Here is a 113127-nt window from a genome sequence, read left to right on the forward strand (position 1 = left end):
CAGCCCGACCACGCACAGCAGCCCTGCGCCCGCAACCAGACGCATGAAAATGCGCCCCAGGGTTTCTTTCTTTTGCCCGTCCACCACACCAATCCCCTTATGTTCCTGTCTGCAGCGTCGGGGGATTTCTTTGAAAAATCGTTAAAGCCTGAGGATGCAGGCAGGGTTTACACCCCGCCGAGCCCGAAAATTCATGTTATTGGGCGCGAACAAGGCGTGAACAAACCCTTTCCCTTCGCGCGCATCCGGCGTAGTTTGGAACCATGAGCAGTTTTGACGAAATGGACGCCTTCGAGGGCGCATCGCTGTCGGCGCGGGCTATGGCCCAGCGCAAAAAGTTCGAGTTGGATTTTCTCAATCCTGCGCAACGCGAAGCTGCGGAGCGCCTCAAAGGCCCGGTCCTAATCTTGGCGGGTGCCGGTACAGGGAAAACAAGAACGTTGATGTCGCGAGTAGCGTTTATTGTCAGAAACGGATTGGCTCGATCGAACGAAATTCTAGCGGTTACGTTTACCAACAAGGCCGCTAAAGACATGAAAAAACGGCTTCTAGAGTTGCCCTATGAAGTGCGACATCCGATACCTTGGATGGGTACCTTCCATTCAATATGCGCGCAGTTGTTGCGACGTCATGCAGAACTGGTTGGTCTAAAGTCTAACTTCACAATTTTGGACACGGACGATCAACTGCGGCTCTTAAAGCAATTGCTAAAGGTCAACAACATCGACGAGAAACGTTGGCCGCCGCGCAACTTGGCGGGCATTATCGACGCCTGGAAGAATCGGGCTCTTACGCCTGACAAAATTCCTGCAGCGGATGCCGGGGCCTTCAATCACAAAGGCATAGAGCTCTACGCTCAATACCAGGGTCGATTGCGTGAATTGAACGCTGTCGATTTTGGCGATCTGTTGCTGCACATGGTTGCGATCTTTCGAACCCATGAAGATTTGCAGAAGCAATATCAGCGTTGGTTCAAATACATAGTTGTAGACGAGTACCAAGATACCAACGTCGCCCAGTATCTCTGGCTGCGCCTTCTAACCGGCGAAGAAAAAAACATCTGCGTCGTTGGTGATGATGACCAGTCGATTTATGGCTGGCGTGGAGCCGAAGTTGATAACATCCTAAGGTTCGAAAAAGACTTCCCCGGCACGCACGTTGTACGGCTGGAACAGAACTACCGCTCGACTCCACATATTCTGTCTGCCGCGTCCAACGTCATTCGCGGCAATGAAAGCCGTTTGGGCAAAGAGCTTTGGACCGACCGGCAAGAAGGCGAAAAGGTTCGTCTGATCGGCCATTGGGATGGTGAGGAAGAGGCGCGCTGGATTGGCGAGGAAATCGACGCGATGCAGGGCGGTACGCGTGGGGTGCGGCCGATGAATCTCGACGAAATCGCCATCCTCGTCCGCGCCTCACACCAGATGCGCGCCTTCGAGGATCGGTTCCTGACCATCGGGCTACCCTACAAGGTGATCGGCGGGCCGCGCTTCTATGAGCGGATGGAGATTCGCGATGCCATGGCCTATTTCCGGCTGGTGGTCAGCCCGGAGGATGATCTGGCCTTCGAGCGGATCGTGAACACGCCCAAGCGCGGCCTTGGCGACAAGGCGCAGCAGACGATTCAGGTGGTGGCGCGTGAGAACGGGGTGTCTTTGGTCGAGGGTGCGCGGATTGCGGTCGACAACGGGCTGATCAAGGGCAAGGGCGGCAAGGCACTGCGCGAGCTGATCGATGGGCTGGCGCGATGGAACGCGATGACGCGGGGGCCTCGGATCGAGGTGGATGATGACACGGTCATTGACGACGGCGTGTCACCGATCCGCTACGGCGCACCCGAGCATACGCATATCGAACTGGCGCAGATCGTGTTGGACGAATCCGGCTATACCGCCCATTGGCAGAACGAAAAGACGCCCGAGGCGCCGGGGCGTTTGGAAAACCTCAAGGAACTGGTCAACCAGTTGGACAATTTCGAGAACCTGCAAGGGTTTCTGGAACATGTCAGCCTGGTGATGGATAACGAACAGGACTCGGATGGCACCAAGGTCTCGATCATGACCCTGCACGCGGCCAAGGGGCTGGAATTTCCCGTGGTGTTCCTGCCGGGGTGGGAGGACGGGCTGTTCCCGTCGCAACGGTCGATGGACGAATCGGGGATCAAGGGCCTGGAAGAGGAACGGCGGCTGGCCTATGTGGGGATCACCCGCGCGGAAGAGGTCTGCACCATTTCCTTTGCGGCCAACCGGCGGGTGTTCGGGCAGTGGCAGAACTCCATGCCTTCCCGCTTTATCGATGAACTGCCCGAGGATCATGTGGAGGTGCTGACGCCCCCGGGTCTTTATGGCGGAGGGCAGACCACGGCCAGTATCGAGACCCGCGCGGCCGAGGCGAATGTCTATAATTCTCCGGGCTGGAAGCGGATGCAGGCGCGGCAGGGGCAGTACGGAATGTCTCAGCCCCGTGAAAGCCGCAATACGGTGATCGACGCGACCGCTGTGGCCAGCTTTACGATGGGCGAGCGGGTGTTCCACCAGAAATTCGGCTATGGCGCGGTTGTCGGGATCGAGGGCGACAAGGTCGAGGTGGAGTTCGACAAGGCTGGCACGAAGAAAGTGGTCTCGCGCTTTCTGACCGCCAAGGATGATGTGCCGTTTTGAGGATTAAATCCCTTCGACCAGCACCAGATTTGCCGTCGCTGTATTCTGCCTGATCTTGGCCAGTTCCACATAATCCGGGTCGTCTTTCCACGCTTTCGCGGCGGCCAGATCCGGAAACTCCATCAGGACGATGCCATCTTCCGCCCAACTGCCCTCGATAACCTCGACGGGTTTTGAGGAAACGGTCAGCAATCGCCCGCCATGCCGGTCAAAGATCGGCATGAAGCCTTCAAGGTATTTTTGGTATCCGTCCGGGTCGAGGATGGAAATCTGAGCGATGAAATAGGCGGCCATGGGACACTCCTGAAAAACCGTTCGCGCCTTTAGCTTACATCGCTTGTGCTGAAACGAAAAACGGCGGTTCCCAGGGAGGAGGAAGGGAAACCGCCGTTCTTTTCTACATCAGGGCAGGGAGGAGGAAGCCCCGATGTATCCGGACCCGGGTTTGATCCCGGTATGAGGAAGACGCGGCGATGTCAGGGAGGAGGAAGGACATCGCCGCGCACTTTCAACATCGAGGCAGGGAGGAGGAAAGCCCCGATGTATCAGGTTCCGGCGTTCAGGGCCGGTATAAGGTGCGGCAGCATCAGGGAGGAGGAGAGACGCTGCCGCTGATTACAGACCCTAATGGGAGGAGGAAGGGCCTGATCTCGGTTATCTTGTTGGCGCTTAGCGCGCCGAGAAATCTTCAACTGCCTGCAGCGCCAGGCTGCGGATCATCGAACGGCTCAGCCCCAGATCGGCCAGTTCACGGTTCGACAGCGACGACAGTTCGCTGACTGTCTGGTGATAAAGGCGATACCGTGCGATCCGTGTTTTCACCGCCTCGATCACCGATGCAAATCCGCTTGCATGTGTGCTTTTCAGCATCGACGTGTTGCTAGCTACTGCCATGTCCATAACCCGTAAATTTTGTTGTTGCCGGTGTCGTCCGGCGTTTGCTTGAGACTGAAAATAGGCAATTGCTGCAATTGCACAATAGGTCACGTCGTCAATGCTGCTATGCAGCAAATGCATGGTTATCATAGGGTTGAGAGCGGCTGCCTGAATAAGCCTTGAAAATATATGAATTCCGGTTCGCGGGTGGGGTTCGCAGGTTTCGCGATTTCTGTTTGCGCAAACGAGACGCCCCATCTTTGAGCGCGTTTTGCTAAAATTTGTGCAAGCTGAATGCACGGTTTCTGATCGGGTTCTGTTGGGTCACGCCGTGCCGTTGGTGTCATGGGAAACCATGGGCAAAGGTCCAGAGCCGTGATTTGCGGCCCGCTGAAGACGCGCGATTCGCGGGATTTCAGGCCAAATCTGCTGGCTCGTGCCATGCGTAACCGCCGTTTGTCAGTTTTTCGGGAATTTATGGGAAAATCTGGTTGGGCAAGTTTTTGTCTATATATTGTGTTGTGTACTTATGCGCTTCGCATATAGGGTGTAAATGTCCGGCTTTCCATTTGAAATTAGTGTGTCTAAACTAGCAAGGTGCCCTTAGTGGTTGAAAATTCCTGTTGATTTCCATGAATTCCCATGGCATCCCTTATTCATCCGATGAGGACGAGGCAGCAGGGGCACCAAACGACCCCGAACCAAAATAATCAGGTTTCATACAGGCATCTCGCTTTCATCACTTCGAAGATCCGGCGCGCGGGCGAGCAGACATCCCCCCAGGTGGCGCGTGCAGCTGGACATCCCGCTCAGCGGGCCAATGCGGCGGGTTGATCAGTGGCAGCAGATCAACCCGCCGTTTTTCATCCGGGGGGAACGTGAATTTTGAGGTGGGGCGCAAGCGAAAGGGACAGTCGTCTTGGCGCGCAGGTTTAGAGGTGAAAGCCACCACAAGGTGGATACGAAGGGCAGGGTCTCGATCCCGGCCTCGTTTCGCCGTGTGCTTGAAGCCTCGGACCCCAACTGGCAGCCCGGTGACAATCCTGAACTGGTGATTGTCTATGGCGACCACCGCCGCAAATACCTTGAATGCTATACGATGCAGGCGATTGACGAGGTCGATGCCAAGATCGATGCGCTGCCGCGTGGTTCAATGCAGCGCCGGATGCTGCAGCGCCTGTTCCACGGCCAGTCCTTTCCGACCAATGTGGACGAAACCGGGCGGCTGGTGCTGCCCGCCAAGCTGCGCAACAAGATCGACCTTGAAGGCGAGGCGTTCTTTATCGCTGCGGGCGATACGTTCCAGATATGGAAACCCGAGACATACGAGGCCGACGAACTGGCCGCCACCGAGGAATGGCTGGACGATCTGCCCGAGGATTTCGATCCGATGCAGTATCTCGACGGCATCGGGGATGGGTGACGGCATGGCCGGCGCTCAGACCTCTTCCAACCCTCACATCCCTGTTCTTTTGCGCCCGTTGCTGGCTGCCGTGGCCCCTGTGTCCGGCGTCTGGCTGGACGGTACCTTTGGCGCGGGCGGCTATGCGCGCGGGCTGCTGGAGGCCGGGGCCGATAAGGTTATCGGTGTGGATCGCGACCCGCTGGCCTTTGAAATGGCGGCGGATTGGGTCGGAGAGTATGGTGACCGGCTGGTGATGCAGCCGGGCGTGTTCTCTTGCATGGACGAATATGCGCAGGGTCTTGATGGGGTGGTGCTGGACCTTGGCGTCTCGTCCATGCAACTGGATCAGGCCGAGCGCGGCTTTTCCTTCATGAAGGACGGCCCGTTGGACATGCGCATGAGCCAGGAGGGCGACAGCGCCGCCGATCTGGTCAACACCGCGACCGAGGCGCAACTGGCCGATATCCTGTTCCATTTCGGCGAGGAACGCGCCAGTCGCCGTATCGCCAGAGCCATCGTCAAGGCGCGGGCCGAGGAACCGATTACCACGACTCTGCGTCTGGCCGAGATCATCGAATCCTGCCTGCCGCGCCCCAAACCCGGCCAATCGCATCCGGCGACGCGCAGCTTTCAGGGGCTGCGGATCGCGGTGAATGCGGAATATGAGGAGTTGTTTCAGGGCCTGATGGCGGCAGAGCGCGCCTTGAAGCCGGGCGGGCAATTGGCGGTGGTGACGTTCCACTCGATCGAGGACCGGATGGTCAAGCGGTTCTTCCAATCGCGCGCGGGCAAGACGGGCCGCGCCAACCGCTATGCGCCCGAGATGGAACAGGAACTGCCGCAATTCACGCTAAAGACCCGCAAGGCCGTGGGTCCCGACGATCAGGAATTGCAGGAAAATCCGCGCGCGCGCTCCGCCAAGTTGCGTGTCGCGGTACGAACTGAGGCTCCGGCGGGGGAAATTGAGGCCCGCGTCATCGGGATGCCGCAACTTGGGGGAAGGGCAAGATGAAGAGTGTTTTGTATGTGTTGACTGCCTTGGCCGTATTCGGACTGGCGCTTTGGGCGTATCAGGAGAACTACCGGACCCAGCAGGTGGTGAAGGAAACCCAGAAACTGCAGCGCGAGATTGGCGTGGCGCAAGTGCGGCTGGCGGTTCTGAACGCTGAATGGGCCTATCTGAACCGCCCCGACCGTCTGCGCGAACTGGCTGACCTGAACTTCGAACGTCTGGGCCTGCTGCCTTTGCGCGCCGAACAGTTTGGCCGGGCAGACCAGATCGCCTATGCCGAGGACCCGGACCTGCCCATCGTCGATCCGATTGAATTGCAGGCCATCACCAATATTCAGGCGCTGGGCGAGGTGCAGATCCCATGACCCGAACGCCGCTGCGCCCTCTGGCCCGTGTCCTTGACGCCCGCGCGCGGGGCGAAAACCCCAAGGTGATCGAGCGCGAGAACATCCGCCAACGCCACGAGGATATGAAAGACCGCGCCCGCGCCCGCGCCGAGGGGCGCTTGCTGGTTCTGGGCCTGTTCTTCTTCTGCGCCTTCTCGGTGGTCGGCGTCCGCATGGGCATGCTGGCAACGTCTGAGGCGCAGGAGCCACTGGCCAGCGCGCCCGGTGCCGCCATCGCCATGCAGCGCGCCAATATCGTGGATCGTGAGGGGCGCATTCTGGCGACCAATCTGGACACCTATTCGGTCTACGCCCAGCCGCCCTTGATGATCGATCCTGTGGCTGCGGCGGATCAACTGGTCGCAATCTTCCCCGATCTGGAAAAAGAGCGTCTGGTCAAAGACTTCACCGGCGACCGCAAGTTCCTGTGGATCAAGAAACGCATCTCACCCGAACAGAAGCAGGCGGTGCATGACATCGGGGACCCCGGCATCCTGTTTGGCCCGCGCGAAATGCGGCTTTATCCCAACGGCAAGCTGGCCGCCCATATCCTCGGCGGTTCGGGCTTTGGGCGCGAAGGCGTGAGCGCCGCCGAAGTGATCGGCGTTGCAGGCGTCGAGAAACAGTTCGACGACTACCTGCGCGACCCGGCCAATGGCAACAAGCCGCTGCAACTGTCGCTGGACCTGACCATTCAGGCCGCCGTGGAACAGGTGCTGTATGGCGGCATGAAGATCATGAACGCCAAGGGCGCCTCGGCGGTTCTAATGAATGCGCATACGGGTGAGGTTGTCTCGGCGGCGTCGCTGCCGTCCTTTGACCCGAATGACCGCCCGCGCCCGCCGACCTCGGGCTTTGACCCGTCGGACAGCCCCTTGTTCAACCGTTATGTGCAAGGCGTTTATGAGCTGGGGTCCGTCTTCAAGATCTTCACCGCGGCGCAGGCGGTGCAACTGGGTCTGGTAAACTCGAACACCATCATCGACACATCGGGTCCGATGAAGATCGGGCGTTTCCCGATTGGCGAGTTCAACGGCAAGAATTACGGCAAGATCAGCGTGGCTGATGTGATCGTTCATAGCTCGAACCGGGGCACCGGGCGGCTGGCGTTGCAGATCGGTGCACGGCGGCAGCAGGACTTCCTGCAATCGCTGGGCATGTTCGAACCCACACCGTTCGAGATTGTCGAGGCGAAGGGCGGTGAACCGCTGAAGCCCAAGAAATGGGGTGAGTTGAGCACCGTGACCATCTCGTACGGCCACGGGTTGTCGACCAGCCCGATGCATCTGGCGGCGGGCTATGCGGCGATTGCCAACGGCGGGCACTATGTCAGCCCGACGATTCTGCGGAAGAGTGGCCCGCAATACGGGCCGCGCGTGCTGTCGGATAGCGCTGCGACGCAGGCGCAGAAAATGTTGCGCAAGGTTGTCACCGATGGCACTGCCAGTTTTGGCGATGTGGCGGGCTATGATGTGGCGGGCAAGACCGGCACGGCGGATAAACCAAAGCCGCGCGGGGGCTACTATGATGACAAGGTCATTGCCACTTTTGCCACGTTTTTCCCGGCTTACGATCCGAAATACGTGCTGATCGTCACGCTGGATGAACCCTCGATCGTCGCTTATGGCGAAAAGCGCCGGACGGCGGGTTGGACAGCGGTGCCGGTGGCGGCGGAACTGATCGGGCGCATCGCCCCGTTGCTGGGTTTGCGGCCCCGGCTTGAGCCTGAGGCGGGCGCTGCTATAACCCTGACCTCAAATTAGGCTGTCCAACAGAGGTGGGTCATGGGCGCAAGGACAAAGAAACTCAGCCAACTGGCCCTGACCGCGCGCGGAGGGGCCAATCCTGACATCACCGGGCTGGCCGTTGACAGCCGCGAGGTCAAGGACGGCTTTCTGTTCGCAGCGCTTCCCGGCACACGGGTTCATGGCGGCGAGTTCATCCAGTTCGCCCTGCGCATGGGGGCAGCGGCAATCCTGACCGATGCCGAAGGGGCGGAAATTGCCGCTGACGAACTGGCTGCCTCGGACGCGGCTTTGATCGTGGTTGAAGACCCGCGTCAGGCACTGGCCGGATGCGCCGCGCTTTGGTTTGGCGCGCAGCCGCAGACCATTGTGGCCGTGACCGGAACAAACGGCAAAACCTCGGTCGCGTCCTTCGTTCGGCAGATCTGGACCGAGCTTGGCCACGCCGCCGTCAACCTCGGCACCACCGGGGTCGAGGGTGCGTGGACCGCCCCGCTGGCCCATACCACGCCCGAGCCGATCACCCTGCACCGCTGCCTTGCCGAAGCCGCCGAGAACGGCGTGACCCATGCGGCGATGGAGGCATCCTCGCACGGGTTGGAACAACGCCGTCTGGACGGGGTGCATCTGACCTCGGCGGGGTTCTCGAACTTCACGCAGGACCATCTGGACTATCACGAAACATTCGAGGCGTATTTCAACGCCAAGGCCGGCCTGTTCGACCGGGTTCTGCCCCAGGACGGGACGACGGTGATCAATCTGAGCGATCCCAAAGGCGCGCAGGTGCGCAAGATCGCTGAGGCGCGCGGTCAGGAGGTTCTGACCGTTGGGCTGGGCGACGCCGACCTGTGCCTGATCCGTCAAAGGTTCGATGCCACCGGTCAGGACCTACGCTTTTCATGGCAGGGCAAGCCGTACCAGACCCGCCTGAATCTGATCGGTGGCTTTCAGGCCGAGAACATCCTGCTGGCCTGCGGTCTGGTGATCGCCTCGGGGGATGACCCCGAACGCGTGTTCGAGACCCTGCCGCACCTGACAACCGTGCGGGGGCGGATGCAACTGGCCGCCACGCGTGAAAACGGCGCGGCAGTTTTTGTGGATTACGCCCACACGCCCGACGCGGTGGCCACCGCGCTGAAAGCCCTGCGCCCGCATGTGATGGGTCGCCTGATTGCCATCGTCGGCGCGGGCGGGGATCGCGATGCCACCAAGCGCCCCCTGATGGGGCAGGCGGCGGCAAGGCATGCCGATGTGGTCTTTGTCACCGATGATAACCCGCGCAGCGAAGACCCCGCCACCATCCGTGCTGCCGTCATGGAAGGCGCGCTCGGCGTGGGTGGGAACGTCAGTGTGACCGAGGTCGGCGACCGCGCCGAGGCCATCCTGCGTGGCATCGACGCCCTGCAACCCGGCGATGCGCTGCTGATCGCGGGCAAGGGCCACGAAACCGGCCAGATCGTTGGCGATCAGGTGCTGCCTTTTGATGACGTCGAACAGGCCAGCATCAGCGTCGCGGCGCTGGACGGGAGGGTGGCATGACGCTCTGGACCGCAGCCGAGGCTGCCGAGGCCACCGGAGGGCGCGCCAAAGGTGAATGGCAGGTTGACGGCGTGTCGATTGACACCCGGACATTGCAGCCCGGTGATCTGTTCATCGCCCTCAAGGCCGCGCGGGACGGGCATGATTTCGTGGCGCAGGCGCTGGAAAAAGGCGCGGGGGCGGCGCTGGTATCGCGCGTGCCCGACGGCGTTTCCGAGGACGCGCCGCTGTTGATCGTCAATGACGTGCAGGCCGGGCTCGAGGCGCTGGGGCTGGCGGCCCGCGCCCGCACCGATGCCCGCGTGGTTGCTGTGACCGGAAGCGTCGGCAAGACCTCGACCAAAGAGATGCTGGCCAACATACTGGAGACGCAGGGCAAAACCCATGCCAGCGTGGCCAGTTACAACAACCATTGGGGCGTGCCTCTGACGCTGGCGCGCATGCCGCGTGACACCGAGTTTGCCGTGATCGAGATCGGCATGAACCACCCTGGCGAGATCGCCCCGCTGGCCCGTCAGGCCCGCCCGCATGTGGCTTTGGTCACGACGGTTGCGGCAGTGCATCTTGAGGCGTTCGATTCAGTTGCCGGTATCGCCCACGAAAAGGCGGCGATCTTCGATGGGCTGGAAAGCGGCGGTGCGGCCATCGTGAACGCGGATATCGACCACGCGGACACCCTGCGCCGGATCGCGCAGGAGCAGGGCGCGGGGATCGTCGATTTTGGCCGCAAGGCTGCGGACTATCGCCTGACCGGGGTGACGCAAGCGGCGAACTCGGTTCACGCGGATGCGTCGGTCGGAGAGGCGCAGATCAGCTTCGACGTTCAGTCGGCGGGCACGCATTTTGCGATGAACGCGCTGGGTGCGCTGGCGTCCTGCGTCGAATTGGGCGTCGGTCTGGACGAGGCCATCACCGGCCTGCGCCAGTGGTCGCCCGTCAAAGGCCGTGGCGTTCGCGAGACGCTGTCGTTTGCGGGTGGGCAGATCGAGCTGCTGGATGACAGCTACAACGCCAACCCAACTTCGATGGAGGCCGCGCTGGATGTGCTGGCCGTGTCGCAAGGCGACCGCCGGGTCGCCTTTTTGGGCGATATGAAGGAACTGGGCGCGCAGGAACATGCCATGCATGCCGATATGGCAAAGGTCGGGGCGATGGCGCGGGTCGATCAGGTGCACAGTATCGGTCCGCTGATGCAGGCGCTGCACGACGCGCTGCCGGACGACAAGCGCGGGCTGTGGTTCGCCACCAGCGCCGAGATGGCCGAACATCTGCCGGGGCTCATCAAACCGGGTGACACTGTTCTGGTGAAAGGCTCGCTCAGCATGGCGCTGGCGAAGATTGTTGACGCTCTGCGGAAAATGGGGCAAGGGGGCGCGCTTGACTGATGCCCGTACCCGCGACCGCTGCGTGAGAAAGGTTTTGCGATGCTCTACTGGTTGACCGCCTTGTCGGACGGAGGTGATTTCTGGAACCTCTTCCGTTATATCACGTTCCGTGCAGGCGGCGCCTTTATGACCGCGCTGGTCTTTGGGTTCCTGTTTGGCAAACCGCTGATCAACGTGCTGCGCAAGAAGCAGGGCAAGGGCCAGCCGATCCGCGATGACGGGCCCGAGGGGCATTTCTCGAAGGCCGGAACGCCGACGATGGGCGGATTGCTGATCGTGGGCGCGCTGGTGACATCGACGCTGATCTGGGCACGGTGGGACAATCCTTATGTCTGGATGGTGCTGTTCGTGACGCTGGCCTATGCGGCCATCGGGTTTGCCGATGATTACGCCAAGGTGTCGAAGCAGAACACCCAGGGCGTCTCCGGCAAGATGCGGCTGGCGCTGGGCATCATTATTGCCGCTTTGGCGGCGCTGTGGGCCACTTTGCATCACCCCGATGCGCTGCAAAGCCAGTTGGCGGTGCCGGTGCTGAAGGACACGCTGATCAATCTGGGGATTTTCTACATCCCGTTTTCAATCGTGGTGATCGTCGGGGCTGCAAATGCGGTGAACCTGACCGACGGGCTGGACGGGCTGGCGATCATGCCTGCGATGATCGCGGCCTCGACCCTTGGGATCATCGCCTATGCGGTAGGCCGCGTCGACTTTACCGAGTATCTCGACGTGCACTACGTGCCGGGAACCGGTGAGATATTCATCTTCACCTCGGCGCTCTTTGGCGCGGGGCTTGGGTTTTTGTGGTACAACGCCCCTCCGGCGGCGGTGTTCATGGGCGATACCGGGTCGCTGGCGCTGGGTGGTGCCTTGGGCGCAATTGCCGTGGCGACCAAGCACGAACTTGTGCTGGCCGTGGTTGGCGGCTTGTTCGTGGTCGAGGCGCTGAGCGTGATCATTCAGGTGCTTTACTTCAAACGCACCGGCAGGCGCGTGTTCCTGATGGCCCCGATCCATCACCATTATGAGAAAAAGGGCTGGGCCGAGCCGACGATTGTGATCCGGTTCTGGATCATCTCGCTGATCCTGGCGATGATCGGGTTGGCGACGCTGAAAGTCCGGTAGCTCTCGCGCCAGGTTCGGCGGACCTGCGGTCCGCCTGCCACCTATTGGGCCGGGCTCGCGCTGGTGCGCGAGCCTTTGGCGCTCTTGCCAATCCGCGCGTCTTCGGTGCAGTGTCGCGGCGCATTCGAATATCTGAAAAAGGTGGGCAGCATGATCCCGGTCAAAGGGTTTTCAGGACAGAAGGTTGCGGTTCTGGGGCTGGGCCGGTCGGGTCTGACCACGGCGCGGGCGCTGCGCGCGGGCGGGGCCGAGGCGATCTGCTGGGATGACAACCCGGCGGCAAGAGAAGCGGCTGAGGCCGAAGGCTTCCACTGCGCCGATCTGCGCCGGCACGGGTCGTTCGACGGGATCGCGACGCTGATCGTCTCGCCGGGCATTCCGCATCTGTATCCCGAACCCAACCCCGTTGTGGCCGCAGCACTTGAGGCAAGTGTGCCGGTGGACAATGATATCGGCTTGTTCTTCCGCTCGTTCTCCGGCCCGGAGTGGAACAATTTCGAAACCCCGCCCCGGGTGATCGCCGTGACCGGCTCGAACGGAAAATCCACCACGGCGGCGCTGATCCACCACATCCTGACCGCAGCCGGGCGCGAGGCACAGTTGGCCGGGAATATCGGACGCGGGGTTCTGGATATCGATCCGGGTTCGGACGGGTCGGTCGTGGTTCTGGAGCTCAGCAGCTATCAGACCGAACTGGCGCGTTCTTTGACGCCGGATGTGGCGGTGTTCACCAACCTCTCGCCGGACCATCTGGACCGGCACGGCGGCATGGGCGGGTATTTTGCCGCCAAACGCCGCCTGTTTGCCGAAGGTGGACCCGACCGGGCCGTGATCGGAGTGGATGAGGACGAAGGTGCTTTTCTGGCCGGTCAACTGTCCGAGGGGCCAGCGGATGACCGGGTGATCCGTATCTCGGTCGCACGCAAGCTGACCGGGCCGGGATGGCAGGTCTTTGCCCGCAAGGGATATTTATCGGAATACCGCAAGGGCCGCCAGACCGGCTCGATCGACCTGCGTGGGATCAAAGGCCTGCCCGGCGCGCATAACCATCAGAACACCTGCGCCGCTTATGCGGCCTGCCGGTCGTTGGGCCTTGCGCCGCGCGTGATCGAGGATGCGCTGCACAGCTATCCGGGCCTGCCGCATCGCAGCCAGATCATCGCCGAGGCGGATGGCGTGACCTATGTGAACGACTCCAAGGCCACCAACGTCGATAGCGCGGCCAAGGCGCTGAGCGCGTTCAAGAAGATCCGCTGGATCTGCGGCGGGCTGGAAAAAGAGGGCGGGATTGCCGCCCTGAACGGGGCCGCGACCGAGGTTCTGAAAGCCTATGTCATTGGCCGGGAAGCCGCGAAATTCGCCATGCAGCTTGAAGCGGACGCGCAGGTCTGCACCACGATGGAGGCCGCTGTCGAACAGGCCATGGCGGATGCCGAGCCGGGGGAAACCGTGCTGCTGGCTCCGGCTGCGGCCAGCTTTGACCAGTATGACAATTTCGAACAGCGCGGCGACGACTTTACGGCGCAGGTGCGACAACGGCTGGCTTAGCCCCGTTCTTGCAATCGCCCGCCGGTCACTTAAGTTTTTAGGCTATCAGCTTGACGCGCATCGGGAATTGGGTTTGCGTCAATGGCAGTTCAAAAAAGGGGTGCCGGAAATGTCTGCACGCAAGTTTTTCTTTGTCCTTCCCGTGGTTGCGCTGGCCGGAGCCTGCGCCAATACGGGGGCGAACTATGTACCGATCATCGACGGTCCGGTCGGGCCAAACTACCAGTCCGATCTGGCGAACTGTCAGGCTTTGGCGCGCACGCAGCCGACGCTGGACAGCAACACCGCAGGCGCGGCGGCCATCGGTGCGGCCGGCGCGGCAGCAACCACGGCGATTATCGACAACAGCGCCAGTGATCTGGGGCGCGCAGCGGCTGCGGGTGCGCTGATCGGTGCCGGGGCAAGCGCGGTCAGCAACACGCAGAACCAGGCCGTGATCGTGCGCAACTGCATGCGCGGACGGGGCTATAACGTCGTCGGCTGATGCCGCGCAACTAAGAGTGTCGGTTAACGCGCCGCGATGGCTGTTCCGGCGGCGTGTCCCGAGGACCATGCCCACTGGAAGTTGTAGCCGCCCAGCCAGCCGGTGACATCCACCGCTTCGCCAATGATATAGAGGCCGGGGACATCCCTGGCCTCCATCGTTTTCGACGACAGATCATCGGTGTCGATCCCGCCCAGAGTGACCTCGGCGGTGCGATAGCCCTCGGTGCCCGAGGGGGTCAGGTGCCAGTTGGACAGAGCCTCGATGAGATCGGTCAGCGCCGCATCGGATTGGTCGGCCAGATTGCCCTGCATCGGGATATGGTTACTCAGGTACTCGACCAGCCGTGCGGGCAGGTAGCGGGCCAACTCGGTGGTGAGCGCCTTGCGCCCGCCGCTTTGCCGCTGATCGCGCAGCAGATCGTAGAGCGGCAGGTCGGGGATCAGGTCGACCCGGATCGCCTCACCCTCGCGCCAGTAGGACGACAGTTGCAGCACCGATGGGCCGCTAAGTCCGCGATGGGTGAACAGCAGCGCCTCGTCAAAGCTGGTGCGGTCGTTTGACAGGCGGGCAGGCAGGGAGACGCCCGACAGGTCTTTGAACTTGCCATCCGAAAAGGTGAACGGCACCAGCGCCGCCCGCGTCTCGGTCAGGCGCAACCCGAACTGGCGCGCGATGTCATAGGCCAATCCGGTCGCACCCATCTTGGGGATCGACTTGCCGCCGGTGGCCAGCACCAGATTGCGGCAGGTGAGGGTGATGCGCTGGCCTTCGCGTTCGACCTCCAGCGCGAAGCCGTCATCGGTCTTGCGCAGGTCCTTCAATTCGGTCCGAACCCATAGTTCAGCCCCGGCGCGCGCCATTTCATCCAGCAGCATCTGGATGATCTGCTTCGAGGACCCGTCGCAGAACAACTGCCCCAGCGTTTTCTCATGCCATGCGATGCCGTGGCGGTTTACCAGATCGACGAAATCCCACTGGGTGTACCGCGCCAGAGCGGATTTGCAGAAATGCGGGTTCTGCGACAGGAAGTTGGCAGGGCCCGCATACATATTGGTGAAATTGCACCGCCCGCCGCCCGAAATGCGGATTTTCTCACCCGGAGCCTTGGCGTGATCGATCACCAAGACGCGCCCGCCGCAATGGGCCGCGCACATCATACCGGCTGCACCGGCCCCGAGGATGATCGTGTCATAGGTCATGCGCGCGGCATGGCGGGGTTTGCAGCGGAAGGCAAGGAAAAGTCGTGGCCATCAAGTGGTCTGGCTGCGACGGTCGTACTCAGCCCGTTTGCCAGCCGTTGGAACAGGCGACGGCCACCGTGAGCCGCCAGCCATCCTCTGTCTTTCGGGCCACGTAGTGCCCGTCAATGGCCTCGAGCAATGTCCCGTCATGCTTCAGCCTGTTGACGTCTTTAGCATCCACAATGGCAATCCCATCGCCGCAAAGCCGGGCCTCGACCGCGCCAATTGTCGTGTGGTTGAACCCCGCCTGTTCCAGCCCTTCGAATACCTTTTCCAGAAGTGCGACCAACGCGGTTCGGTCGGGCAGGGCGATGGCCCCTGCCGGGAGAATGAACATCGCAGGTTCGTCAAAACAGGCCGCAACTCCTTTCAGATCGCGGTTGTTCCAGCAGGTCAGGTATTGCGAGAACAAGTTTTGCGCTTCGCTGGAAATACGCTCCATAAGAACCTCCGATTTCAAAAGAGCTTGTGAGGTTCAGGATACCGGGCGGGGGCCACCGGAACAACGATACGCATTTGTCCTTCCTGCCAAATATTGCCGGTGCTCAACTGCCGGCAGCGCAATTTCCCCGGTGCCCCTCATTTCCCTAGCCGAAACACCAAAACCCCTGTAAACTCTCAATCAGATCCCGAAAACGGGGCGTTAACGAGGCAGAGAGTGGCGGTATCTCATGACTGAGATGGTGTATGGCGCGGTCCGGGACACGCGCGGTGAACCGATTCTTCCAAAGTGGTGGCGGACGATTGATCGCTGGACAATGTCCTGTGTGCTGATCCTTTTTGTCATCGGGTTGTTGCTGGGGCTGGCCTCATCGCCGCCGCTGGCCGGGCGCAACGGGTTCGATCCGTTCCACTATGTCGAGCGGCAGGCGTTGTTCGGCGGGCTGGCATTGATCGCGATGCTGCTGACTTCGATGATGTCGCCGACGCTGGTGCGGCGTCTGGCGGTGTTGGGCTTTTTGGGCGCGTTTGTGGCGCTGGCCTTTCTGCCGGTTTTCGGTACCGATTTCGGCAAGGGCGCGGTGCGGTGGTACTCGCTGGGCTTTGCCTCGCTGCAGCCGTCTGAATTCCTGAAACCCGGTTTCGTCGTTGTGGCAGCGTGGCTGCTGGCCGCCTCGCAAGAGATCAACGGCCCGCCGGGGCGGCTGTGGTCATTCGCGCTGTGCATGGCGATTGTGGCGATGCTGGTGCTGCAGCCCGATTTCGGGCAGGCCTGTCTGATCCTGTTCGGCTGGGGCGTGATGTATTTTGTGGCAGGCGCGCCGATGCTGTTGCTGGTCGGCATGGCCGGGGCCGTGGTTCTGGGCGGGATGCTGGCCTATTCGAACTCGGAACACTTTGCCCGCCGGATTGACGGGTTTCTGAACCAGGAGGTCGATCCGACCACCCAGCTTGGCTACGCCACCAACGCCATCCGCGAGGGCGGGCTGTTCGGTGTTGGCGTGGGTGAGGGGCAAGTGAAGTGGTCTCTGCCCGATGCGCATACGGATTTCATCATCGCTGTCGCGGCCGAGGAATACGGGCTGATCCTGGTGCTGATCATCATCGCGCTCTATTCGCTGATCGTCGTGCGGTCACTGCTGCGGTTGATGCGGGAACGCGACATGTTCATCCGTCTGGCCGGGACCGGGCTGGCCTGCATGTTCGGCGTGCAGGCGATGATCAACATGGGCGTTGCCGTGCGCCTGCTGCCCGCAAAGGGCATGACACTGCCCTTCGTCAGCTATGGCGGCTCGTCGCTGATTGCGGGCGGTATCGCGGTTGGCATGCTGTTGGCCTTCACCCGCACCCGCCCACAGGGCGAGCTGGGTGACATTCTGCGCGGACGAGGGTGATGACCACGCCTTACCTTTTGATTGCGGCAGGCGGCACCGGGGGGCACATGTTCCCGGCGCAGGCGCTGGCCGAGGCGATGCTGCACAAGGGCTGGCGCGTGCGCCTGTCCACCGACCCGCGCGGCGCGCGGTATACCGGGGCATTTCCGGACGGTGTCGAGATTGTCGAGGCCTCGTCGGCGACCTTCGCCCGTGGCGGTCTGGCGGCTAAGGCGCTGGTGGGGCCCAGGATCGCAGCCGGTGTGACCAGCATGGCGGTGCAGATGATGCGAGACCGGCCAAACGCGGTGGTGGGGTTTGGCGGCTACCCCTCGATCCCCGCGTTGGGGGCGGCGACGCTGCTGAAAATCCCGCGCATGATCCACGAACAGAACGGCATTCTGGGGCGGGTGAATCAGCTGTTTGCAACCCGTGTTGCCCAGGTGGCCTGCGGTGTCTGGCCCACCGACCTGCCCGAGGGCGCAAGGGGCATTCACACCGGTAACCCCGTCCGCGCCGCCGTGCTGGAGCGAGAGGCGGCCCCCTATATCCCGCCGGGCGAATACCCGATGTCGGTTCTGGTGATGGGCGGCTCGCAGGGCGCGCGGATCCTCAGCGATGTTGTGCCGGGGGCCATTGCCGCGTTGCCCGAGTTTCTGCGATCCTACATCCGGGTGTCGCATCAGGCCCGCGATGAGGACGGCGAGCGGGTCAAGAAATTCTACCGCGAAAACGGCATCATGGCCGATGTTCGGCCGTTCTTCGATGACGTCCCCCGCCGCATGTCCGAGGCGCAACTGGTGGTCAGCCGCTCGGGTGCGTCGAGTGTGGCCGATATCTCGGTCATTGGCCGCCCGTCGATCCTGATCCCCTTTGCCGCCGCAGCAGGCGATCATCAGACCGCCAATGCGCGCGGGCTGGTGCAGGCGGGCGGGGCGATCATGATCCCTGAAAACGCCCTTGACGTTTCCGCGTTGACCCAGCAAATGACCACGGTTCTAACCAACCCCGAAGCCGCACAGAAGATGGCTCACGCTGCCTTGTCGGTCGGGGCGCCCGACGCGACCGAGCGTCTGGTCGCCCTTGTCGAGCAACTGGCGCAGAAGGAGACCGCATGAATCCAGCAACCAAATTGCCGCAGGACGTCGGGCCGATTCACTTTGTGGGCATCGGCGGGATCGGAATGTCCGGGATTGCCGAGGTGCTGTTGAACCTTGGCTACCGGGTGCAGGGCTCGGATCTGAAAGCCTCGAAGATCACAGATCGTCTGGCGCAACTGGGGGCTGAGATTTTCGAAGGCCAGCGTGCCGAAAACCTTGAGAACGCCGCCGTGGTGGTGGTTTCGACCGCGATCAAACCGGGCAATCCGGAACTGGATGAGGCGCGTGCGCAAGGCCTGCCGGTGGTCCGCCGCGCCGACATGCTGGCCGAACTCATGCGCCTGAAATCCAACATCGCCATCGCCGGAACCCATGGCAAGACCACCACGACCACGATGATGGCCGAGCTGATGGTGGCCGGGGATTTCGACCCCACCGTGATCAACGGCGGCATCATCCACGCCTACGGCTCGAACGCACGCATGGGGCAGGGCGAATGGATGGTGGTCGAGGCCGACGAATCCGACGGCTCGTTCAATCGGCTGCCCGCCACCATTGCCATCGTCACCAATATCGACCCCGAGCATATGGAGCATTGGGGCGATTTCGACCTGCTGCGCGCGGGCTTTGACGAGTTTGTCTCGAACATCCCTTTCTACGGCCTCGCCGTCTGCTGCACCGATCATTCCGAGGTTCAGGCGCTGGTCGGCCGCATCACTGACCGCCGCGTGCGCACCTATGGCTTCAACGCGCAGGCCGATGTGCGGGCCGAGAACCTAACCTACAAGGGCGGCGTCGCCCAATTCGACATTCACCTGCAATACGAAGACAAGGTGATCGAAGGCTGTACCCTGCCGATGCCCGGTGACCACAACGTCTCGAACGCGCTGTCCGCCGTAGCCGTGGCACGCCATCTGGGCATGAAGGCATCAGAAATCCGCGACGCGCTGGCCAATTTCGGTGGCGTCAACCGCCGCTTCACCAAGGTCGGAGAGGTCGATGGCGTCACCATCATCGACGATTACGGCCACCATCCGGTTGAAATCACCGCCGTCCTGAAAGCCGCCCGCCAGGCCACCGAAGGCCGCGTGATCGCTGTGCACCAGCCGCACCGCTATTCCCGCCTGTCGAACCTGTTCGAGGATTTCTGCACCTGCTTCAACAACGCCGATGTGGTTGCCATCGCCGAGGTCTTTGCCGCTGGCGAGGACCCGATCGAAGGTGCCTCGCGCGATGATCTGGTGCAGGGCCTGATCCGCCACGGCCACCGTCACGCCCGCGCGCTGCTGGATGAAAACGACCTTGAGCGTCTGGTCCGCGAACAGGCCCGTCCGGGCGATATGGTCGTCTGTCTCGGGGCCGGTACGATCAGCGCCTGGGCCAATGGTCTGCCGGATAGGTTGCAGCAACAAAAACAGGCGGTTTGATCGCTTTCTCTTAATGGCGCACAACCTGAGAGTGTGACACCTTGGGGGCAGAGCCTCGGCCCTCGGAAGGAACGTATGGACTATTCGATGATCTTTGCCGCCCTCTGGGTGGTCTGTGCCACTGTGGTCGCTTTGTTGCCCATGCGCCTGCAGTTCCCGCCGGGATTCGTCCTGCTGATCTGCGCGCCGGTGCTGATCGTCTGGCTGGGCTATGATCACGGCTGGTTCTGGTCGGTTGCGGCGCTGGGTGCGTTTGTCTCGATGTTCCGCCGTCCCATCCGCTATTACTGGCGCAAATGGTCGGGCCGAGAGATCGCGGAATGAGCTGGTCCCTCGCCCTTGCCGCCGCATGGGGGATTGCCGCGAATGTGCTGGCGATGATCCCCAGCAAGGACAATCACTGGACGCGGGCGTATATCCTGATTGCGGTCGGCATCCCCATTCTGGGCTATGTCACCTGTGAAAACGGTCCCTGGATCGGCCTGATCGTACTGGTCGCAGGCATGTCTGTGCTGCGCTGGCCGGTGATTTACCTGACCCGTTGGACAAAGGCGAAAATGCAGGGCATGAAGGCGACCAACAAGTAACGGCCGTTTTCAGGAGGCCCCATGGTCGACATCGCCACTTTCGCTTATCTGCCGCTGATCGCGCTGATCCTCGGGGCTCTTGCGGGCTTCGTCGCGGGCCGCTGGATTGGCCTCAAAGGGTTGCTATGGCTGATCGGGCTGAGTTCTGTCGCAGCACTTGCGCTGATCGTGATGTTGGCAGGCGTGGGAACCGGTGAGGAAGACCGGGCCTTTGGCCCCTTCGTCTGGCTGACCGGCGCGGTCCTGCCCTTCCTGTTCGCCGCCATCATGGGCGGCGTTGGCCGGCGCAGTCTGGCGGCACGGGCAGACGGATGACCCAGTTGCCCGACGTCCGGGGCCGCCTGACGCAGTCCCGCCCCCTGAACGACCTGACCTGGCTGCGCGTCGGCGGTCCTGCGGATCATCTGTTTCAGCCCGCAGACGTGGAAGACCTGCAGGGTTTTCTGCGCAACCTGCCCGAAGATGTGCCGATCTTCCCGATGGGCGTCGGCTCGAACCTCATCGTTCGGGATGGCGGTTTGCGCGCGGTGGTGATCCGGCTGGGGCGCGGGTTTAACGGGATTTCCGTCCGGGGCAACTTGGTCACGGCGGGCGCGGCTGCGCTGGATGCACATGTGGCCCGCAAAGCGGCGGATGCGGGTGTTGACCTGACGTTTCTGCGCACCATTCCCGGCTCGGTCGGCGGCGCCGTGCGGATGAATGCGGGCTGCTATGGCAGCTACACGGCGGATGTACTGCAAAAGGCCACTATCGTGACGCGCGGCGGAGATGTCGTTGACCTGACGCCGCAAGACCTCAACTTCCGGTATCGTCAAACAGACCTGCCCGACGGCGCGGTGCTGGTTTCGGCCACCTTCCAAGGCCCTGCGGGCGATCCAGCCGAACTGCACGACCGCATGGAAGCGCAGCTGCAAAAACGGGATGAGACCCAGCCCACCAAGGACCGCAGCGCCGGGTCGACCTTTCGCAACCCTGCCGGGTTCTCGTCCACCGGCAAGGCGGATGATGTGCATGACCTCAAGGCGTGGAAGGTGATCGATGACGCGGGCATGCGCGGGGCCACCATGGGGGGCGCGCAGATGAGCCCCAAGCACTCGAATTTCCTGATCAACACCGGTGACGCAACCGCCGCTGACCTTGAAGGTCTGGGCGAAGAGGTGCGAAAAAAGGTTTACGAAACAAGCGGCATCACGCTAGAGTGGGAAATCATGCGGGTCGGTGATCCGCTGACAGAATAAAGCCCCAACCGTCAGACCAAAACAGGCAATTAACGGCGACGGATCAAAGGCATAAACGCAGTACGGACCACCACATAAGGTCCGGGGACATTGAGGCGCACGTTGGGTATGTCGAGCAGGACAAACCCCAAAGTGGCGGTATTGATGGGCGGCCCCTCGGCGGAACGCGAGGTGTCTCTCAGCTCTGGGCGCGAATGCGCAGCCGCCCTTAGGGGAGAAGGCTTTGAAGTGGTCGAACTGGACGCAGGTCCCGACCTTTATGCGCGCCTATTGGACATCAAGCCGGATGTGGTTTTCAACGCCCTGCATGGCCGCTGGGGCGAGGATGGCTGCGTGCAGGGCCTGCTGGAATGGATGCGCATTCCGTATACGCATTCCGGTGTGCTGGCCTCGGCGCTGGCGATGGACAAGCAACGCAGCAAGGAAGTCTATCAGGCTGAAGGCCTGCCGATTGTGCCCAGCATGATCGTGCCCAAGGTCGAGGTGGTCGAGGTCCACGTGATGGAGCCTCCTTACGTGGCCAAGCCCAACAACGAAGGCTCCAGCGTCGGCATCTATATCGTGCACGAAAACGCCAACGGGCCGCCGCAGTTGGACGAGGCGATGCCCGATCAGGTGATGGTCGAGAAATATGTCGCAGGGCGTGAACTGACCGTGACCGTCATGGGCGACCGCCCCCTGACCGTGACCGAGATCATGACGGATGGCGGCTGGTATGACTATGACGCCAAATACAAGCCTGGCGGCTCGTGGCATGTGCTGCCCGCGGACATTCCGCAGGACATCTTCGACCGTTGCATGGAATATGCGGTGAAGGCCCACAACGCTCTGGGCTGCCGGGGCGTGTCCCGCACCGATTACCGCTGGGACGACAGCATGGGCGCAGACGGTCTGTTCCTGCTGGAAACCAACACCCAGCCCGGCATGACGCCAACTTCGCTCGTGCCCGAACAGGCCGCGCATCTCGGCATGACATTCGGCCAGCTTTGCGCCTGGATGGTGGAGGACGCCTCATGCGACCGCTGACCGCCACGCGCGCGCCGGTGATCCACCGGACCAAGGCTCTGTCCGGGCCGGATGCCGAGTTCGAAACCGCCGAGACGCGCGATGCGCAGCCGCTTCTGCGTTTGCGGGGCGCGAAGATGTTTGGTCGAAACGCAGGCCGGTCGGACCCTGCGCCGTCGCGGCTCAGCTACAGGTTCCAGCGCTGGATGCTGACACCCGGCATTCGTCTGGGCGTCAAGCTGGGCGTGCCGATCTGCGCCGTTGCGGCAGCGATTGGCATCTACTTTGCGTCCCCGGACCGGCGCGAGGCGGTCAGCGCTTATATCGCCGACATCCGCACCTCGATTCAAGAGCGGCCTGAATTCATGGTCAACCTGATGGCCATCGATGGCGCGGGCACCGATCTGGCCGATGATATCCGTGAAGTGGTGCCGCTGGATTTCCCGATCAGTTCCTGGGATCTGGATGTCGAGCATATGCGCGACACGATCTCGGGCCTGGACCCGGTGAAATCCGCAACCGTGCGCATCCGCCCCGGCGGCATCCTGCAGATTGACGTTGTCGAACGGCAGCCGGTCATTGTCTGGCGGACGCATGACGGGACCGAGTTGCTGGACGAAACCGGCGTGCATGTGGATCAGACAGCCTCGCGCAAGGAACACGCGCATCTGCCGTTGATCGCGGGCAAAGGCGCAGACCAGCATGTGGGCGAGGCGCTTCAGCTGTTCCGAACCTCGCGCAGCCTTGGCAACCGCGTGCGCGGATTGGTGCGCGTGGGCGAGCGGCGCTGGGATCTGGTGCTGGATCGCGGGCAGCGCATCATGCTGCCCACGGATCAGCCGGTGCGGGCGCTGGAACGCGTGCTGGCGGTGAACGAGGTGCAGGACCTTCTGGAACGCGACGTGGCGGTTGTGGACATGCGCCTTGGGCAGCGGCCGACGATCAGAATGACCAAAGCCGCCAGCGAAGACTGGTGGAATACAAAAACAGATGTGAGTAGCGGGCAGTAACGACCATGATGACCGATCTTTATCAGTCCCAACGGGCCATGCGGCAGATGCGCAGACAGGCGATGCAGCGCGGTGTTGTCGCGATTCTGGACATCGGCAGCTCGAAAATCTCGTGCCTTGTGCTGCGTTTTGACGGCACCGGACGGCTGAGCGACGATAACAGCATCGGGTCATTGGCAGGCCAGACCGGGTTCCGCGTGATCGGGGCCAGAACCACCCGCTCGCGCGGGGTGAAGTTTGGCGAAGTTACCGCCATGCAGGAAACCGAGCGCGCCATCCGCACGGTTTTGCAAGCGACCCAGAAAATGGCCGATATCCGCGTCGATCACGTGATCGCCTGTTTTTCGGGTGCCAACCCGCGATCCTACGGGCTGGACGCGCAGGTCGATCTGGAAGGTCAGGTCGTGACCGAGGCCGAGGTCGGGCGGGTTCTGAACGCCTGCGACGTGCCGGATTATGGCGCGGGGCGCGAAGTGCTGCACGCTCAGCCGGTGAATTTCGCACTCGACAACCGCTCTGGCCTGATCGATCCGCGCGGGCAGATGGGACAATCGCTGGCCGTGGATATGCACATGCTGACCGTGGATGCGGTGGCGATCCAGAACATCGTGCGCTGCATCAAGCGCTGCGATCTGGAATTGGCAGGAATTGCGAACTCGGCCTATGTGTCCGGTATTTCGTCGCTGGTCGAGGATGAGCAGGAACTGGGCGCGGCCTGTATCGACATGGGCGGCGGCACGACCAGCGTTTCGATTTTCATGAAGAAACACATGATCTATGCCGATTGCGTGCGTATGGGCGGCGATCACGTGACTGCCGATATCTCGATGGGGCTGGGCGTGCCGACAGCGGTGGCCGAGCGCATCAAGACCTTCAACGGCGGTGTGCACGCCACCGGAGCGGATGACCGCGATCTGATCGAAATTGGCGGCGACACCGGCGATTGGGAACATGACCGGCGTACCGTTAGCCGTGCTGAACTGATCGGCATCATGCGTCCTCGGGTCGAGGAAATTCTGGAAGAGGTCCGCGTGCGGCTGGATGCGGCCGGGTTCGAACATATGCCCAGCCAGCAGATCGTTCTGACCGGTGGCGGCAGTCAGATCATGGGGCTGGACGGGCTTGCAACCCGCATCCTGGGGCAACGCGTCCGGCTTGGCCGTCCGCTTCGTGTGCATGGCCTGCCGCAATCGGCGACCGGGCCGGGGTTCTCTTCCGTTGTCGGGCTCAGCCTTTTTGCGGCGCATCCGCAGGATGAATGGTGGGATTTCGAAATCCCGGTCGACACCTATGCCGCGCGCCCGTTCAAGCGCGCCGTCCGGTGGTTCCGTGATAATTGGTAAGGCACTGCGCCGGGGCATCCTCGGCGCTTGCCTGTTGCCGGGCTGGGCTGCGGCACAAACCGTGATCACGCCCGAGGCGTTTCTGGATGCCCTCCTAGGTAAAACGGTGAAATTCTACGAAATCCGCAGCGGTGATCTGGTGGGAACCGAGCAATTCCTGACCCGCACCACCTCGGTCTGGCGGGAAGAGGGGCGGGGATGCGTCTACGGTCAGATCACCACGCCCAATGGTCAGATCTGCTTTCTCTATGACAACGACCGCGATGGCATTCCGGTCTGCTGGTGGCCATTCATGCACGAAGGACGGCTGATGGTCCGGCTCGCCTCGTTCACCGATGGCGAGATTCAGGAGGTGCGCAGTATCACGGAGAACAGCCTGAACTGCCCAAGCGCCCCGATCAGCTGAAGAAACGGGTTGCGGCCCCCGGAATTATCCCTAAAGATATCCACAAGGCCCGTCAGAGGCCCCGCGGCAGGACATTGAGCAGTTTTCCGCAGTTGAATTGAGACAAATCTAAGGCGTGACGCATGTAGATGATGCGCACTGGCTTGGCATGTCTTGTAGTGATCAGCGATGTTTCCGCTATATCTCGCAGGGGCCGCGAAATGCCGCTGTCTGCTGCCTTATTTCCTCCATATTTTGTGGATTCATGCGATTTTTGACGTGACCTTTTTGCATATCAGCGGTAGGATCAAAGGCGGATAGGTAAGAAAAACACCGCTTTGGCGGGACATAAATACAGGCGGACAGAGCATGACATTGAATCTTTCGATGCCCGGGCACGACGAACTGAAGCCTCGGATTACGGTATTTGGCGTTGGCGGCGCGGGTGGGAACGCTGTCAACAACATGATTGAAAAACAACTGGACGGCGTCGATTTCGTTGTCGCCAACACCGACGCGCAGGCGCTGCAGCAAAGCCAGTCCTCGGCGCGGGTGCAACTGGGCGTGAAAGTCACCGAAGGTCTGGGCGCAGGGGCCCGTCCGACCGTTGGGGCCGCAGCAGCCGAAGAAAGCATCGAGCAGATCGTCGATCATCTGGCCGGTGCGCACATGTGTTTCATCACCGCTGGCATGGGCGGCGGCACCGGCACCGGGGCCGCGCCGATCATCGCGCAGGCGGCGCGTGAGCTGGGCGTTCTGACCGTAGGTGTCGTGACCAAACCCTTCCAGTTCGAAGGGGCCAAGCGGATGCGTCAGGCCGAAGACGGCGTTGAATCGCTGCAAAAGGTCGTCGATACGCTGATCATCATCCCGAACCAGAACCTGTTCCGTCTGGCCAACGAAAAAACCACGTTTACCGAGGCATTCTCGATGGCCGATGACGTTCTGTATCAGGGCGTTAAAGGTGTCACCGACCTGATGGTGCGTCCGGGCCTGATCAACCTCGACTTCGCCGATGTCCGCGCCGTGATGGACGAGATGGGCAAGGCGATGATGGGCACTGGCGAAGCCACCGGCGAAGATCGCGCCATTCAGGCCGCCGAGAAGGCAATTGCGAACCCGCTGCTGGACGAAATCAGCCTCAAAGGGGCCAAGGGCGTTCTGATTAACATCACCGGTTCGAATGACCTGACCCTGTTCGAACTGGACGAGGCGGCCAACCGCATCCGCGAGGAAGTGGACCCCGAGGCCAACATCATCGTCGGCTCGACCCTCGACACCGCGATGGAAGGCGGCATGCGGGTGTCGGTTGTTGCCACCGGCATCGACGCCACTGAAAAGACCGAAGATGTGCCGGTCGCGCGCCGTTCGATGTCGGCCCCGCTGACCCGCACGGTTTCGGCGGAAGAGCCCGAGCTGGAACAAGTGGTCGCTGCCGAGGCTGAGGAAAAATCGGACATCGCGCCCTCGCTGTTTGAAACGGTGGATGAGCCCGAGCGGGACGACAGCTGGCACGCGGACAAGGTTGCGTCGTCCAAGCAGGACGATGACGGATTGCCGCCCCCGGCCTATCAGCCGCGCGTGGCCGAGTTTGAGCCGCAGCCCGAGCCTGCGGAACCGGCGCCGGAAAGCTATGTTGCGCCGCGCGCCAACACGGCCGGAAACCCCTCGCCCGAGGCGCTGCAGCGCCTGCAGGCCGCCGTTCAGAACTCGCCGTCCGGCCAGCCGCGTGCGGCCGCGCCCCGGTCGCCTGAACCTGCGCCGCAACCGCAGGCCGGGCAGCAGGAACGCCGGGGTTTTGGCTTCAACAAGCTGATCGACCGGATGACCGGCCACGCACCGGATACCCCTGCGCAACCGCCCCGTCAGCAGCCCACAATGCGCCAGGCTGACGCTACGGCACCTGCGCATGATGAGGCGGATCCGGATCAGGAACGGATCGAAATTCCGGCCTTCCTGCGCCGTCAGGCCAACTGATCGCGGTAACAAATTAGGGTCAAAGGGCCGCCGTTTGGCGGCCCTTTCTCTTTTGTTTTCATTGCTTTAAAGTGTTGTCAGCAGGGTTTTGCCGATCTGTCACATTCATGTTTCATTCGGTTGCAAAGAGTGAGTTGAGCCTGAGCCGTCTCTTCCTTAACTGAGTGTCCAACGCAGCCGTCACAGGCTGAACACCACTCAACTGAGGCTAAATTTGCAACATACGCTCAAATCTCCGGTGACGTTCAAAGGCGTGGGACTGCATGGCGGTCAGCCTGCAACCATGGTTCTGAAACCGGCTGCCGCCGGTCACGGCATCTGGTTCAAGCGGACGGATATTGAGCTGGGCAATGCCCTCATCCCCGCAATCTACGATGTGGTCGAACGCACCCCGCTGTGCACCCGTCTGGTGAACGAGGCCGGTGTTTCGGTTTCGACCGTTGAACACATCATGGCCGCTTTGGCCGGGTGCGGTGTGCATAACGCTCTGATCGAGATCGACGGGCCGGAAGTGCCGATCATGGACGGGTCGTCCATCGATTTCGTGCGCGGGATCATGGCCAAGGGTGTCCGCCGTCAGGCCAGCCCGGTTCTGGCCTACGAAGTGCTGAAACCCGTGACCGCATCGCGCGAAGGCGCCAGCGCGTCGATTGCTCCGGCGGACGGTCTGATCATCGATTTCCACATCGATTTCGAAGACGACGCCATTGGCGACCAGACCAAGACGCTGGACATGCGCAACGGGTCCTTTGCCCGCGAACTGAGCGATTGCCGTACATTCTGCCGCCGCACCGATGTCGAAGCGATGCGGGAAAACGGGCTGGCCCTTGGCGGCACGCTGGAAAACGCGGTTGTCGTGCAGGGTGACGAGGTGCTGACACCGGGCGGTTTCCGCCGTGCGGATGAGGCGGTGCGCCACAAGATGCTGGATGCGTTGGGCGACCTCTATCTGGCAGGCGGCCCGATTCTGGGGCATTTCACCGGCGACAAGTCGGGCCATTCGATGACGAACACGCTGCTGCGCAAACTGTTCGAAACCCCCGGTGCGGTGCGTCCGATCCTGTGCACGCCCGAACAGGCCGCGCGTTTGCCGGGCCAGGGCCTTGTTCTGGACGAAATTCCGGAAGTTGCCTGACCTGATCAACTCTGACGACATTTGCGCCAGAGCGTGGATAAGGCGTTTTGCACCGGAAATATCTATGCTAGACCAAGGCCTGATCCGGGGCGGGCCCCGTTAGGTAAGACGACAAGGATGGGCGGTATGGTTGGCAGCAAAGCGGCAGTCAGATTCGCAGGTGCGATTCTTCTGGCAGCAGCGTTGGCGGCGTGCAGCAGCAAAGGTGCGGACCGCGATCAAAATCTGGAAGGCTTCACGCCGGAACAGATTTATACCCGCGGTGAGTTCGAACTTTCCCAGAATCGCTCGGACGATGCGGCGTGGTACTTCTCGGAGGTCGAGCGTCTTTACCCCTATTCCGACTGGGCCAAACGCGCGCTGATCATGCAGGCGTTCTCGTATCACAACGACAAGAATTACGAAGAAAGCCGCGCTGCCGCGCAGCGTTACATCGATTTCTACCCGACGGATGAAGATGCGGCTTATGCGCAGTATCTGCTGGCGCTCAGCTATTACGACCAGATCGATGAAGTGGGCCGCGATCAGGGCCTGACCTTTCAGGCGCTGCAGGCCCTGCGGACCGTGATCGAGGTTTATCCGGACAGCGAATATACCACCTCGGCGGTTCTGAAATTCGATCTGGCTTTTGACCATCTGGCCGGCAAAGAGATGGAGATCGGGCGCTACTACCTGCGTCAGGATCACTATACCGCCGCCATCAACCGCTTCCGCGTTGTCGTCGAGGATTTCCAGACAACATCGCACACGGCTGAGGCGCTGTATCGTCTGGTCGAGGCATATCTGTCGCTGGGCCTGCTGGATGAGGCGCAGTCGGCGGGTGCGATCCTGGGCTACAACTACCAGTCCACGGAATGGTATGACGACGCTTACAAGCTGCTGACTTCGCGCGGTCTTGATCTTAAGAGCCGTGGCAACAACTGGCTGTCCACAATCTACCGTCAGACCATCAAGGGTGAGTGGTTGTAACGGCCATGGCTGAAGGCGAGGGACGCTAAAGACCCGATGCTGCGCGCCCTTGATATCCGCGACATGCTGATCATCGACCGGTTGGAACTGACGTTTCAGCCGGGTCTGAACGCGTTGACCGGTGAAACCGGCGCGGGCAAGTCGATCCTGCTGGATTCGCTGGGATTTGTGCTGGGCTGGCGCGGGCGGGCCGAACTGGTCCGTCAGGGCGCCGCGCAGGGTGAGGTCGTGGCCGAGTTCGAACTGCCCGACGATCACCCCGCCCATGCCGTTTTGGCCGAGGCCGGACTGCCCGGTGGCGAAGAGCTGATCCTGCGCCGCGTCAACACCGCCGAGGGGCGCAAAACCGCATGGGTCAACGACCGGCGGTGCTCGGGCGAAGTGCTGCGCGCGCTGTCAGAAACCCTGATCGAGTTGCATGGCCAGCACGATGATCGCGGCTTGCTGAACCCGCGCGGCCACCGCGCCATGCTGGATGCCTATGCCGGGGCAGGGGATCACCTTGCCGCCGTGCATGACGCGTGGACACAGATGTCCCGCGCCCGCAAAGCGCTGGCTCAGACCGAATCCGCGCTGGACGTCATGCGCGCCGAGGAAGAATTCCTGCGCCATTCCGTCGCCGAACTGGACCAGCTTTACCCGCAGCCGGGCGAGGATGCGGAACTCGATGCGCGCCGCCGCATGATGCAGGGGGCCGAACGCATCCGCGACGACGTGGCCCGCGCCTTCGACCTGCTGGGCGGGGACGGGGCCGAGGGCGCGATGGCCGACGCCGTGCGCTGGCTCGAAGGGGTCGCGGACAATGCAGGCGGTCAGTTGGAGGAACCGATTGCTGCTTTGGGCCGTGCGCTGATCGAACTGGGCGAGGCGCAGGATGGGGTCAACACCTGTCTGCAGGCGCTCGATTTCAATCCGGCGGAACTGGAACAGGCCGAAGAACGCCTGTTCGCCATCCGCGCGCTGGCCCGTAAGCATGATGTCGGGCCGGACGATTTGGGCGCCTTCGCCGATACCCTGCGCGACCGGTTGAGCCGACTGGACGCGGGTGATGCCGACCTGAGCGACAAACGCGCCGCCGTGGATGCGGCGCAGGCGGCCTATGACGCGGCAGCGAGTGCGCTCAGCGCCTTGCGCCAACAGGCTGCTGGACAGTTGGACAGCGCCGTCATGACCGAACTCGCGCCGCTGAAAATGGAGCGGGCGGTGTTCAAAACCGAAATCACAGCCACCGATCCCGGCCCCGAAGGCACCGACGCGGTGGCCTTCACCGTCGCCACCAACCCCGGCGCGCCCTCGGGCCCGCTGAACAAGATCGCCTCGGGCGGGGAACTCAGCCGGTTTCTGCTGGCGCTCAAGGTCTGCCTGACCGGCGAGGATAGCGCCCGCACCATGATCTTTGACGAGATCGACCGCGGCGTCGGCGGTGCCACCGCCGATGCGGTGGGCCGCCGTCTGGCATCGCTGGCGCAGGGCGGGCAGGTTCTGGTGGTGACGCATTCGCCCCAGGTCGCCGCACGGGCCGCGCATCATTGGCGGGTACAGAAACAGGTGACGGACGGCCAAACCCTGTCGACCGTGATCCCGCTGGCGACCCCCGACCGGGTCGATGAAATCGCCCGCATGGTCGCAGGCGACACCATCACCGACGAAGCCCGCGCCGCCGCCCGCGCCCTGCTGGACGCGTAAGGCGTAACACTCGCCAACAATCCCCCGTAAACTGACTTTTCTCAGGTCCTCGCGTGGCTTACTAAGGGATATGAATTGATCCCCGAGGGCAAATGACCCAGTCCACCCGCACCGTTCTGCGCAACCAGTTCAATCAGGCTTTGGCCGCGATCCGGGATGCGTGGCAGGTCATGCGCCGGCGCGGGCCAAGCCAGATCCAGTTCTGGTTCATCGCTCTGGCCATCGGGATCGCGGCGGGCTTCATGGCGCTTGGGTTCCGCAAAGGCATTCAGGCCCTGCAAGCCTATATCTACCAGACCGAAGACATCCTGCTGCTGCACAGCCATGCCGAAAAACTTCCGTGGATTATGGTGTTCATCACGCCCGTGATCGGCGGGCTGGTTGTCGGCGTGATCCTGCATAAATTCACCGATGACGGGCGCGTGCGTTCGGTTGCCGATGTCATCGAAGGCGCCGCCGTGACCGACGGCCGGGTGGAAACCAAGGCGGGTGTCGCATCGCTCTTTGCCTCGCTGATCACACTCAGTTCCGGCGGGTCAACTGGGCGTGAGGGGCCGGTGGTGCATATGGCAGGCGTCATCTCGACCTGGGTCAGCAACCGCATCCACGCCGACGGGATCACCGGGCGCGATCTGCTGGGCTGCGCCGTGGCTGCCGCCGTCTCGGCCAGTTTCAACGCGCCCATCGCCGGGGCAATCTTCGCGCTCGAGGTGGTGCTGCGCCACTTCGCGGTTCACGCCTTTGCGCCCATCGTCATCGCCTCGGTCGCGGGGACGGTGATCAACCGGCTGGAATATGGTGACGTGACCGAGTTTGTTCTGGAAACCCCCGGCTCGCTGCAGTTCTACGTCGAACTTCCCGCTTTCCTGATCCTAGGGCTGATCTGCGGGCTGGTGTCGCTGCTGCTGATGCGTTCGATCTTCTTTGCCGAGGATATTGGCAGCCATGTTCAGGCCCGTCTGTCCCTGCCGCGCTGGCTGCGGCCCGCCGTTTCGGGGGCCATGCTGGGCCTTCTGGCGATCTGGTTCCCGCATATCATCGGCGTGGGGTATGAGACGACGATCCGGGCCTTGGCCGGAGACCTCGTGCTGACAACGGCGATCCTGTTTGCCGTTGTCAAGACGGTGGCCGTGGCCATCACGATGGGCGGGCGCATGGGTGGCGGTGTGTTTTCCCCCTCGCTGATGATCGGTGCGCTGACCGGGCTGGCCTTTGGCCTGATCGCCACCGGCTTGCTGCCGGATGTGTCGGGCACCCACACGCTTTATGCCTTTGCGGGCATGGGGGCTGTCGCGGCGGCGGTTCTGGGTGCGCCGATCTCGACCACGCTGATCGTGTTCGAACTGACCGGAGACTGGCAGATCGGTCTGGCGGTGATGGTCTCGGTCTCGATGTCCACCGCGCTGGCCTCGCGCCTTGTGGATCGGTCGTTCTTCCTGACGCAGTTGGAGCGGCGCAATGTGCATCTGGCCGCGGGGCCGCAGGCCTATCTGCTGGCGATGCTGCGGGCCGGGGCGGTGATGCGGCCAATTGACGATGAGCGCTCGATCACTAAGGACGAGGCGCGCGCCCTGATCGATCAGGGCCTGTGCGTCAAGGCCAGCGCCACGCTCGAGGCCGCGATGCCCTATTTCGACCGCGAGGACATCCCCTGCATCCCTGTTGTCATTGTCGATAAGGACGGTCAGGAAGAACCGGTCGGGGCGCTGTATCACATCGACGCGCTCAAGGCTTACAACCGCGCGCTGGCCGCCACCGCGGCCGAGGAACACTCCTAGCCCTTATACACCGTGGCCGCATCCCCAAGGTAGTTGTCCCAGGCAAACCAGTACGAGATATGGCCTGCCACCCGGGGCAGCCGGGTTCCGTCGGGGCCGATCAGCTCCTCTTCGGCCATAGTCCATTTGCCACCCGCCTGATCCACCAAACCGCCATCCGCAGCGGTAAAGCGGTACGACTTGCGCTCATAAGCCCGCACCGTGCGTCTGTCGGAATTGCCGACCAGAACCAAGGGACGGTCGGCGATTGCGTCGTTGATCACGCGGGTCCGGCTGAACGCCTCCAACGGCCATGCCCGCGCCGCGCCGAACTGGCGGATGGCGAAGATGTAATCCTTTTGCCGATGCTCGGACTGATCCACCAGCGCGGGGAACATCAGGTTGGGTGACGCGAAGTAGTCGCGATACACGACCCCCGAGCCGTAGTTTCGCCGGTGACCCGTCTTCAGCGACAGAACCCTGCTGTCGGGATGCGAGGTTTTCCAGCTTTCCCACGTGGTGATCACCACCGGGCGCTGCTTCAGCGTGATGCCGCTGTCCACAAGCGGGCCGACAACCGGCTTGCCGGTGTACTGGTTCCACAACGAATGCGTCTGCCGGTCGAACATCAGCTTGTTGGACCGGTACAGGAACCCGGACGAGCCAAAGACAAACGGCTTCCGCCGCGCCTGCACCTGCGTTTCAAACAGAATGCCCGATCCGCAGAGGGTGCAATAGGCCAGCGCCACGGGCACGCCGCCGATTACTTCGTTGAACATCTCGTGCCAGCCCATGATCCGCAGCGGATAGGCGCGTACATCGCCGTTGATCGCGACCCCGAAGACCAGATCGCTGCCCTTCAGATAGCTGGCACCGGAGGCCGGGATAAGTGTCGGATTGTCCAGCGAGGGGATGCCGTCCTTGTGCACGCCGCCCCACGAGATCTCTTCCAGCCGGATCTTCATCTTGTCCCGCTGCAGGTACTGAGGCCGCAGGAAAACGTCGAAATTCGCGTCGATCCCCAATAGAACTTCGCGTTTGAACGGGATCAGCGAGGGGTGGGGCACCACTTGCGGGTTACGCTCTTGCCACAGCATCCACTCGAACCAGTCGGTGCCGAGTTTCTGGCCTGTCAGCGCCTCCATCACCTCGGCGATATCGTCCCGCCGCCGGTCGGAATAACGCATCGCCGTCAGCAGGCCCGGAACCACATCCGGGTTTCCGCGATCTTTCAGGTAGGCCATGCTGTCTTCGAACTGGGTTCTGCTTAGGTAAAGCGTGCTGCGCAGCGCATCGAGCACCGGGTCCTGCTGGGCCCAAAGCGCGCCCGGCATCAAAGCCCCTGCGCCAACCATTCCTGCAAAGCCGCGACGTGATAAATGCATGACACCCTCCGATCACATCCCACACCAGTTTGCCCCCTGTCGCGATCACTTGCATGCAACAGGTGCGTGAGCGGGGCGCGTCACAAGATGCATATGCCAGCCATTTCAAAGCAAAGGGGCACGCGGCGGTTGCATCGCGCAGCCAAATTTGAAAGACAAACCATGTCTTTAACAGGATTGTAAAACATGCCCGACAGCCAGATCGCCACACGGCTTCTGTTTTTGCTCCTGTTGTTCTGCGGGACCATTTGCAGTTCAATGATCATCCCCTTCATGGGCTTCTTTCTGGTTGACGGATTGGGATACCAGCCCTGGATCATCAGCGTGTATTCCGTACTGGCCGTCAGCCTGACGCTGGTAGCCAACAGGCAATTCGCCCGGCGGATCGATGACGGGGCCCGCGTCTTCCCCCTGATCGGGGTCGCGGCGCTGGGCTTTCTGACGGCCTGCTTTGCCCTGTCCCTGTCGCCTGCGCTGTGGACCGTGATGACCGTGGGCGTTCTCGGCTTCGGCATCAGTTCCAGCGCCGTTTCGACCATGTTCAGCCTGGGCGGCAGCATCGCCGAGCGCGACAGTATCGAGCGCAGCCGCTTCAACGCCTATATGCGCGCCACCACATCCACCGCCTGGATGATCGGACCTGCGGTGACGTTTCTGGTCGCCGACCGGTTTGGGGCCAACACCGTGTTTGTGGTCGCGCTTGGCGTCGCCCTAATCTGGCTGGCCTTGTGGTGGACTACGCTGCCGCGCGACATTGCAGCAAAGGCCAAACCAGCCTCAGCCACGCCCGAGGGCGCGACACCAGCGCGGGGCCTCTGGCTGGCGGCGGGTTTCGTGTTCTGCCTGTCGCTGGCGCATTCCCTGACGTTTACCTCCCTGCCGATCTTCTACGTGCAAGAGGTCGGGTTGCCCGGCTACGCACCCGGTCTGGCCTTCAGCATCAAAACCTTTGTCGAGGTTCTGGCCATCTTCAGCACGCCGATGATCATCGCGCGGTTCGGTATGCGCCCGGCACTGATCGCAACGACCTTGCTGGCGGTGGTGACAATCCAGTTGCTGGCCGCAGTTCAAACCTTCCCGCAGATGCTCGCCGGGGCCGCGCTTGAGGGGCTGTATTATGGCTTCTACGCCAGCCTCGGGATCAGCTATGTTCAGTCCTTCGCCAAGGACCGTCCCGCGCATGCGACGGCGGTTTACTGGAATACGCTGATGGTTACCGGCCTGCTTGCGGGCCCTGCGGTGGGCCTGATCGCGCAAGCTTATGATTTCCAGATGGTGGTGCGGGTTGCGTCTGGTGTTGCCCTGGTGGCCGCGATCACGCTGATCGCGAGCCGCCCAAAGGAAAAGGTTGCGGTTTAGATCTGCTCGACTTTCACCGAATCTGCCGGATAAAACGCCAGATACTCTTTCAGCTCGCCGACCGCCGGGGCCGGGTCTTCATAGCTCCACGCGGCATTTTCCGTGACCGAGGATTTGTTCACGATGGAAAAATGCACCGCATCCCCTTTATGAGGGCAATGCGTGACCTTGTCCGTCCGGTCCAGAAAGGCCATCGCGATGTCCGAGCGGGGAAAGTAGATAACAGGCGCCAAATCGCCTTCTTCCAGCGCCAGCGCGTTGCTCGTTTCGCCCAGTATCGCGCCGCCGGAACGGACGCTCCATTTTCCTGCGGCCTTTTGAATTGTAATCTCGGTCATGTATTCTCCTTCCCTCGCGGATGTCGGGGCCTCTCCTCTGCCCATTCTATGTAACAGTTCGGTGTCAGATCGGCGCGGTTGCGGCATCCAACCACAGTTGCGCGTCAAGGCCCAGCCTTGGCCTGACTTTTGCCGCCACGTCGCTGTGATAGGCGTTCAGCCAGTTGCGTTCTTCGGCGGTCAGCATATCGGCCACGATCAGGCGGCGGTCGATTGGCACATAGGTCAGCGTGCGCCAGTTCAGCATGGCACGCTCGGCGTCGCCGCCGGGCAGGGCGGGGGCCTCTTGCACGACCACCAGGTTTTCGATGCGGATGCCAAAGGCACCTTCGCGGTAATAGCCCGGTTCGTTCGACAGGATCATGCCCGGCTCCAGCGGCACATGGCTGACCTTGGACAGGCGCTGCGGGCCTTCATGCACGCTCAGATACGCACCGACCCCGTGCCCGACCCCGTGGTTGAAATCCTGACCGGCCAGCCACAAGGGCGCGCGGGCGATGCATTCGATATCGCGACCGGCCAGACCCACCGGCCAGCGCTGCATCGACAGAGCGATCATGCCTTTCAGAACGCGGGTGAAACAGGCTTTTTCCTCGTCGCCGACCTCGCCAATGGCAATGGTGCGGGTGATGTCCGTGGTCCCGTCCAGATACTGCCCGCCACTGTCCAGCACCAGCAGATGACCGTTCTGCAGCAGGCTGTCGGTTTCCTCGGTCACGCGGTAATGCATGATCGCGCCGTTGGGTCCGGTGCCCGCGATGGTATCGAACGAGATATCCTGCAGCACATTGTCCTTGCGGCGGTTGTCTTCCAGCCGGGTCACGACCTGCGTTTCGGTCAGGCTGCCGGGTTCCTGCGCATCCAGCCAGCACAGGGTCTCGACAACCGCCACCGCGTCCCGCAAATGCGCCTCGGCACTGCCGGCGATTTCGGCCGGGTTCTTGCAGGCCTTGGGCAGCGCGCAAGGGTCGCCGCCATCTTCCATCCGATCCCCCAGCGCGTCGGCCACGATCTGAGGCAGGGTGTTGGGGTCGACCTGCACCTTACCCTCCAGCGCTGCAACCGTGCCCAGAAAGCCCTCGGGCTCAAAGACCGAGACGTGATCGCCCAGATGATCCCGCACCTCGGTCAGCTTGGCGGCGGCCATGAACAGATCAACCCGGCCATCGGCATGCAGAATGGCAAACCCGTGCGCGACAGGGTTATAGGCAATGTCCGAGCCGCGAATGTTCAGCAACCACATGATCGAATCCGGCAGGGTGATCACCGCAGAGGATTTCCCCGCCTCGCGCAGCGTCCTCGCCAGACGCGCGGTCTTGCTTTCTGCCGTCTCACCGGCAAATTCAATCGGATGCGCCTTGACCGGGTTCATCGGAGGGGCGGGCTGATCCGTCCACACGCGATCCACCAGATTGTCACAGGGCACAAGCTCGATGCCGCTGCCATCCAACTCCTTGCGGGTGCCGGAGATCTGACCTGCGGCATGCAGCCACGGATCAAAACCAACCTTGCCGCCATTTGGCAGTTGCTCTTTCAGCCAGACACTCAGGCTGACATCCGGCCATGGCACCGGCGTGTAGTCCTGGGCCACCTGCGCCTTGACCTGCGTGCGATATCGCCCGTCGATGAACACACCTGCCACATCCTTTAGCGCGGCGCAGAACCCGGCTGATCCGGTGAACCCGGTCAGCCACGCCAACCGCTCGTCCCGGGGGGCGACATATTCGCCCTGATGCGCATCTGCACGCGGGATCAGAAACCCGTCCAACCCTTCGCCCGCCAGTTCCGCCCGCAAGGCCGCCAGCCGGGGCGGCCCCTGTTCCGGGCGCGCGGTCACTTTGAAAGACTGGAACATCTCACACCTCATGCAAACGGGGGCTGACCCCTTCATCTTTTTGGAAAATACTCCCGCCGGAGGCAAGGCCAGCCCTAGCTGGCCTTTTTCATTCCCATCACCCGCGCCCGCGCGCGCGGATCGCTGTCGAACAGGGCGGCCAACTGCTCCGTCATCGCGCCCGCCAGTTGCTCGACATCCGTAATCGTCACTGCCCGATCGTAATACCGGGTCACATCATGGCCGATCCCGATGGCCAGCAACTCGACAATCTTGCGTTTTTCCACCATCGCGATCACGTCGCGCAGGTGTTTTTCCAGATAATTCGCCGGGTTGACGCTGAGCGTTGAATCATCGACCGGAGCGCCATCCGAAATCACCATCAGAATCTTGCGCTGCTCGCGCCGGGCCAGCATCCGGCGATGTGCCCATTCCAGCGCCTCGCCGTCGATGTTTTCCTTCAGCAAGCCCTCTTTCATCATCAGACCCAGATTGGGCCGCGCCCGCCGCCAGGGCGCATCCGCGCCCTTATAGATGATGTGCCGCAGATCGTTCAGTCGCCCGGGTTGCTGCGGGCGGCCATCGTTCAGCCACGCCTCACGCGCCTGACCGCCTTTCCACGCCCGCGTGGTGAAGCCCAGAATTTCGACCTTCACGTTGCAGCGTTCCAGCGTGCGGGCCAGAACATCGGCACAGATCGCGGCGATGGAAATCGGGCGGCCGCGCATGGACCCCGAGTTGTCCAGAAGCAGCGTGACGACCGTATCCCGGAATTCGGTATCCTTCTCGACCTTGAAGCTCAGCGGCGTCGTCGGGTTCGCCACCACCCGCGCCAGACGGCCTGCGTCCAGTATCCCTTCCTCACGGTCGAACTCCCAGGACCGGTTCTGCTGCGCCTGCAACCGGCGTTGCAGCTTGTTGGCCAGACGGCTGACGGCCCCCTTCAAGGGCTCCAGCTGCTGATCCAGATAGGCCCGCAACCGTTCCAGCTCCGCCGGTTCTGCCAGATCCTCGGCGGCAATCTCTTCGTCATAGCTGTTCAGATAGACCTTATAATCCGGGTCGGCCTCGGACGCGGGCGGCGGGGCGGGCGGCTCCAGCGGAGCCTCGCCTTCGGGCATCTCGGCCTCATCGCCCAGTTCATCCTCGGCCATCTCATCCATCGAGACCTGCGCCTGAGACTGATCCTGCTGTTCTTCCTGCGTCTGCTCGGGTGTTGCGTCCGGGTCCTGCTCGTCCTGTTCATCCTGTCCGGTGCTGTCGGGATCGGGCTGTTCTTCGGCATCGTCTTCGGCCTGATCTTCCTGATCCTCGTCCAGTTCATCCGGGTCGTCGCCCAGCTGGTCGCCGTATCCCAGATCCTTGATCACCTGACGGGTGAATTTGGCGAACTCCGCCTGATCTGACAGGATGTCCTGCAGGTTTTCCAGCGTGCCCCCGGCCTGTTCCTCGATGAACCCGCGCCACAGGTTCATGACATTCGCCGCCGCCGGAGGCAGATCGCGCCCGGTGGCCAGATGGCGGATCAGATAGCCCGCCGCCACCGACAGAGGGGCCTCGGCAGGCTGTTTGCACTGATCATAGCCGCGCCGGATCGCCTCATGCCCGATCTTGACGTCGATGTTCGAGGCCGTTCCCGGCATATCCCGCGCGCCCATCGCCTCGCACCGGGCCACTTCCATGGCCTCATACAGGTCGCGCGCTATGTCGCCCGGCGGTGCATAACGCGCATGGGTCGCATCATCATGATATTTGCGCTGCAAGGCCAGAGCGTCCGCCGTGCCGCGGGCCAGCAAAACCTCTTCCCGCGTCATCCGGCGGCTGACCTGCGGCAAGCGCATCGACTCGCCCGTCATGCCCGACGGATCGACCGTGTAGGTGACGTTCAGTTCGGGATCGTCGGCCATGACCTTGGTGGCCTCGGCCAGAGCCTTCTTGAACGGATCGGCGGGGTTGTCGTTGGGTTTGCTCATTTTTTGCCGAACCTTTCCAGACAGGTAGCCTTGTCAGCAATATACAACGGGAGATCAGGCACGCGCGACGGGATCTCAATCGGTCCAAATGAATCCATATAGTACTGGAGATACGATGCATCGGAGTCAGCAAGATCCTGTTCAGCCAAAGTGAGGTTTTTTGCGAAATCTATACTAACGACCCAATCGAAAGGCGCTCCAAGTTTCTCTTGTCTTTCCGACACTGGATTTGAGCGCATAATCATCCGGTGTATTGTTGCAGCGTCGAGTAACCCTCTGCATCTTGCAACAACAAAGGCGCTGTTTTTGGCTTCCTGATGTTCTGCAATTGAAACCATAGCGGGCGCAGGCGGTAGTTGCCCTTGCGAGGCGGACGTTGCGGCGTGAATGGAATCCGCCAAGCAGCAAGCTGCTGCTATCGTGGCAATGATATGCCCGGTTCTTCTCACCCCAAACTCGCGCTTGCCGCGCTTTCCGGCAGTTCCTCGTCAAAACAACGCTGATAGAACTCCGCCACGGTCTGGCGCTCCAGTTCGTCGCACTTGTTCAGGAAGGACAGACGGAAGGCATAACCCACATTGCGGAAAATCTCGGCGTTTTGCGCCCAGTTGATTACGGTCCGGGGGCTCATCACTGTGGACAGATCGCCGTTCATGAAGGCGGTCCGGGTCAGGTCGGCGACGGTGACCATCTGGCTGACGGTCTTGCGACCCTTTTCAGTGTTGTAATGGGGCGCTTTCGACAGAACGATCATGGTCTCGGCATCGTGGCTGAGGTAGTTCAGGGTCGAGACCAGCGACCAGCGGTCCATCTGTGCCTGGTTGATCTGTTGGGTGCCATGGTAGAGGCCGGTCGTATCCCCAAGCCCCACGGTGTTCGCGGTTGCAAACAGGCGGAAGTTGGGGTTGGGCGTGATGATCTCATTCTGGTCCAGCAGGGTCAGCTTGCCGTCATGCTCCAGCACCCGCTGGATCACGAACATCACATCTGCGCGGCCCGCGTCGTATTCGTCGAACACGATGGCGACGGGGTTGCGCAGCGCCCAGGGCAGGATGCCTTCGTGGAACTCGGTCACCTGCTTGCCGTCGCGAAGCTTGATCGCATCCTTGCCGATCAGGTCGATCCGGCTGATATGGCTGTCCAGGTTCACACGTACAGCCGGCCAGTTCAGGCGCGCGGCGACCTGTTCGATATGGGTTGACTTGCCAGTGCCGTGATAGCCTTGGATCATCACCCGGCGGTTATGGGCAAAGCCTGCCAGAATCGCCAGCGTGGTTTCCGGGTCGAATTTGTAGGTCGGATCGACGACGGGCACGCGGTCGCTGCGGTCGGCAAAGCCCTTGACCGCCATGTCCGTATCAATGCCGAACACGTCACGGACCGAGATATCTTCGGTAGGTTTCGCGTTGATGTCGATTGATCCGTCAGCCATGCGCCTTGTCCTTATCCTTTGGCCCGAATTGCCGGGTTTGAACCTGTGTGTGGTGCAACATATTGCGGGCAAGGGCAAGGGAAAGCCGCCCGCGCCGTGACGTCGGCGGATGTTTCTTTGAAACTGGCCTTATCGGTGCCCGGGCTGGCGCCGCCCTAGCCGTTTCCGGGCGGCTCGAACCGCAGCCTGACCAGGAAAGGTTCCGGCTGGGCCGAACGCAGCATCTGAAAGACCCGGATTTCGAGATGCCCGGGCAAATCGCCAAGGAACTGCCGGTCGTTGCGCGCGTCATAGTAGCCGGGAACCGTGATCGAGACGTTCCGGCCGCTGGCAAGCTCGATGCTCATGTTCTGGCCGCGGGGGAATGACAGGTCGTAGCAGATGAACCCCTCGGGCGGGGCATCTCCGGGGATGTCGCCGATGGTGAATGTGCTGTCCAGGTCCAGACGCAAACATCCCTGGGCCTGGCTTTGATGGGGCGCAATGCAGAGTAGCCCCAACAGGATCAATGGAATGAGACGCATATCCCTCGCCTTTCTCAAATGCAGCAACGCAAAAACAAGACCGCAAAGGTCGATCAAATGACATGCCTAGAATAGCGGATCGGGTGGAAAAAATCACCCAAAAGCCCCCTTGCAGTGAAACTGCGGGGGTGCGCCTGTTTCAGATCGGACGCCCGTGTCAGTCAGAGCGTCCGGTCGAAGTTATTTGAAGTTCCGGCTGTCTTTGATCTGATCCCAGGCCCAGACAACCTCTTGCAGCTGCTCTTCCTGCGACCTGTCGCCGCCGTTCATGTCCGGATGCAGGACCTTGATCAGTTTTTTGTAGGCCTTGCGCACCTCGGCCTTGGTCCAGCTGTCATTGGCTTCGAGAATCTCAATCGCGCGGCGTTCGGTGGGGGGCAGGCGACGGCCGCCACCGCCCGAGGTCCGGCCCTTGTTCTGTGTGCTGTTTGCGCCCAGCACCTGATGCGGGTCCTCGATGCCCAGCCGGGCCCAGGCGCGGGCTTCGGGGTCGCCCATCGGCTTGGTTTCGCGTTCCCACACTTTGTCCTTGGACCGTTGCGCGTTCAGTTCAGCCTCGGTCGTGCCGTCGAAAAAGTTCCATTTCTGGTTATATTCGCGCACGTGCTGCTGGCAGAACCAGAAGAAATCATCCAGCACGTCCGGTGCTTTGGGCGCGCGGAACTTGCCCGGCTCTTCGCAGCCTTCGTGGTCACAGATCCGGACCGAGGTTTCAGACGCACCCGACATGCCCCTGCGCCCACGCGGGTTTTTCTTTTTGGCGCTGGAAACGGACATATCGAATCCAAAGGGGTCTGACTTGGCCATATACTGATCCTCACGAACGTGTCTTTTCGACTCGGAGGCAGCAGTTTAATCTAAGCAGCCGAAAGTAGAAGAGGGGGGCGGCAAAAATTTTGCCGCTGAGCAGAAAAATGACCGTGACCGACGAAATCCGCGACCGCCTGCAAGCCGCCTTTGACCCGCGTGAGCTGGAGGTGATCGATGACAGCGAAAGCCATCGCGGTCACGCGGGGTATCAGGACGGCGGCCAGAGCCATTTCAACGTGCGCATCCGCGCCGCCGCGTTCGAGGGCCAGTCCCGCGTCGCCCGCCACAGGGCCGTTCACAAGGCACTGGGTGATATCGTGCCGCGCATTCACGCCTTGGCGCTGGATATCGGAACCTGACAGGGGACTGAACAGCCCCTGTCAGAATCCGATCCGGTTAACCTGCATCCATCTGCGCCGACGGGGTGGAATTCGAAATCTCGCGTTCTTCTTCCGTCATGTCTTCCTCGATCCCTTCGAACAGCGGGGTCGACAGGTACCGCTCGCCGGTGTCAGGCAGCATGACCAGCATGACCGAGCCTTGCGGTGCGTCTTCGGCCACTTTCATCGCAACCGCAAAGGTCGATCCGCCTGAAATCCCGGTGAAGATGCCTTCTTCCGCGGCCAGACGGCGGGACCATTCGATGCCTTCGGGGCCGGGAACGGGGATCATCTCATCATAGTAGGAATTATCGATCGCCTCTTGCAGCACCCATGGAATAAAGTCCGGCGTCCAGCCCTGAATCGGGTGCGGCTCGAAATTGGGGTGGCTCTCGGTCGGTTGATGCGCGCCGTTGCGGGTGTTGGTGTAACCCGACGACACGATGGCGGCATTGGAGGGTTCGGTCAGAATGATCTTGGTATCCGGACGTTCTTTTCGAAGCGCCCGAGACACGCCGGAAATCGTTCCGCCGGTGCCATAGCCCGTGACCCAATAGTCGAGCTTACCGCCGTCGAAATCCGCAAGAATTTCCCGCGCGGTGGTGGTTTCGTGAATATCCGCATTTGCGGTTGTTTCGAACTGGCTGGCAAGGAACCAGCCATTCTGTTCGGCCAGTTCCTTGGCCTTGGTGTACATGCCAAAACCCTTTTGAGCCCGTGGGGTCAGCACGACCTTTGCACCCAGAAAGCGCATCAGCTTGCGGCGTTCGACAGAAAAACTGTCGGCCATGGTCACGACCAGCGGATAACCCTTGGCGGCGCAAACCATCGCCAGCCCGATGCCGGTGTTGCCCGAGGTCGCCTCGACCACTGTTTGACCGGGTTTCAGTGACCCGTCCCGTTCCGCCGCTTCGATGATATTCAGCGCCAGCCGGTCCTTGACGGACCCTGCGGGGTTAAATGCCTCGAACTTCACATAGACCGTCACGTGATCCGGAGCGATCCGGCCAACGCGGATACAGGGCGTATCGCCGACCGTATCCAGAATGCTGTCATACAGGCGCTTGCGCCCGTGGGTCTGCCGTATTGCCATCTCAAAGCCCCCTTTTGTTGCATCGTTAACATGCCACAGCGGGGGTAAAATTGATAAGACTCTTTGGCGCGGTCGCGCGCGGGGCGGTGCCTTGGCCTCAAATGGCCCGCTTCCGCCTACGGCTTTTCAGGCTCTTCCGGACTGTCCTCAGGTGTTTTCAGCGTCAGCGGCGGGTCCTTCGCCTCTTCCGCAATCGGCTCAGGGGCCTGTACCGTTTCGGGCCCCGGGACCGGCTGGGCCAGCGGCACGCCCTCGGGTGTTTCCGTGGGCGATGGCGTGGGAATGACGGCCTGTTCAACCGCACGCCGGAACACCAGCACATTGCGCCAGTTCGTGGTCGATCCGGTCAGGCCCGAGCGTTCCTCGCTGGGCAGCAGCTCGGCCCGCTGGTATTCCCAGCCGTCCTGACCCATCTGGTTCAGCACCTGCTCGACCGAGGCGGCAAACCGGCCCTCGGCGGTTTTGACACCCTTGGCCTTGACCCCTTTCTGCGGGGCGGGGACGACCTTGTATTCGTAGCGCTGCATCAACTGATCCTTAGTGCCTGTTGCCGCCAACTTATCAGGTTGATCCCGGCGGGAAAGAGACCTTGCCCCACCGGCACATTTCAGCCCTTGCCCTGCGCCGCTTTGGCCACAACCGACAGGCACAGCTCGGTCGCCTGTGCCATGTCCTGCACCGAGATCCATTCCAGCGGCCCGTGAATGCACTGCATGCCGGTGAACAGGTTGGGGCAGGGCGTGCCGAACTCGGTCAGGCGCGAGCCATCGGTGCCGCCGCGGATCGGGACGGAAAGCGGCTCGATCCCCAACTCGCGGCAGGCGTCGCGGGCCAGATCGACCGGAGTCATGTCCTTTTCCAGCCAGTAGCGCATGTTGCGGTACTGGTGGCTGATGTCGCAGGTGATCTGCGCGCGCGGTTCGGTGGCCTGCACGGCATCGCAGACCTGACGCACGATGTTGCGCTGCGCCTCCAGCCCGTCCATCTCGAAGTCGCGCAGGATCAGCTTGATCTCCATCTCCGAGGAACCGCCGCTCAGGTCGGTGATGTGGATGAACCCTTCGCGCCCGTCGGTGGTTTCGGGCGTCATGGTGGCCTGCGGCAGCGTCTGCACGATCTTCGCCGCCAGATGCGCCGCGTTCACCATCTTGTCTTTCGCCAGTCCGGGATGGATCGAAACGCCCTTGACCCGGATCACCGCCTGATCGGCCGAGAAGCTTTCATATTCGATCTCGCCCACCTGCTGACCGTCCAGCGTATAGGCGAAATCCGCGCTAAGGTCCTTGGGCAGTTGCTCCGTCACGCCGCGCCCGATCTCTTCATCCGGGGTGAAGGCGATGCGGATCGGGCCGTGGGGGATGTCTTTGTTTTCAAGCAGATGCCGCGCCATCGTCATCAGGATCGATACGCCCGCCTTGTCGTCCGACCCCAGCAGGGTGGTGCCGGATGCGGTGATCAGGTCGTGCCCGATCTTCTCGGCCAGATAGGGGTGTTCCTCGGGCGACAGGACCAGATCGGGATCATCGGGGAACGAAATATCGCCGCCGTTATATCCTTTGATCACCCGTGGTTTGACGCCTGTGGCATTGAACTGGGGTGCGGTGTCCACATGGGCCAGAAAGCCCACGGTCGGACCCTCAGCCGTGCCGGGGATGGTCGCCACGACCACGCTGTCGCCGGTCAGTTCAACATCCTGCGCGCCGATTTCGGTCAGTTCCTTTTGCAGCAGGTGCAGCATATCGAACTGAATGTCGGTGCTGGGGGTCGAGGCCGAGTTTTCGTCGCTTTGGCTGTCGATGGCCGCGTACCGCATCAGCCGGTCTTCGAGTTCCTGATCAAATCTTTTCTGCATGGCACCTACCTCTCTGGTGCCGAAGAAAGAGCGGAAACAAAAACGGAGTCAAGCCGATGGCCTGACTCCGTTCCGTTTGGGCAGCCGGGGACTTACGATCCCAGCTTTTTGCTCACCAATTCGTTCACGGCCTTCGGGTTGGCCTTGCCGCCGGTGGCCTTCATCACCTGACCGACGAACCAACCGGCCAGTTTTGGGTTCACCTTGGCCTTTTCGACCTGCGCCGGGTTGGCGGCGATGATCTCGTCCAGCGCAGCCTCGATGGCGCCGGTGTCTGTCACCTGTTTCATGCCGCGCTCTTCGACGATTTTCGCCGGGTCGCCGCCTTCGGTATAGACGATCTCGAACAGGTCCTTGGCGATCTTGCCCGAGATGGCGTCCGAAGCGATCAGGTCGATGATCCCACCCAGTTGCGTGGGCGAGACCGGAGACTCGGTGATGTCGTGGTCTTCTTTCTTCAGGCGGCCAAACAGCTCGTTGATCACCCAGTTCGCGGCCAGTTTACCGCTGCGGCCTTTGGCGACCTCTTCGAAATAAGCGGCGCTTTCGACCTCGGCAGTCAGGACCGAGGCGTCATAGTCGGTGAGGCCGAATTCGCTGATAAACCGTGCCTTTTTGTCGTCGGGCAACTCGGGCAACTTGGCCGCGATGTCGTCAACCCATGCCTGTTCGATCTCCAAAGGCAGCAGGTCGGGGTCGGGGAAGTAGCGGTAATCATGCGCTTCTTCCTTCGACCGCATGGACCGCGTCTCACCCTTGTCCGGATCGTACAGGCGGGTTTCCTGATCGACCCTACCGCCGCCTTCGACGATGGCGATCTGACGGCGGGCTTCGACCTCGATCGCCTGCTGGATGAAGCGCATCGAGTTCATGTTCTTGATCTCGCAACGGGTGCCCAGATGCGAGAAATCCTGTGTTTCCTGATATTTCTCATAAGCGCCCGGCAAGCAGATCGAGACGTTCACGTCCGCCCGCAGGTTGCCGTTCTGCATGTTGCCGTCGCAGGTGCCCAGGTAACGCATGATCTGGCGCAGCTTGGCGATATAGGCGGCGGCCTCTTCCGGCCCGCGAATATCGGGGCGGCTGACGATTTCCATCAGGCAGACACCGGTGCGGTTCAGGTCGACAAAAGACATATGCGGGTCCATGTCGTGGATCGATTTGCCCGCGTCCTGCTCCATGTGGATACGCTCAATCCGAACCATGCGCGCGGTGCCGTCGCCCATCTCGACCAGCACTTCGCCTTCACCCACGATGGGGTGATACAGCTGCGAGATCTGGTAGCCCTGCGGCAGGTCGGGGTAGAAATAGTTCTTGCGGTCGAACGCCGATTTCAGGTTGATATCCGCCTTCAGGCCCAGCCCGGTGCGCACCGCCTGTTCCACACAGTATTCGTTGATGACCGGCAGCATTCCCGGCATCGCCGCGTCCACAAAGGCCACGTTCGCGTTCGGCTCAGCCCCGAATTGGGTCGATGCGCCCGAGAACAGCTTGGCATTGGATGAGACCTGAGCGTGCACCTCCATCCCGATCACCAGTTCCCAGTCGTGCTTGGCCCCGGCAATGGTTTTGACTTTGGGCATGTCGTAGGTCAGGTCGAGCATGGCGCGCCTCATATCCGCAGAAATCTAAGCCTGCGTATTAGGCGCGCCGCGCCAAAGGGGCAAGGGGGAATCAGTGCTGCGACAGGCGCAGGCCCGCAGGGGTAAAGGTCACATCCATACCGCTATGCAGTTCGTCGCGGAACAGATCGCCAATGGCCCGCAGGGCGCAGCGATGACCACGGGCGGCAAAGCGCTCGGGCGAGTTGATGCGGAGACTGTTGTTGAAGCCGTTGGCGGCATGGGCCCAGATCAGCGGATAGAGCTCGGTCAGGTGGTCGCGGATCAACCAGTTCGCCGCCTCGCGCATCTGGGCGCGGACCGCGTTGGCTTGCGGGCTCAGGCCGGTACCGCCCTGCATCGTGATGGCGCAATAGGCGGACAGCGTGTTGATCATCGGCTGGTCGGGGCGCAGCCGCACGATGTCGTGCAGGCCCTCAAGGAAATATTCGACGTCCAGCCGCGCGCAGGCGTCTTCGTCCAGCGCGATGGCGTCGAATTGGACCCAGGTGTAGCCGCCCGCGCCCCAGATGCTTTGGGTCCGGGCCGCGTTGCGCAGGGCCTGGAGTTCCAGTTCTTCATAGCTGCCGAACCAGCGCGGCAGCAGGTGGCTACCCATGGCGCGCATATGGCGCTGGTTGTTCGGGTCCAGATCGATCAGACGTTCATATTCGTCCCCAACCCGGGCCGAGGTTTTGCGCTGACCCGCCAGCAGAGAACAGGCGGCCGCCGCGACCAGCGGGCTGTCCGGCGCAGCTTCGCGGCACTTGGGCAGGATCGCCGCCGCGCGGTCGAAATGCGCGGCGCAGCGCGAACGATGAAGCGGCGGCAGGGCGCTGTCCAGCGCGTTGCCGCGCCAGGCCCAGGCCAGATCGATATGCGACAGGGCGACGACCACGGCCAACATCGGGTCATCGGGACGGTCCGACATTTCCCCTTCCAGTTCCGAGATACCGCCCAGCAGGTCATAATCGGAAATCGCCTTGCCATCGGACAGGGCATGTTCAGCGGCCATCACAACGTCGGAACGTGCGCCAAAGGCCAGCAGATCGGCGATGGGCATGCCATCCGGGGCAGCCTCGCGCGCCTCATCTGCCGCGCGCATTTCCGCTGACAGGTCGTCCCAGCGGTCCTGACGCGCCAGATAGCGGCCATGTTCAATAGTGGTGTGGCTCAGCAGGTCACCGGATTCGGATTTTGCGACGGGAATGCTGATCTGCCCCTGATCGGGCAGAGCGGCGGCCAAAGCGGCCTCGGTCGCGCAAATCTCGGGCGCGGATTTCGATGAAGATGCTGATAATCTGGCTGAAAGCGCCTGGAATACCCGGAACATGGCAAAACTCGAAACTGAAAAACTGGTAACTTAGGCATGAACTTTGGCCGCTATCCCCGCCCAAATCAAGTTAATTGCGGGACATTTTAGAAAAACGCGGGTCAATCCGGCCACAGTCAGGGGATCGTTTCAGAAAACAGTGAAATGATGCCGTTTGACGCGAAACCCCGCTTGCTGCAGCACATCTTCGAATACGCGGTGCGGGGGAATCGACTCGTCCGGCAGGCGAATCCGCTTGTCATTGGTCAGAACCATCGACACGCGCACCGAGAAATCCCAGCGGGTGTCGAAGCGGAAATAATCCACGTCGCTCAGGTCGATCTGACCCTGCCGTTTGCCGGAAAACCAGCGCAGTTGCGTCTGATCCAGTTGCAGCCCCGCGCTGCTGTCCTGAAACACGTCCCAGACCGCAGGCAGGGTGGTCAGGGCCAGCGTCCCGACAATCCACCATGCGGCATTGAACAGGATCATCAGCGCCAGTAAGGCGGCATAGATTCCGATCAGAATGAATACCGTGCGCGAGTTCCTGTGGTGGCGTGTAAAGGTGTAGGGTGTCATGCGCCGAGGATACGGGACACCATCTCGGTCGTGTCGCGCGACAGGTTTGGTGTTTCCGCGATGCGGGTCAGTTGCGCGCGCATCAGGTCTTGCCGATCTGCGTCATAGCGTTTCCAGGTCTGGAAGGCCGAACACATCCGCGCTGTCGTTTGTGGGTTCACCGGGTCCAGCCGGATCAGCCAGTCTGCCAGCACCTGATAACCCGCGCCATCGGCCTGATGGAACCCGGCATGGTTCATCGCCAGCCCGCCCATCACCGCCCGGAAACGGTTGGGGTTTTTCCAGTTGAAATCGCTGTGCTCGGTCAGACGGCGCGCGGTTTCGGGGGTTGCTTCGGGCGCGGCCATCCCGACCTGCAGGCCGAACCATTTGTCCATGACAAGCCGGTCATGCTGCCACTGATCGTAGAACGCGGCCAGTTCCACTTCGCCCTTGCGGGCGCGTAGCAGGCAGGACAGGGCGGTCAGTTGCAGTGTCATGTTGTCGGCCTTGGCATAGGCCTCGGCCGCCATTGCCCCGCCATCCAGGCGCGAGGTCAGGGCCAGCGCTGCGCTGCCCAGGGCGCGCTTGCCCGATTGTTCGGCGTCGGGCGCATAGGGGGCTTCGACCAGTGCTTCGCTATGCAGCCTTGGCAGCAGGTCCTGCATGTGCTGCGCGGCGGCTTGTCGCAAGGTCTCCACGGCGGTCCAGATCGCCATCGGGTCTGGCGTGGTGCCAGCTTCATGCACGGCGGCGGCCAGTTCCGACTGGGTTGGCAGACCCAGCATCAGGGCGCGATAGGCCGGGTCCAGCGTCGCGTCGCGCAGAACCGCCAGCAACCCGTCCAGATATTCGGCGTCCGGGGTGGCCTCGTCCTTGATCATGCGCAGCAACGTGTCCTGCGCCAGCGAGCGTCCGGCCTGCCAGCGGTTGAACGGATCGGTGTCATGGGCCAGCAGGAACGCACGCTCGGCATTCGAGGAGCTATGTTCAAGGATCACCGGGGCCGAGAATTCCCGCAGGATCGAGGGCACAGGTTTGGCCGCCAACCCGGTGAAGGTGAAGCTTTGCTGCGCTTCGGTCAGTTCCAGCACCTCAGTCCCGCGTACTTCATCCCCGTTGGGGCCCAGCAGGCCAACGGCGACCGGGATCACCTGCGGCTGCTTGTTGTCCTGACCGGGCGTGGGCTCGGTGCGCTGCCCAAGGGTCAGGGTGTAGGTGCCATCGCCCCAGTCCTCGGACACCGACACACGCGGCGTGCCGGATTGGCTGTACCAGCGCTTGAACTGGCTCAGATCGCGGCCAGTTGTGTCCTCGAACACCTTGATCCAATCCTCGATGGTGCAGGCCTGCCCGTCATGACGGTCGAAGTAGAGGTCCAGCGCCTTGGCGTAAGCCTCATCACCCACAAGCCGTTTCAGCATGCCGATCACCTCGGCGCCTTTCTCGTAGACGGTTGCGGTGTAGAAGTTGTTGATCTCCTGAAAGCTTTCAGGCCGCACCGGATGGGACAGCGGGCCATTGTCCTCGGGGAACTGCCGCGCGCGCAGGTCGATGGCATCGTGGATACGTTTGACCGAGGCCGAGCGCAGGTCGGATGTAAACTGCGCATCGCGGAAGACCGTCAGCCCTTCTTTCAGGCACAGTTGGAACCAGTCGCGGCAGGTGATGCGGTTGCCGGTCCAGTTGTGGAAATACTCATGCGCGATGATCGCCTCGATCCGTTCGAAATTGGCATCGGTCGAGGTTTCGGGGCTGGCCAGAACAGCGGAGGAGTTGAAGATGTTCAGCCCCTTGTTCTCCATCGCGCCCATGTTGAAGTCATCCACGGCCACGATGTTGAACACGTCCAGATCATATTCGCGGCCATAGACGTCCTCATCCCATTTCATCGACTTCTTCAGCGCCTCCATGCCAAAGGCGCATTTGCCTTCGTCACCGGGACGGACCCAGAGGTTCAGTTCCACGTCGCGCCCGGATTTGGTGGTGAACTGGCCGGGATGGGCGATCAACTCGCCCGCAACAAGTGCGAACAGATAGGCGGGTTTGGGCCACGGGTCGGTCCACTCGGCCCAGCCATCGCCCTTGCCCGAGGGGTTGCCGTTCGACAGCAGAACCGGCAGATCGCCGTTGATGCGCACGGTGAAGGTGGACATCACATCGGGACGGTCGGGGTAATAGGTGATCTTGCGGAACCCTTCGGCCTCGCACTGGGTGCAATACATGCAGTTGGACATGTAAAGACCTTCGAGCGCCGTGTTGTTGCCGGGGTCGATTTCGACCTCGGCCTCCCAGACGAAGGGGGCGTCCGGGACTGCAACGGTCAGGCCCTTTTCGGTGATCTCGGGCGTGACTGCGGCCCCGTCGATTGATGCGCGGATCAGGGTCAGGTCTTCGCCGTGCAGAAAGAAGGTGCGGTCGGTCGCCTCGGGGTTCGGGCGAAATGCGATACGCGAGGTGACGCGCGTGGCGTGGGCGGCCAGATCAAAGGTCAGATGCACGCTATCCACCAGATAGCCGAAGGGCGAATAGTCTTTCAGGTAGATCGTGGTGGGGGCAGCGTCGCGCATCGGGGGCCTCGCATCGGTTGGAGTTTGGCGCGACGTTATGGGGATCGGGGCAGGGCTGCAAGCGTCAGAGGGCGTGCAGCTTTGGTAATATTTTTTGACCAAATATCCGGCGGTAATGTTGCCTATCGGAAACTTTCGTCCTAACTGATGAGCGCATACAATCGCACACAAAGCGGGAGAATCGGAACATGAGCGGCAGAATAAGTCGGAACGGGCTGCAGATTGCTGAGGAACTGGCGGACTTCATCGACACGCGGGCCCTGCCCGAAACCGGTGTTTCACCCGAGGTGTTCTGGGCGGGACTGGCCCGTATGGTGGAAGAACTGGGACCGAAAAACCGCGAACTTCTGAGCAAGCGTGCGGATATCCAAAGCCGCATCGATGCCTGGCACGAGGCGCGCAAAGGGCAGGCACATGATGCCGAGGCTTATCAGACCTTTTTGCGCGAGATTGGATATCTGGTGGAAGAAGGCGAGGATTTCCAAATTGACACCTCGAATGTCGATCCCGAGATCGCGCAGGTCCCCGGACCCCAACTGGTCGTGCCGATTACCAACGCCCGATATGCGCTGAACGCCGCCAATGCGCGTTGGGGGTCATTGTATGATGGCCTTTACGGCACCGACGCGATGGGAACGCCCGCGCCGAAAGGCGGCTACGCTAAGGGCCGCGGCGCGCGCGTTGTGGCGCGGTCACGTGTCTTTCTGGACGATGTGTTTCCGATCCATCTGACCAGTCACGCGGATGTGCGCCGCTACCATATTCAGGACGGTCAGTTGCTGGTGGATGACCAGCCATTGCTGCAACCCGAAAAATTCGTGGGCTATCGCGGCAACCCCAAGGCGCCTGAAGCGGTTCTGCTGCGCAATAATGGCCTGCATGTCGAACTTGTCTTTGACCGGGCGCATCCGATCGGTGCGCGGGATCAGGCGGGCTTGGCGGATGTGGTGATCGAAAGCGCGATGTCCGCGATCATGGATTGCGAGGATTCGGTGGCCTGTGTCGATGCCGAGGATAAGGTTTTGGCCTATTCCAACTGGCTGGGCCTGATGAAAGGTGATCTGGAATCCTCGTTCAGCAAGGGCGGCGAACACGTGACGCGGTCGTTGAACCCGGATCGCGAATATACTGCGCCGAACGGCGACACGCTGACACTGAAAGGGCGGGCGCTGCTATGGGTGCGCAATGTCGGCCATCTGATGACCAACCCGGCGGTTTTGGATGCCGATGGCAACGAGATACCCGAAGGATTGATGGATGCGCTGATCACCGCGATGATTGCAATGCATGACTTGCAACGGGACAGCGGCAACTCGGTTCATGGTTCGGTCTACGTGGTCAAACCCAAGATGCACGGCCCCGAAGAGGTCGCTTTTGCCGATGAGATATTCGATCAGGTCGAAGACATTCTGGGTCTGCCCCGCCATACGGTCAAATTGGGCGTCATGGACGAGGAACGCCGCACCTCGGTAAACCTGAAGGAGTGCATTCGTGCCGCCAAAAGCCGGGTGGCCTTTATCAATACCGGCTTTCTGGATCGCACCGGCGACGAAATCCACACCTCGATGGAGGCGGGGCCATTCAGCCGTAAGGACTTTATCAAGCGCAAGGGCTGGATCACGGCATATGAAAACCAGAATGTCGATATCGGTTTGGAATGTGGTCTGCAGGGCCGGGCCCAGATCGGCAAGGGTATGTGGGCCATGCCCGACCTGATGGCGGCGATGTTGGAGCAGAAGATCGAACACCCCAAATCCGGTGCCAATTGCGCATGGGTGCCCAGCCCGACAGCGGCGACCTTGCATGCGATGCACTATCACAAGGTGGATGTGCTTGCGGTTCAAAACAAACTCAAGGCCGGTGGGCGGCGCGCCTATGTCGATAGCCTGCTGGATATTCCGCTTGCCGCCTATCGCAAATGGAGCCCGGAACAAATTCAGCGCGAGGTTGAAAACAACGCGCAAGGCATTCTGGGTTATGTCGTGCGCTGGATCAATCACGGGGTCGGATGTTCAAAAGTGCCCGACATTAACAACGTGGGCCTGATGGAGGATCGCGCAACGTGCCGAATCTCGGCGCAGCATGTGGCCAACTGGCTGCATCACGGTATCGTCGACGAGGCACAGGTCATGGCCGCGATGCAAAAGATGGCCGCCGTGGTGGACCAGCAAAACGAGGGCGATCCGGATTACATACCGATGGCCCCTGCCTTTGACGGCATCGCCTTTCAGGCGGCCTGTGATTTGGTGTTCAAGGGGCGGGTGCAGCCCTCGGGCTATACCGAACCCGTGCTGCACGCGCGTCGGCTGGAGTTGAAAGCAAGCACTCAAATGGCGGAACACAAGGTCAGCGCTTAACGCTGGCCCTGCCTCGATTAACCCTTCTGGAAAGAGGAACCTCTTATGACGGTGTCATTGCGCAAGGCGCGAACAATCATCCGAAAGGCCCTTGAAAAAGGGCGTGAGATGGATCTGAAACCCTTGTCCGTCGTCGTTCTTGACGCAGGCGGACATGTGATTGCGTTCGAACGCGAAGACGGCGCTGCGCCCGGTCGGTTCGCGATTGCGCAAGGTAAAGCCTATGGTTCGGTCATGCTGGGCATGGCGGGCACGGCGCAGATGCAGCGGGCCGAGGCGCAGGCCTATTTCATGGCCTGCGTGAACGGCGTTTATGGCGGTCAGGTGGTGCCGGTTCCGGGGGGCGTTTTGCTGCGCAACCGCAAGGGGGACATCATCGGCGCAGTCGGCGTGACCGGCGATACATCCGACAATGACGCAGCTGCGGCAATGAGCGGAATTGAGGCAGCCGGTTTGACGGGCGAGATTTAATCTCTGCCCGTTCAAGGCCTGAGGTTCCTGTGTGAACAGGGACCAATTCCCTGATTGCATCTGATTTTTGGGAAAATCTTCCAGAAATCAGCGATAATTAAGAACGATACGTGCGAATTCGAACATGTTCCTGCGCTATGGCGCAGGGCGTGTTCTGTTGCACGTTTCCAAGTCTGCGGATAGCTTCCTTGTTAAACAATGCAAAAACAAGGAAAGCGGAATGGCTCGACCCGTCGTCGGAATTATCGGCAACTCTTACCTCATGAACGATCAGTATCCGACGCATGCGGGCGGGACGATGAATTCGGATGCGGTTGCCAATGTGTCCGGATGCCTGCCGCTGCTGATCCCGGCTGATCCGCGTTACGTCTCGGTCGATGAGTTGCTTCAGGTCTGCGACGGTTTCCTGCTGACCGGCGGGCGGCCCAATGTGCACCCCGAGGAATACGGCGAAACCGCCACCGACGCCCATGGCGATTTCGACCGGGCGCGCGATGCGATCACGTTGCCTCTGGTCCGGGCCTGCGTGGATCGAGGGCAGCCCTTCATGGGCATTTGCCGTGGCTTTCAGGAGGTCAACGTGGCCATGGGCGGAACGCTCTATCCTGAAATCCGCGATCTTCCAGGGCGGATGAACCACCGCATGCCGCCGGACGGCACGCTGGAAGAGAAATTTGCCCTGCGCCACGTGGTGTCGCTGACCGATGGTGGCGTGTTTCACCAGTTGTTCGGCGCATCCGAGGTCATGACCAACACCCTGCACGGGCAGGGCATCAAGACCATCGGCCAGCGCATTGTGATTGACGGCCACGCGCCCGATGGCACGCCCGAGGCGATGTATGTCAAAGGTGCGCCCGGCTTTACCCTGTCGGTGCAGTGGCACCCCGAATGGGACGCGATCAACGATCCGGTCTCGCGCCCGCTGTTTGAGGCGTTTGGCGAGGCTGTGCGGTCGTGGTCGGCAGGTTCAGGCGCGCGTTTTCTGCAACAAACCGCGTAGGTTAGGCACCGGCCCGACAGTGAGGCCGGACCGGTGCGTCGCGATCAGACCAGCAGGTTGAACTGGTTGCTCAGCGGCAGGGTGCGGGCGCGTTCTCCGGTCAGATCAAACAGCGCATTGCCAAGCGCGGGCATCGAGGGGGGTGTGCCCGGCTCACCTGCGCCGCCCATATGGCGGTTGGTCTCGAGAACGCGCACCTCGACCTGCGGGGCCGTGTGCATGCGCAGCGCGTCATAGTCAGGGAAGTTGAACTGCTCGACCTCGCCCTCGGCAAAGGTGATTTCGCCGTAGCAGGCCGCTGACAGGCCATACATCATGCCGCCAAACATCTGGGCCTTGACGTTTTCGGGATCCAGAGCGATGCCCATGTCACAGGCGATCCACGCTTTGCTGATGCGGATGGTGCCGTCTTCGTCCACCACCTCGATCACCTGAGCGACCGGCGTGCCAAAGCTGTAGGTGAATGCCACGCCGCGCCCGACGCCCTCCGGGGTCTGGCCCGTCCAGCCTGACATCTCGCGCACGGCCTCCAGACAGGCGGCAGAGGGCGCGTGTTCGTTTTTCATCAGTTCCAGCCGGAACTCCAGCGGATCGCGCCCGGCGGCATGGGCCATCTCATCCATGAAGGTTTCGTGGAAGAACCCGTTGTGGCTGTTTCCGACTGAGCGCCAGAAGCCTACCGGGACGGCCAGATCGGCGATATGGCCGCTCATGCGGTAATTGGGCACGGCGTAGGGTTGGTTGAAGAACCCTTCGACCAGCACCTTGTCCGGGCCCGCACCGGGCATGCCGGTGTAGCGCGTCACGGCCTGCTGGGTGCAGGATTGCGAGGCGACCTTGCCGTCGATCAGAACCGCCTGACCGTCCTTGATCGCGCCGCGCATCCGCGCCAGCGCGCCGGGGCGGTAAAAGTCGTGGCGCATGTCTTCCTCGCGGCTCCAGGTTGTCTGAACCGGGGTGCCGGGGACGGCCATTGCGACCTTGGTGGCAATCTCGCCAAAGTCCAGCTCACCACGACGGCCAAAGCCGCCACCCAGATAGGTGGTGTGGATCTGAACCGCGTCGGTGTCCAAACCGGCCGTGTTGGCGACCCGGAACTGGATCAGGGTCGGGGCCTGATTGCCGCACCACAATTCCAGCGCGTCGCCAGTATAAAGCGCAGTTGCGTTCATCGGTTCCATCGTGGCGTGGGCGAGATAGGGCACCTGGTATTCGGCCGTGATCTCGGTTGCGCCGCCGGGCGTGACGCTGACGTCACCATCATCGCGCATGGTCGAATTGGGCGCGTCGTCGAACGCCTCGGCGATCTTGGCGAAAATCGCGTCGGTTTCGGGCGGGTAGGGGGCATCGCCCCAGTCAACCTCGATGGCCTCGACCGCCTGATTGGCCAGCCATGTGTTGCTGGCGATGACCGCAACGCCGGTGCCAAGATCGACGATTTTCTCGACGCCCGGCATGGATTTTGCGGCGCTGTCGTCGAAACCGTTCATCGCGCCGCCCAGTTTCGGGTTCATGCGCACGCTGGCGAATTTCATGCCCGGCAGGCGGACATCCACGCCGAACTCGGCGGTGCCGGTCGCCTTTTCAACCATGTCCAGCCGGGGCTGCGTCTGACCAAGATAGCGCCATTCCGACGGATCGCGCAGGGGGGCCTCGACGGGTTCGATCAGCGCGACTTCTGCGGCGAGGTCGGTATAGGCGATCCGGGTTCCATCGGGCGCGATCACATGCCCCGAGGCTGTTTTCAATTGATCCAGCTCAACCCCCAACCGGTTCGCCGCCGCCTGTTTCAGCGTCTCACGGGCCGAGGCTCCGGCCTCGCGCATCCGCTCAAACCCGTCCTTCATCGAGGTCGAGCCGCCGGTGACCTGCAGGCTCAGAACCTTGCCGATCCCGCCCAGAGCCTCCCCCAGATTGTGTTGGAAATCGGAAACGTCATAGCCCTTGTTGGGCAGGCTTTCCCCGATCAGAGCCGAGTTGTAATAGGCGGCAGCCGCAGGGCCGTGCAGGACCGTGATCTGATCCAGATCCACGTCCAGTTCCTCGGCAATCAGGGCGGCCCATGTGGTTTTGACGCCCTGACCCATCTCGGCGCGCGGCGCAAAGAGCGTGACGCCGTTCTGATCAATCAGGACAAACGGGTTCAGCGCCGCCTCGCCCTCAGCCGGTTTCAGCGGGTTCGGGGCCGGGCGGTTCACATAATACACACCAAAGGCCACCCCACCCGCAATCGCGGCAGAACCGATCAGGAAGGTGCGGCGGAGGATTTTACCGATTCGGGCCATCGCTTACACCTCCTTCAGCTTGGACGCGGCGTCGTGGATTGCGGCGCGGATGCGGGGGTAGGTGCCGCAGCGGCACAGGTTGCCCTGCATGGCGTCGTCGATCTCCGCATCCGTGGGGGAGGGGTTTTCTGCCAGCAGCGCTGCGGCCTGCATGATCTGGCCCGACTGGCAATAGCCGCATTGGGCGACCTGATGGTCGACCCAGGCCTGTTGGATGGCTGCCATCGCGTCCGGAGTACCGACGCCTTCGATCGTGGTCACATCGCCCCAGACATCCGACAGGGCGACTTGGCACGACCGCACCGCCTCACCGTCAATGTGGACCGTGCAGGCCCCGCAGGCGGCAACGCCGCAGCCGAATTTGGTGCCGGTCAGACCGATCTCGTCCCGCAGCACCCAAAGCAGGGGAACATCGTCAGGCAGGTCCACCTGATGTTGCTTGCCGTTGATTTTCAGACCCGTCGCCATGGCGCACCTCTCGTAGCTGTGGCTGGTTTCTGACATATTTAGCGCAAAGTGTCAGTGTGTCAATTGACAAAATAAACAAAAGATGTCAGAGGTTCATCTATGACGGAAACCTCTGATGACTCACGGCAAACAGCGATCCTGAACTCGGCCTTTCAGGCTTTTGCGAGCTATGGGTTTCGCAAAACCTCGATGGACGACATCGCACGCGGTGCGGGCATGTCCCGTCCCGCCGTCTATTTGCACTACAAGAACAAAGAGGCGATTGTCCGCAGGCTCACAGAGCTGCACTACGAGGAAAAGATTGCCGCTGTCGGTCAGGCGCTGGACGGCGACGGGCCTGTGTCCCGGATTCTGAAAGACGCGGTCGGTGCCCAAAGCGAAGGCATGGCCGCCATTCTGGCCTCGCCGCACGGGCTCGAGATGCTGGACACCACCAAATCCATGTCGACGGATATTGTCGAGAAGGGCGAGGCGCAGCTGACCGCGCTCTATTCCGCCTGGCTGGCGCGGGAAGCGACGGCTGGCCGGGTCAAGCTGACGGCGGGCCCGGATGAGACGGCGCAAACCATCACTGCCTCGCTCAAAGGGATCAAGATGACGGCCTCGGGCGCCGAGGAGTTCGAGACGCGAACGGCGCAGTTGGCCGCGTTGCTCGGGGCCGGGCTCGAGGTTGGATAAACCGCTGACGGGTTCGATTCAGGGCCGACATAAATTGCGGTTCTATCGATGCGACATCCTGTTTTTTGCCATTGTGGCCTGAAACCGGTAGGACGTGGTGCAGAAGCGACATGTGCCATGCGTGTCGTCACCCAGAAGGATCGCGCATGCGCCGGATCGACATACCGCCTGTCTGGCTTTTGGGATTTGCCTTGCTGGCCTGGCTGCAGGCCAATTACCTTGGCTTCGGGCTATCCCTGTCGGGCGGCGTCACGCAATTGCTGAGCGGTATTTTGATCGGCGGTGGCATAGTGCTTGCCCTGCTCGCCGTTCTTGAGTTCCGCCGTCACAAAACCACCGTTATCCCGCATGAAACGCCCTCGGCCATGGTGCAGACCGGTATCTATAAGCGCAGCCGGAACCCGATTTACGTGGGCGATGTGCTTATCCTTGCAGGCCTGATCTTACGGTTTGACGCTGTTCTGTCGCTGATACTGGTACCGATATTTGTCTGGGTGCTCGAACGGCGTTTCATCCTGCCCGAAGAAGATCGCCTGCGGCGGACCTTCCGAATGGATTTCGCCAGATATGAACGACAAACCCGGCGATGGATATGAGACGGCCAACCGATAAAATCACGTCGGGAATGCTGCGCTTGCGAAATAATCTTGCGCGAGATACATGATTGCTTAACAAACGATGCTGAACACCTGCTCAGCCTGAATGAACATTAGGGGGACTGCCAGTGAAGATAGGCACACCGAAGGAAATACTGGACGGAGAGAACCGGGTTGCGATGACGCCGGACTCGGCAGTTCAGCTACAGAAACTGGGTTATGACTGCGCCATTGAAAAAGGAGCAGGGGCCGCTGCCGGGTTTTCGGATGCGGCCTATGAGGCCGTTGGCGTTGAGATCGTCAAGACTGCGGCCTCGTTGTGGAAGACCTCGGACATTGTCGCCAAGGTGCGTATCCCGACCGAGACCGAGCTGAAGCGGCTGACCAAGGGCAAGACGTTGATTTCCTTCTTCAATCCTGCGGGCAATGAAGAGGGGATGGAACTGGCCAAGTCCAAGGGTGCCAACGTCATCGCCATGGAGATGGTGCCGCGTATTTCCCGCGCACAGAAGATGGACGCGCTGTCGTCCATGGCCAATATCGCGGGCTACCGCGCGGTGATCGAAGCGGGCAACAACTTTGGCCGTTTCTTCACCGGTCAGGTGACGGCGGCGGGTAAAGTGCCGCCTGCCAAGGTGCTGATCGTGGGTGCGGGCGTGGCGGGTCTGGCCGCCATCGGGACTTCGACCTCGCTGGGGGCCATCACCTATGCGTTCGACGTACGCCCGGAAGTCGCTGAACAGGTCGAATCCATGGGCGCCGAGTTCGTCTATCTGGATTTCGAAGAAGAACAGCAGGACGGCGCGGCCACCGGCGGCTATGCCTCGGTCCAGTCCGAGGAATTCCGCAACGCGCAGCTGGCCAAGTTCCGCGAGCTGGCGCCTGAGATGGACATCGTGATTACCACCGCGCTGATCCCCAACCGCCCGGCACCGAAGCTGTGGCTGGAGGATATGGTCAAGGCGATGAAGCCGGGTTCGGTCATCGTCGACCTTGCAGCCGAGCGTGGCGGCAACGTCGAAGGCACCGTGCCGGATGAGAAAGTCGTGACCGACAATGGCGTGACTATCATCGGCTATACCGACTTCCCCAGCCGGATGGCGGCGCAGTCCTCGTCGCTTTATGCGACTAACATCCGCCACATGATGACTGACCTGACGCCAGAAAAGGACGGTCAGATCAACCATGACATGGAAGATGATGTGATCCGCGGCTCGACCGTGACCCATGAGGGTGAGATCACCTTCCCGCCGCCGCCACCCAAAGTGCAGGCGATCGCGGCGCAGAAGAAGCCCGAGGTCAAGGAACTGACCCCGGAAGAGAAAAAGGCGCAAGAGATTGCGGCCTTCAAGGCGCAGACCAAGCAGCAGTTCACCCTGCTGGGGGTCGGCGGTGCGTTGATGTTGCTGGTGGGGCTGGTTGCCCCGGCCAGTTTCATGCAGCATTTCATCGTCTTTGTGCTGGCGATCTTTGTGGGCTTCCAGGTGATCTGGAACGTCTCGCATTCGCTGCACACGCCGCTGATGGCGATTACCAACGCGATCTCGTCGATCATCATCGTTGGGGCCTTGATGCAGATCGGATCGGGATCGTTCCTGGTCATTCTGCTGGCGGCGCTGTCCGTCTTCATGGCCGGGATCAACATCTTCGGCGGTTTCCTCGTAACCCGGCGCATGCTCGCCATGTTCCAGAAATCTTAAGGAGGCCGGGCACATGGAATTTGGCTTCACTACTGCCGCCTATGTCGTTGCGGCTGTCCTTTTTATCCTTTCGCTCGGCGGTTTGTCGAACCAGGAAAGCGCCAAGCGCGCGGTCTGGTATGGCATCGTCGGTATGGCGCTGGCGGTCTTCGCCACGCTTGTTGGCCCGGGGTCGGGCCTGTGGTTGCTGTCGATCCTGCTGATCATCGGCGGCGGTCTGATCGGTCAGTACGTGGCGCAGCGCGTCCAGATGACCGAGATGCCGCAACTGGTGGCCGCGATGCACTCGCTGGTCGGTCTGGCGGCTGTGTTCGTGGGCTTCAACGCGCATTTCGAGATCGGCAACGTGGCGCAGGTCATGGCAATTGCCGACAGCGCGAAAGAGGCGGACCTGTCTGATCTGGGCGCATTTGCCAAGCTGATCGCCAAGAAAACGGCGGCCGAACTGGCGATCCTGCATGTCGAGCTGTTCCTGGGCATCTTCATCGGCGCGATCACCTTTACCGGCTCGGTCGTGGCCTATGGCAAGCTGGCGGGAAAAGTGACCTCGGCGGCGACCAAGCTGCCCGGTGGTCATGCGCTGAACGCGGCGGCGGCGGGTCTCTCGCTGATCTGCCTGATTTGGTACACCTCAACCGGGGGTCTGTTCCCGCTGATCCTGATGACGCTGGCGGCGCTGTTCATCGGCTATCATCTGATCATGGGCATCGGCGGGGCCGACATGCCGGTGGTTGTGTCGATGCTGAACAGCTATTCGGGCTGGGCCGCGGCGGCGATCGGTTTCTCGCTGGGCAACGACCTGCTGATCGTGGTCGGCGCGCTGGTGGGCTCGTCGGGTGCGATCCTGTCCTACATCATGTGTAAGGCGATGAACCGGCATTTTGTCAGCGTTATCCTCGGCGGCTTCGGCGGCCCGCAGGGTGAGCAGATGGCCGTGGAAGGCGAACAGATCGCGATCGAAGCGGATGGTGTTGCTGCAGCCCTGAACGACGCCGACAGCATCGTTATCATCCCGGGCTATGGCATGGCCGTGGCACAGGCGCAGCAGTCGGTCTCGGAGCTGGTCCGCAAGCTGCGGGCCAAGGGCAAGAATGTGCGCTTTGCGATCCACCCCGTTGCGGGTCGTCTGCCCGGGCACATGAACGTGCTGCTGGCCGAGGCGAAGGTGCCTTACGATATCGTTCTGGAAATGGACGAGATCAACGACGACTTCCCGGATACGGATGTCGCCATCGTCATCGGCTCGAACGACATCGTGAACCCTGCGGCGCAGGAAGATCCCAACAGCCCCATCGCCGGCATGCCGGTGCTGGAATGCTGGAAGGCCAAGCAGGTGTTCGTCTCGAAGCGCGGCCAGGGCACTGGTTATTCGGGCATCGAGAACCCGCTGTTCTTCAAGGAAAACACGCGGATGTTCTATGGCGACGCCAAAGCCTCGCTGGACAAGCTGCTGCCGATGATCGACTGATCGACCGGAAGTGTTAAATTGCAAAGGGCGCCTGCGGGCGCCCTTTTCTTTTTTGTTGTTGGGGGGCTTTGCCCCCCAGCGGCCCCCCAGGATATTTTTGGCCAGATGAAGCAGGCGGGGTGTGGTACATTGGGATCAGGTTGGAGGTCTGTGATGCAGAAGGTGAACGGCATAGGCGGTGTGTTCTTTCGTGCCAAAGATCCTGCGGCGTTGGGCGCTTGGTATGAGAAACATCTGGGCGTCCAACACTATGATCCGGTGCCGTGGAAGCAGCGTGAGGGCTACACAGTGTTTGCCCCATTTGCGGAAGACACGGGGTATTTCGGCAGGTCCGAGCAGCAGTGGATGATCAATTTCCGTGTCGATGATCTGGCCGCCCTGACCGCGCAGCTTGAGGCTGCCGGGATCGCTGTTGAGACCAATCCCGAATGGGACAGCGAGGTTGGAAAATTCGCCCGCATTCACGATCCCGAGGGCAATCCGATCGAGCTGTGGCAGCCAAATCAATGAGATAGCGGCTTTGTATACCGTTGCATTCGTGTAAGTATATGAAATAAAAAGAGAATTGATGTATTCCTGATGTGTCGTATAGTGCGCAGCAGGAAACGGAGCCATTGATGACCCCCATAGACGACCATCCCCTGCGCTATGCGCTGGCCAACGAGCTGCATGCGCGGCCGTTTCCGGTTGCCAATGTGCCCTGTACGGTTGCCTTTCTGGCGATCAAGAAGCCGGACAACGCCGCTGGTCGGGATAAAAATGACGATATCGCCCATCTGACCGATCTTCTGGACCGCCACGGCGCGCCGCATCCGCAGCCCGCTGCCACGCATTACGCAGGCCAGATTGGACGTCACTGGCTGAAATGGGAGCAACATACTGAGTTCGTCACCTATACCGCGATTACGCCGAACGTGAGCGACCGGGCGTTCAATCCCGCTGATTTCGAGGTGTTTCCGCCGGATTGGCTGATGTCCAGCCCCGGGCAAAGGGTGACTTCCGTTCTGATGCGGGTGGTTCAGCGCCCGGATGACGAACAGGTCAGAGCTTGCCTGTCCGACTGGTTTGAGCCCGAAAGCCTTGCTGTCGCCGGTGTGCTGGATGGCGCGGCCATTTGCGCCAGCGATTTCAGGATCGATCCGGCGGGGCATATGCGGTTCGCCCTGTTTGTCTCGGACGGGACGGGCAACAGGCGGACGGGACGGGTGATCCAGCGGCTGTGCGAAATCGAGACCTACAAGGCCATGTCGATGCTTGGCTTTGCGCGGGTCAAAAGCCTGATGCCGCGCATAGGCGAGTTGGACAAGCGGCTGTCAGACCTGATGGTCGAGATGACGGATGGTGGCAATCTTCCCGATGATCTGCTGCCGCAGCTTCTGACAACCTCGACCGAGTTGGAAACTCTGTCGGCGCGCTGTGCCTTTCGGTTTGGAGCCACTGGGGCTTACGAGGCCATCGTGAACCAGCGGATCGAAGTGCTGCGCGAGGAGCGGTTTCAGGGCGGGCAGACCTTTGCCGATTTCATGATGCGCCGGTACGACCCGGCCATCCGCACGGTGAAATCGACGGAAAAGCGCCTGCAGACCTTGTCGGACAGGGCCATCCGCGCGGGTGAGTTGCTACGGACAAGGGTGGATGTCGAACGCAGCGCGCAGAACCAGGCGCTGCTGGAAAGCATGGATCGCCGCGCCGATCTGGCGCTGCGGCTGCAGCATACGGTTGAGGGGCTTTCGGTGGTGGCGATCAGCTATTATGCCGTGTCGCTGGCCGGTTACCTGCTTTATCCGCTGACGCAGGCGGGGATCAGCAAGGGCACGCTGACGGCTGTGGTCACGATTCCGGTCGTGCTGGCCGTCTGGTATGCCATTCGCCGCATTCGCCGCCGGTTGGAGTAGCGGCTTGCCAGCTTCGCAAAGCGGTGTAGAACGGATCGCGATCAAAGAGTGTCGAACCGGGAGTTTCCAGTGATCGGAGTTGTTGCTGCGTGGCGGGCTGTGGCCGCCATGTTCATTCTGAACGGTGCCCTGTTCGGCATCTGGGCCTCTCGCATTCCGGCGGTGCGTGATCATCTGAACCTCAGCCACGAAGACTTGGGGTACGGTTTGCTGTTCATGGCGGCAGGGGCGGTCATTTCGTTTCCCATCACGGGGCGGCTGACGGACCGGTTTGGCGCGGTGGCAGTGACGCGGGTGATCGCGGTTCTGTACACTCTGTCGCTGGTCCTGCTGGCGCTGGCGGACAGCTTTGCGTCCTTGGCGCTGTTTCTGTTCATCTTCGGGGCCTTTCACGGCTCGATGGATGTGGCGATGAACGCCTGGGCTGCCGAGGTCGAACAGCGTTTTGACAAGCCGCTGATGTCCTCGTTCCACGCCATGTGGAGCCTTGGGGCAGGGTTGGGCGCGGTCAGCGGCTTTGTGGCTGTGCAAGTCCAGTTGACCGTGTTGCAGCATTTTCTGGTGGCAGGCGGTTTTGTGGTTCTGTTTGCCTTGGCTTTGTCTTGGGTTCAGTGGACATCGTGGCGGTCTGCGTCAAAACCGGGGTCGATATTCGCCTTGCCCTCGGGCGCGCTGATCCTTGTTGGCGTCACCGCGTTGTGCGGGGCGTTGGGCGAAGGGGCCGTTGCGGATTGGAGCGCGATTTTCCTGCGCGACGCCATCGATGCGGCCGAAAGCGTGGCCGCGCTTGGCTATGCGGTGTTTTCCGTGGCGATGGTGGTTTGCAGGCTTGCGGGTGGCGTGGTGATCGCCCGGTTCGGCCCTGTCGCCTCGGCCCGGTTTGGGGGGCTCTGTGCGGCGTTGGGGGTGTTCTGTGTTGTGTCCGCAGGCGCTGTGCCGCTGGCCCTGGTCGGGTTTGGGATGATGGGCATCGGCTATGCGGTGATCATGCCGCTGGCCTTCAGCCGGGCGGCCAATGACCCGAACGTGCCCCCGGGGCAGGCCATCGCCAGTGTCGCCACGCTTGGATACGGAGGGTTGCTGATCGGTCCGCCGCTGATCGGGTTTCTGGCCGAGCTTTTGACCTTGCGGATGGCTTTCGCGGTTCTGCTGCCGCTGGCCGTTCTGATCGTCGTATGCGCCGGCGCGCTGAAGCGCGCCGACTGAGTTTGCTTAGCGCCCGCGAATACGCGGGTCCAGCGCGTCGCGCAGGCCATCGCCCAGATAGTTGACGCTGAGAACGGTCAGTGAGATCGCCAGACCGGGCCAGAACACGCGCTCGGGGTATTGCTGCAGGTAGTCGACACCATCGAACAGCAACCGGCCCCATGTCGGGAAGTCGGGCGGGAAGCCCAGCCCGAGGAAGGACAGCGCGCTTTCGGTGATGATCGCCGTGGCGATCCCCAGCGTGGCCGAGACCATGATCGGCGACAGCACGTTCGGCAGGATATGCCGCGTGATAATCTGGCTGTTGCTGGTGCCGATGGAACGCGCGGCCAGAACGAACTCACGCTCTTTGATGGCCAGCACGTCGCCGCGCACGATCCGCGCCGTGGGCATCCACGATGTGATGCCGATGGCGCAGACAATCAGGATGAAAATCCCGCGCTCAAGCCCGAAGGCGGCGGACAAGGGTTCGCGGAACAGCAGCATCATGACCAGCAGCAGCGGCAGCAGGGGCAGGGCCAGGAACAGGTCCGTCAGGCGCATCAGCGGGCCGTCGAGCCGTTTGAAGAACCCGGCCAGAACGCCGATGAACGAGCCCAGAAACAGTGCCAGCAGCATCGCGGTAATGCCGACCGAGACCGAGGTCTGCCCGCCGGACATCATCCGCGCCATGATATCGCGGCCCAATTGGTCGGTGCCGAACGGGTGCGCCAGAGATGGCCCCTGATTTCGTGACCGGACATCGATCTGCGTCGGGTCGATGGTCCAAAGGAATGGGCCCAGATAGACGGCGGCGACGATGAAGATGAACATGACCGCCCCGATCATTGCGCCTTTGTGGGTCTTGAACTGATCCCATACATCGCGCCACTGACTGCGGGGCGGGGTGGCCAGTTCCTCCATCACATCCGCTGTCGGAAGGGCGGTCGAGGCCGGGGCCAGACCTTCGTCGGGGATCAGCGTGTCTGATTTGTCGTGATCAGTCATAGCGAATCCTCGGGTCCAGAATGCCGTAGAGTACATCGGCCACCAGGTTGAACAGCACGATCAGCACGGCAAAGATGAAGGTAAGGGTTTGCACCATCGGCAGGTCGTTGGCCTGAATGGCGCCGATCAGCAACTGGCCGATGCCGTTCACCTTGAAGACCTGCTCGGTGATGATGGCACCGCCGAAAATGGCCGGAATCCCCAGCGCAATCACCGTGACCACGGGGATCATCGAGTTGCGCAGGACGTGGACCATGACGACCGTGTATTCGCTCAGCCCCTTGGCCCGGGCGGTGCGGACGTAATCCTGATTGAGGTTGTCCAGCATCGAGGCGCGCATGAAACGTGAAAGCTGCGCGGTGATCTGCAGCGCCAGAACCATGACGGGCATGATCATCTGCTTCAACTGCACTACGAAGCTATCCCAACTGTTGACCACATGGGTGGTGTCATAGATCGACGGGAACCAGCCCAACTGGACCGAGAAGATCACGATCACCAGCACGCCCGAGAAGAAGGGCGGGACCGAAAAGCCGACCATCGACACGAATGTGCCCATCTGGTCGAACCAGGAATACTGGCGGTACGCGGAATAGATGCCGATGGGCAGCGCGATCAGGATGGCGACCACATAGGCGGTGCCGACAACCCACAGGGTCTGCGGGATACGCTGAACCACGATGTCCATGACGGGCGAACGGGTCTGCCACGAAATCACGCGCAGGTCGCCTTCGGAAAAGGTGGTGCCGAACATGTGGTCGATCAGAACTTGCGGTTCGATCCAGAAGAACTGCACGATCCATTTCCAGAACCGGATATGCATCGGCTGGCCGAGGCCAAGCGCCTCGCGCATTTGTTCGCGGACCTCTGCAGGAACGGTCAGGGGTTGACTTGCCATTGGATCGCCGGGGGCGAGTTCCAGAAGCAGGAAAATGACGAGGCTGATGAATATGAGCGTCGGAACCGCCAACACCAGCCGTCTTATTGTGAAGTTGAGCATTCAAAGGCGCCTTTGTATATGCGTCTTATTATTGGAGCGGACTGCAAATGGCCGCGCCCCGATGATGATCGGGGCGCGGCTTTGCACTGTTAACGTTTAGGAACCGGTCTTGCGATACCAGTCTGCGACGTTCCACATTTCGCTGTCCCAAACATTCAGGACCACGCCACCCAAGGTGTTCGAGTGGGCGGAAATCCGGCCGCGATGAACCAGCGGAATCATCGCCCCGCCTTCAACCGCCATATCGTTCAGTTTCTTCCCGATTTCAGCACGTTGCTCGAAATTTGCGGTGACTGCCAGTTCGGCATGCAACGTGTCATATTCCTCACGGCACCAACGCGAGATATTCTGTCCTTGCCACTGCGTATCCGGGCGCGGCGCGTCGGAACACAGCAAGTTGGCCAGATACACCTGCGGGTCGGTTCCAGAGTAGGTGTTGGCGTACATTTCCACGTCCGCGTAGAACTTCTGGAACGTGTCCGGGCTGCCCGGGTCACCGCCAAAGAACACGGATGCGTTGATGTTGCGCAGTTCGGATTCGATGCCGATCTCGCTCCACCACTGCTTGATCAGGGCCTGGAAATCCTGGCGCACAGCGTTGGTCGAGGTTTGGTAGAGGATCTTCATCGGCACGCCGTCCGGCGTTTCGCGCACTCCGTCGCCATTGGTGTCCTTGTAGCCAGCCTCTTCAAGCATGGCTTTCGCGCCTTCGATGTCCTGCTTGTCACAGGTGAGTTTGGTCGAGTTGAACGCGTCCGGCGCAGGAATCCAGTTACAGGTCACCTTACCAGCCGTGCCATAGCCGATCTCGACCAGCAGCGGGCGGTCGATGGCCAGCGACATTGCGTTGTAAACCGCCGGATCGGTCAGGAAGGGATGCGGATGCTGAGCCGTCGAGCGCTCACCTTCCGGCAAATCGGGTGAAGGGTTGGTCTGGTTCAACATGATGCGTTCGACCAGCGGTCCAAATCCTGCGACCGGAGTACCTTTGCCGCCTTCTTGCATCTGTGCGATCACTTCAGGTGCCAGTTGCAGGTTCCAGGCATAGTCGAACTCACCTGTTTCCATGACTGCGCGGCCAGCCGCAGTTGCGTCGCCGCCGCCTTTGAAGGTCACGCTGGCAAAGGCTGGCTTGGCAGGATCGCGGTATTGCTCGTTGGCGGCCAGGGTAATCACGTCATTCGGACGGAATTCCGTCACCGTGAATGGGCCGGTGCCGATCGGATTGAAGTTGGCGTCGGTGCATTCCGGAGCCTTGGTTCCCAGACAATCTGCGAATTGCGCCGCTTGAATAATCGGGCTTTCGCCGCCGACAAACGGACCATAGGGGTTGGGTGTCGGGCTTTCGAAATTTACAACAACCGTCAGATCATCCGGTGTTTCCACACTGGTAACACCCTCGAACTTCACAAGCTGTGCGCAACCGCCCTCGGGGTGCGTGCAGTATTCATGCGTGAATTTGACATCAGCGCTGGTGAAGGGGCTGCCATCCGACCACACGAGGCCAGACGAAATCTTCCATGTAATCGAGGTCAGGTCTTCGGACACGCCGCCGTTCTCAACGGTCGGAACTTCGTCAACCAGCCAGGCTACAATCTCGCCCTTTTCATTGTACCGCGCCAGCGGTTCGATCACCAATGCAGAGGCGTCAATGTCCTTGGTGCCGCTCGACAGATAGGGGTTCATGATCGAGGGGGCTTGCCAATAGATGATGCTGACGTTGCCGTCCGATCCGCGCTCGGCAAAGGCCACAGGCGCCATCGCCGTGCTTGCGATCGCGCCAAGCAAAAGGGTTTTGATTTTCATCATACACTCCATGTTGGACACATACGTGTCTCTGTATTCTCCGCGATGCCCGCGGATTGGCGTTGCCGCTTTGGGTTTTAGGGTGTTGAAAAACAACGATAACGGCAGCCACACAAGCGTGTATTCCGTCTTCTCCCCAAAACGGTTACCCGGCGTATCGAAACAGAGTTTTAGAAAATTGCAAGCCTTGCCTTCAGGAAAACCGGCAATGGATTTGACTTTTCCCGCCCCGCCGCCTTAGCGTTTGGCACTCAAACCAAAAAGCCGCCAAGGGGAGAGCGCGCGTGCTGGATCAGCCTATTGCCCAAATCAAAAAACTGCGGGTCGAGTTTCAGACAAAGGACGGCCCGGTCGTGGGCGTCGAGGATGTCTCGTTCGAGGTGAACCCAGGCGAAACCGTATGTATCGTTGGCGAATCCGGGTCCGGCAAGTCGGTGTCATCCCTGTCGCTGATGCGGCTGGTCGAGTTCGGCGGAGGCGAGATTGCGGGCGGGCAATTGCTGTTCGACCGGCGCGATGGCGATGAGATGAATCTGGCCGACGCCGATCAGGATCTGATGAAACAGATTCGCGGCAACGAGATCGGGATGATCTTTCAGGAACCGATGACGGCTCTGAATCCGGTCTTTACGGTTGGTCGACAACTGACCGAAGGCCTGCGCATCCACAAGGACATGTCCAAGGCACAGGCCGAGGAGCGGGCGCTGGAACTGCTGCGTCAGGTGCGCATCCCCGAACCCGAACGCCGCCTGAAACAGTACCCCCATGAACTGTCCGGCGGGATGCGGCAGCGCGTGGTGATCGCGATGGCGATGGCTTGCGAGCCGCGGCTGCTGATTGCCGATGAACCGACAACCGCGCTGGACGTGACCATTCAGGCCGAAATTCTGGCGCTGATGGACCGGCTCAAGCGTGAAACCGGTACGGCGGTGATGTTCATCACGCATGACATGGCCGTGGTTGCGCAGATGGCGGACCGCGTTGTGGTCATGTTCCGCGGCAACAAGGTTGAAGAGGGTACGGTTAACGAAATCTTCGAAAACCCGCAGCATGACTACACCAAGGCGCTGCTGGCGGCGGTGCCTAAGCTGGGAGAGATGCAGGGCAAAGCCGCGCCCGAGCCGATGAAGCTGCTGGGCATCGAAGGGCAGAACATCGCGCCCATCCCCGGCACCGAAGAAGTGCTGCTGACCGTCAAGAACCTGACCACCCGGTTCCCGGTCAAAGGCGGCCTGCTGCGCCGCACGATTTCGAATGTGCATGCGGTCGAAGATGTTTCGTTCACGCTGAACCGTGGGCAGACGCTTAGCCTTGTGGGCGAGTCGGGTTGCGGCAAATCCTCGGCCGGGCGCTCGATTCTGCGGCTGGTCGAACCGATGTCAGGCGAGGTCGATCTGGACGGCGTCGATATCATGAAGCTGGATCAGAACGGCTTGCGCAAGGCGCGGCTGGATATGCAGATGATTTTTCAGGACCCGTTCGCCTCGCTCAATCCGCAGATGCAACTGGTCGATCAAGTGGCCGAACCGATGCGCAACTATGGTGTTGCTTCGGGCTCGGAACTGCAGGACCGCGTGGCACAACTGTTCGACAAGGTGCAATTGCCGCGCAGCTTCATGCGCCGCTTCCCGCATGAGATGTCGGGCGGTCAGCGCCAGCGCATCGCCATCGCCCGCGCCCTGGCCCTGAACCCCAAACTGATCATCGCAGACGAGGCGGTCTCGGCGCTGGATGTGTCGGTGCAGGCGCAGGTTCTGAACCTGATGATGGAACTGCAATCCGAACTCAGCCTGTCCTATCTGTTCATCAGCCACGACATGGCGGTGGTCGAAAGGGTCAGCCACCACGTCGGCGTGATGTATCTGGGCCGGATCGTCGAACTTGGCCCCCGCGCGCGGGTGTTCGAGAATCCGCAGCATGCCTATACGCAAGCGCTGATGAAGGCGGTTCCGATTGCCGATCCGAACAAGCGGAAATCGGAAAAAGACTTGAATTTCAAGCCGATCCCGTCGCCAATTCACCCAATCGGCTACACGCCCGAACCCTCGCAATATAACGAGGTTGAGCCGGGGCATTTCGTCCTGACCACCGACAGCGGATATTGACCTGATGGCACAGCGCCTGACGCCGCTTGAGATCATGACCAAGCTGATCTCTTTCCCGACGGTAAGCCGCGAAACCAATCTGCCGTTGGTCGACTGGGTCGAAGATTATCTGCGCGGTCACGGGATCAAGCCGCATCGCTGGCCGGACCCGAACCAGCCGCACAAGGCGGCGCTGTATGCCCATGTCGGCCCATGGGAGGACGGGGCGGTTGTTCTGTCCGGCCACACGGATGTCGTGCCGGTGGACGGTCAGCCGTGGGACACCGATCCGTTCACGGTGACCGAGGCGGACGGCAAGTATTTCGGGCGCGGCACCTGCGACATGAAGGGGTTTGACGCGCTGGCGATCTGGGCCCTGGTCGAGGCACAATACGCCGGGATCGAACGCCCCCTGCAACTGGCGCTCAGCTTCGATGAAGAGGTCGGCTGCACCGGCGCCCCGCCGATGATCGAAGCGATGCAGGGGGTTCTGCCGAAAGGCTCGGCCGTGATCGTGGGCGAACCGTCGATGATGCAGGCGGTCACGGGGCACAAGGGTGGATTTGGCTTTGATACCCATATCGTGGGGTTCGAGGTTCACAGCTCGATCATGCATACCGGCGTCAACGCGATCATGGAGGCCGCGCCTCTGATCGACTGGGCAAACTCGCAGAATGCCAAGAACAGGGCGGCCACACCCAGCGATACAGCCGCTGTGTTCGATCCGCCCTGGACGACCCTTCATGTCGGTATAATCGAAGGCGGGACGGCGCATAACATCACCGCCAAGGATTGCCGGTTCATGATGGATTTCCGAACCGTCCCGGATGAACGGAAAGCCGATTGGCAAGAGGCTTATTTCCAGCAAGTGCGTCGGGTCGAAGCCCATATGCAGGCCGTGCATCCCGAGGCGCGGATCGAACTGTCCGAGCGCTTTTCGATCCCCGGACTGGTGCCGGAACCGGATGGCGAGGCCGAGGCGCTGGTGCGGGCCCTGACCGGCGACAATGCCAGCCATGTTGTCAGCTATGGCACCGAAGCAGGGCAGTTTCAGGAGGCGGGCTATTCCGCCGTCATCTGCGGCCCTGGCGACATCGCGCAGGCGCATCAGCCCAACGAATTCATCTCGATTGCGCAATTCGAGGCCGGGCACAAATTCATGGAACGTCTGGTGCAAAAGCTGGCGCACTGACCCGCTAGGCACCGGAAGAAAGGCCCCCGTATGCCCGTAAAAAACAGACTTGCGGAAATGCAGGACGAGATCACCAAATGGTGCCGCCACCTGCATGCGCATCCCGAATTGATGTATGACGTCCACGAAACGGCGGGTTTTGTCGTGGACCGGCTGAAAGAGTTTGGCGTGGACGAGATCACGCCCGGGATCGGAAAAACCGGCGTCGTTGCCGTGATCAAGGGGCGCACGGATACCAAAGGCCGGGTGATCGGGTTGCGGGCCGATATGGACGCGCTGCCGATTGAAGAGGCGACGGGGTTGGACTATGCCTCGACCATTTCGGGCAAGATGCACGCCTGCGGGCATGACGGGCATACTTCGATGCTGCTGGGCGCGGCGCAATATCTGGCCGAGACGCGGAATTTCGACGGCACTGTGGTGCTGATCTTTCAGCCCGCCGAGGAAGGCGGCGCAGGCGGTCTGGCCATGTGTCAGGATGGGTTGATGGAGCGTTGGGGCATTCAGGAAGTCTATGGCATGCACAATATGCCTGGCCTTCCGGTCGGCGAATTTGCCATCCGTCCCGGCGCGCTGCTGGCCTCGTCAGACGAGTTCGAGATCACCGTCACCGGCAAGGGCGGTCACGCTGCGGCACCGCATGAGGCGGTCGATACGACGCTGGTGGCCTCGCATATTGTTGTGGCTTTGCAATCGGTTGTCTCGCGCACCGTCAATCCGATCAAGCGTGTGGTGTTGACGGTCGGAACGTTTGAAACCGACAGTGTGGCGTCCAACGTGATTGCGCACACGGTCCGGCTGAAGGGGACAGTTCGCACGCTCGATCCGGAATATCGCAGCATCGCCGAACAGCGCGTGCGCCGGATTGCGGAAGATACGGCCTCGGCTTTTGACGCCAGGGCCGAGGTCGTCTGGACGCCCGGCTATCCCGTGACGGTGAACTCCGAAGCGGAAACCGGCTATGCCGCCGAAGCCGCCGCTGCCGTGGCGGGCAAGGTGAATGACAGCACCGATCCCATCATGCCGTCCGAAGATTTCGCCTACATGCTTGAAGAACGGCCCGGAGCCTACATCTTTATCGGCAACGGGGACACGGCGATGTGCCACCACCCGGAATACAATTTTGACGACAACGCCATTCCCGCCGGCTGTAGCTGGTTTGCCGAGCTTGTGGAACGACGATTGCCTATTGCCTGAAACAGGGAGAATGACATGCCGATCAAAAACCGTCTTGCGGAAATGCACGAGGAAATCACCGGCTGGCGGCGTGACATTCATCAACATCCCGAAATTCTCTATGACACTTATCGCACCAGCGCGCTTGTTGCGGAAAAGCTGAAAGAGTTCGGCTGTGACGAGGTCGTGACCGGTATCGGTCGCACTGGTGTCGTGGGCGTGATCCGGGGCAAGACCGACACGCAGGGCCGCGCGATTGGTTTGCGGGCGGATATGGATGCGCTGCCGATGCAGGAGCAGACCGGGCTGGACTATGCCTCGCAAACACCAAATGCGATGCATGCCTGCGGCCATGACGGCCACACGGCGATGGTACTGGGCGCGGCAAAATACCTGGCCGAGACGCGGAATTTTGACGGAACGGCCATCGTGATCTTCCAGCCGGCGGAAGAGGGCGGCAACGGGGCCGAAGCCATGTGCAAGGATGGCCTGATGGACCGGTTCGGCATTCAGGAAGTCTATGCGATGCACAACGTGCCCGGCGTCCCGACCGGGCAATTCGCCATCCGGTCCGGCCCCTTGCTGGCCGCTGCGGATGAGTTCGACATTCATCTGGAGGGGCGCGGCGGCCACGCCGCCAAACCGCAGGATACCGTGGATACCACCGTGATGCTGTCGCAGCTGATCGTCGCGCTTCAGACTATTGTGTCGCGCAATGCGGACCCGATTTTGCAGGCGGTTCTGTCGGTGACATCCGTCGAAACCTCGTCCAAGGCGTTCAACGTGATCCCGCAATCGGCGCAGGTGAAGGGCACCGTGCGCACCCATTCAAATGAGATGCGCGACCTAATCGAAAAGCGCCTGACCGAGGTCGCCTCAGGCGTCGCCGCGACGATGGGCGGCACCGCGACCGTGACCTACACCCGGGGTGTCCCGGTGACGATCAACGCCAAGGACCAGACCGGCTACGCCGAAGAGGTCGCCAGATCGGTCGGCGGCAGTTGCGCCGAGGCTCCGATGGTCATGGGGGGTGAGGATTTTTCCTTCATGCTGGAGGAACGTCCCGGTGCCTTCATCGTACTGGGCAACGGAGAAGGCGCGGGCCTGCACCACCCCGAATACAATTTCAACGACGAGATCATCCCAATCGGATGCTCGTGGTTTGCCGAAATGGTCGAGCGCCGGATGCCGGCGGCTTGAAATAGGAGAGAGAAGATATGCCAGTCAAAAACCGCTTTGCCGAGCTACAGGGTGAAATCACCGAATGGCGACGGGACCTGCACGAGAACCCGGAAATTCTGTTTGAAACCCACCGCACCAGCGCCATGGTTGCGGAAAAGCTGAAAGAGTTCGGCTGCGATGAGGTTGTCACCGGCATTGGCCGCACCGGCGTTGTGGGGGTGATCAAAGGCAAGTCGGACAGCAAGGGCAAAGTGATCGGCCTGCGCGCGGATATGGACGCGCTTCCGATTCATGAGGCGACAGGGCTGGACTATGCCTCGAAAACCGATGGAGCCATGCATGCCTGTGGGCATGACGGGCATACCGCGATGCTTCTGGGGGCTGCCAAGTACCTGTCCGAGACCCGCAATTTCGACGGAACCGTGGTGGTGATCTTCCAGCCCGCTGAAGAGGGCGGCGGCGGCGGTCGCGAGATGTGCGAAGACGGCATGATGGATCGCTGGGGCATTCAGGAGGTTTACGGGATGCACAACTGGCCGGGTAAACCGGTGGGCAGCTTCTCGATCCGGCCCGGTTCGTTCTTTGCCGCCACCGATCAGTTCGATATCACGTTCGAGGGGCGCGGGGGCCACGCGGCGAAACCGCATGAAACGGTGGACACCACAGTGATGACCGCGCAGGCGGTGCTGGCGCTGCAGACCATCGCCTCGCGCAATGCGGACCCGATCGATCAGGTCGTGGTGTCGGTCACGTCGTTTGAGACATCGTCGAAAGCGTTCAACGTGATCCCGCACACGGTGCGGATCAAAGGCACCGTACGCACCATGAGCAAGGACATGCGCGATCTGGCCGAGCAGCGGATCAACGAGATTTGCAACGGGGTTGCGGCGACTTTCGGGGGCACGGCGGATGTCACCTATATCCGGGGTTACCCGGTCATGGTGAACAGCGACGAGCAGACTGAATTTGCTGCGGGCGTGGCACGGTCGGTGTCCGGTGACTGCGAAGAGGCGCCGTTGGTCATGGGGGGCGAGGATTTCGCCTTTATGCTCGAAGAACGCCCGGGGGCCTATATTCTGGTCGGCAATGGCGACACGGCCATGGTGCATCACCCGGAGTATAACTTTAATGATGAAGCGATTCCGGCAGGGTGTAGTTGGTGGGCGGAAATCGTGGAACAGCGGATGCCTGCCGCGTAGTCGAGGCGTCGTGGGGGCTCTGCCCCCACACCCCCGGGATATTTTTAGACAGATGAAGTTGGATCCTGCTCTGAAGCGCTCAGGTTGAGCGATGTGCAGAGAGTGGTGATGACCGTGTTGAGCGCGTCTTTTTGAGTGTTGACGCAGGCGCGGGCTGCGTTGCGGGCCTTGGTGAGAGCTGCGTCGCCTGACAGCCAGGTTTGGACTGTGTCTGCGAGCTCCTGCGCTGTGCGGACCTCGGTTGCGCCTCCGATTGCGATCAGGGGGGCGAAGGTTTCGGCGAAGTTGAAATAGCCCGGGCCGGTGATCACGGCAGCCCCGGCCTGTGCCGGTTCGAACGGGTTGTGGCCGCCGATTTCTTTCAGCGAGCCGCCCAGAAAGACGATCGGGCAAAGCGCATACCAGGTGCCGGTTTCCCCGAGCGTGTCGGCGACATAGACTTGGGTGTCAGGGGTTATCTTGACGTTGTCTGACCGGAGGGCAGCAGTCAGTTTGGACTTGCCCAGCAGCGCGGTGATTTCCCCGCGACGCTCGGGGTGGCGGGGGATCAGCAGCAGCAGAAGGTCAGGCCAGCGTTCCAGCAATTGACGGTGTGCCGCCAGAACGGTTTCTTCCTCACCCGCATGGGTCGAACTGGCGATCCAGAGCGGTCTGTCGCCGATCTGGACGCGGATGTCGTCAAGCGTTGTCTGATCCACAGGCAGCGGGTCGGACATCGCCTTGAGATTGGTGCCGGGGTGCACCCGGTCAGGACGCGCGCCCATCGCCACAAGATTGGCGGCGGTTTTGTCGTTCTGCGTCAGGAACAGGCGGAAGCGGTCCAGTATGAAGCGCGCGGTCCTGGGCCGTTTCTTCCAGCCCGCGACGGATTTTTCGGACAGGCGGGCGTTGAGCAGGGCCAGCGGCACGCCGCGCCCGGCGCTTTCGACGATCAGTTGCGGCCAGATCTCGCTTTCGACAAATATCCCGGCGTTGGGTTTCCAGTGGTCCAGGAACCGCTGCACCGGCCCGGCAGAGTCCAGCGGCGGGTATTGGTGGCGTGTGCGGGGCGGCAGGCGTTTTTCGATCAGCGCGGCAGAGGTCGGGGTGCCCGAGGTGATCAGAAACTCGGCGTTTGGCAGCCGCTCGCCCAGCCGTTTGATCAGGCTCAGCACCGACAGGCTTTCGCCGACGCTGGCGGCGTGGAACCAGATCAATTGGCCATCGGGGCGGGGTGTCGTGGCGTGGCCGAGCCGTTCCCGCTGGCGCTCCGGTGAAACACCTGCCGCTTGCAGCTTGTTCCGAACGGTGCGCCACGCCAATGGCGAGGCCACAGCAGTAAGGCCGCAATACAGATGGTAAAGCAGCGTTGGCTGGCCTTCGTGGTCGGCCATGTCAGCCGCCCGTGTGGCTCATGTGGCGGCTCATCTGGCCGTCGACAGCCTGACGGGAATAGTCGAAATCGTGGCCCTTGGGCTTGAGGTTGATCGCGGCGCGGATTGCATCCTCGAGCGGTTGCTCGGTCTCGGGGTGATCGCGCAGGGCGCCGCGCAGATCGGCCATGTCTTCTTGCCCGAGGCACATATAAAGCTCGCCGGTGCAGGTCAGGCGCACGCGGTTGCAGCTTTCGCAGAAATTGTGGCTGAGCGGCGTGATGAAGCCGATCTTCTGACCGGTTTCCTCGAGCCGGACGTAACGGGCGGGACCGCCGGAGCGTTCTGCCAGATCGGTCACGGCATAATGGTTTTCGTATTCCTTGCGCACATCCTTGAGCGACCAGTACTGGTCCAGACGATCCTCGTTGCCGATATCACCCATGGGCATGACCTCGATCCAGGTCAGGTCCATGTCGCGTTCGGCGCACCATTCGGTGATGCGGGGCAGTTCCTCTTCGTTGAAGCCTTTCAGCGCCACCGCGTTGATCTTGATCCGCAACCCAGCCTTTTGCGCCGCATCAATGCCGTTCAGCACCTGTTTCAGGCGGCCCCAGCGGGTGATGTTGGCAAACTTGTCCTCGTCAAGCGTATCCAGCGAGACGTTCACCCGGCGCACCCCGGCGGCATACAGGTCACCGGCGAAACGATGCAGTTGCGAGCCATTTGTTGTCAGCGTCAGTTCCTTCAGCGCGCCGCTGTCCAGATGCCGGGTCATGCTGTTGAAGAACGTCATAATGTTGCGGCGTACAAGCGGCTCGCCGCCGGTAATCCGCAGCTTTTCGACCCCCATCTTCACGAAGGTTGAACACATGCGGTCCAGCTCTTCCAGCGTCAGCAGGTCTTTCTTGGGCAGAAAGGTCATGTTCTCGGACATGCAATACACGCAGCGGAAATCGCAGCGGTCCGTGACGGAGACGCGGAGATAGGTGATGGCACGTGCGAACGGGTCGATAAGCGGAGCAGTCATGCGACATAGGTAAAGCTGGAACCCATCTGCGGCAAGGGCGAACTGCGCTTTGGGCTGGTACAGATGCGTCGAGGACAGTAGGTTTCGGGTATGAGATATGCGTTTGTAGTTCTGGGTGTTTTTGTCGCCGGCTGTGATGCTGTCCGGTCCACCACGGATCGTGTGTTCGGCGGGGATGAAGCCCCTGCCGAAGAAACACCCGTCGCCGCTGAAAGCACGGTGTACACCGAGACTCCGGTCGCCACGGCGGGCTGGGTCGGGGCCAAGAGAACGGTTGCCAGCCTGGGTGATCCGACAACGCCGGGCCGCTGGATGCAAACGCCGCTTGTCGATACCGAAGTGACGGCGCGTGTGGTGGTGCCCCGAACCGGGGCGCAGGCCTATATCACTCTGGTGCCCGAGCGGGGGCCCGAAGGGGGCGGCAGCAGGCTTTCGCTGGATGCGATGCGGGAATTGTTGATACCGTTTGACGAGTTGGTCGAGGTCGAAGTCTACGCCAACTGATCTTTCAGGTATTTGCCGGCCTCGCGGCGGGCGAAGGGCTTCATGGCGTCCCCATGCTCGTCCAGAAACGCGATCACGCGCGCCGGGTCATGCTTGGACAATTCGCGCAGCCACCACGCGACGGCTTTCTGGATGAACCAGTCGCGGTCCGGGACGTATCCTGCCGCCCAACCCAGGATCCGGTCGCGCCGTTGCAGGTCGTCCGGCTTGGGGTGGTTTTGCTTGGTCCAGGGCAGGGTGGCCACCAGCGCGGCGCGGCGGGTCCACATGTGATCGGCCCTTGTCCACTGTTCAACCTGATCCAGACGTGACGGATCGGCTGATAGCCGCTTTTGCATCGCCATACAGGCGTGATCGGCCACGGCCCAGGCATCGAAATCCGGCAGCCAGCTTTGCAGGAGGTCCCAGACCGCCTCATCCGGTCGGATCCGCGCCTGTGTCAGAAGTTTTGTGGAAGCAACGCGGGCTTCGTGGATGTTTGTCTGCCACAGCGCGTCAGCGACGGCCACCCGGTCAGGGATATCAAGCTCCCGACGCCAGGTTTTGGTCAGATCGTTCAGCACTGGATTCGGAACGCCCAGATAGGGGCGGTCGACCTTGTGATAGGCCGCTACCTGCTCGGCACGCTCAGCGTCGGCATGGGCTTTGATCTGATCCAGATAGGCCTGCACGGCAGCTCACTCGACCGTCACGGATTTCGCCAGATTGCGCGGCTGGTCCACATCCGTGCCTTTTGCCACCGCCGTGTGATAGGCCAGCAATTGCGCCGGGACCGAATACAGGATCGGGGCGAGGCTGGTGTGGATATGCGGCATTCGGATCGTGCTCCAGACGCCATCCTCGGCCTCGGCAATGCCGTCATCGTCGGACACAAGGATCACCTTGCCTTTGCGGGCCATCACCTCTTGCATGTTCGAGACCGTCTTGTCGAAGACCGCATCGCGCGGGGCCATGACCACAACCGGCATGTGCTTGTCGATCAGCGCAATGGGGCCATGCTTCAACTCGCCCGAGGCATAGCCTTCGGCGTGGATATAGCTGATTTCCTTGAGTTTCAGCGCGCCTTCCATCGCCAGCGGATACATCAGTCCGCGGCCCAGAAACAGCACATCGCGCGCCTCGGACAGGCGCTGGGCGGCTTTGCGGATGGCGCGGTTCTGATCCAGCGCGGCGTTCAGGACCGAGGGCAGGCCGCGCAGGGCGGCAGCATGATCGGCGATTCCCTCGTCACTCAGCGTGCCACGCTCGGCGGCGGCCTTAAGGGCCAGCATCAGCAAAACGCTCAGCTGGCAGGTGAAGGCCTTGGTCGAGGCGACGCCGATTTCGACGCCCGCATGGATGGGAAGGGCGATGTCGCTTTCCCGCGCGATCGAGCTTTCGGGGACATTGACGACCGAGACGATCTTGTCCGCCTTGCCTTCGCAATAGCGCAAAGCGGCCAGCGTATCGGCGGTTTCGCCGGACTGGCTGACGAACAGGGCCAGCGTCCGGTCGGTGATCGGCGGTTCGCGATAGCGGAATTCGCTGGCGATATCGACCTCGACCGGCATTTTCGCCAGTTGTTCGAACCAGTATTTCGCGGTCAGGCAGGCGTAGAACGCCGTGCCGCAGGCCACCATTGTCAGGCGGTCGAGCTTGGTGAAATCCAGATCAGTATCCGGCAGAACCACACGGTCGCTGCCGGTGGGCAGATAGGACCGGATCGCCTCGGCCACCACCACGGGCTGCTCGGCGATTTCCTTGGCCATGAAATGCTTGTGCTCGCCCTTATCGGCGCGCGCGTGATCCAGCTTGATCTTGCGCTTCTCGCGATTGGCCAATTCACCCGCTTCGTTGCGGATTTCCAGCGAGGTGCGGGTCAGAACGGCGCGGTCGCCCTCTCCAAGGTACGTGATCTGATTGGTTAGCGGGGCCAGAGCGATGGCGTCAGAGCCCACATACATCTCACCCTCTCCATGACCGATGGCCAGCGGCGAACCCTTGCGTGCTGCCACGATCAGGTCGTCCTGACCATCGAACAGGAACGCCAGCGCAAAGGCGCCTTCCAACTTGTCGAGCGTCTTGAAGGCGGCCTCGACCGGCGACAGGCCGGTTTTCATATAATGCTCGGTCATTAGGGCGACGGTTTCAGTGTCCGTTTCGGTCTGAAATCCGACCCCGTGTTCCGCCAGTTCAGCACGCAGTTCGCGGTAATTCTCGACAATCCCGTTGTGAACCACGGCCACCGGCCCCGCCTTGTGCGGGTGCGCGTTGGTGACGGATGGCGCGCCATGGGTGGCCCAGCGGGTGTGCCCGATCCCGGATTTTCCGGGCAGCGGGTCATGCACCAGCAGGTCGCTGAGGTTCACCAGCTTGCCAACGGCCCGCCTGCGCCCCAGCGCGCCGTCATTGACAGTTGCGATCCCCGCGCTGTCATATCCGCGATATTCCAGCCGCTTCAGCGCCTCGACCAGAATGGGGGCGGCCTCGTGCTGCCCCAATACGCCAACAATTCCACACATGGTTCTCAGGCTCCTTTGTCGCGGCGAGCCTTTTTCGCCCTCAACATATCAAACAATTTACGCGCATAACCCGGTTTGTTTTCCTGTTTGGCGCGGGCCACGGCCAAGGCATCGGGTTCCACATCCTTGGTCACAACGGTTCCGGTCGCCGTCATCGCGCCGTCGCCCAGCGTCACCGGTGCGACCAGCATCGTGTTCGACCCGATAAAGACGTTGTCCCCGATCACCGTGCGGTGCTTCATCACGCCATCGTAGTTACAGGTGATCGTACCCGCCCCGATATTCGTCGCAGCCCCGACCGAGGCATCGCCGATATAGGTCAGGTGGTTGACCTTCGCGCCCTCGGCGATTTCGGCATTTTTGATTTCCACGAAATTACCGATGCGCGCGTTTTCTGCCAGTTCCGCGCCGGGGCGCAGGCGGGCATAGGGGCCGACAATGGCGCCTCGGCTGACATGACAGCCCTCCAGATGCGAAAACGCCCGGATCGTTGCGCCGCTTTCAACGGTGACGCCGGGGCCGAAGACCACGTTGGGCTCGATCACAGTATCCCGTCCGATTACCGTGTCCGCCGCCAGATAGACCGTGTCGGGGTCCATCAGTGTCACGCCCAGATTCAACAGCTCCGCTCGCGAGCGGTTCTGGAACACCTTGTCCGCCGCAGCCAGATCGGTGCGGGAGTTTATGCCCAGCGTCTGAGCCTCGTCACAGGCGACGGCCGTGACGTTCAGGCCCCGGTCACGGGCGATTTCCACGACATCTGTCAGGTAGTACTCGCCCGCCGCATTGTCGTTCTCAACCGCGTCGATGAGCGACATAAGTACCAGCGCGTCACAGGCCAAAAGGCCTGAGTTACAGAAGGTTATGGTGCGCTGTTCATCCGTGGCGTCCTTGAACTCGACGATACGTTCCAGCACGTCGCCATTCATCACAAGACGACCGTAGCGCGCGGGATCGGCAGCTTCGAACCCCAGGATGACCAGATCGTTCGCGGCCCGGGCTTCGATCATTCGTTCCAGAGTGTCGGGCTGCAGAAAGGGCGTGTCGCCATAAAGGACAACGACGTCGCCCGTGAACCCCTCCAGCGCATCCCGCGCCTGTGCGACCGCGTGTGCGGTGCCCAACTGCTCTTCCTGCACGGCGATCTGCGCGGTTTCGTCTTCGGCTTGCGCAACCTTTGCCACCGCCTCGGACCCGTGGCCGGTGACGATCACGGTGCGCTCGGGCGACAGGACGGAACCGGCGCGCATCGCGTGCACCAGCATCGGGGCCTGGGCGATGGGATGCAGGACTTTTGGGATATCCGAATTCATCCTGGTGCCTTTTCCGGCGGCAAGGATGACAAGGGCAGTGGTCATGAAATCGTTTTCTCTTTGTGTTTTGTTGCCGTCCGTTTTATCCGCTGGGGGCAAAGGCGCAAGCGGTTCGGGCATCAAACAAGATTGCCGTTTGCAACATCTTATGGCGGGAACCTGCCGAGCAAGGAGGCAAAATGCGCACGGTCATCTTCGATCTGGACGGCACATTGGCGGATACATCCGGCGATTTGCTCGAGGCCGCGAACCATTGTTTCCGCCATATGGGCCATGGCGACGTGCTGGTTCACGGGCAGGATTCCGGGGTTGCCTTGCGCGGCGGGCGGATGATGTTGATGCATGGTCTGAAGCGGGTCGGCGACTATGACGAGCAGACGGTTCTGTCATACTATCCGATGCTGCTTGAGGCTTATTCGCAGGCCATCGACACCCACACGGAATTCTATCCCGGTGCGATGGGCGCGGTTGAGGCTTTGAAGTCCGCAGGATACGGCGTGGGGATTTGCACCAACAAGCCCGAGGCGCTGGCGGATCAACTGCTGACGCAGATGGGCGTGCGCAATCAGTTTGCGTCGCTCGTGGGGGCCGACACGCTACCGGTGCGCAAGCCCGACCCCGAACCCCTGCGCGAAGCTGCGCGCCGGGCCGGCGGGCATCCGGACCTGTGCGTGCTGATCGGCGATTCCGATACAGACCGCAATACCGCCCGCGCAGCGGGTGTGCCCTCGGTACTGGTGACATTTGGCCCGTCGGGTGCCGACATGGCCGCGCTGGAACCCGAGGCGCTGCTGCATCACTTCGACGATTTGCCACAAGTGATCACCGGGTTGATCGGTGCGGCTGCATGATCCCTTGACCCGGACGGGATGGAGCCCCAGAACAAGCCTATGACCGAGACATTCACTGGCAGCTTTACCCAACAGGAACCCATCCCCGACGAGGCGATCGAGGCCGCTTTGGCCGTTTTGCGCCACGGACGGTTGCATCGCTATAACGTCGCCCCGGGGGAATTGGGCGAAACCGCGTTGCTGGAACAGGAATTTGCCGCCCAGATGGGGGCGAAATACTGTCTGGCGGTGTCGTCGGGGGGCTATGCGCTGGCCACCGCTTTGCGGGCCGTCGGGGTGCAGCCGGGCGATCCGGTTCTGACCAACGCCTTCACCCTTGCGCCGGTGCCGGGGTCCATCGCTTCGGTCGGGGGTAGGCCGGTCTTTGTTGGCGTGACGGAAAGTCTGACCATCGATCTGGACGATCTGGAGGCAAAAATTGATCAGGCGCAGGTCCTGATGCTGAGCCATATGCGCGGGCATCTGTGCGACATGGATCGGCTGATGCAGATATGCGACGATGCCGGAGTGATCGTAATCGAGGACTGCGCCCACACGATGGGGGCCGCGTGGCACGGGCAACTGTCAGGGCGGCAGGGGGCTATCGGGTGCTATTCCTGCCAGACCTACAAACATGTCAATTCGGGCGAGGGCGGTCTGCTGATCACCGATGACGAGGAGCTGGCCGCAAAGGCGACGATGCTGTCCGGCTCTTATATGTTGTACGAGCGCCATCTGGCCGCTCCGGGACCAGAAGTGTTTGAGCGGATCAAATACACCACGCCCAACGTTTCGGGCCGCATGGACAATCTGCGGGCGGCGATCCTGCGTCCTCAGTTGCGTGATCTCGATCGGCAGGTCGAACGCTGGAACGAGCGCTATGCAGAGATCGAACAGGGGCTGCGTGACACGCCCGGTCTGACCGTTGTGGCGCGGCCCGAGGCGGAGACGTTTGTCGGCTCATCGATCCAGTTCCTGCTGCTGGACTGGTCGCCCGAGCGGATCGACGATGTGATCAAACGCTGCGCGGCCCGTGGGGTCGAGCTGAAATGGTTCGGCGGGGCCGAGCCGACCGGCTTCACCTCGCGCTACGACAGTTGGCGTTACGCGGACAGCGCGCCCATGCCCGCAAGCGACCGCATTCTGACGGCGATCATGGATATGCGGGTGCCGCTGACCTTTTCGCTTGAGGATTGCCGGCTTATCGCCCGCATCATTCGCGCCGAGGTGGGCGCGGTCTATCAGTCGTAATCCAGCGGAGTGCGCCTGCGGCGCACGCATGATGAGCAAAAGCCGCCCTTTCGGGGCGGCTTTTTCGATTTTGTAACGCTCATTGACCGACTCGGACTGCGCTGGTATCTAGTTATTGAACACTTGTTCATTAATTTCGAAAAGGGAGGCGCGGATGTTCACAGCGGTGATGCAATTCGATGTTGGGGAAGACGTGAACGCGCTGCGCGAGATGGTGCACCGCTGGGCACAGGAACGGGTCAAGCCGATGGCGGCTGAAGTCGATAAATCCAACGCGTTTCCCAATGAGCTTTGGCGTGAAATGGGAGATCTGGGCCTGCTGGGTGTCACGGTGCCCGAAGAATATGGCGGCGCGGGCATGTCTTATCTGGCGCACACAATCGCGGTTGAGGAGGTGGCGCGGGCCTCGGCTTCTGTGTCCTTGTCTTACGGCGCGCATTCGAATCTCTGCGTGAACCAGATCAAGCTGAACGGCACGCAAGCGCAGAAGGAAAAGTACCTGCCCCGTCTGATCTCGGGCGAGCATGTGGGGGCTTTGGCGATGTCCGAACCCTCGGCGGGGTCTGACGTGGTGTCGATGAAACTGCGGGCGGAAAAGCGCAATGATCACTACCGCCTGAACGGCAACAAATACTGGATCACCAACGGGCCGGATGCTGACACTCTGGTAGTGTACGCCAAGACCGACCCCGACGCCGGGTCGCGGGGGATCACGGCGTTTCTGATCGAAAAAGAGATGACCGGGTTTTCCACCTCACCCCATTTCGACAAGCTGGGGATGCGCGGATCGAACACGGCCGAGCTGATTTTCGAAGATGTTGAAGTGCCGTTCGAAAACGTGCTTGGGGAAGAGGGCAAGGGCGTCGCCGTTCTGATGTCCGGGCTGGATTACGAACGCGTGGTTCTGGCCGGGATTGGCATCGGTATCATGGCGGCGTGTCTTGATGAGGTCATGCCGTATCTGGCCGAGCGCAAGCAGTTCGGTCAGCCCATCGGCAATTTCCAACTGATGCAGGGCAAGATCGCGGACATGTACACCGCGATGAACTCGGCCCGGGCCTATGTGTACGAGGTCGCCAAGGCCTGCGACCGGGGCGATGTGACCCGTCAGGATGCGGCGGCGTGTTGCCTTTATGCGTCCGAGGCGGCGATGACGCAGGCGCATCAGGCGGTACAGGCGATGGGCGGGGCCGGGTTTCTGGCCGATGCCCCGGTCAGCCGGATTTTCCGCGATGCCAAGCTGATGGAAATCGGCGCAGGCACTAGCGAGATTCGCCGGATGCTGATCGGCCGGGAATTGATGAGCGAAATGCTCTGACAAAAACGCCCCGCGGTCGAGGGAAATCCGCGGGGCGTTTCACACGAGGGATCAGAAGCGATGGACGTAGGATACGCCGACCAGCCACGGATCGATCTCGGCAGTGCCGATGTCGGCACCGTTCAGCTTGACGTCCGAGTCGATGTCGAACCAGCGGACGTTCAGACGCACAGCGCCGTTTTCGGTGACCTGGTAATCCAGACCGGCCTGCAGCGCGATGCCGAAGGATTTGTCGAGTTCCAGATCGCCCAGCGGGGATTTCTCGTCAAAGAAGATCGTGTAGTTCAGGCCCGCACCGACATAGGGCTTCCACGCGCTGTTTGTCGGGAAGTGATAGTTCAGCGACAGGGTCGGCGGCAGGTGATCGACGCTGCCCGCGTCAACGCTGCCACCCAGCTTTATGTCGTGGGTGTAGGGAGTCGAGGCCAGCAGTTCGATCCCGAGATTGTCGCGGATGAAGTATTCGACGGTGAAAATCGGGCGGGTGTCCGCGTCAATGTCGGCGTCGAGCCCGGCAAGGGTTCCGTTGTCGGATTTCGGGTCCAGATAGCCGACACCGACACCGACGGTCCAATCACCCTGCGATTGGGCGAGTGCGGGTGCGGCCAGTGCAGCCAATGCGGCGGACAGGGTCAAAGCGGCGAGTTGCTTGGTCATATTCATGCCTTTGCTTCTGTTGATGCTCCTGATTTCGCAGGGGCAGGGCGGGTACACTCTGATCTGCATCAAATTCAGGTCAGGTGTTCGCGGCGCGCGTTCATCGGGAAGATGCTGGAAAACAAGGGAAATCCGTGATGTCGGGCGCTGGACGCATACCGGGTTTGCACCCTGATGGCGGCTGGGACATTCCGGACCGGCTGAACATGGCGCGGCAATGTCTGGATCATGCGTCTGACAAGGTGGCGCTGATCGATCTGACCGGGGATTCGGCGCGCAGCGTTACCTACGCAGAACTCACCCCGATGGTGGACGGGATAGCCCGTGTGCTGTTGGCCAAATCACAGCCGGGGGACCGGATCGGCGTGCTGCTCAGCCAGTCCCCATGGTGTGCGGCGGCGCATCTGGCGATCTGGAAGATCGGCGCGATATCGGTGCCTCTGTTCAAGCTGTTCAAGCGGGATGCGCTGGCCTCTCGCGTCGGTGACGCAGGCGCGGGGCTGGTGCTGACCGACGCCGAGGGCGCGGCGTTGCTGGGCGATCTGGCCGAGCCGCTGATGGCGGATGAGATCGGTCAACAGGGTGCCCCCGTGCCTTACGCTGACACCGGCCCCGAGGACCCGGCGGTGCTGATCTACACCTCGGGTACCACCGGCAGCCCCAAGGGCGCGTTGCACGGCCATCGGGTTCTGACCGGCCACCTGCCCGGCGTTTCGATCAGCCACAACCATCTGCGTCCGGACGATTGTCTGTGGACACCCGCTGACTGGGCCTGGATCGGAGGCCTTTTCGATGTGCTGATGCCGGGTTTGGCGCTGGGCATTCCGGTTGTTGCCGCACGGTTGGAAAAGTTCTCGCCCGAAGCCTGTGTCGATATCATCATGCGGGGCGGGGTGCGGAACGTGTTCTTTCCACCGACGGCGCTGCGAATGCTCAAGGCAGCGGATCAGTCGATCCCCGGTCTGCGCTCTGTCGCGTCAGGTGGTGAGCCTTTGGGGGCCGAGATGCTGGCCTGGGGGCAGCAGGCATTTGGCCTGACGATCAACGAGTTCTACGGCCAGACCGAATGCAACATGGTCGTGTCCTCCTGCGCGCAGGATTTCCCGGTGCGCCCCGGCTGCATCGGCAAACCGGTACCGGGGCATGAGGTTGCGGTGATTGATGAGGATGGTCAGCCGACTGATCAAGAGGGCGACGTGGCGATCCGGCGCGGCTCGGCCTCGATGCTGCTGGAATACTGGAACCGGCCCGAGGCGACCGCCGAAAAGTTCCGCAGCGACTGGCTGATCACCGGTGATCGCGGCGTGTGGGAGGGCGATTATCTGCGTTTCGTGGGCCGGGACGACGATGTGATCACCTCAGCTGGTTACCGCATTGGCCCGGCAGAGATCGAGGATTGCCTGCTGACCCATCCGGCGGTGGCAACCGTGGGCGTGGTCGGCAAGCCCGATCCGCTGCGGACCGAGATCGTCAAGGCCTATGTGGTGTTGAAGCCGGGGGCCAAGGTGACGGGCGCGGAGTTGCAGGATTGGGTCAAGGACCGTCTGGCGCAGTATTCTTATCCGCGTGAGGTGGCGTTTCTGGAGGAACTGCCGATGACGGTGACGGGGAAGGTTATTCGGAAGGAACTGAAGGCGCGAGCCGAAAATGAAAGGCATGTTTTGTGAATTTATCTATTAAAAATCATACTTGCGCAATTTTTCTACTTTTCTCCTTTGCAATGCCGACGGCATCCAAGGCCGAAGAACCCGTTGGTCAGCAAGTTGTCGACGATGCTCAACTCATTGAAAAGTGTTTGAACCGCATTGACCCGGCTCCGAGCAATCCGCCAACAATGTCTTATGGTCATTGCGAAAATTTGGTGGAAAATGCTTGCTATCAAGCCGCAGAATACAAAGACGACCCCACTTGGCGTCGTTGTTTGGTGAGAGAAACTGAGGCATTTCATTACATAGCGGCAAGAGCGTTGGAAGAAGCCGTACAATCTACGAGCAATCCAGACGTCGGGGAGCGCCTTGTGCGGTCGCAAGAGATTTGGGAGGATTTTCGTGACACGCACTGCCGAACGTTAGCTGACCGATATGCCAGCGACAGTTTCTTCTCCTCTGCCCTCGCCATCTGTGAATTGAAAATGACGTCTGACAGAGCTGTGTTTCTCAGGGGATATTCTCTTGATTATTACGTGGAAAGGTACTGAGGGATGAAACTCACGTCCAAAACCATTCCCGCCTCCGAGGGCTTCAAAGCAAATCGCTCGGCCCATCTGGACGCGCTGGCGCAAATCTCTGCCGCTGCCGAAGCGGCCCGCATAGGCGGTGGTGAGAAATCCCGCGCGCGGCATGAATCTCGGGGCAAGATGCTTCCCCGCCGTCGGGTGGCGAATTTGCTGGACCCGGGGTCTCCGTTTTTGGAAATCGGCGCGACGGCGGCGCATGGGATGTATGGCGATGCCGCGCCGTGCGCCGGAGTCATCGCGGGGATTGGTCGGGTGCAGGGCCGTGAGGTCATGGTGGTGTGCAACGATGCCACTGTGAAAGGCGGCACCTATTACCCTCTGACAGTCAAGAAACACCTCCGCGCGCAGGAGATTGCCGAGGAAAACCATCTGCCCTGCATTTATCTGGTCGATAGCGGCGGCGCGAACCTGCCCAATCAGGATGAGGTCTTCCCCGATCGCGACCACTTTGGCCGTATCTTCTTCAATCAGGCGCGGATGAGCGCTAAGGGCATCCCTCAGATCGCGGTGGTGATGGGGTCTTGTACGGCGGGCGGGGCATATGTGCCTGCGATGTCCGATGTGACGATTATCGTTAAGGAACAAGGGACGATCTTTCTGGCCGGGCCGCCCTTGGTCAAGGCCGCGACCGGAGAGGTTGTCAGCGCCGAGGATCTGGGCGGCGGTGACGTGCACACGCGCCTGTCCGGTGTGGCGGATTATCTGGCCGAGGATGATGCCCATGCGCTGGCCCTGGCGCGTCGCGCGGTCGGGTCGCTGAACCTGCGCAAACCGCAAACGGTCGATTGGGCCAGCCCCGAGGACCCGGCCTATGACCCCGAAGAAATCCTGGGCGTTGTCCCTGCCGATCTGCGCACGCCCTATGACATCCGCGAGGTGATTGCGCGGCTGGTCGATGGATCGCGCTTCGATGAGTTCAAGCCCCGGTTCGGTGAAACACTGGTGACCGGCTTCGCCCATGTCAAAGGCTGCCCGGTCGGGATCATCGCCAATAACGGCGTCCTGTTTTCCGAGGCCGCGCAAAAGGGTGCGCATTTTGTCGAGCTGTGTTCGCAGCGTCGCATCCCGTTGGTTTTCCTGCAGAATATCACCGGATTCATGGTTGGTCGCAAATACGAAAACGAAGGCATCGCGCGGCACGGGGCCAAGATGGTGACGGCGGTGGCGACGACCTCGGTGCCCAAGATCACCATGCTTGTCGGAGGGTCTTTCGGCGCCGGGAACTATGGCATGGCCGGTCGCGCGTACCAGCCGCGGTTCCTGTGGACCTGGCCGAACTCGCGGATTTCCGTGATGGGCGGAGAGCAGGCGGCGGGTGTGTTGGCCACCGTCAAACGCGACGGGATTGAGCGTCAGGGCGGCACATGGTCCGCCGAGGAAGAAGCAGAGTTCAAACGCCCAACGCTACAGATGTTCGAGGAACAATCGCACCCGCTTTATGCCTCGGCCCGGCTGTGGGACGACGGCATCATAGACCCGCGCAAATCCCGCGATGTTCTGGCCTTGTCGTTGAGAGCTGCGTTGAACGCCCCGATTGAAGAGACGCGTTTCGGCGTGTTCAGGATGTGACGATGGCTAAGAGTATTCGCCGAAAATTCTCGGGCGGCAACCCGGCGTTGGCTGTTGGTTTGAAGAAGGGGCTGGTAAAATGTTCAACAAAATCCTGATTGCAAACCGGGGCGAGATCGCTTGCCGGGTCATGGAAACCGCTCAGAAGATGGGCGTGGCCTGTGTGGCTGTGTATTCGGATGCGGATGCCTCGGCCAAACATGTGCAGATGGCGGATGAGGCCGTGCATATCGGTGGCGCGGCCCCGGCTGAGAGTTACCTCAAGGGCGATGTGATTATTCGGGCGGCTTTGGACACCGGCGCGCAGGCGATCCATCCGGGCTATGGGTTTCTCTCGGAAAATCCCGATTTTGTGGATGCGGTTGAGGCTGCGGGGCTAACCTTCATCGGCCCCTCGGCGGACGCGATCCGCAAGATGGGTCTGAAAGACGCGGCCAAGGTGCTGATGGAGCAGGCGGGCGTGCCCGTTGTGCCCGGCTATCACGGTGACAATCAGGACCCCGAACATCTGTCCGGTGCGGCGGATGCCATTGGCTATCCGGTTCTGATCAAGGCCGTCGCCGGTGGTGGCGGCAAAGGGATGCGGCTGGTCGAACGGTCCGAGGACTTCGCGACCGCCCTGGACAGTGCACGCGGCGAGGCGCGGACCGCCTTTGGCAACGACGCAGTGCTGGTCGAGAAATTCGTGGCCAAGCCGCGCCATATCGAGGTTCAGGTGTTCGGCGATGGCACCCATGCGGTGCATCTGTTCGAACGCGACTGCTCGTTGCAGCGGCGGCATCAGAAGGTGATCGAAGAAGCTCCGGCCCCCGGCATGACACCCGAGATGCGCGAGGCGATGGGGCAGGCGGGCGTGCGGGCGGCTGAGGCGATTGGCTACATGGGCGCGGGCACGGTCGAATTCATCGTCGATGCCTCGGACGGGCTGCGCCCGGACCGCTTCTGGTTCATGGAGATGAACACGCGCCTGCAGGTCGAACATCCCGTGACCGAGGCGATCACCGGGGTCGATCTGGTCGAATGGCAGTTGCGGGTGGCGGCGGGGGAAAGTCTGCCGAAACGTCAGGGCGATCTGACGATTAATGGCCATGCGTTCGAGGCACGGCTTTATGCCGAGGACGTGCCCAAAGGCTTCCTGCCCGCAACGGGCCTGCTGACACATTTGCGCTTTCCGGCAGGATGCCGGGCCGATAGCGGCGTGCGGGCGGGGGATACTATCAGCCCGTGGTACGATCCGATGATCGCGAAGGTGATCGTGCACGGGCCAACGCGCGCCGTTGCGCTTGAGACTTTGCATCGGGCACTCGGGGAAACCGAAGTGGGCGGCACGGTGACGAACCTCGCTTTTCTCGGGGCTTTGACACGGCATGAGGGTTTTGGATCGGGCGACGTGGATACTGGTCTGATCGGCCGCGACCTCGACGCGCTTGTGCGCGAGGCCGAGGTTCCCGCGGTCAGTTTCGTGGCCGCCGCGATGCATGCGCTTGGGTTGGTGGACACGCGCGCCGAGACCGGGTTCACCCTGTGGGCGCCGCTGCACCGCGCGGTGCAGTTGGTGCATGGCGAAGATGTGGTCGATCTGGATGTGCAGGTCGAAGGGCCAAACCGGCAGCTTTGGCAGATCGGTGAAACGACGCTCGTGGCCGAGTGGCGCGACGGAGTTTGGCGCATCGATGGTCGGTGGATGCCGAATGTCGAGCGCTCCGGCTCCAGAATCACCGTGTTTCTGGATTTTGGGCAGGAGTTCGAGATCGTTGACCCTCTGGACCGCGATGCCACCGCGGCGGGGGATACCAATGTGATCGAGGCCCCGATGCCCGGTCTGGTCAAGGCGGTGTTTGCCACCGCGGGGCAGGCCGTGAAAGAGGGCGACCGGCTTGCCATTCTGGAGGCCATGAAGATGGAACATTCCCTGCTGGCCGCGCGCGACGGGGTAGTAGCCGAAGTGCTGGCACAGGACGGTGCGCAGGTCGAGGCCGGGGCGGCGCTGGTCCGGTTGGAAGAGGATTGACCTGGCCCGTGCATTGCGTGGCACAGTCGGGATATCCGTATTTGAAACGAGAAGAAGCCGGGAGGGGCGCGCTGATGAAAGAACGGGTCGAGATTTTCGAGGTCGGGCCGCGGGACGGATTGCAGAACGAACAGCGCGAGATCCCGGTGGCCGAGAAAGTGGCGCTGGTGGATTGCCTGAGCCGGGCCGGGTTCAACCGGATTGAGGTTGCCAGCTTCGTCTCGCCCAAATGGGTGCCGCAGATGGCGGGCAGTGCCGAGGTTCTGGCCGGGATCACACGGGCCGGGGGCGTCCGTTACGCGGCGCTGACACCCAACATGCGTGGATATGAGGACGCCTTGGCGGCGAGGGCGGATGAGATTGCGGTGTTTGCCTCAGCCTCCGAGGGGTTTTCGAAGGCAAACATCAACGCGACGATTGCCGAATCCATCGAACGGTTCGTGCCGATCCTTGAGGCGGCGCGGCATATCGATCTGCCGGTCCGGGGCTATGTCTCATGTGTGACCGATTGCCCCTATGACGGTCCGACCCCGCCCGAAAAGGTGGCCGAGGTGGCGGATGCTCTGTTTGCCCATGGCTGCTATGAGATATCGCTTGGCGATACGATTGGGCAGGGCACGCCGGACAAGATTGCCCATATGCTGCTGGCGGTGCGCGAACGGGTGCCGGTGACGCGGCTGGCCGGACATTTCCACGACACCAACGGGCGGGCGATTGACAACATAGATGCCTCACTGGCGCTGGGCGTGAGGGTGTTCGATACCGCCGTGGGTGGCTTGGGCGGATGCCCCTTTGCGCCCGGTGCTGCCGGGAATGTGGCCACCGAAGCGGTTGCCGCGCATCTGGAGCGGTTGGGGTATGAGACCGGTCTGGACGCCGAAGTGCTGGAAGAGGCCGCGCAGATGGCGCGGTTCATGAGGGGCTAATATGTTTGAGACGATCACTGTGGCAACGGACGCGCGGGGTGTCGCGAAGCTGACCCTGAACCGGGCCGAAAAGCATAATGCGATGTCGGCGCTGATGATTTCGGAACTGACGCAGGTGGCATCCGCGCTGGGGCAGGACGATGCGGTCCGGGTCGTTGTTTTGACCGGCGCAGGCAAGACCTTTTGTGCTGGCGGCGATCTGGGCTGGATGCGCGACCAGATGGCGGCAGATTCGGCCACCCGGTTTGCCGAGGCGCGCAAGCTGGCGGAAATGCTTCAGGCGCTGAACACGATGCCGAAACCGCTGATCGGGGCGTTGCAGGGGAACGCGTTTGGCGGCGGCGTTGGGATGGCCTCGGTCTGCGACACCGCCATTGGCGTGGAGACGCTGAAAATGGGCCTGACCGAGACGCGTCTTGGTCTGATTCCCGCGACCATCGGCCCCTATGTGACCGCAAGGATGGGTGAGGCCAAGGCCCGCCGCGTGTTCATGTCGGCGCGGCTGTTCGATGCGGCGGAAGCCGTCGATCTGGGTTTGCTGGCCAAGGCGGTGCCCGCAGACGGGCTACAGGATGCCGTGGAACACGAAATCCGCCCCTATCTGTCCTGTGCGCCGGGGGCTGTCGCCTCGGCCAAGGCGCTTGTGCAAAGCCTGGGCCCCCGGATTGACGACGACGTGATCGACCAGTCCATTCAGGCCTTGGTTGCACGTTGGGAAACCGATGAAGCGCGCGAAGGGATTGCCGCGTTCTTCGAAAAACGTAACCCCCGGTGGAACAACAAAGATTAACTTTGCCCGGATAACCCCGAACCGGGCGGACCGCAGATGATTCCCCCGTACCCTGTCAAGCCCAGGATTGATGCGGTGCGCGCTTGTGTTCGGTTGACCCTCTGACCCCGCGCGGATAGAGAATGGCCAGTCAACACGCCAATTGACCGCGCGCCTTTATATTGGGGGGCGCAGGAAAGGAGCTTTACGTGGAAGACCTGCTGCGGGAATACCTCCCGATTCTGGTGTTTCTGGCCGTGGCCGTCGGCCTTGGAATCGTCCTGATTCTGGCTGCTGTCGTTCTGGCTGTCCGCAATCCCGACCCCGAAAAGGTCAGCGCGTATGAATGCGGGTTCAATGCATTTGACGATGCGCGGATGAAATTCGACGTCCGCTTTTACCTCGTCTCGATCCTTTTCATCATTTTCGATCTCGAGATTGCCTTTCTGTTCCCCTGGGCCGTGGGCTTCCGCGACATCAGCGATGTGGGCTTCTGGTCGATGATGGTGTTCCTGGCGGTGCTGACCATCGGCTTTGCCTATGAATGGAAGAAAGGGGCCCTGGAATGGGAGTGATGACGGGTGCCAACACCGCCGGCGTCGACAAGGAAGTCGCCACCCAGGCCCTGAACGCCGAGTTGCAGGACAAAGGGTTCCTGCTGACCTCGACCGAAGACATCATCAACTGGGCACGCACCGGCTCGCTGCACTGGATGACCTTTGGTCTGGCCTGCTGCGCGGTTGAGATGATGCATACCTCGATGCCGCGCTATGATGCGGAACGGTTTGGCATCGCGCCGCGCGCCTCTCCGCGTCAGTCGGACGTGATGATCGTGGCCGGAACTCTGACCAACAAGATGGCCCCGGCGCTGCGCAAGGTTTACGACCAGATGCCCGAGCCGCGCTATGTGATCTCGATGGGCTCCTGTGCCAATGGGGGCGGGTACTATCACTACTCGTATTCAGTCGTGCGCGGCTGTGATCGGGTTGTTCCAGTGGATATCTACGTCCCGGGTTGCCCGCCGACGGCTGAGGCGCTGCTGTACGGTCTGATGCAGCTGCAACGCAAAATCCGCCGCACCGGCACAATCGTACGCTGAGGGAGAGGGCAGATGAGCGAAGCACTCAACGAACTCGGCGCGCAGCTTGAATTGAAACGGGCCGATTGTGTTCTGTCCTGGGATGTCACCCATGGCGAGTTGAACGTCGATGTGGCCCCGTCGAATCTTGTGGAATTCGTGGAATTCCTGCGATCCGACCAGAACTGCAAGTTCTCGACCCTCGTGGATATCACCGGCGTTGACTATCCCGAACGGGCCAAGCGGTTCGATGTGGTCTACCACTTCTTGTCGATGTACCAGAACCAGCGCATCCGCCTGCGGGTGTCGGTCCGGGAAGAGGATATGGTGCCCTCGATCACCGACGTGCACCCCTCGGCTAACTGGTTCGAGCGTGAGGTTTTCGACATGTTCGGCATCCTGTTCTCGGGCCACCCGGACTTGCGGCGCATTCTGACGGATTATGGCTTCCGCGGCTATCCGCTGCGCAAGGATTTTCCGACCACCGGCTATACCGAGGTGCGGTATGATGAGGCGCAAAAGCGCGTGGTCTATGAACCGGTGTCGCTGGTACAGGAATACCGCCAGTTCGACTTCATGTCCCCGTGGGAAGGTGCGAATTACATCCTGCCCGGGGATGAAAAGCAGGAGAACGAATAATGGGCGGCATCTGGTGGTTGATCCTGTCGGCACTGACCATCATCCCGATGGTGAAGATTCTGCCGTTTTTCGGAATCAACAAATACTGGTGCCTTCTCTGTCTGATCCCATTCGGCACAATCGCGTTGCTGTGGTGGGTCGGGTTGAAATTGCAGGAACTGGAGCGCCGCTGAGATGGTGACGATGCTGGGGGAACTGATCGCGCTGGGTGCGCTGGGGGTCCTGCTGGCAGGGGCCGCAGCCAAGGCGGCTGAGGCGGAAAAGGTCCGGGTACGGGCCGAAGCGAAGAAGAGACGAGGGCGGGTTAGGTGATCCCATTCTGGACTGAGATTTTTGAGTTTGCGACGGCGGTACTTGTTGCCCTGCTGGCATTCTCGCAAATTAAAAAAAACTCTCTTTACAGGTGTCTACTGATTTTTGATCAGTTTGATGGGGCGGGAATTCAAAGGCTTATGAAGGGAAAACGTCGAGTTTCTAATGTGAGATTCGGACGGGAGTACGGATGATGGACGGTTCAAGATATGATGACGGCAGCACGGACGCGCTGAGCGGAGAACAGAAGATCCGCAACTTCAACATCAACTTCGGCCCGCAACACCCTGCGGCGCACGGGGTTTTGCGCCTTGTGCTCGAGCTTGACGGCGAGATTGTCGAGCGGTGCGACCCCCATATAGGCCTGCTGCACCGTGGTACCGAAAAGCTGATGGAAAGCCGGACGTACCTGCAGAACCTGCCGTATTTCGACCGTCTGGATTACGTGGCGCCGATGAACCAGGAACATGCCTGGTGTCTGGCTATCGAAAAGCTGACCGGGGTAGAGGTGCCGCGCCGGGGCTCGCTGATCCGGGTTCTGTATTCCGAGATCGGGCGCATCCTGAACCACCTGCTGAACGTGACCACACAGGCGATGGACGTGGGCGCGCTGACGCCGCCTCTGTGGGGGTTTGAAGAGCGCGAAAAGCTGATGGTGTTCTATGAGCGTGCCTGTGGTGCCCGCCTGCACGCGGCTTATTTCCGCCCCGGTGGTGTGCATCAGGACCTGCCGCCAGAACTGCTGGACGATATCGAGGCGTGGAGCCACGAGTTCCCCTCGGTCATGGATGACATTGACGGGCTGCTGACCGAGAACCGCATCTTCAAGCAGCGCAACGCCGATATTGGCGTTGTGACCGAGGATGACATCCAGAAATACGGCTTCTCGGGCGTGATGGTGCGCGGATCGGGTCTGGCATGGGACCTGCGCCGCGCGCAGCCCTATGAATGCTATGACGAGTTCGAATTCCAGATCCCCGTCGGCAAGAACGGCGACTGCTACGACCGCTATCTGGTGCGCATGGAAGAGATGCGCCAGTCGCTGCTGATCATCCGTCAGGCCATCGCCAAAATCCGCGAATGCCCGGGCGACGTGCTGGCGCGCGGCAAGATCACCCCGCCGAAACGGTCGGACATGAAGACCTCGATGGAAAGCCTGATCCATCACTTCAAGCTGTATACCGAAGGCTTCCACGTTCCCGCAGGCGAGGTCTACGCCGCCGTTGAGGCCCCCAAGGGCGAGTTCGGCGTCTATCTGGTCGCCGACGGCACCAACAAACCCTACCGCGCCAAACTGCGCGCACCCGGGTATCTGCACCTGCAAGCCATGGATCACGTTGCCAGAGGCCACCAACTGGCCGACGTCGCCGCCATAATCGGCACCATGGACGTTGTGTTTGGGGAGATTGACCGTTGAGCGCCGTTGTAGCAGCTTGGGTCGCATCTGTTTGCGCTGTATTTGCGTTGCTGTTTTCCGGATACCAGACATTCATGCTTAGGCGTAGTTTGGCAGTACCGTTCGAGGCAAATTTGCAGGTCCGACAGATCGAAGCGTGCGCTGAAGTGGTGCGCGCTAGCTCTCGGTTCTCCATGAGGAAGGCTGTCTACGATATTCTTGCTAATGTTAGAGAAGCTGAGGCCGCAACGGCAACTGCGGACGATGGTGGGAAACCTCGCACTCAATACATCCAAGGGTCGCATTTCAGCGACACATTTGATGCAGGCTTCAAATCAGCGGCAGCGGAGGACATCTCATTGATGAAGGCGCTATCGGAACTAAAAATCTACTCGGGAACGCAAACAGAAAAAGCGCTCGAGGGCTTAGAGGCCGAAATCCAATCACTGGCTCAAATGATGTTTGCGGGTCGTTCCAGCGGAGATGAAGTATCACGACAATTCTCTAAGCTCGACGAGCAATTGTTGCGTGTGCGGACGCTCTGCAAAGACGTTATGTTGGGCAAAACAAAGGTGCTCTCATAATGCTCCGCCGTCTTCACCCCGAACAACCCGAAAGCTTCGCCTTCACCGCTGCCAACCGGCAATGGGCCGAAGCGCAGATGACCAAGTACCCCGAAGGCCGTCAGGCCAGCGCAGTGATCCCTCTGCTGTGGCGTGCGCAGGAGCAGGAGGGCTGGCTGAGCCGTCCGGCGATTGAATCCGTCGCCGACATGCTGGGCATGGCTTATATCCGCGTGCTCGAGGTGGCGTCGTTCTACTTCATGTTCCAACTGCAACCGGTTGGCTCTGCGGCGCATATTCAGGTGTGTGGCACGACCTCATGCATGATCTGCGGGGCCGAGGATCTGATCGCGGTCTGCAAGGACAAGATTGCCGCCAAGCCGCATGAACTGTCCGCCGATGGCAAGCTGAGCTGGGAAGAGGTCGAATGCCTCGGCTCCTGCACCAACGCGCCGATGGCGCAGATCGGCAAGGATTATTATGAGGATTTGACGGCGGAAAGCCTCGGCAGGATCATCGATGATTTGGTGGCCGGAAAGGTGCCGGTGCCCGGTCCGCAGAACGGGCGTTATGCGGCGGAACCGCTGAAAGGGCTCAGCAGCCTGACGGAGTATGAGGCCGGGAAACCCAAGTACAACGCGAGCGTCGAACTGGCGACCGATCTGGGCGATACGGTCAAGCGCATCGACGGGACCGAGGTGCCGATCCTGACCCCGTGGCTGGGCAAGGATGGCAAGGCGACCGCGACCAAGGCGGCTCCGAAACCGCCGAAAGCGCCCGCGCCTGCTAAGCCTGCGGTCAAGCAGGCGGCTGAGGCGAAGGAAGCGCAACCCGAAACGCTGACTGCGGCGCGGGACGGCAAGGCGGATGATCTGAAGATGCTGAAAGGCGTCGGGCCGAAGCTGGAGCAGACGCTGAACGAACTTGGGTTCTACCACTTCGACCAGATCGCGAAATGGACCCCGGAACAGGTGGCCTGGGTCGATGCGCGGCTGAAGTTCAAAGGCCGGATCGAACGCGATGGCTGGATCGAACAGGCGGCCAAGCTGGCAGCGGGCGAAGAGACCGAGTTTGCAAAACGTGCCAAGGAAGACGGCACTTACGAGGATTAAGACAGGTGCCCAGCGGGGCATCGGGATGAGATGGACAAGGACAAGGAACTGGCCATAGCCCGCAAGGGCCGACATATCGGCATCGTCATCGCCGTGACGATGCTGCTTTGGCTTGCCATGTCTTTTATCGGCCCGCAGCTGGGGCTGCCGGGCCGCTATGCTCTGCTTTTTGATTTTGCCGCTTTGGCAGGATTCATTTATGCGGGCGTCAACATTTTTCAACTCTGGCGCATGCGTCAGGATAGCTGAAGGTAACACGGGATGCTCAAGGATCAGGACCGGATCTTTACCAACATCTACGGGATGCACGAGCGGACGCTGAAAGGCGCGCAGGCTCGGGGGCATTGGGATGGCACCGCTAGCCTGATCGAAAAGGGGCGCGACTGGATCATCCAGACGATGAAGGATTCGGGCCTGCGTGGCCGCGGCGGTGCGGGTTTCCCAACCGGTTTGAAATGGTCTTTCATGCCCAAGGAAAGCGACGGGCGCCCGGCCTATCTGGTGGTAAACGCGGATGAATCCGAACCCGGCACCTGTAAAGACCGCGAGATCATGCGCCATGATCCGCATACGCTGATCGAGGGCTGCCTGATCGCGTCTTTCGCGATGAATGCACATACCTGCTACATCTACCTGCGCGGCGAATATATCCGCGAGCGTGAAGCGCTGCAGGCCGCGATTGATGAGGCCTATGACGCCGGTCTGTTGGGCAAAAACGCGGCTGGATCGGGCTGGGATTTCGATCTGTTCCTGCATCACGGGGCCGGGGCCTATATCTGCGGTGAGGAAACGGCGCTGCTGGAAAGCCTTGAAGGCAAGAAGGGCATGCCGCGTATGAAACCTCCGTTCCCGGCGGGCGCGGGTCTCTATGGCTGCCCGACCACGGTGAACAACGTGGAATCCATTGCCGTTGTGCCGACCATCCTGCGGCGCGGGGCCGACTGGTTCGCAGGCTTTGGCCGTCAGAACAACGCGGGCACCAAGCTGTTTGCGATTTCCGGCCATGTGAACAACCCCTGTGTGGTCGAAGAGGCGATGTCGATCCCGTTCGAGCAACTGATCGAAACCCATTGCGGCGGTATTCGCGGCGGCTGGGACAATCTGCTGGCGGTGATTCCCGGTGGCTCTTCGGTGCCGTGCGTGCGCGGGGAAGACATGCGCGACGCGATCATGGATTTCGACCACCTGCGCAACGATCTGGGTTCGGGTCTTGGGACGGCGGCGGTGATCGTGATGGACAAATCCACCGATATCATCAAGGCGATCTGGCGTTTGTCCAAGTTCTACAAGCACGAAAGCTGCGGTCAGTGCACGCCCTGCCGCGAAGGCACCGGCTGGATGATGCGTGTGATGGACCGTCTGGTGCGGGGCGAGGCCGAGTTGGAAGAGATCGACATGCTGTTCGATGTGACCAAACAGGTCGAAGGCCACACGATCTGCGCGCTCGGCGATGCGGCGGCCTGGCCGATCCAGGGCCTGATCCGCAACTTCCGCGAAGAGATCGAAGATCGCATCAAGGCGCAGAAATCGGGCCGAACAGGCGCAATGGCAGCGGAGTAAGAGCTATGGAAGCACTGATCGAATATTCCCACGCAATCGCTTCGGTTGTGATTTTCACTCTGATTATTCTGCTGTTGGCCCCGTTTTCGGCACTGGCGAAGCAGGGCAAAGGGTTGGCTCCGGGTGCGACGCCGGAACAGGACTATGGCGATCAGGCCTATCGCCTGAACCGCGCCTACCTGAACGGAACCGAAACACTGCCTGCTTATCTGGCGGTGGTGATGGCGGCGATTGTGATGGGGGCGAGCCCGTTCTGGGTCAACCTGCTGGCCTCGGTCGCGTTGCTGGCGCGCTTGGCAATGCTGGTGATCCACATCCGTGGGATCGGAAAGCCGCATAGCGGATTGCGCTCGGTCCTCTATGTGGTGGCTTGGGCCTGCATGTTTGTGATGGGGCTTATGGCGTTGGTGGCGGCGTTTTGATGATTGGAAACGGAACATACCTCCTGCGCGCCAGAAAACCCGTCGCCGCGGTTCTGGTTTTGTCGCTGGTGACCGCCTGCGGCCTGATCAAACCGTCGGAAGACCGGATTTTGTTTGATGGCAAGTCCTTTCGGGCCAAGGCCAAGGTCGTGGACAAGAAAACGTCACCGACCGACTTTACCGTGGTCGTCAATGGCGTCTCGGCCTCACTCGATGGCGCGCGCGAGGCTGGCCGTTATGAGGGGACAAAATTCTGCATCCAGAATTTCGGATCGTCCCGCATCGCCTGGAAAGTCGGGCCGGATACCGAGCCTCAGAATCTTCAGATCAGCGATAACAAACTGACATTTGCGGGAACCTGCCAAAGACCATGAGCCGCGCAGTTGCATATCATGACATTCCCGGGCGGTTGCTATCGCATAGCAAACCGTCTGGCCTTTGTTTTGGGATATCCAAAACGAAAGGAACAGTCATGTCTGTTGCAAAAACGCTTGTTCTGGCCACGTTGATGACCGTGCCTGCCGCCGCGCAGGCCAAGCCCCCCTTGAGGGATGTCAAAGAGATCGACAACGAACTCTACTACATCGCCATCGCAAATGAGATTTCCGAAGTGTGCCCGTCGATCAGCGGGCGTCGGTTGAAGGCGATCAGCGTGATGTGGGGTCTGCGGTCCAAAGCGAACAATCTGGGTTATTCGGACAGCGAAATCCGAAACTACGTCGAGTCGGACGCCGAAAAAGACCGGATGCGCACCAAGGGTGAGGCGTATCTGGCGCAGAACGGCGTGTCCTACGACAACCCGGAAACCTTCTGCACGCTGGGGCGGAAGGAAATCGAAAGAAACAGCGCCATTGGCGTGTATTTGAGGGCGAACTAGGCGATGTCTGACCTCCGCAAGATCAATATCGACGGGCAGGAAATCGAAGTCGATGGCGCGATGACCCTGATCCAGGCTTGTGAGCAAGCCGGGGTCGAGGTACCGCGCTTCTGCTATCACGAGCGTCTGTCGATTGCGGGCAACTGCCGGATGTGCCTGGTCGAGGTTGTGGGCGGCCCGCCCAAGCCTGCTGCGTCCTGTGCGATGCAGGTCCGCGATCTGCGCCCCGGCCCGGAAGGGCAGGCTCCGCAGGTCAAGACCAACTCGCCCATGGTCAAGAAAGCCCGCGAAGGGGTGATGGAGTTTCTGCTGATCAACCACCCGCTGGATTGCCCGATCTGTGACCAAGGCGGTGAGTGTGACCTGCAGGATCAGGCGATGGCCTATGGTGTCTCTGGCTCGCGCTTCAAGGAAGCCAAGCGGGCGGTCGATGATCTTGATCTGGGGCCGCTGGTCGGCACCGCAATGACCCGCTGCATCAGCTGCACCCGTTGCGTGCGGTTCACAACCGAGGTCGCCGGGATCACACAGATGGGCCAGACCGGGCGAGGGGAAGATGCCGAGATCACTTCGTACCTGAACGAGACGCTGAATTCCAACCTGCAGGGCAATATCATTGATCTGTGCCCCGTTGGGGCGCTGACCTCGAAGCCTTATGCTTTTACCGCGCGCCCGTGGGAACTGACCAAGACCGAGAGTATCGACGTGATGGATGCCTTGGGCTCGAACATTCGCGTGGACACCAAGGGCCGCGAGGTGATGCGTTTCCTGCCACGCAACCATGATGGCGTGAACGAGGAATGGATCAGCGACAAAACCCGTTTTGTGTGGGACGGCCTGCGCCGTCAGCGACTGGACCGGCCTTATGTGCGCGAAAACGGCAAGCTGCGCCCGGCCACCTGGCCCGAGGCGTTGGGCAAAGCCGCCGAGGCGCTGAAAGGCGCCGAGAAACCCGCCGGGATCGTGGGCGATCTGGCCTCGGTCGAGGCTGCCTTTGCGCTGAAGCAGATGATCGAAGGGCAGGGCGGCGTCGTCGAATGCCGCACCGATGGGGCCAAGCTGCCTGCGGGCAACCGGGCGGCTTATGCCGGGACGGCTGCCATCGAAGACATCGAAACCGCCGAGCGTATCCTGCTGATCGGCACCAACCCGCGCGACGAAGCGCCGGTTCTGAACGCGCGTATCCGCAAGGCGTGGATACATGGGGCCGAGGTCGCTCTGGTCGGGCCTGCGGTCGATCTGACCTATACCTATCATCACGTGGGCGATGACCGCGCGGCGCTGAAACAGGTTGTCGACATGGGCGGCGATGATGAGATCAAGGGCAAACGCTCGCTGGTCATCGTCGGTCAGGGCGCCTTGCAAGAGGCGGACGGGGCTGCCGTTCTGGCCGCCGCGCAGACCGTTGCCGCCAATACCGAAAGCGGCCTGATCGTCCTGCATACAGCCGCCGCGCGTGTCGGTGCGATGGATGTGGATGCCACCAACGAAGGCGGCATGGACGCGGTTTCGGCGGCGGACGTCATCTACAACCTCGGCGCGGATGAGGTCGAGATCGGCGAAGGCGCGTTTGTGATCTATCAGGGCAGCCACGGTGACCGGGGCGCGCACCGCGCCGACGTGATCCTGCCGGGCGCGGCGTACACCGAAGAAAACGGCCTGTTCGTGAACACCGAAGGCCGTCCGCAACTGGCGATGCGCGCCGGTTTCGCGCCGGGTGAGGCCAAGGAAAACTGGGCCATCCTGCGCGCCCTGTCGGCGGAACTGGGCGCAACGCTGCCTTACGACTCGCTGGCGCAATTGCGCACCGCGCTGATCGAGGCGGTACCGCATCTGGCCCGGATCGATGAGGTGATCGAGAATGAGGTTCAGCCACTCGAGGCCGGAGCTTTGGGCGACGCCACCTTCCGCAATGCGGTCAGGGATTTCTACCTGACCAACCCGATTGCCCGCGCCTCGCAACTGATGGCCGAGCTGTCGGCGCAGGCCAAAGCGCTGAACGCAGACAGGATCGCCGCAGAATGATCCGCCCCACAGACATATCCAAGACGACCCACGGTGTGAGGACCAATGGCTGAATTCTTTAACACCCCAGGCGGCATCGCCATCATCATCCTGGCGCAAGTGCTTGCAGTGGTTGCGTTTGTGATGATCTCGCTGTTGTTCCTTGTCTACGGCGACCGCAAGATCTGGGCTGCCGTCCAGATGCGCCGTGGTCCCAACGTGGTGGGCGTTTACGGCCTGCTGCAATCGGTGGCGGATGCGCTGAAATACGTGGTCAAAGAGGTCGTGATCCCTGCGGGTGCCGACCGTACCGTCTTTATGCTGGCACCGCTGACCAGTTTCGTTCTGGCGATGATCGCCTGGGCGGTGATCCCGTTCAACGACGGCTGGGTTCTGTCCGATATCAACGTCGCGATCCTGTATGTCTTCGCCGTATCCTCGCTGGAAGTTTATGGCGTGATTATGGGCGGTTGGGCGTCGAACTCAAAGTATCCTTTCCTGGGCTCTTTGCGTTCGGCGGCGCAGATGATTTCTTACGAGGTCTCGATCGGCCTGATCATCATCGGCGTGATAATCTCGACGGGATCGATGAACTTCGGCGACATCGTGCGGGCGCAGGATGGCTCGTTCGGGTTCTTTAGCTGGTACTGGCTGCCGCATTTCCCGATGGTCTTCCTGTTCTTCATCTCGGCACTGGCCGAAACCAACCGCCCCCCGTTCGACCTTCCGGAAGCGGAATCGGAACTGGTCGCAGGCTATCAGGTCGAATATTCGGCCACGCCCTTCCTGCTGTTCATGGCCGGCGAATACATCGCCATATTCCTGATGTGCGCCCTGACCTCGCTGCTGTTCTTCGGCGGCTGGCTGTCGCCGATCCCGGGCCTGCCGGACGGCGTGCTGTGGATGGTCGCCAAGATGGCGTTCTTCTTCTTCCTCTTCGCGATGGTCAAGGCAATCACCCCGCGCTACCGCTATGACCAGCTGATGCGGCTGGGCTGGAAAGTCTTCCTGCCGTTCTCGCTGGCCTGGGTGGTGTTCGTGGCCTTCGCGGCGAAATTCGACTGGTTCTGGGGCGCGTTCGCCCGTTGGAGCGTAGGAGGCTGATATGACCCAAATCGACTATACCCGCGCTGCCAAATACTTCCTTCTGCAGGACTTCTGGGTCGGCATGAAGCTGGGGTTGAAGTACTTCTTCGCCCCCAAGGCCACGGTGAACTATCCGCACGAAAAGGGCCCTTTGTCGCCACGGTTCCGGGGTGAACACGCTCTGCGTCGTTACTCGAATGGCGAGGAACGCTGCATCGCCTGCAAACTGTGCGAGGCGATTTGCCCGGCCCAAGCCATCACTATCGACGCCGAACCGCGTGAAGACGGCAGCCGCCGCACCACGCGCTACGACATCGACATGACCAAATGCATCTATTGTGGCTTCTGTCAGGAGGCCTGCCCGGTCGATGCCATCGTCGAAGGCCCGAACTTCGAATTCGCGACCGAAACCCGGGAAGAGCTGTTCTACGACAAGGAAAAACTGCTCGACAACGGTGAACGCTGGGAAGCCGAGATTGCTCGCAATCTGGAAATGGACGCACCGTACAGATGACTGACAGCCCGACAAATCCGTTCGAGCTGATGATGAAGCAGGCTCAGGACATGGCCAAGGCGATGAACCCGGCGATGGAGAACTTCTCGCCCAAGGGGTTCGAGGCGCTGTGGCCAACCATGCCGAAAGAGGTCATGGAGATGATGTTCGGCAACACCGTCAACAAGGACGGGCTGGATGCCAAGACCCGCCTGCTGCTGACGCTGGCCGGGCTGACCTGCCAAGGGGCGCAGGCGGATTCGGCGGTGCGCCAGACCGTGCGCCACGCGCTGGAAGCGGGCGCAAAGAAACAAGAGATCGTGGAAACGATCGGTCAGATGTCGGTCTTTGCCGGCATCCCGGCCATGACCCGCGCGCTGGATCTGGCGCAAGAGGTCATGGGCGATAACGAGGATGAGGATCAATGACCGTCTTTGCCTTCTATCTGTTTGCCATCAGCGCCATCACCGGCGGGCTGTTCACGGTGATCAGCCGCCAGCCGGTGCACTCGGTGCTGTGGCTGATCCTGTCCTTCCTGTCCTCGGCGGGGCTGTTCGTGTTGCTGGGGGCCGAGTTCGTGGCGATGCTGCTGATCATCGTCTATGTGGGCGCGGTCGCGGTTCTGTTCCTGTTCGTGGTGATGATGCTGGACGTGGACTTTGCCGAGCTCAAGGCTGAGATGGCGCGCTATATGCCGCTGGCCCTGCTGATCGGTCTGATCATCCTGATGCAGTTCGTCATGGCCTTCGGCGCCTGGGACAGCGCGCAGGGTGCTGCGGCCAATCTGGCCCAGCCGGTCCCGGCAGACCGCCACAACACTGAGGCGCTGGGCGTCATCCTTTACGATCAATACTTCCTTCTGTTCCAACTCGCGGGCCTGATCCTGCTGGTGGCCATGATCGGCGCTATCGTTCTGACCCTGCGCCACCGTCAGGACATCAAGCGTCAGGACATTGTCGGCCAGATGATGCGCGACCCGGCCAAGGCGATGGAGTTGAAGGACGTAAAACCGGGGCAGGGGTTGTGAGGTTTTCCAAGCTCATAGTCTTGGCTTCGTTAGCCATGGGCGTTTCGTTTGACGCGAGAGAGGCTTTTGCCTGCTCCATAGAAGAGCCGAGCAATGCCCAGAAACGGAAAGATAACCGCCAAGCGCGGGTTTCAAGCGAACCTGTTGTTATTGGTCAACGCTGCGAAATGTCGAATGTTGGAATACGGGACCGCTTAAAAACTGGGGCGGCAATGGCTCTTGGCGGTTCTCGTTTTTATCAAGTGATTGACCATGGCAAAGGCCAAGTCATCGACGTGATCGTCGGAGACTGCGCTTCACGTGAAGTAATGCGCGTTTTCAGTTTTGAAGAATGGTCAATCGAAAAGTTGGACTCGGCGTGCAACCTTGTTGGACGGGAACCCGTTTCGTTTTTAGAGCCCAATAGTCCGTTTTCACTCACAGAAGGCTCGACTCTTGCCGAGTTAAGAACCCATCTGTCGGCGTATTCAGATCAGGTCACCATCGACGAAGACCTAGAGCCACTGTTGTTGGATGACCTCGGCAAAAAAGTACCCAAAAAGGATCGTTTTGACCCTCTTTGCGGCTGCAAACTCTACTACCCCGACTCGCCAGGAGCGAAGCTATGATCGGACTTGAACACTATCTTACGGTCGCGGCGACGCTGTTCGTCATCGGCATCTTCGGTCTCTTCCTGAACCGCAAGAACGTCATCATCCTGCTGATGAGCATCGAACTGATGCTGCTGGCGGTGAATATCAACCTCGTGGCGTTTTCCAGCTTCCTCGGCGATCTGGTCGGGCAAGTGTTTACGCTGTTCGTGCTGACCGTGGCGGCGGCCGAGGCGGCGATCGGGTTGGCCATTCTGGTCTGCTTCTTCCGCAACCGTGGCACCATCGCGGTTGAAGACGTCAATATGATGAAGGGGTAAGGGACTATGGAAACAACCATCCTCTTTGCCCCGCTGGTGGGCGCGCTGATCTGCGGCTTTGGCTGGCGATTCATTGGCGAGAAAGCCGCCATGTGGACCGCCACGGGCCTGCTGTTTCTGGCCTGTCTGCTGTCGTGGATCGTGTTCTTCACCTTCGACGGGGTGACGCAACAGATCGAGGTCATGCGCTGGATCGAAAGCGGCTCGCTGTCGACAAGCTGGGCGGTGCGTCTGGACCGGCTGACCGCGATCATGCTGATCGTGGTGACGACCGTCTCGGCGCTCGTGCACCTCTATTCCTTCGGCTACATGGATCACGACCCGCAGTGGCGCGAAGGCGAGAGCTATAAGCCGCGTTTCTTTGCCTATTTGTCCTTCTTCACCTTCGCCATGCTGATGCTGGTGACGGCGGATAACCTTGTGCAAATGTTCTTCGGATGGGAGGGCGTGGGCGTCGCCTCGTACCTGCTGATCGGATTCTATTACCGCAAACCCTCGGCCAATGCGGCGGCGATGAAGGCATTCATCGTGAACCGCGTGGGTGACTTCGGCTTTGCGCTTGGGATTTTCGCGCTGTTCTTCCTGACCGACAGCATCAACTTCTCGGACATCTTCGCCTCGGCCTCGACGCTTTCGGAAACGCAGTTGCATTTCCTGTGGGGTGAATGGACCGCCATCGAAGTCATCTGCGTACTGCTGTTCATCGGCGCGATGGGCAAATCGGCGCAATTGATCCTGCACACGTGGTTGCCCGACGCGATGGAGGGCCCGACGCCTGTGTCCGCCCTGATCCACGCCGCGACCATGGTGACCGCGGGTGTGTTCCTTGTCTGCCGCATGTCGCCGCTGATGGAGTTCGCGCCGGGCGCGACCGGGTTCATCACGTTCCTCGGGGCCTCGACCGCGTTCTTTGCCGCGACCGTGGGGCTGGTGCAGACCGACATCAAGCGCGTCATCGCCTATTCGACCTGTTCGCAGCTGGGCTACATGTTCGTAGCCGCTGGCGTCGGCATGTACTCGGCAGCGATGTTCCACCTGCTGACACACGCGTTCTTTAAGGCGCTGCTGTTCCTTGGCGCCGGTTCGGTGATCCACGCGATGCATCATGAGCAGGAGATGACCGAGTATGGCGGTCTGCGGAAGAAGATCCCCTATACCTTCTGGGCGATGATGATCGGTACGCTGGCCATTACAGGCGTCGGTATCCCGCTGACCCAGATTGGCTTCGCCGGGTTCCTGTCCAAGGATGCGATCATCGAAAGCGCCTTTGCCGGTGGCACTGGCTATGCGTTCTCGATGCTGGTGATCGCGGCGGCGTTTACCTCGTTCTACAGCTGGCGGCTGATCTTCCTGACCTTCTATGGGGAAGAGCGGGGCGACAAGCATACTCATGACCACGCCCATGAAAGCCCGATCTCCATGCTGATCCCGCTGGGTGTCCTGTCTCTGGGCGCGGTGTTTGCCGGGATGATCTGGTACAGCAACTTCTTCGGTCACGCGGATAAGGTCGGCAAGTTCTACGGCATTCCGGTTGCGGAAGCGTCGGAACATGCCGAGGCCGGAGACCACGCCGCCGACACATCGCATGGCGATGACAGCCACGCTGACGACAGCCATGACGAAGCCCACGCGGATGACGGTCATGGTGAGAAAGACGCCCATGGCGGCGATCATCACTATGCCTTTGTCGGCGAACCGGGCGAGGGCGCGATCTATATGGGCCCGGACAACCATGTGCTGGACGACGCGCATGCGGCTCCGAAATGGGTCAAGGTCTCGCCCTTTGTTGCGATGCTGCTCGGGTTTGTGGTGGCCTATTGGTTCTACATCGTGAACACCTCTCTGCCCGCGCGGCTGGCGCAGAACCAGCGTCCGCTCTACCTGTTCCTGCTGAACAAATGGTATTTTGACGAGATCTATGACGCGATCTTCGTCAAGCCCACCGTGGCGCTTGGCCGGTTCCTGTGGAAGCGCGGCGATGGCAATACCATCGACGGCTTCCTGAACGGGGTTGCGATGGGCGTTGTTCCCTTCTTCACCCGCCTCGCAGGCAAGGCGCAGACCGGGTACATCTTTACTTACGCCTTCTGGATGGTCTTGGGGCTAGCCGCCCTTGTCACCTGGATGTCGATCGGCGGAGGCGCGCACTAATGGACAATATCCTATCTATTGTCACCTTCATCCCCGCTATCGCAGCAGGCATTCTGGCCCTGTTCCTGCATGGCGACGATGCCGCTGCGCAGCGCAATGCCAAGTGGATTGCCCTGCTGGCAACGACTGTGACTTTCTTTGTCTCGATCGGCATCTACACGGGCTTTGATCCCTCGAACACCGGCTTCCAGATGGTGGAGGAAGGCGAGTGGCTGCTGGGCCTTAAATACAAAATGGGCGTTGACGGCATCAGCGTTCTGTTCGTGCTGCTGACGACCTTCATCATGCCGCTGACCATTCTGGCCAGTTGGCAGGTGACGGACCGCGTCAAGGAATACATGGTGGCCTTCCTGCTGCTGGAAACGCTGATGCTGGGCGTGTTCATGGCGCTGGATCTGGTGCTGTTCTACTTGTTCTTCGAGGCAGGCCTGATCCCGATGTTCCTGATCATCGGCATCTGGGGCGGCAAGGACCGTATCTACGCGAGCTTCAAGTTCTTCCTCTATACCTTCCTCGGCTCGGTGCTGATGCTGGTGGCGATGGTCGCGATGTATGCGGATGCGGGCACCACGGATATCGAGGCGCTGATGCTGCATCACTTCTCGTCCGAAGGGTTCAGCGTGCTGGGCATCTATATCGTCGGCGGCATGCAGACGCTGATGTTCCTGGCGTTCTTCGCGTCCTTCGCGGTGAAGATGCCGATGTGGCCGGTGCATACCTGGTTGCCGGATGCGCACGTGCAGGCCCCGACGGCGGGCTCGGTCGTGCTGGCGGCGATCCTGTTGAAGATGGGCGGTTACGGCTTCCTGCGGTTCAGCTTGCCGATGTTCCCTGTGGGCTCGGCTGTGATGACCGATCTGGTGCTGTGGATGTCGGCGATTGCGGTTGTCTACACCTCGCTGGTGGCGCTGGTGCAGGAGGATATGAAAAAGCTGATCGCCTATTCCTCGGTCGCGCATATGGGCTTTGTGACCATGGGCATCTTCGCGGCGAACCAGCAGGGCATCGACGGCGCGATATTCCAGATGCTCAGCCACGGGTTCATCTCGGCGGCGCTCTTCCTGTGTGTCGGCGTGATCTACGACCGGATGCACACCCGCGATATCGAAGCGTATGGTGGTCTGGTGATCCGCATGCCCGCTTATGCGCTGGTCTTCATGCTGTTCACCATGGCCAATGTGGGCCTGCCGGGCACATCCGGGTTCATCGGCGAATTCCTGACCCTGATGGGTGCCTTCCAGGTCAACACCTGGGTGACGGCGGTGGCCGCGACAGGCGTGATCTTCTCGGCGGCTTATGCGCTGTGGCTGTACCGCCGCGTGGTGTTTGGCGATCTGATCAAGGAAAGCCTGAAGGCGATGACCGACATGAGCTCGCGCGAGCGACTGATCTTCGCCCCGCTGATCATCATGACCATCCTGTTGGGGGTCTATCCGTCGCTGGTGACGGATGTGATCGGCAATTCGACCGCCGCGCTGATTTCGAACTATGACACGGCTCTGGCCGCGGCTGAGGCTGCGACCCAGACGGCCGCCTCGCATTAAGGGAGCTTTGGAGGCATGATCCAGGCTGATCTCACAATAATCCTGCCGGAAATCGTTCTGGCCGTGTATGCGATGGCCGCTCTGATCGGGGCTGTCTATACCACCAAGGACGCGCTTGCGCCGGTTCTGGTCTGGACCACGGCGGGGCTGATGGCGCTGCTGTCGTTCTGGATCGCCACCAACGGCGGCGGGACCAACGTGGCCTTCAACGGGATGTTCGTAGATGACGGGTTCTCGCGTTTTGCCAAGGTTGCGATCCTGCTGTCTGCCGCGGCGGTTCTGGTGATGAGCCAGGATTACATGGCGCGCCGCGATCTGCTGCGGTTCGAGTATCCGCTGCTGGTGGCTCTGGCGGCTGTGGGCATGATGATGATGGTCAGTGCGGGCGATCTGATGTCGCTTTATATGGGGCTGGAACTGCAGTCGCTCTCGCTCTACGTCGTCGCTGCGCTGCGCCGCGACAGCGCAAAATCGACCGAGGCCGGTCTGAAATACTTCGTGCTGGGCGCGCTGAGTTCGGGCCTGCTGCTGTATGGTGCCTCGCTGGTCTATGGCTTTACCGGCACCACGCTGTTCTCGGGCATCATCGCGACGGTTCATCACGGAGACGTCTCTCTCGGCCTGCTGTTCGGCCTGATCTTCCTGATCTCGGGTCTGGCCTTCAAAGTTTCCGCCGTGCCCTTCCACATGTGGACCCCGGACGTGTACGAGGGATCGCCCACCCCGATCACCGCCTTCTTTGCCACCGCGCCGAAAGTTGCCGCGATGGCACTGTTCGCGCGCCTGATGCATGACGCGTTTGGCGGCATCATCCAGGATTGGCAGCAGGTGATCGTTCTGCTTTCGGTTCTGTCGATGCTGCTGGGGGCCGTGGCCGCGATTGGTCAGCGCGACATCAAACGGCTGATGGCGTTCTCGTCGATTGCCCATATGGGCTACGCGCTGATCGGCCTTGCCGCCGGGACCGAGATGGGCGTCAAGGCGATGCTGATGTATCTGGCGATCTACGTGACGATGAATATCGGCACCTTCGCCTTCATCCTGATGATGGAACGTGACGGCAAGCCCGTCACCGA

106 protein-coding genes (2 of these 106 running past the window's edge) are annotated in these 113127 nt (G+C 61.3%); 75 read left to right on the top strand and 31 right to left on the bottom strand.

What is annotated here, in order from left to right; all coding sequences use genetic code 11:
- On the bottom strand, nucleotides 1-45 hold the beginning of the coding sequence (locus ACR0EZ_RS11095; RefSeq protein WP_480613328.1) for a sensor domain-containing diguanylate cyclase. It extends 1701 nt beyond the left edge of the window; only the first 45 of its 1746 coding nucleotides appear in the window; the start codon lies at nucleotides 43-45; its stop codon lies beyond the left edge, outside the window.
- A gap of 218 nt (nucleotides 46-263) precedes the next feature.
- Between ACR0EZ_RS11095 and ACR0EZ_RS11100 the strand changes: the two genes are divergently transcribed.
- Nucleotides 264-2660, top strand: a complete 2397-nt coding sequence (locus ACR0EZ_RS11100; RefSeq protein WP_480612981.1) for an ATP-dependent helicase — start codon at nucleotides 264-266, stop codon at nucleotides 2658-2660.
- A 3-nt stretch (nucleotides 2661-2663) separates the two neighbouring features.
- Here ACR0EZ_RS11100 and ACR0EZ_RS11105 read toward each other — a convergent pair whose 3' ends face one another.
- Nucleotides 2664-2954 (bottom strand): DUF1330 domain-containing protein, encoded by a 291-nt coding sequence (locus ACR0EZ_RS11105; RefSeq protein ID WP_480612983.1) that lies wholly within the window; start codon nucleotides 2952-2954, stop codon nucleotides 2664-2666.
- A 375-nt stretch (nucleotides 2955-3329) separates the two neighbouring features.
- Nucleotides 3330-3686: a DUF1127 domain-containing protein gene (locus tag ACR0EZ_RS11110; protein WP_480612985.1), complete on the bottom strand. Its 357-nt coding sequence runs from the start codon at nucleotides 3684-3686 to the stop codon at nucleotides 3330-3332.
- 805 nt (nucleotides 3687-4491) lie between these two features.
- On the opposite strand from ACR0EZ_RS11110, the gene mraZ reads away from it, so the two are divergent.
- The 9 genes from mraZ to ACR0EZ_RS11155 all read left to right on the top strand — a co-directional run bounded on the left by mraZ (nucleotide 4492) and on the right by ACR0EZ_RS11155 (nucleotide 14162).
- The gene (gene mraZ, locus ACR0EZ_RS11115) at nucleotides 4492-4959 is read left to right on the top strand and encodes a division/cell wall cluster transcriptional repressor MraZ (protein ID WP_480612987.1); all 468 of its coding nucleotides are present in this window, start codon (nucleotides 4492-4494) and stop codon (nucleotides 4957-4959) included.
- 4 nt (nucleotides 4960-4963) lie between these two features.
- Nucleotides 4964-5953 carry a 16S rRNA (cytosine(1402)-N(4))-methyltransferase RsmH gene (rsmH, locus tag ACR0EZ_RS11120; RefSeq protein WP_480612989.1) on the top strand — a complete coding sequence of 330 codons (990 nt, stop codon included), beginning with the start codon at nucleotides 4964-4966 and terminating at the stop codon, nucleotides 5951-5953.
- Nucleotides 5950-6318, top strand: a complete 369-nt coding sequence (gene ftsL / locus ACR0EZ_RS11125) for a cell division protein FtsL (RefSeq protein WP_480612991.1) — start codon at nucleotides 5950-5952, stop codon at nucleotides 6316-6318. Before rsmH ends, ftsL begins: the two co-directional genes overlap by 4 nt.
- On the top strand, nucleotides 6315-8102 hold the full coding sequence (locus tag ACR0EZ_RS11130; protein WP_480612993.1) for a peptidoglycan D,D-transpeptidase FtsI family protein: 1788 nt from the start codon (nucleotides 6315-6317) through the stop codon (nucleotides 8100-8102). The genes ftsL and ACR0EZ_RS11130 overlap by 4 nt, the downstream gene beginning before the upstream one ends.
- Before the next feature lie 21 nt (nucleotides 8103-8123).
- Entirely contained in the window at nucleotides 8124-9623 is a 1500-nt protein-coding gene (locus ACR0EZ_RS11135) for a UDP-N-acetylmuramoyl-L-alanyl-D-glutamate--2,6-diaminopimelate ligase (protein ID WP_480612995.1), read from the top strand.
- Nucleotides 9620-11008, top strand: coding sequence for a UDP-N-acetylmuramoyl-tripeptide--D-alanyl-D-alanine ligase (locus ACR0EZ_RS11140; protein ID WP_480612997.1), 1389 nt, complete (start codon nucleotides 9620-9622; stop codon nucleotides 11006-11008). Before ACR0EZ_RS11135 ends, ACR0EZ_RS11140 begins: the two co-directional genes overlap by 4 nt.
- Before the next feature lie 39 nt (nucleotides 11009-11047).
- Nucleotides 11048-12130: a phospho-N-acetylmuramoyl-pentapeptide-transferase gene (gene mraY, locus ACR0EZ_RS11145; protein WP_480612998.1), complete on the top strand. Its 1083-nt coding sequence runs from the start codon at nucleotides 11048-11050 to the stop codon at nucleotides 12128-12130.
- 150 nt (nucleotides 12131-12280) lie between these two features.
- A complete protein-coding gene (gene murD / locus ACR0EZ_RS11150) occupies nucleotides 12281-13678 on the top strand; it encodes a UDP-N-acetylmuramoyl-L-alanine--D-glutamate ligase (RefSeq protein ID WP_480613000.1) in 1398 nt (465 codons plus the stop codon).
- 109 nt (nucleotides 13679-13787) lie between these two features.
- Nucleotides 13788-14162 carry a glycine zipper family protein gene (locus tag ACR0EZ_RS11155; RefSeq protein ID WP_480613002.1) on the top strand — a complete coding sequence of 125 codons (375 nt, stop codon included), beginning with the start codon at nucleotides 13788-13790 and terminating at the stop codon, nucleotides 14160-14162.
- Between the two features lie 23 nt (nucleotides 14163-14185).
- Here ACR0EZ_RS11155 and ACR0EZ_RS11160 read toward each other — a convergent pair whose 3' ends face one another.
- Together ACR0EZ_RS11160 and ACR0EZ_RS11165 are read right to left on the bottom strand one after the other, a co-directional pair.
- Nucleotides 14186-15364: a BaiN/RdsA family NAD(P)/FAD-dependent oxidoreductase gene (locus ACR0EZ_RS11160; RefSeq protein WP_480613004.1), complete on the bottom strand. Its 1179-nt coding sequence runs from the start codon at nucleotides 15362-15364 to the stop codon at nucleotides 14186-14188.
- Nucleotides 15365-15443: 79 nt separating this feature from the next.
- Nucleotides 15444-15848, bottom strand: a complete 405-nt coding sequence (locus ACR0EZ_RS11165; RefSeq protein ID WP_480613005.1) for a nuclear transport factor 2 family protein — start codon at nucleotides 15846-15848, stop codon at nucleotides 15444-15446.
- 229 nt (nucleotides 15849-16077) lie between these two features.
- On the opposite strand from ACR0EZ_RS11165, the gene ftsW reads away from it, so the two are divergent.
- The 16 genes from ftsW to ACR0EZ_RS11245 all read left to right on the top strand — a co-directional run bounded on the left by ftsW (nucleotide 16078) and on the right by ACR0EZ_RS11245 (nucleotide 32860).
- A complete protein-coding gene (gene ftsW, locus ACR0EZ_RS11170; RefSeq protein ID WP_480613007.1) occupies nucleotides 16078-17241 on the top strand; it encodes a putative lipid II flippase FtsW in 1164 nt (387 codons plus the stop codon).
- A complete protein-coding gene (locus tag ACR0EZ_RS11175; protein WP_480613009.1) occupies nucleotides 17241-18338 on the top strand; it encodes a UDP-N-acetylglucosamine--N-acetylmuramyl-(pentapeptide) pyrophosphoryl-undecaprenol N-acetylglucosamine transferase in 1098 nt (365 codons plus the stop codon). Before ftsW ends, ACR0EZ_RS11175 begins: the two co-directional genes overlap by 1 nt.
- Entirely contained in the window at nucleotides 18335-19747 is a 1413-nt protein-coding gene (murC, locus tag ACR0EZ_RS11180; RefSeq protein WP_480613011.1) for a UDP-N-acetylmuramate--L-alanine ligase, read from the top strand. Before ACR0EZ_RS11175 ends, murC begins: the two co-directional genes overlap by 4 nt.
- Nucleotides 19748-19822: 75 nt before the next feature.
- Nucleotides 19823-20071 (top strand): DUF2484 family protein, encoded by a 249-nt coding sequence (locus ACR0EZ_RS11185; protein WP_480613013.1) that lies wholly within the window; start codon nucleotides 19823-19825, stop codon nucleotides 20069-20071.
- Entirely contained in the window at nucleotides 20068-20334 is a 267-nt protein-coding gene (locus ACR0EZ_RS11190) for a DUF2484 family protein (RefSeq protein WP_480613015.1), read from the top strand. The genes ACR0EZ_RS11185 and ACR0EZ_RS11190 overlap by 4 nt, the downstream gene beginning before the upstream one ends.
- 21 nt (nucleotides 20335-20355) lie before the next feature.
- On the top strand, nucleotides 20356-20649 hold the full coding sequence (locus ACR0EZ_RS11195; RefSeq protein WP_480613017.1) for a hypothetical protein: 294 nt from the start codon (nucleotides 20356-20358) through the stop codon (nucleotides 20647-20649).
- Nucleotides 20646-21572 carry a UDP-N-acetylmuramate dehydrogenase gene (gene murB, locus ACR0EZ_RS11200; protein ID WP_480613018.1) on the top strand — a complete coding sequence of 309 codons (927 nt, stop codon included), beginning with the start codon at nucleotides 20646-20648 and terminating at the stop codon, nucleotides 21570-21572. The genes ACR0EZ_RS11195 and murB overlap by 4 nt, the downstream gene beginning before the upstream one ends.
- A gap of 108 nt (nucleotides 21573-21680) precedes the next feature.
- Nucleotides 21681-22598, top strand: coding sequence for a D-alanine--D-alanine ligase (locus ACR0EZ_RS11205; protein ID WP_480613020.1), 918 nt, complete (start codon nucleotides 21681-21683; stop codon nucleotides 22596-22598).
- Entirely contained in the window at nucleotides 22586-23587 is a 1002-nt protein-coding gene (locus ACR0EZ_RS11210) for a cell division protein FtsQ/DivIB (RefSeq protein ID WP_480613021.1), read from the top strand. The genes ACR0EZ_RS11205 and ACR0EZ_RS11210 overlap by 13 nt, the downstream gene beginning before the upstream one ends.
- Before the next feature lie 8 nt (nucleotides 23588-23595).
- On the top strand, nucleotides 23596-24930 hold the full coding sequence (gene ftsA, locus ACR0EZ_RS11215) for a cell division protein FtsA (RefSeq protein ID WP_480613023.1): 1335 nt from the start codon (nucleotides 23596-23598) through the stop codon (nucleotides 24928-24930).
- The gene (locus ACR0EZ_RS11220; protein ID WP_480613025.1) at nucleotides 24917-25336 is read left to right on the top strand and encodes a hypothetical protein; all 420 of its coding nucleotides are present in this window, start codon (nucleotides 24917-24919) and stop codon (nucleotides 25334-25336) included. Before ftsA ends, ACR0EZ_RS11220 begins: the two co-directional genes overlap by 14 nt.
- 348 nt (nucleotides 25337-25684) lie before the next feature.
- Entirely contained in the window at nucleotides 25685-27292 is a 1608-nt protein-coding gene (ftsZ, locus tag ACR0EZ_RS11225) for a cell division protein FtsZ (protein ID WP_480613027.1), read from the top strand.
- Nucleotides 27293-27506: 214 nt separating this feature from the next.
- Nucleotides 27507-28427, top strand: coding sequence for a UDP-3-O-acyl-N-acetylglucosamine deacetylase (gene lpxC, locus ACR0EZ_RS11230; RefSeq protein WP_480613029.1), 921 nt, complete (start codon nucleotides 27507-27509; stop codon nucleotides 28425-28427).
- 126 nt (nucleotides 28428-28553) lie between these two features.
- A complete protein-coding gene (locus ACR0EZ_RS11235; RefSeq protein WP_480613031.1) occupies nucleotides 28554-29396 on the top strand; it encodes an outer membrane protein assembly factor BamD in 843 nt (280 codons plus the stop codon).
- A 36-nt stretch (nucleotides 29397-29432) separates the two neighbouring features.
- On the top strand, nucleotides 29433-31082 hold the full coding sequence (gene recN / locus ACR0EZ_RS11240; RefSeq protein ID WP_480613033.1) for a DNA repair protein RecN: 1650 nt from the start codon (nucleotides 29433-29435) through the stop codon (nucleotides 31080-31082).
- A gap of 92 nt (nucleotides 31083-31174) precedes the next feature.
- Nucleotides 31175-32860 (top strand): chloride channel protein, encoded by a 1686-nt coding sequence (locus tag ACR0EZ_RS11245; protein ID WP_480613035.1) that lies wholly within the window; start codon nucleotides 31175-31177, stop codon nucleotides 32858-32860.
- Here ACR0EZ_RS11245 and ACR0EZ_RS11250 read toward each other — a convergent pair.
- Nucleotides 32857-34224: a DUF3179 domain-containing protein gene (locus ACR0EZ_RS11250; RefSeq protein ID WP_480613037.1), complete on the bottom strand. Its 1368-nt coding sequence runs from the start codon at nucleotides 34222-34224 to the stop codon at nucleotides 32857-32859. The genes ACR0EZ_RS11245 and ACR0EZ_RS11250 overlap by 4 nt on opposite strands.
- Before the next feature lie 186 nt (nucleotides 34225-34410).
- On the opposite strand from ACR0EZ_RS11250, the gene ACR0EZ_RS11255 reads away from it, so the two are divergent.
- Nucleotides 34411-35583, top strand: coding sequence for an MFS transporter (locus tag ACR0EZ_RS11255; RefSeq protein WP_480613039.1), 1173 nt, complete (start codon nucleotides 34411-34413; stop codon nucleotides 35581-35583).
- Here ACR0EZ_RS11255 and ACR0EZ_RS11260 read toward each other — a convergent pair.
- The 7 genes from ACR0EZ_RS11260 to ACR0EZ_RS11290 all read right to left on the bottom strand — a co-directional run bounded on the left by ACR0EZ_RS11260 (nucleotide 35580) and on the right by ACR0EZ_RS11290 (nucleotide 42491).
- Nucleotides 35580-35921 carry a DUF427 domain-containing protein gene (locus ACR0EZ_RS11260; RefSeq protein WP_480613041.1) on the bottom strand — a complete coding sequence of 114 codons (342 nt, stop codon included), beginning with the start codon at nucleotides 35919-35921 and terminating at the stop codon, nucleotides 35580-35582. The genes ACR0EZ_RS11255 and ACR0EZ_RS11260 overlap by 4 nt on opposite strands.
- Before the next feature lie 64 nt (nucleotides 35922-35985).
- Entirely contained in the window at nucleotides 35986-37776 is a 1791-nt protein-coding gene (locus tag ACR0EZ_RS11265; RefSeq protein WP_480613043.1) for an aminopeptidase P family protein, read from the bottom strand.
- Nucleotides 37777-37850: 74 nt separating this feature from the next.
- Entirely contained in the window at nucleotides 37851-39728 is a 1878-nt protein-coding gene (gene cobT / locus ACR0EZ_RS11270; RefSeq protein WP_480613045.1) for a cobaltochelatase subunit CobT, read from the bottom strand.
- A complete protein-coding gene (locus ACR0EZ_RS11275; protein WP_480613047.1) occupies nucleotides 39725-40129 on the bottom strand; it encodes a hypothetical protein in 405 nt (134 codons plus the stop codon). The genes cobT and ACR0EZ_RS11275 overlap by 4 nt, the downstream gene beginning before the upstream one ends.
- Nucleotides 40130-40173: 44 nt before the next feature.
- Nucleotides 40174-41160 carry a cobaltochelatase subunit CobS gene (gene cobS, locus ACR0EZ_RS11280; RefSeq protein WP_480613049.1) on the bottom strand — a complete coding sequence of 329 codons (987 nt, stop codon included), beginning with the start codon at nucleotides 41158-41160 and terminating at the stop codon, nucleotides 40174-40176.
- A 155-nt stretch (nucleotides 41161-41315) separates the two neighbouring features.
- Nucleotides 41316-41684, bottom strand: a complete 369-nt coding sequence (locus ACR0EZ_RS11285) for a hypothetical protein (RefSeq protein ID WP_480613050.1) — start codon at nucleotides 41682-41684, stop codon at nucleotides 41316-41318.
- A 180-nt stretch (nucleotides 41685-41864) separates the two neighbouring features.
- On the bottom strand, nucleotides 41865-42491 hold the full coding sequence (locus ACR0EZ_RS11290; RefSeq protein WP_480613052.1) for a J domain-containing protein: 627 nt from the start codon (nucleotides 42489-42491) through the stop codon (nucleotides 41865-41867).
- Between the two features lie 107 nt (nucleotides 42492-42598).
- Between ACR0EZ_RS11290 and ACR0EZ_RS11295 the strand changes: the two genes are divergently transcribed.
- On the top strand, nucleotides 42599-42853 hold the full coding sequence (locus tag ACR0EZ_RS11295; RefSeq protein WP_480613054.1) for a BolA family protein: 255 nt from the start codon (nucleotides 42599-42601) through the stop codon (nucleotides 42851-42853).
- A 37-nt stretch (nucleotides 42854-42890) separates the two neighbouring features.
- Here ACR0EZ_RS11295 and ACR0EZ_RS11300 read toward each other — a convergent pair whose 3' ends face one another.
- The 7 genes from ACR0EZ_RS11300 to pepN form a co-directional block, all read right to left on the bottom strand.
- The gene (locus ACR0EZ_RS11300) at nucleotides 42891-43967 is read right to left on the bottom strand and encodes a PLP-dependent cysteine synthase family protein (RefSeq protein ID WP_480613056.1); all 1077 of its coding nucleotides are present in this window, start codon (nucleotides 43965-43967) and stop codon (nucleotides 42891-42893) included.
- 116 nt (nucleotides 43968-44083) lie between these two features.
- Complete coding sequence (locus ACR0EZ_RS11305; RefSeq protein ID WP_480613058.1) at nucleotides 44084-44494, bottom strand: DUF4177 domain-containing protein; 411 nt, start codon at nucleotides 44492-44494, stop codon at nucleotides 44084-44086.
- Between the two features lie 80 nt (nucleotides 44495-44574).
- A complete protein-coding gene (gene pepT, locus ACR0EZ_RS11310; RefSeq protein WP_480613059.1) occupies nucleotides 44575-45819 on the bottom strand; it encodes a peptidase T in 1245 nt (414 codons plus the stop codon).
- Nucleotides 45820-45911: 92 nt separating this feature from the next.
- Nucleotides 45912-47423: an Asp-tRNA(Asn)/Glu-tRNA(Gln) amidotransferase subunit GatB gene (gene gatB / locus ACR0EZ_RS11315; protein WP_480613061.1), complete on the bottom strand. Its 1512-nt coding sequence runs from the start codon at nucleotides 47421-47423 to the stop codon at nucleotides 45912-45914.
- Between the two features lie 70 nt (nucleotides 47424-47493).
- A complete protein-coding gene (locus ACR0EZ_RS11320; RefSeq protein WP_480613063.1) occupies nucleotides 47494-48753 on the bottom strand; it encodes a hypothetical protein in 1260 nt (419 codons plus the stop codon).
- 129 nt (nucleotides 48754-48882) lie between these two features.
- Nucleotides 48883-49311, bottom strand: coding sequence for a hypothetical protein (locus ACR0EZ_RS11325; protein WP_480613065.1), 429 nt, complete (start codon nucleotides 49309-49311; stop codon nucleotides 48883-48885).
- A complete protein-coding gene (pepN, locus tag ACR0EZ_RS11330; RefSeq protein WP_480613067.1) occupies nucleotides 49308-51860 on the bottom strand; it encodes an aminopeptidase N in 2553 nt (850 codons plus the stop codon). Before pepN ends, ACR0EZ_RS11325 begins: the two co-directional genes overlap by 4 nt.
- A 188-nt stretch (nucleotides 51861-52048) precedes the next feature.
- On the opposite strand from pepN, the gene ACR0EZ_RS11335 reads away from it, so the two are divergent.
- From ACR0EZ_RS11335 to ACR0EZ_RS11345, 3 genes are all read left to right on the top strand, one after another.
- On the top strand, nucleotides 52049-54217 hold the full coding sequence (locus ACR0EZ_RS11335; protein ID WP_480613069.1) for a malate synthase G: 2169 nt from the start codon (nucleotides 52049-52051) through the stop codon (nucleotides 54215-54217).
- Nucleotides 54218-54262: 45 nt separating this feature from the next.
- A complete protein-coding gene (locus ACR0EZ_RS11340; protein WP_480613071.1) occupies nucleotides 54263-54688 on the top strand; it encodes a GlcG/HbpS family heme-binding protein in 426 nt (141 codons plus the stop codon).
- 220 nt (nucleotides 54689-54908) lie between these two features.
- Nucleotides 54909-55688 carry a gamma-glutamyl-gamma-aminobutyrate hydrolase family protein gene (locus ACR0EZ_RS11345; protein ID WP_480613073.1) on the top strand — a complete coding sequence of 260 codons (780 nt, stop codon included), beginning with the start codon at nucleotides 54909-54911 and terminating at the stop codon, nucleotides 55686-55688.
- A 44-nt stretch (nucleotides 55689-55732) separates the two neighbouring features.
- Here the strand turns inward: ACR0EZ_RS11345 and ACR0EZ_RS11350 are convergent, their stop codons facing one another.
- Both ACR0EZ_RS11350 and ACR0EZ_RS11355 read right to left on the bottom strand, forming a co-directional pair.
- Nucleotides 55733-57973, bottom strand: a complete 2241-nt coding sequence (locus ACR0EZ_RS11350; RefSeq protein ID WP_480613075.1) for a xanthine dehydrogenase family protein molybdopterin-binding subunit — start codon at nucleotides 57971-57973, stop codon at nucleotides 55733-55735.
- Nucleotides 57974-57976: 3 nt separating this feature from the next.
- A complete protein-coding gene (locus ACR0EZ_RS11355; RefSeq protein ID WP_480613330.1) occupies nucleotides 57977-58441 on the bottom strand; it encodes a (2Fe-2S)-binding protein in 465 nt (154 codons plus the stop codon).
- A gap of 99 nt (nucleotides 58442-58540) precedes the next feature.
- Between ACR0EZ_RS11355 and ACR0EZ_RS11360 the strand changes: the two genes are divergently transcribed.
- The 7 genes from ACR0EZ_RS11360 to ACR0EZ_RS11390 all read left to right on the top strand — a co-directional run bounded on the left by ACR0EZ_RS11360 (nucleotide 58541) and on the right by ACR0EZ_RS11390 (nucleotide 65984).
- On the top strand, nucleotides 58541-59119 hold the full coding sequence (locus ACR0EZ_RS11360) for a TetR/AcrR family transcriptional regulator (protein ID WP_480613077.1): 579 nt from the start codon (nucleotides 58541-58543) through the stop codon (nucleotides 59117-59119).
- A gap of 146 nt (nucleotides 59120-59265) precedes the next feature.
- On the top strand, nucleotides 59266-59715 hold the full coding sequence (locus tag ACR0EZ_RS11365) for a methyltransferase family protein (RefSeq protein ID WP_480613079.1): 450 nt from the start codon (nucleotides 59266-59268) through the stop codon (nucleotides 59713-59715).
- A gap of 128 nt (nucleotides 59716-59843) precedes the next feature.
- Nucleotides 59844-61415 (top strand): Re/Si-specific NAD(P)(+) transhydrogenase subunit alpha, encoded by a 1572-nt coding sequence (locus ACR0EZ_RS11370; RefSeq protein ID WP_480613081.1) that lies wholly within the window; start codon nucleotides 59844-59846, stop codon nucleotides 61413-61415.
- 13 nt (nucleotides 61416-61428) lie between these two features.
- Nucleotides 61429-62883 (top strand): NAD(P)(+) transhydrogenase (Re/Si-specific) subunit beta, encoded by a 1455-nt coding sequence (locus ACR0EZ_RS11375; protein WP_480613083.1) that lies wholly within the window; start codon nucleotides 61429-61431, stop codon nucleotides 62881-62883.
- Between the two features lie 153 nt (nucleotides 62884-63036).
- Nucleotides 63037-63393, top strand: coding sequence for a VOC family protein (locus ACR0EZ_RS11380; protein ID WP_480613084.1), 357 nt, complete (start codon nucleotides 63037-63039; stop codon nucleotides 63391-63393).
- 107 nt (nucleotides 63394-63500) lie between these two features.
- Nucleotides 63501-64778 carry a DUF3422 family protein gene (locus tag ACR0EZ_RS11385; protein ID WP_480613086.1) on the top strand — a complete coding sequence of 426 codons (1278 nt, stop codon included), beginning with the start codon at nucleotides 63501-63503 and terminating at the stop codon, nucleotides 64776-64778.
- Nucleotides 64779-64847: 69 nt separating this feature from the next.
- On the top strand, nucleotides 64848-65984 hold the full coding sequence (locus ACR0EZ_RS11390; protein ID WP_480613088.1) for an MFS transporter: 1137 nt from the start codon (nucleotides 64848-64850) through the stop codon (nucleotides 65982-65984).
- A gap of 6 nt (nucleotides 65985-65990) precedes the next feature.
- Here the strand turns inward: ACR0EZ_RS11390 and ACR0EZ_RS11395 are convergent, their stop codons facing one another.
- From ACR0EZ_RS11395 to ACR0EZ_RS11405, 3 genes are all read right to left on the bottom strand, one after another.
- Nucleotides 65991-66971: an ABC transporter permease gene (locus ACR0EZ_RS11395; RefSeq protein WP_480613090.1), complete on the bottom strand. Its 981-nt coding sequence runs from the start codon at nucleotides 66969-66971 to the stop codon at nucleotides 65991-65993.
- Nucleotides 66964-67971 carry an ABC transporter permease gene (locus tag ACR0EZ_RS11400; RefSeq protein WP_480613092.1) on the bottom strand — a complete coding sequence of 336 codons (1008 nt, stop codon included), beginning with the start codon at nucleotides 67969-67971 and terminating at the stop codon, nucleotides 66964-66966. Before ACR0EZ_RS11400 ends, ACR0EZ_RS11395 begins: the two co-directional genes overlap by 8 nt.
- Before the next feature lie 96 nt (nucleotides 67972-68067).
- Nucleotides 68068-69777 carry a peptide ABC transporter substrate-binding protein gene (locus ACR0EZ_RS11405; RefSeq protein WP_480613094.1) on the bottom strand — a complete coding sequence of 570 codons (1710 nt, stop codon included), beginning with the start codon at nucleotides 69775-69777 and terminating at the stop codon, nucleotides 68068-68070.
- Nucleotides 69778-70061: 284 nt separating this feature from the next.
- On the opposite strand from ACR0EZ_RS11405, the gene ACR0EZ_RS11410 reads away from it, so the two are divergent.
- The 5 genes from ACR0EZ_RS11410 to ACR0EZ_RS11430 are packed head-to-tail and all read left to right on the top strand — an operon-like array spanning nucleotide 70062 to nucleotide 76610.
- Nucleotides 70062-71882 carry an ABC transporter ATP-binding protein gene (locus ACR0EZ_RS11410; protein WP_480613096.1) on the top strand — a complete coding sequence of 607 codons (1821 nt, stop codon included), beginning with the start codon at nucleotides 70062-70064 and terminating at the stop codon, nucleotides 71880-71882.
- 4 nt (nucleotides 71883-71886) lie between these two features.
- Nucleotides 71887-73053, top strand: a complete 1167-nt coding sequence (gene argE, locus ACR0EZ_RS11415; protein ID WP_480613098.1) for an acetylornithine deacetylase — start codon at nucleotides 71887-71889, stop codon at nucleotides 73051-73053.
- A 30-nt stretch (nucleotides 73054-73083) separates the two neighbouring features.
- Nucleotides 73084-74250 carry a M20 aminoacylase family protein gene (locus ACR0EZ_RS11420; protein WP_480613100.1) on the top strand — a complete coding sequence of 389 codons (1167 nt, stop codon included), beginning with the start codon at nucleotides 73084-73086 and terminating at the stop codon, nucleotides 74248-74250.
- A gap of 15 nt (nucleotides 74251-74265) precedes the next feature.
- A complete protein-coding gene (locus tag ACR0EZ_RS11425) occupies nucleotides 74266-75429 on the top strand; it encodes a M20 aminoacylase family protein (RefSeq protein ID WP_480613102.1) in 1164 nt (387 codons plus the stop codon).
- 17 nt (nucleotides 75430-75446) lie between these two features.
- Nucleotides 75447-76610 (top strand): M20 aminoacylase family protein, encoded by a 1164-nt coding sequence (locus tag ACR0EZ_RS11430; RefSeq protein ID WP_480613104.1) that lies wholly within the window; start codon nucleotides 75447-75449, stop codon nucleotides 76608-76610.
- Between the two features lie 44 nt (nucleotides 76611-76654).
- Here ACR0EZ_RS11430 and ACR0EZ_RS11435 read toward each other — a convergent pair whose 3' ends face one another.
- Both ACR0EZ_RS11435 and moaA read right to left on the bottom strand, forming a co-directional pair.
- Complete coding sequence (locus ACR0EZ_RS11435) at nucleotides 76655-77983, bottom strand: 3-deoxy-D-manno-octulosonic acid transferase (protein ID WP_480613106.1); 1329 nt, start codon at nucleotides 77981-77983, stop codon at nucleotides 76655-76657.
- A 1-nt stretch (nucleotide 77984) separates the two neighbouring features.
- Nucleotides 77985-78992 (bottom strand): GTP 3',8-cyclase MoaA, encoded by a 1008-nt coding sequence (moaA, locus tag ACR0EZ_RS11440; protein WP_480613108.1) that lies wholly within the window; start codon nucleotides 78990-78992, stop codon nucleotides 77985-77987.
- Between the two features lie 90 nt (nucleotides 78993-79082).
- On the opposite strand from moaA, the gene ACR0EZ_RS11445 reads away from it, so the two are divergent.
- Complete coding sequence (locus tag ACR0EZ_RS11445) at nucleotides 79083-79496, top strand: hypothetical protein (protein WP_480613110.1); 414 nt, start codon at nucleotides 79083-79085, stop codon at nucleotides 79494-79496.
- Here the strand turns inward: ACR0EZ_RS11445 and ACR0EZ_RS11450 are convergent.
- From ACR0EZ_RS11450 to glmU, 3 genes are read right to left on the bottom strand one after another with little or no spacing between them, the layout of a single operon-like run.
- On the bottom strand, nucleotides 79484-80167 hold the full coding sequence (locus tag ACR0EZ_RS11450; protein WP_480613112.1) for a DNA alkylation repair protein: 684 nt from the start codon (nucleotides 80165-80167) through the stop codon (nucleotides 79484-79486). The two genes, ACR0EZ_RS11445 and ACR0EZ_RS11450, sit on opposite strands and share 13 nt — an antisense overlap.
- Before the next feature lie 6 nt (nucleotides 80168-80173).
- The gene (gene glmS / locus ACR0EZ_RS11455) at nucleotides 80174-81997 is read right to left on the bottom strand and encodes a glutamine--fructose-6-phosphate transaminase (isomerizing) (protein WP_480613114.1); all 1824 of its coding nucleotides are present in this window, start codon (nucleotides 81995-81997) and stop codon (nucleotides 80174-80176) included.
- A gap of 5 nt (nucleotides 81998-82002) precedes the next feature.
- Nucleotides 82003-83355: a bifunctional UDP-N-acetylglucosamine diphosphorylase/glucosamine-1-phosphate N-acetyltransferase GlmU gene (gene glmU / locus ACR0EZ_RS11460; RefSeq protein WP_480613115.1), complete on the bottom strand. Its 1353-nt coding sequence runs from the start codon at nucleotides 83353-83355 to the stop codon at nucleotides 82003-82005.
- Nucleotides 83356-83489: 134 nt separating this feature from the next.
- On the opposite strand from glmU, the gene ACR0EZ_RS11465 reads away from it, so the two are divergent.
- From ACR0EZ_RS11465 to ACR0EZ_RS11475, 3 genes are all read left to right on the top strand, one after another.
- Nucleotides 83490-84161, top strand: a complete 672-nt coding sequence (locus tag ACR0EZ_RS11465) for an HAD-IA family hydrolase (protein ID WP_480613117.1) — start codon at nucleotides 83490-83492, stop codon at nucleotides 84159-84161.
- 39 nt (nucleotides 84162-84200) lie between these two features.
- A complete protein-coding gene (locus ACR0EZ_RS11470) occupies nucleotides 84201-85391 on the top strand; it encodes a DegT/DnrJ/EryC1/StrS family aminotransferase (RefSeq protein ID WP_480613119.1) in 1191 nt (396 codons plus the stop codon).
- A 154-nt stretch (nucleotides 85392-85545) separates the two neighbouring features.
- On the top strand, nucleotides 85546-86709 hold the full coding sequence (locus ACR0EZ_RS11475; protein WP_480613121.1) for an isovaleryl-CoA dehydrogenase: 1164 nt from the start codon (nucleotides 85546-85548) through the stop codon (nucleotides 86707-86709).
- A 51-nt stretch (nucleotides 86710-86760) separates the two neighbouring features.
- On the opposite strand, the gene ACR0EZ_RS11480 is transcribed toward ACR0EZ_RS11475, so the two are convergent.
- The gene (locus tag ACR0EZ_RS11480) at nucleotides 86761-87366 is read right to left on the bottom strand and encodes an OmpW/AlkL family protein (RefSeq protein ID WP_480613332.1); all 606 of its coding nucleotides are present in this window, start codon (nucleotides 87364-87366) and stop codon (nucleotides 86761-86763) included.
- A 137-nt stretch (nucleotides 87367-87503) separates the two neighbouring features.
- Between ACR0EZ_RS11480 and ACR0EZ_RS11485 the strand changes: the two genes are divergently transcribed.
- The 28 genes from ACR0EZ_RS11485 to nuoN form a co-directional block, all read left to right on the top strand.
- On the top strand, nucleotides 87504-89033 hold the full coding sequence (locus ACR0EZ_RS11485; protein WP_480613123.1) for an AMP-binding protein: 1530 nt from the start codon (nucleotides 87504-87506) through the stop codon (nucleotides 89031-89033).
- Nucleotides 89030-89563, top strand: coding sequence for a lysozyme inhibitor LprI family protein (locus ACR0EZ_RS11490; protein WP_480613125.1), 534 nt, complete (start codon nucleotides 89030-89032; stop codon nucleotides 89561-89563). Before ACR0EZ_RS11485 ends, ACR0EZ_RS11490 begins: the two co-directional genes overlap by 4 nt.
- 3 nt (nucleotides 89564-89566) lie before the next feature.
- A complete protein-coding gene (locus ACR0EZ_RS11495; protein ID WP_480613127.1) occupies nucleotides 89567-91171 on the top strand; it encodes a carboxyl transferase domain-containing protein in 1605 nt (534 codons plus the stop codon).
- Between the two features lie 79 nt (nucleotides 91172-91250).
- The gene (locus ACR0EZ_RS11500; protein ID WP_480613129.1) at nucleotides 91251-93182 is read left to right on the top strand and encodes an acetyl/propionyl/methylcrotonyl-CoA carboxylase subunit alpha; all 1932 of its coding nucleotides are present in this window, start codon (nucleotides 91251-91253) and stop codon (nucleotides 93180-93182) included.
- A gap of 74 nt (nucleotides 93183-93256) precedes the next feature.
- Nucleotides 93257-94108: a hydroxymethylglutaryl-CoA lyase gene (locus ACR0EZ_RS11505; RefSeq protein WP_480613131.1), complete on the top strand. Its 852-nt coding sequence runs from the start codon at nucleotides 93257-93259 to the stop codon at nucleotides 94106-94108.
- Between the two features lies 1 nt (nucleotide 94109).
- A complete protein-coding gene (locus ACR0EZ_RS11510; protein WP_480613133.1) occupies nucleotides 94110-94898 on the top strand; it encodes a crotonase/enoyl-CoA hydratase family protein in 789 nt (262 codons plus the stop codon).
- Nucleotides 94899-95086: 188 nt separating this feature from the next.
- Nucleotides 95087-95452, top strand: a complete 366-nt coding sequence (locus tag ACR0EZ_RS11515; protein WP_209504455.1) for an NADH-quinone oxidoreductase subunit A — start codon at nucleotides 95087-95089, stop codon at nucleotides 95450-95452.
- Nucleotides 95443-95976 carry a NuoB/complex I 20 kDa subunit family protein gene (locus ACR0EZ_RS11520; RefSeq protein ID WP_010442777.1) on the top strand — a complete coding sequence of 178 codons (534 nt, stop codon included), beginning with the start codon at nucleotides 95443-95445 and terminating at the stop codon, nucleotides 95974-95976. Before ACR0EZ_RS11515 ends, ACR0EZ_RS11520 begins: the two co-directional genes overlap by 10 nt.
- 12 nt (nucleotides 95977-95988) lie before the next feature.
- The gene (locus ACR0EZ_RS11525) at nucleotides 95989-96594 is read left to right on the top strand and encodes an NADH-quinone oxidoreductase subunit C (protein WP_480613135.1); all 606 of its coding nucleotides are present in this window, start codon (nucleotides 95989-95991) and stop codon (nucleotides 96592-96594) included.
- Complete coding sequence (locus ACR0EZ_RS11530) at nucleotides 96594-96767, top strand: hypothetical protein (RefSeq protein WP_170433422.1); 174 nt, start codon at nucleotides 96594-96596, stop codon at nucleotides 96765-96767. The genes ACR0EZ_RS11525 and ACR0EZ_RS11530 overlap by 1 nt, the downstream gene beginning before the upstream one ends.
- 332 nt (nucleotides 96768-97099) lie before the next feature.
- The gene (locus tag ACR0EZ_RS11535) at nucleotides 97100-98323 is read left to right on the top strand and encodes an NADH-quinone oxidoreductase subunit D (protein WP_480613137.1); all 1224 of its coding nucleotides are present in this window, start codon (nucleotides 97100-97102) and stop codon (nucleotides 98321-98323) included.
- Nucleotides 98320-98886, top strand: coding sequence for a hypothetical protein (locus ACR0EZ_RS11540; RefSeq protein ID WP_480613139.1), 567 nt, complete (start codon nucleotides 98320-98322; stop codon nucleotides 98884-98886). Before ACR0EZ_RS11535 ends, ACR0EZ_RS11540 begins: the two co-directional genes overlap by 4 nt.
- Entirely contained in the window at nucleotides 98886-99977 is a 1092-nt protein-coding gene (gene nuoE / locus ACR0EZ_RS11545) for an NADH-quinone oxidoreductase subunit NuoE (protein WP_480613141.1), read from the top strand. Before ACR0EZ_RS11540 ends, nuoE begins: the two co-directional genes overlap by 1 nt.
- 30 nt (nucleotides 99978-100007) lie before the next feature.
- On the top strand, nucleotides 100008-100226 hold the full coding sequence (locus ACR0EZ_RS11550) for a DUF5337 domain-containing protein (protein ID WP_480613143.1): 219 nt from the start codon (nucleotides 100008-100010) through the stop codon (nucleotides 100224-100226).
- A gap of 12 nt (nucleotides 100227-100238) precedes the next feature.
- Nucleotides 100239-101537, top strand: coding sequence for an NADH-quinone oxidoreductase subunit NuoF (gene nuoF / locus ACR0EZ_RS11555; protein WP_480613145.1), 1299 nt, complete (start codon nucleotides 100239-100241; stop codon nucleotides 101535-101537).
- Between the two features lie 5 nt (nucleotides 101538-101542).
- On the top strand, nucleotides 101543-101959 hold the full coding sequence (locus ACR0EZ_RS11560; RefSeq protein ID WP_480613147.1) for an MAPEG family protein: 417 nt from the start codon (nucleotides 101543-101545) through the stop codon (nucleotides 101957-101959).
- The gene (locus tag ACR0EZ_RS11565) at nucleotides 101959-102333 is read left to right on the top strand and encodes a hypothetical protein (protein WP_480613149.1); all 375 of its coding nucleotides are present in this window, start codon (nucleotides 101959-101961) and stop codon (nucleotides 102331-102333) included. The genes ACR0EZ_RS11560 and ACR0EZ_RS11565 overlap by 1 nt, the downstream gene beginning before the upstream one ends.
- 98 nt (nucleotides 102334-102431) lie before the next feature.
- Nucleotides 102432-102836: a DUF5333 domain-containing protein gene (locus ACR0EZ_RS11570; protein WP_480613151.1), complete on the top strand. Its 405-nt coding sequence runs from the start codon at nucleotides 102432-102434 to the stop codon at nucleotides 102834-102836.
- 3 nt (nucleotides 102837-102839) lie between these two features.
- Nucleotides 102840-104861 carry an NADH-quinone oxidoreductase subunit NuoG gene (nuoG, locus tag ACR0EZ_RS11575; protein ID WP_480613153.1) on the top strand — a complete coding sequence of 674 codons (2022 nt, stop codon included), beginning with the start codon at nucleotides 102840-102842 and terminating at the stop codon, nucleotides 104859-104861.
- A gap of 45 nt (nucleotides 104862-104906) precedes the next feature.
- The gene (gene nuoH / locus ACR0EZ_RS11580) at nucleotides 104907-105944 is read left to right on the top strand and encodes an NADH-quinone oxidoreductase subunit NuoH (RefSeq protein ID WP_480613155.1); all 1038 of its coding nucleotides are present in this window, start codon (nucleotides 104907-104909) and stop codon (nucleotides 105942-105944) included.
- A gap of 1 nt (nucleotide 105945) precedes the next feature.
- Nucleotides 105946-106440, top strand: coding sequence for an NADH-quinone oxidoreductase subunit NuoI (gene nuoI / locus ACR0EZ_RS11585; protein WP_480613157.1), 495 nt, complete (start codon nucleotides 105946-105948; stop codon nucleotides 106438-106440).
- Nucleotides 106437-106847 (top strand): carboxymuconolactone decarboxylase family protein, encoded by a 411-nt coding sequence (locus ACR0EZ_RS11590; protein WP_170545589.1) that lies wholly within the window; start codon nucleotides 106437-106439, stop codon nucleotides 106845-106847. The genes nuoI and ACR0EZ_RS11590 overlap by 4 nt, the downstream gene beginning before the upstream one ends.
- Nucleotides 106844-107446, top strand: coding sequence for an NADH-quinone oxidoreductase subunit J (locus ACR0EZ_RS11595; protein ID WP_480613159.1), 603 nt, complete (start codon nucleotides 106844-106846; stop codon nucleotides 107444-107446). The genes ACR0EZ_RS11590 and ACR0EZ_RS11595 overlap by 4 nt, the downstream gene beginning before the upstream one ends.
- Nucleotides 107447-107481: 35 nt before the next feature.
- Entirely contained in the window at nucleotides 107482-108054 is a 573-nt protein-coding gene (locus ACR0EZ_RS11600; protein WP_480613161.1) for a hypothetical protein, read from the top strand.
- On the top strand, nucleotides 108051-108356 hold the full coding sequence (gene nuoK / locus ACR0EZ_RS11605; protein ID WP_005984024.1) for an NADH-quinone oxidoreductase subunit NuoK: 306 nt from the start codon (nucleotides 108051-108053) through the stop codon (nucleotides 108354-108356). The genes ACR0EZ_RS11600 and nuoK overlap by 4 nt, the downstream gene beginning before the upstream one ends.
- 6 nt (nucleotides 108357-108362) lie before the next feature.
- Entirely contained in the window at nucleotides 108363-110507 is a 2145-nt protein-coding gene (nuoL, locus tag ACR0EZ_RS11610) for an NADH-quinone oxidoreductase subunit L (protein WP_480613163.1), read from the top strand.
- Nucleotides 110507-112051 carry an NADH-quinone oxidoreductase subunit M gene (locus tag ACR0EZ_RS11615; protein WP_480613165.1) on the top strand — a complete coding sequence of 515 codons (1545 nt, stop codon included), beginning with the start codon at nucleotides 110507-110509 and terminating at the stop codon, nucleotides 112049-112051. The genes nuoL and ACR0EZ_RS11615 overlap by 1 nt, the downstream gene beginning before the upstream one ends.
- Before the next feature lie 15 nt (nucleotides 112052-112066).
- On the top strand, nucleotides 112067-113127 hold the 5' portion of the coding sequence (gene nuoN / locus ACR0EZ_RS11620) for an NADH-quinone oxidoreductase subunit NuoN (protein ID WP_480613167.1). Its footprint extends 382 nt past the window's final position; the window shows 1061 of its 1443 coding nt (coding positions 1-1061); it begins with the start codon at nucleotides 112067-112069; the stop codon falls past the right edge of the window.

It is taken from the genome of Ruegeria sp. AK4 (assembly GCF_056541025.1).

Excerpts from the sequence above, each read along its gene's own strand:
- ACR0EZ_RS11100 (WP_480612981.1), top strand. The coding sequence starts at position 264 with ATGAGCAGTTTTGACGAAATGGACGCCTTCGAGGGCGCATCGCTGTCG.
- ACR0EZ_RS11105 (WP_480612983.1), bottom strand. The coding sequence starts at position 2,954 with ATGGCCGCCTATTTCATCGCTCAGATTTCCATCCTCGACCCGGACGGA.
- ACR0EZ_RS11110 (WP_480612985.1), bottom strand. The coding sequence starts at position 3,686 with ATGATAACCATGCATTTGCTGCATAGCAGCATTGACGACGTGACCTAT.
- rsmH (WP_480612989.1), top strand. The coding sequence starts at position 4,964 with ATGGCCGGCGCTCAGACCTCTTCCAACCCTCACATCCCTGTTCTTTTG.
- ftsL (WP_480612991.1), top strand. The coding sequence starts at position 5,950 with ATGAAGAGTGTTTTGTATGTGTTGACTGCCTTGGCCGTATTCGGACTG.
- ACR0EZ_RS11130 (WP_480612993.1), top strand. The coding sequence starts at position 6,315 with ATGACCCGAACGCCGCTGCGCCCTCTGGCCCGTGTCCTTGACGCCCGC.
- ACR0EZ_RS11135 (WP_480612995.1), top strand. The coding sequence starts at position 8,124 with ATGGGCGCAAGGACAAAGAAACTCAGCCAACTGGCCCTGACCGCGCGC.
- ACR0EZ_RS11140 (WP_480612997.1), top strand. The coding sequence starts at position 9,620 with ATGACGCTCTGGACCGCAGCCGAGGCTGCCGAGGCCACCGGAGGGCGC.
- mraY (WP_480612998.1), top strand. The coding sequence starts at position 11,048 with ATGCTCTACTGGTTGACCGCCTTGTCGGACGGAGGTGATTTCTGGAAC.
- murD (WP_480613000.1), top strand. The coding sequence starts at position 12,281 with ATGATCCCGGTCAAAGGGTTTTCAGGACAGAAGGTTGCGGTTCTGGGG.
- ACR0EZ_RS11155 (WP_480613002.1), top strand. The coding sequence starts at position 13,788 with ATGTCTGCACGCAAGTTTTTCTTTGTCCTTCCCGTGGTTGCGCTGGCC.
- ACR0EZ_RS11160 (WP_480613004.1), bottom strand. The coding sequence starts at position 15,364 with ATGACCTATGACACGATCATCCTCGGGGCCGGTGCAGCCGGTATGATG.
- ACR0EZ_RS11165 (WP_480613005.1), bottom strand. The coding sequence starts at position 15,848 with ATGGAGCGTATTTCCAGCGAAGCGCAAAACTTGTTCTCGCAATACCTG.
- ftsW (WP_480613007.1), top strand. The coding sequence starts at position 16,078 with ATGACTGAGATGGTGTATGGCGCGGTCCGGGACACGCGCGGTGAACCG.
- ACR0EZ_RS11175 (WP_480613009.1), top strand. The coding sequence starts at position 17,241 with ATGACCACGCCTTACCTTTTGATTGCGGCAGGCGGCACCGGGGGGCAC.
- murC (WP_480613011.1), top strand. The coding sequence starts at position 18,335 with ATGAATCCAGCAACCAAATTGCCGCAGGACGTCGGGCCGATTCACTTT.
- ACR0EZ_RS11185 (WP_480613013.1), top strand. The coding sequence starts at position 19,823 with ATGGACTATTCGATGATCTTTGCCGCCCTCTGGGTGGTCTGTGCCACT.
- ACR0EZ_RS11190 (WP_480613015.1), top strand. The coding sequence starts at position 20,068 with ATGAGCTGGTCCCTCGCCCTTGCCGCCGCATGGGGGATTGCCGCGAAT.
- ACR0EZ_RS11195 (WP_480613017.1), top strand. The coding sequence starts at position 20,356 with ATGGTCGACATCGCCACTTTCGCTTATCTGCCGCTGATCGCGCTGATC.
- murB (WP_480613018.1), top strand. The coding sequence starts at position 20,646 with ATGACCCAGTTGCCCGACGTCCGGGGCCGCCTGACGCAGTCCCGCCCC.
- ACR0EZ_RS11205 (WP_480613020.1), top strand. The coding sequence starts at position 21,681 with ATGTCGAGCAGGACAAACCCCAAAGTGGCGGTATTGATGGGCGGCCCC.
- ACR0EZ_RS11210 (WP_480613021.1), top strand. The coding sequence starts at position 22,586 with ATGCGACCGCTGACCGCCACGCGCGCGCCGGTGATCCACCGGACCAAG.
- ftsA (WP_480613023.1), top strand. The coding sequence starts at position 23,596 with ATGACCGATCTTTATCAGTCCCAACGGGCCATGCGGCAGATGCGCAGA.
- ftsZ (WP_480613027.1), top strand. The coding sequence starts at position 25,685 with ATGACATTGAATCTTTCGATGCCCGGGCACGACGAACTGAAGCCTCGG.
- ACR0EZ_RS11235 (WP_480613031.1), top strand. The coding sequence starts at position 28,554 with ATGGTTGGCAGCAAAGCGGCAGTCAGATTCGCAGGTGCGATTCTTCTG.
- recN (WP_480613033.1), top strand. The coding sequence starts at position 29,433 with ATGCTGCGCGCCCTTGATATCCGCGACATGCTGATCATCGACCGGTTG.
- ACR0EZ_RS11245 (WP_480613035.1), top strand. The coding sequence starts at position 31,175 with ATGACCCAGTCCACCCGCACCGTTCTGCGCAACCAGTTCAATCAGGCT.
- ACR0EZ_RS11250 (WP_480613037.1), bottom strand. The coding sequence starts at position 34,224 with ATGCATTTATCACGTCGCGGCTTTGCAGGAATGGTTGGCGCAGGGGCT.
- ACR0EZ_RS11255 (WP_480613039.1), top strand. The coding sequence starts at position 34,411 with ATGCCCGACAGCCAGATCGCCACACGGCTTCTGTTTTTGCTCCTGTTG.
- ACR0EZ_RS11260 (WP_480613041.1), bottom strand. The coding sequence starts at position 35,921 with ATGACCGAGATTACAATTCAAAAGGCCGCAGGAAAATGGAGCGTCCGT.
- ACR0EZ_RS11265 (WP_480613043.1), bottom strand. The coding sequence starts at position 37,776 with ATGTTCCAGTCTTTCAAAGTGACCGCGCGCCCGGAACAGGGGCCGCCC.
- cobT (WP_480613045.1), bottom strand. The coding sequence starts at position 39,728 with ATGAGCAAACCCAACGACAACCCCGCCGATCCGTTCAAGAAGGCTCTG.
- cobS (WP_480613049.1), bottom strand. The coding sequence starts at position 41,160 with ATGGCTGACGGATCAATCGACATCAACGCGAAACCTACCGAAGATATC.
- ACR0EZ_RS11285 (WP_480613050.1), bottom strand. The coding sequence starts at position 41,684 with ATGCGTCTCATTCCATTGATCCTGTTGGGGCTACTCTGCATTGCGCCC.
- ACR0EZ_RS11290 (WP_480613052.1), bottom strand. The coding sequence starts at position 42,491 with ATGGCCAAGTCAGACCCCTTTGGATTCGATATGTCCGTTTCCAGCGCC.
- ACR0EZ_RS11295 (WP_480613054.1), top strand. The coding sequence starts at position 42,599 with ATGACCGTGACCGACGAAATCCGCGACCGCCTGCAAGCCGCCTTTGAC.
- ACR0EZ_RS11300 (WP_480613056.1), bottom strand. The coding sequence starts at position 43,967 with ATGGCAATACGGCAGACCCACGGGCGCAAGCGCCTGTATGACAGCATT.
- ACR0EZ_RS11305 (WP_480613058.1), bottom strand. The coding sequence starts at position 44,494 with ATGCAGCGCTACGAATACAAGGTCGTCCCCGCCCCGCAGAAAGGGGTC.
- pepT (WP_480613059.1), bottom strand. The coding sequence starts at position 45,819 with ATGCAGAAAAGATTTGATCAGGAACTCGAAGACCGGCTGATGCGGTAC.
- gatB (WP_480613061.1), bottom strand. The coding sequence starts at position 47,423 with ATGCTCGACCTGACCTACGACATGCCCAAAGTCAAAACCATTGCCGGG.
- ACR0EZ_RS11320 (WP_480613063.1), bottom strand. The coding sequence starts at position 48,753 with ATGTTCCGGGTATTCCAGGCGCTTTCAGCCAGATTATCAGCATCTTCA.
- ACR0EZ_RS11325 (WP_480613065.1), bottom strand. The coding sequence starts at position 49,311 with ATGACACCCTACACCTTTACACGCCACCACAGGAACTCGCGCACGGTA.
- pepN (WP_480613067.1), bottom strand. The coding sequence starts at position 51,860 with ATGCGCGACGCTGCCCCCACCACGATCTACCTGAAAGACTATTCGCCC.
- ACR0EZ_RS11335 (WP_480613069.1), top strand. The coding sequence starts at position 52,049 with ATGAGCGGCAGAATAAGTCGGAACGGGCTGCAGATTGCTGAGGAACTG.
- ACR0EZ_RS11340 (WP_480613071.1), top strand. The coding sequence starts at position 54,263 with ATGACGGTGTCATTGCGCAAGGCGCGAACAATCATCCGAAAGGCCCTT.
- ACR0EZ_RS11345 (WP_480613073.1), top strand. The coding sequence starts at position 54,909 with ATGGCTCGACCCGTCGTCGGAATTATCGGCAACTCTTACCTCATGAAC.
- ACR0EZ_RS11350 (WP_480613075.1), bottom strand. The coding sequence starts at position 57,973 with ATGGCCCGAATCGGTAAAATCCTCCGCCGCACCTTCCTGATCGGTTCT.
- ACR0EZ_RS11355 (WP_480613330.1), bottom strand. The coding sequence starts at position 58,441 with ATGGCGACGGGTCTGAAAATCAACGGCAAGCAACATCAGGTGGACCTG.
- ACR0EZ_RS11360 (WP_480613077.1), top strand. The coding sequence starts at position 58,541 with ATGACGGAAACCTCTGATGACTCACGGCAAACAGCGATCCTGAACTCG.
- ACR0EZ_RS11365 (WP_480613079.1), top strand. The coding sequence starts at position 59,266 with ATGCGCCGGATCGACATACCGCCTGTCTGGCTTTTGGGATTTGCCTTG.
- ACR0EZ_RS11375 (WP_480613083.1), top strand. The coding sequence starts at position 61,429 with ATGGAATTTGGCTTCACTACTGCCGCCTATGTCGTTGCGGCTGTCCTT.
- ACR0EZ_RS11380 (WP_480613084.1), top strand. The coding sequence starts at position 63,037 with ATGCAGAAGGTGAACGGCATAGGCGGTGTGTTCTTTCGTGCCAAAGAT.
- ACR0EZ_RS11385 (WP_480613086.1), top strand. The coding sequence starts at position 63,501 with ATGACCCCCATAGACGACCATCCCCTGCGCTATGCGCTGGCCAACGAG.
- ACR0EZ_RS11395 (WP_480613090.1), bottom strand. The coding sequence starts at position 66,971 with ATGACTGATCACGACAAATCAGACACGCTGATCCCCGACGAAGGTCTG.
- ACR0EZ_RS11400 (WP_480613092.1), bottom strand. The coding sequence starts at position 67,971 with ATGCTCAACTTCACAATAAGACGGCTGGTGTTGGCGGTTCCGACGCTC.
- ACR0EZ_RS11405 (WP_480613094.1), bottom strand. The coding sequence starts at position 69,777 with ATGAAAATCAAAACCCTTTTGCTTGGCGCGATCGCAAGCACGGCGATG.
- argE (WP_480613098.1), top strand. The coding sequence starts at position 71,887 with ATGGCACAGCGCCTGACGCCGCTTGAGATCATGACCAAGCTGATCTCT.
- ACR0EZ_RS11420 (WP_480613100.1), top strand. The coding sequence starts at position 73,084 with ATGCCCGTAAAAAACAGACTTGCGGAAATGCAGGACGAGATCACCAAA.
- ACR0EZ_RS11425 (WP_480613102.1), top strand. The coding sequence starts at position 74,266 with ATGCCGATCAAAAACCGTCTTGCGGAAATGCACGAGGAAATCACCGGC.
- ACR0EZ_RS11430 (WP_480613104.1), top strand. The coding sequence starts at position 75,447 with ATGCCAGTCAAAAACCGCTTTGCCGAGCTACAGGGTGAAATCACCGAA.
- ACR0EZ_RS11435 (WP_480613106.1), bottom strand. The coding sequence starts at position 77,983 with ATGGCCGACCACGAAGGCCAGCCAACGCTGCTTTACCATCTGTATTGC.
- moaA (WP_480613108.1), bottom strand. The coding sequence starts at position 78,992 with ATGACTGCTCCGCTTATCGACCCGTTCGCACGTGCCATCACCTATCTC.
- ACR0EZ_RS11445 (WP_480613110.1), top strand. The coding sequence starts at position 79,083 with ATGAGATATGCGTTTGTAGTTCTGGGTGTTTTTGTCGCCGGCTGTGAT.
- glmS (WP_480613114.1), bottom strand. The coding sequence starts at position 81,997 with ATGTGTGGAATTGTTGGCGTATTGGGGCAGCACGAGGCCGCCCCCATT.
- glmU (WP_480613115.1), bottom strand. The coding sequence starts at position 83,355 with ATGACCACTGCCCTTGTCATCCTTGCCGCCGGAAAAGGCACCAGGATG.
- ACR0EZ_RS11465 (WP_480613117.1), top strand. The coding sequence starts at position 83,490 with ATGCGCACGGTCATCTTCGATCTGGACGGCACATTGGCGGATACATCC.
- ACR0EZ_RS11470 (WP_480613119.1), top strand. The coding sequence starts at position 84,201 with ATGACCGAGACATTCACTGGCAGCTTTACCCAACAGGAACCCATCCCC.
- ACR0EZ_RS11475 (WP_480613121.1), top strand. The coding sequence starts at position 85,546 with ATGTTCACAGCGGTGATGCAATTCGATGTTGGGGAAGACGTGAACGCG.
- ACR0EZ_RS11480 (WP_480613332.1), bottom strand. The coding sequence starts at position 87,366 with ATGACCAAGCAACTCGCCGCTTTGACCCTGTCCGCCGCATTGGCTGCA.
- ACR0EZ_RS11485 (WP_480613123.1), top strand. The coding sequence starts at position 87,504 with ATGTCGGGCGCTGGACGCATACCGGGTTTGCACCCTGATGGCGGCTGG.
- ACR0EZ_RS11495 (WP_480613127.1), top strand. The coding sequence starts at position 89,567 with ATGAAACTCACGTCCAAAACCATTCCCGCCTCCGAGGGCTTCAAAGCA.
- ACR0EZ_RS11500 (WP_480613129.1), top strand. The coding sequence starts at position 91,251 with ATGTTCAACAAAATCCTGATTGCAAACCGGGGCGAGATCGCTTGCCGG.
- ACR0EZ_RS11505 (WP_480613131.1), top strand. The coding sequence starts at position 93,257 with ATGAAAGAACGGGTCGAGATTTTCGAGGTCGGGCCGCGGGACGGATTG.
- ACR0EZ_RS11510 (WP_480613133.1), top strand. The coding sequence starts at position 94,110 with ATGTTTGAGACGATCACTGTGGCAACGGACGCGCGGGGTGTCGCGAAG.
- ACR0EZ_RS11520 (WP_010442777.1), top strand. The coding sequence starts at position 95,443 with ATGGGAGTGATGACGGGTGCCAACACCGCCGGCGTCGACAAGGAAGTC.
- ACR0EZ_RS11525 (WP_480613135.1), top strand. The coding sequence starts at position 95,989 with ATGAGCGAAGCACTCAACGAACTCGGCGCGCAGCTTGAATTGAAACGG.
- ACR0EZ_RS11530 (WP_170433422.1), top strand. The coding sequence starts at position 96,594 with ATGGGCGGCATCTGGTGGTTGATCCTGTCGGCACTGACCATCATCCCG.
- ACR0EZ_RS11535 (WP_480613137.1), top strand. The coding sequence starts at position 97,100 with ATGGACGGTTCAAGATATGATGACGGCAGCACGGACGCGCTGAGCGGA.
- nuoE (WP_480613141.1), top strand. The coding sequence starts at position 98,886 with ATGCTCCGCCGTCTTCACCCCGAACAACCCGAAAGCTTCGCCTTCACC.
- ACR0EZ_RS11550 (WP_480613143.1), top strand. The coding sequence starts at position 100,008 with ATGGACAAGGACAAGGAACTGGCCATAGCCCGCAAGGGCCGACATATC.
- nuoF (WP_480613145.1), top strand. The coding sequence starts at position 100,239 with ATGCTCAAGGATCAGGACCGGATCTTTACCAACATCTACGGGATGCAC.
- ACR0EZ_RS11560 (WP_480613147.1), top strand. The coding sequence starts at position 101,543 with ATGGAAGCACTGATCGAATATTCCCACGCAATCGCTTCGGTTGTGATT.
- ACR0EZ_RS11565 (WP_480613149.1), top strand. The coding sequence starts at position 101,959 with ATGATTGGAAACGGAACATACCTCCTGCGCGCCAGAAAACCCGTCGCC.
- ACR0EZ_RS11570 (WP_480613151.1), top strand. The coding sequence starts at position 102,432 with ATGTCTGTTGCAAAAACGCTTGTTCTGGCCACGTTGATGACCGTGCCT.
- nuoG (WP_480613153.1), top strand. The coding sequence starts at position 102,840 with ATGTCTGACCTCCGCAAGATCAATATCGACGGGCAGGAAATCGAAGTC.
- nuoH (WP_480613155.1), top strand. The coding sequence starts at position 104,907 with ATGGCTGAATTCTTTAACACCCCAGGCGGCATCGCCATCATCATCCTG.
- nuoI (WP_480613157.1), top strand. The coding sequence starts at position 105,946 with ATGACCCAAATCGACTATACCCGCGCTGCCAAATACTTCCTTCTGCAG.
- ACR0EZ_RS11590 (WP_170545589.1), top strand. The coding sequence starts at position 106,437 with ATGACTGACAGCCCGACAAATCCGTTCGAGCTGATGATGAAGCAGGCT.
- ACR0EZ_RS11595 (WP_480613159.1), top strand. The coding sequence starts at position 106,844 with ATGACCGTCTTTGCCTTCTATCTGTTTGCCATCAGCGCCATCACCGGC.
- ACR0EZ_RS11600 (WP_480613161.1), top strand. The coding sequence starts at position 107,482 with ATGGGCGTTTCGTTTGACGCGAGAGAGGCTTTTGCCTGCTCCATAGAA.
- nuoK (WP_005984024.1), top strand. The coding sequence starts at position 108,051 with ATGATCGGACTTGAACACTATCTTACGGTCGCGGCGACGCTGTTCGTC.
- nuoL (WP_480613163.1), top strand. The coding sequence starts at position 108,363 with ATGGAAACAACCATCCTCTTTGCCCCGCTGGTGGGCGCGCTGATCTGC.
- ACR0EZ_RS11615 (WP_480613165.1), top strand. The coding sequence starts at position 110,507 with ATGGACAATATCCTATCTATTGTCACCTTCATCCCCGCTATCGCAGCA.